The 113,156-nt window shown below is 71.3% G+C and carries 104 protein-coding genes, 7 tRNA genes and 2 pseudogenes (1 of these 113 only partly in view); 83 read left to right on the top strand and 30 right to left on the bottom strand.

All coding sequences use genetic code 11. The features are described 5' to 3' along the window. The 8 genes from ACZ4SW_RS09040 to ACZ4SW_RS09005 all read left to right on the top strand — a co-directional run. Positions 1-2,306, top strand: partial view of a YfhO family protein gene (locus tag ACZ4SW_RS09040; RefSeq protein WP_468239889.1) — the 3' portion only. It extends 382 nt beyond the left edge of the window; 2,306 of the gene's 2,688 nt are visible here — the last part of the coding sequence; its start codon lies beyond the left edge, outside the window; its stop codon occupies positions 2,304-2,306. A 21-nt stretch (positions 2,307-2,327) separates the two neighbouring features. Beyond that, on the top strand, positions 2,328-3,305 hold the full coding sequence (locus ACZ4SW_RS09035) for a glycosyltransferase family 2 protein (protein ID WP_468239887.1): 978 nt from the start codon (positions 2,328-2,330) through the stop codon (positions 3,303-3,305). Beyond that, positions 3,305-3,706, top strand: coding sequence for a GtrA family protein (locus ACZ4SW_RS09030; RefSeq protein WP_468239885.1), 402 nt, complete (start codon positions 3,305-3,307; stop codon positions 3,704-3,706). Before ACZ4SW_RS09035 ends, ACZ4SW_RS09030 begins: the two co-directional genes overlap by 1 nt. A gap of 94 nt (positions 3,707-3,800) precedes the next feature. Next, positions 3,801-4,829 carry an N-acetyl-gamma-glutamyl-phosphate reductase gene (argC, locus tag ACZ4SW_RS09025; protein ID WP_468239882.1) on the top strand — a complete coding sequence of 343 codons (1,029 nt, stop codon included), beginning with the start codon at positions 3,801-3,803 and terminating at the stop codon, positions 4,827-4,829. Further along, the gene (gene argJ, locus ACZ4SW_RS09020; RefSeq protein WP_468239879.1) at positions 4,826-6,004 is read left to right on the top strand and encodes a bifunctional glutamate N-acetyltransferase/amino-acid acetyltransferase ArgJ; all 1,179 of its coding nucleotides are present in this window, start codon (positions 4,826-4,828) and stop codon (positions 6,002-6,004) included. Before argC ends, argJ begins: the two co-directional genes overlap by 4 nt. Then, entirely contained in the window at positions 6,001-6,921 is a 921-nt protein-coding gene (gene argB, locus ACZ4SW_RS09015) for an acetylglutamate kinase (RefSeq protein ID WP_468239877.1), read from the top strand. The genes argJ and argB overlap by 4 nt, the downstream gene beginning before the upstream one ends. Beyond that, the gene (locus ACZ4SW_RS09010; protein ID WP_468239874.1) at positions 6,918-8,123 is read left to right on the top strand and encodes an acetylornithine transaminase; all 1,206 of its coding nucleotides are present in this window, start codon (positions 6,918-6,920) and stop codon (positions 8,121-8,123) included. The genes argB and ACZ4SW_RS09010 overlap by 4 nt, the downstream gene beginning before the upstream one ends. A 7-nt stretch (positions 8,124-8,130) precedes the next feature. Continuing rightward, complete coding sequence (locus ACZ4SW_RS09005; RefSeq protein WP_468239871.1) at positions 8,131-8,667, top strand: arginine repressor; 537 nt, start codon at positions 8,131-8,133, stop codon at positions 8,665-8,667. A gap of 164 nt (positions 8,668-8,831) precedes the next feature. On the opposite strand, the gene ACZ4SW_RS09000 is transcribed toward ACZ4SW_RS09005, so the two are convergent. The 5 genes from ACZ4SW_RS09000 to ACZ4SW_RS08980 form a co-directional block, all read right to left on the bottom strand. Beyond that, positions 8,832-9,569 (bottom strand): FAD:protein FMN transferase, encoded by a 738-nt coding sequence (locus ACZ4SW_RS09000; RefSeq protein WP_468240331.1) that lies wholly within the window; start codon positions 9,567-9,569, stop codon positions 8,832-8,834. Between the two features lie 60 nt (positions 9,570-9,629). Beyond that, positions 9,630-10,424 carry an FMN-binding protein gene (locus tag ACZ4SW_RS08995; RefSeq protein WP_468239869.1) on the bottom strand — a complete coding sequence of 265 codons (795 nt, stop codon included), beginning with the start codon at positions 10,422-10,424 and terminating at the stop codon, positions 9,630-9,632. Between the two features lie 29 nt (positions 10,425-10,453). Then, a complete protein-coding gene (locus ACZ4SW_RS08990) occupies positions 10,454-11,791 on the bottom strand; it encodes a ferredoxin reductase family protein (RefSeq protein ID WP_468240329.1) in 1,338 nt (445 codons plus the stop codon). A gap of 124 nt (positions 11,792-11,915) precedes the next feature. Beyond that, positions 11,916-12,458 carry an FMN-binding protein gene (locus ACZ4SW_RS08985; RefSeq protein WP_468239866.1) on the bottom strand — a complete coding sequence of 181 codons (543 nt, stop codon included), beginning with the start codon at positions 12,456-12,458 and terminating at the stop codon, positions 11,916-11,918. An 8-nt stretch (positions 12,459-12,466) separates the two neighbouring features. Beyond that, complete coding sequence (locus tag ACZ4SW_RS08980) at positions 12,467-13,816, bottom strand: ferredoxin reductase family protein (protein WP_468239864.1); 1,350 nt, start codon at positions 13,814-13,816, stop codon at positions 12,467-12,469. A gap of 208 nt (positions 13,817-14,024) precedes the next feature. Between ACZ4SW_RS08980 and ACZ4SW_RS08975 the strand changes: the two genes are divergently transcribed. Both ACZ4SW_RS08975 and ACZ4SW_RS08970 read left to right on the top strand, forming a co-directional pair. After that, the gene (locus ACZ4SW_RS08975; protein ID WP_468239862.1) at positions 14,025-14,765 is read left to right on the top strand and encodes a response regulator transcription factor; all 741 of its coding nucleotides are present in this window, start codon (positions 14,025-14,027) and stop codon (positions 14,763-14,765) included. Further along, on the top strand, positions 14,762-16,255 hold the full coding sequence (locus tag ACZ4SW_RS08970; protein WP_468239859.1) for a sensor histidine kinase: 1,494 nt from the start codon (positions 14,762-14,764) through the stop codon (positions 16,253-16,255). The genes ACZ4SW_RS08975 and ACZ4SW_RS08970 overlap by 4 nt, the downstream gene beginning before the upstream one ends. Before the next feature lie 190 nt (positions 16,256-16,445). Here the strand turns inward: ACZ4SW_RS08970 and ACZ4SW_RS08965 are convergent, their stop codons facing one another. The 3 genes from ACZ4SW_RS08965 to ACZ4SW_RS08955 form a co-directional block, all read right to left on the bottom strand. Continuing rightward, positions 16,446-17,150, bottom strand: a complete 705-nt coding sequence (locus ACZ4SW_RS08965; RefSeq protein WP_468239857.1) for a L,D-transpeptidase family protein — start codon at positions 17,148-17,150, stop codon at positions 16,446-16,448. A gap of 3 nt (positions 17,151-17,153) precedes the next feature. After that, positions 17,154-17,741, bottom strand: a complete 588-nt coding sequence (locus ACZ4SW_RS08960) for a pyridoxamine 5'-phosphate oxidase family protein (RefSeq protein ID WP_468239855.1) — start codon at positions 17,739-17,741, stop codon at positions 17,154-17,156. A gap of 113 nt (positions 17,742-17,854) precedes the next feature. Continuing rightward, entirely contained in the window at positions 17,855-18,778 is a 924-nt protein-coding gene (locus tag ACZ4SW_RS08955; RefSeq protein ID WP_468239853.1) for a hypothetical protein, read from the bottom strand. A 213-nt stretch (positions 18,779-18,991) separates the two neighbouring features. Here ACZ4SW_RS08955 and ACZ4SW_RS08950 point away from each other — a divergent pair, with 213 nt between their 5' ends. The 6 genes from ACZ4SW_RS08950 to ACZ4SW_RS08925 all read left to right on the top strand — a co-directional run bounded on the left by ACZ4SW_RS08950 (position 18,992) and on the right by ACZ4SW_RS08925 (position 26,028). Continuing rightward, on the top strand, positions 18,992-20,185 hold the full coding sequence (locus tag ACZ4SW_RS08950) for an argininosuccinate synthase (protein ID WP_468239850.1): 1,194 nt from the start codon (positions 18,992-18,994) through the stop codon (positions 20,183-20,185). A 100-nt stretch (positions 20,186-20,285) separates the two neighbouring features. Next, entirely contained in the window at positions 20,286-21,716 is a 1,431-nt protein-coding gene (gene argH, locus ACZ4SW_RS08945) for an argininosuccinate lyase (RefSeq protein WP_468239848.1), read from the top strand. A 208-nt stretch (positions 21,717-21,924) separates the two neighbouring features. Continuing rightward, positions 21,925-22,767, top strand: coding sequence for an alpha/beta fold hydrolase (locus ACZ4SW_RS08940; protein WP_468239845.1), 843 nt, complete (start codon positions 21,925-21,927; stop codon positions 22,765-22,767). Positions 22,768-22,882: 115 nt separating this feature from the next. Beyond that, on the top strand, positions 22,883-23,836 hold the full coding sequence (locus ACZ4SW_RS08935) for an aldo/keto reductase (RefSeq protein WP_468239842.1): 954 nt from the start codon (positions 22,883-22,885) through the stop codon (positions 23,834-23,836). Between the two features lie 81 nt (positions 23,837-23,917). Continuing rightward, complete coding sequence (locus tag ACZ4SW_RS08930) at positions 23,918-24,469, top strand: TetR/AcrR family transcriptional regulator (protein WP_468239840.1); 552 nt, start codon at positions 23,918-23,920, stop codon at positions 24,467-24,469. 71 nt (positions 24,470-24,540) lie between these two features. Continuing rightward, a complete protein-coding gene (locus tag ACZ4SW_RS08925) occupies positions 24,541-26,028 on the top strand; it encodes an MFS transporter (protein WP_468240326.1) in 1,488 nt (495 codons plus the stop codon). Between the two features lie 138 nt (positions 26,029-26,166). Here the strand turns inward: ACZ4SW_RS08925 and ACZ4SW_RS08920 are convergent, their stop codons facing one another. Beyond that, the gene (locus ACZ4SW_RS08920) at positions 26,167-26,856 is read right to left on the bottom strand and encodes a lysophospholipid acyltransferase family protein (RefSeq protein WP_468239837.1); all 690 of its coding nucleotides are present in this window, start codon (positions 26,854-26,856) and stop codon (positions 26,167-26,169) included. A 324-nt stretch (positions 26,857-27,180) separates the two neighbouring features. Here ACZ4SW_RS08920 and ACZ4SW_RS08915 point away from each other — a divergent pair, with 324 nt between their 5' ends. From ACZ4SW_RS08915 to ACZ4SW_RS08905, 3 genes are all read left to right on the top strand, one after another. Beyond that, a complete protein-coding gene (locus tag ACZ4SW_RS08915; protein WP_468239834.1) occupies positions 27,181-28,356 on the top strand; it encodes a glycerophosphodiester phosphodiesterase in 1,176 nt (391 codons plus the stop codon). Positions 28,357-28,445: 89 nt separating this feature from the next. Further along, positions 28,446-28,952 (top strand): sigma-70 family RNA polymerase sigma factor, encoded by a 507-nt coding sequence (locus tag ACZ4SW_RS08910; protein ID WP_468239831.1) that lies wholly within the window; start codon positions 28,446-28,448, stop codon positions 28,950-28,952. Between the two features lie 45 nt (positions 28,953-28,997). Next, positions 28,998-29,495: a GNAT family N-acetyltransferase gene (locus ACZ4SW_RS08905; RefSeq protein WP_468239829.1), complete on the top strand. Its 498-nt coding sequence runs from the start codon at positions 28,998-29,000 to the stop codon at positions 29,493-29,495. Here the strand turns inward: ACZ4SW_RS08905 and ACZ4SW_RS08900 are convergent. Next, on the bottom strand, positions 29,485-29,901 hold the full coding sequence (locus tag ACZ4SW_RS08900) for a hypothetical protein (RefSeq protein ID WP_468239826.1): 417 nt from the start codon (positions 29,899-29,901) through the stop codon (positions 29,485-29,487). The two genes, ACZ4SW_RS08905 and ACZ4SW_RS08900, sit on opposite strands and share 11 nt — an antisense overlap. A 1-nt stretch (position 29,902) precedes the next feature. Next, positions 29,903-30,262, bottom strand: coding sequence for a hypothetical protein (locus ACZ4SW_RS08895; protein WP_468239824.1), 360 nt, complete (start codon positions 30,260-30,262; stop codon positions 29,903-29,905). Positions 30,263-30,724: 462 nt separating this feature from the next. On the opposite strand from ACZ4SW_RS08895, the gene ACZ4SW_RS08890 reads away from it, so the two are divergent. From ACZ4SW_RS08890 to ACZ4SW_RS08855, 8 genes are all read left to right on the top strand, one after another. Further along, positions 30,725-31,759, top strand: coding sequence for a methionine ABC transporter ATP-binding protein (locus tag ACZ4SW_RS08890; RefSeq protein ID WP_468239821.1), 1,035 nt, complete (start codon positions 30,725-30,727; stop codon positions 31,757-31,759). After that, a complete protein-coding gene (locus tag ACZ4SW_RS08885; protein WP_468239818.1) occupies positions 31,756-32,493 on the top strand; it encodes a methionine ABC transporter permease in 738 nt (245 codons plus the stop codon). The genes ACZ4SW_RS08890 and ACZ4SW_RS08885 overlap by 4 nt, the downstream gene beginning before the upstream one ends. 80 nt (positions 32,494-32,573) lie before the next feature. Further along, the gene (locus ACZ4SW_RS08880; protein ID WP_468239815.1) at positions 32,574-33,407 is read left to right on the top strand and encodes a MetQ/NlpA family ABC transporter substrate-binding protein; all 834 of its coding nucleotides are present in this window, start codon (positions 32,574-32,576) and stop codon (positions 33,405-33,407) included. Positions 33,408-33,608: 201 nt separating this feature from the next. Then, positions 33,609-34,247 carry a GNAT family N-acetyltransferase gene (locus ACZ4SW_RS08875; RefSeq protein ID WP_468239812.1) on the top strand — a complete coding sequence of 213 codons (639 nt, stop codon included), beginning with the start codon at positions 33,609-33,611 and terminating at the stop codon, positions 34,245-34,247. Positions 34,248-34,375: 128 nt separating this feature from the next. Continuing rightward, positions 34,376-35,584, top strand: coding sequence for a precorrin-6y C5,15-methyltransferase (decarboxylating) subunit CbiE (gene cbiE, locus ACZ4SW_RS08870; RefSeq protein WP_468239810.1), 1,209 nt, complete (start codon positions 34,376-34,378; stop codon positions 35,582-35,584). Positions 35,585-35,926: 342 nt separating this feature from the next. Further along, entirely contained in the window at positions 35,927-39,514 is a 3,588-nt protein-coding gene (gene cobT, locus ACZ4SW_RS08865) for a nicotinate-nucleotide--dimethylbenzimidazole phosphoribosyltransferase (protein WP_468239807.1), read from the top strand. 122 nt (positions 39,515-39,636) lie between these two features. After that, positions 39,637-40,869 carry a uroporphyrinogen-III C-methyltransferase gene (gene cobA, locus ACZ4SW_RS08860; protein ID WP_468239804.1) on the top strand — a complete coding sequence of 411 codons (1,233 nt, stop codon included), beginning with the start codon at positions 39,637-39,639 and terminating at the stop codon, positions 40,867-40,869. A 63-nt stretch (positions 40,870-40,932) separates the two neighbouring features. Beyond that, a complete protein-coding gene (locus tag ACZ4SW_RS08855; RefSeq protein WP_468239802.1) occupies positions 40,933-41,751 on the top strand; it encodes a TrmH family RNA methyltransferase in 819 nt (272 codons plus the stop codon). Positions 41,752-41,809: 58 nt separating this feature from the next. Here the strand turns inward: ACZ4SW_RS08855 and ACZ4SW_RS08850 are convergent, their stop codons facing one another. After that, positions 41,810-43,120 carry a serine/threonine-protein kinase gene (locus ACZ4SW_RS08850; RefSeq protein WP_468239798.1) on the bottom strand — a complete coding sequence of 437 codons (1,311 nt, stop codon included), beginning with the start codon at positions 43,118-43,120 and terminating at the stop codon, positions 41,810-41,812. Positions 43,121-43,316: 196 nt separating this feature from the next. On the opposite strand from ACZ4SW_RS08850, the gene ACZ4SW_RS08845 reads away from it, so the two are divergent. From ACZ4SW_RS08845 to ACZ4SW_RS08830, 4 genes and pseudogenes are all read left to right on the top strand, one after another. Further along, positions 43,317-43,592 carry a hypothetical protein gene (locus ACZ4SW_RS08845; RefSeq protein WP_103840858.1) on the top strand — a complete coding sequence of 92 codons (276 nt, stop codon included), beginning with the start codon at positions 43,317-43,319 and terminating at the stop codon, positions 43,590-43,592. 198 nt (positions 43,593-43,790) lie between these two features. Further along, positions 43,791-43,997 (top strand): hypothetical protein, encoded by a 207-nt coding sequence (locus ACZ4SW_RS08840; protein ID WP_468239796.1) that lies wholly within the window; start codon positions 43,791-43,793, stop codon positions 43,995-43,997. A gap of 293 nt (positions 43,998-44,290) precedes the next feature. Further along, positions 44,291-45,210, top strand: a pseudogene (locus ACZ4SW_RS08835) (phosphotransferase family protein). 86 nt (positions 45,211-45,296) lie between these two features. After that, entirely contained in the window at positions 45,297-45,587 is a 291-nt protein-coding gene (locus tag ACZ4SW_RS08830; protein WP_468239793.1) for a TFIIB-type zinc ribbon-containing protein, read from the top strand. A 45-nt stretch (positions 45,588-45,632) separates the two neighbouring features. Here the strand turns inward: ACZ4SW_RS08830 and ACZ4SW_RS08825 are convergent. The 5 genes from ACZ4SW_RS08825 to ACZ4SW_RS08805 form a co-directional block, all read right to left on the bottom strand. Further along, positions 45,633-45,704, bottom strand: a tRNA-Val gene (locus ACZ4SW_RS08825). 34 nt (positions 45,705-45,738) lie between these two features. Continuing rightward, positions 45,739-45,810, bottom strand: a tRNA-Val gene (locus ACZ4SW_RS08820). A 19-nt stretch (positions 45,811-45,829) separates the two neighbouring features. Continuing rightward, positions 45,830-45,901: transfer RNA gene (locus ACZ4SW_RS08815), tRNA-Val, on the bottom strand. Position 45,902: 1 nt separating this feature from the next. Beyond that, positions 45,903-45,976, bottom strand: a tRNA-Cys gene (locus ACZ4SW_RS08810). Between the two features lie 38 nt (positions 45,977-46,014). Then, a tRNA-Gly gene (locus ACZ4SW_RS08805) sits at positions 46,015-46,087 on the bottom strand. 179 nt (positions 46,088-46,266) lie between these two features. Between ACZ4SW_RS08805 and ACZ4SW_RS08800 the strand changes: the two genes are divergently transcribed. The 3 genes from ACZ4SW_RS08800 (at position 46,267) to ACZ4SW_RS08790 (ending at position 49,123) form a co-directional block, all read left to right on the top strand. Then, on the top strand, positions 46,267-47,322 hold the full coding sequence (locus ACZ4SW_RS08800) for a chorismate-binding protein (protein ID WP_468239791.1): 1,056 nt from the start codon (positions 46,267-46,269) through the stop codon (positions 47,320-47,322). Positions 47,323-47,422: 100 nt separating this feature from the next. Further along, the gene (locus tag ACZ4SW_RS08795; protein WP_468239789.1) at positions 47,423-48,244 is read left to right on the top strand and encodes an aminotransferase class IV; all 822 of its coding nucleotides are present in this window, start codon (positions 47,423-47,425) and stop codon (positions 48,242-48,244) included. A 54-nt stretch (positions 48,245-48,298) separates the two neighbouring features. After that, positions 48,299-49,123 carry a GNAT family N-acetyltransferase gene (locus ACZ4SW_RS08790; RefSeq protein ID WP_468239786.1) on the top strand — a complete coding sequence of 275 codons (825 nt, stop codon included), beginning with the start codon at positions 48,299-48,301 and terminating at the stop codon, positions 49,121-49,123. Between the two features lie 38 nt (positions 49,124-49,161). Here the strand turns inward: ACZ4SW_RS08790 and ACZ4SW_RS08785 are convergent, their stop codons facing one another. Continuing rightward, positions 49,162-49,686, bottom strand: a complete 525-nt coding sequence (locus tag ACZ4SW_RS08785) for a DsbA family protein (RefSeq protein WP_468239783.1) — start codon at positions 49,684-49,686, stop codon at positions 49,162-49,164. Between the two features lie 274 nt (positions 49,687-49,960). Between ACZ4SW_RS08785 and ACZ4SW_RS08780 the strand changes: the two genes are divergently transcribed. Both ACZ4SW_RS08780 and ACZ4SW_RS08775 read left to right on the top strand, forming a co-directional pair. After that, positions 49,961-50,404 (top strand): hypothetical protein, encoded by a 444-nt coding sequence (locus ACZ4SW_RS08780; protein ID WP_468239780.1) that lies wholly within the window; start codon positions 49,961-49,963, stop codon positions 50,402-50,404. A 177-nt stretch (positions 50,405-50,581) separates the two neighbouring features. Beyond that, positions 50,582-50,734, top strand: coding sequence for a hypothetical protein (locus ACZ4SW_RS08775; RefSeq protein WP_177198606.1), 153 nt, complete (start codon positions 50,582-50,584; stop codon positions 50,732-50,734). Positions 50,735-50,931: 197 nt separating this feature from the next. On the opposite strand, the gene ACZ4SW_RS08770 is transcribed toward ACZ4SW_RS08775, so the two are convergent. Together ACZ4SW_RS08770 and ACZ4SW_RS08765 are read right to left on the bottom strand one after the other, a co-directional pair. Further along, positions 50,932-51,489, bottom strand: a complete 558-nt coding sequence (locus ACZ4SW_RS08770; RefSeq protein ID WP_468239777.1) for a CGNR zinc finger domain-containing protein — start codon at positions 51,487-51,489, stop codon at positions 50,932-50,934. A gap of 262 nt (positions 51,490-51,751) precedes the next feature. Then, on the bottom strand, positions 51,752-52,165 hold the full coding sequence (locus tag ACZ4SW_RS08765; RefSeq protein WP_003959770.1) for an SsgA family sporulation/cell division regulator: 414 nt from the start codon (positions 52,163-52,165) through the stop codon (positions 51,752-51,754). 190 nt (positions 52,166-52,355) lie between these two features. On the opposite strand from ACZ4SW_RS08765, the gene ACZ4SW_RS08760 reads away from it, so the two are divergent. The 10 genes from ACZ4SW_RS08760 to ACZ4SW_RS08715 all read left to right on the top strand — a co-directional run bounded on the left by ACZ4SW_RS08760 (position 52,356) and on the right by ACZ4SW_RS08715 (position 62,577). After that, entirely contained in the window at positions 52,356-52,793 is a 438-nt protein-coding gene (locus ACZ4SW_RS08760) for a TIGR02611 family protein (RefSeq protein WP_468239774.1), read from the top strand. 54 nt (positions 52,794-52,847) lie between these two features. Continuing rightward, positions 52,848-52,919: transfer RNA gene (locus tag ACZ4SW_RS08755), tRNA-Val, on the top strand. 406 nt (positions 52,920-53,325) lie between these two features. Next, positions 53,326-54,612, top strand: coding sequence for an ABC transporter substrate-binding protein (locus ACZ4SW_RS08750; protein WP_468239771.1), 1,287 nt, complete (start codon positions 53,326-53,328; stop codon positions 54,610-54,612). A 20-nt stretch (positions 54,613-54,632) separates the two neighbouring features. Continuing rightward, positions 54,633-55,601 (top strand): carbohydrate ABC transporter permease, encoded by a 969-nt coding sequence (locus ACZ4SW_RS08745; protein ID WP_468239768.1) that lies wholly within the window; start codon positions 54,633-54,635, stop codon positions 55,599-55,601. Further along, the gene (locus ACZ4SW_RS08740) at positions 55,598-56,482 is read left to right on the top strand and encodes a carbohydrate ABC transporter permease (RefSeq protein WP_468239765.1); all 885 of its coding nucleotides are present in this window, start codon (positions 55,598-55,600) and stop codon (positions 56,480-56,482) included. Before ACZ4SW_RS08745 ends, ACZ4SW_RS08740 begins: the two co-directional genes overlap by 4 nt. Position 56,483: 1 nt before the next feature. Then, positions 56,484-57,080, top strand: a complete 597-nt coding sequence (locus tag ACZ4SW_RS08735) for a hypothetical protein (protein WP_468239763.1) — start codon at positions 56,484-56,486, stop codon at positions 57,078-57,080. Positions 57,081-57,183: 103 nt separating this feature from the next. After that, positions 57,184-59,922, top strand: a complete 2,739-nt coding sequence (locus tag ACZ4SW_RS08730; protein WP_468239761.1) for an exo-rhamnogalacturonan lyase family protein — start codon at positions 57,184-57,186, stop codon at positions 59,920-59,922. A 127-nt stretch (positions 59,923-60,049) separates the two neighbouring features. After that, a complete protein-coding gene (locus tag ACZ4SW_RS08725; RefSeq protein ID WP_468239759.1) occupies positions 60,050-60,496 on the top strand; it encodes an SRPBCC family protein in 447 nt (148 codons plus the stop codon). 39 nt (positions 60,497-60,535) lie between these two features. Further along, a tRNA-Val gene (locus ACZ4SW_RS08720) sits at positions 60,536-60,607 on the top strand. Between the two features lie 119 nt (positions 60,608-60,726). After that, the gene (locus tag ACZ4SW_RS08715) at positions 60,727-62,577 is read left to right on the top strand and encodes a DUF2207 domain-containing protein (protein ID WP_468239756.1); all 1,851 of its coding nucleotides are present in this window, start codon (positions 60,727-60,729) and stop codon (positions 62,575-62,577) included. Between the two features lie 55 nt (positions 62,578-62,632). Here ACZ4SW_RS08715 and ACZ4SW_RS08710 read toward each other — a convergent pair whose 3' ends face one another. Next, positions 62,633-63,358 carry an exonuclease domain-containing protein gene (locus ACZ4SW_RS08710; protein WP_468239754.1) on the bottom strand — a complete coding sequence of 242 codons (726 nt, stop codon included), beginning with the start codon at positions 63,356-63,358 and terminating at the stop codon, positions 62,633-62,635. 167 nt (positions 63,359-63,525) lie between these two features. Here ACZ4SW_RS08710 and ACZ4SW_RS08705 point away from each other — a divergent pair, with 167 nt between their 5' ends. The 4 genes from ACZ4SW_RS08705 (at position 63,526) to ACZ4SW_RS08690 (ending at position 68,028) form a co-directional block, all read left to right on the top strand. Next, on the top strand, positions 63,526-64,092 hold the full coding sequence (locus ACZ4SW_RS08705) for a DUF4365 domain-containing protein (RefSeq protein ID WP_468239752.1): 567 nt from the start codon (positions 63,526-63,528) through the stop codon (positions 64,090-64,092). Next, positions 64,089-65,303, top strand: coding sequence for a hypothetical protein (locus ACZ4SW_RS08700; RefSeq protein ID WP_468239750.1), 1,215 nt, complete (start codon positions 64,089-64,091; stop codon positions 65,301-65,303). The genes ACZ4SW_RS08705 and ACZ4SW_RS08700 overlap by 4 nt, the downstream gene beginning before the upstream one ends. A gap of 114 nt (positions 65,304-65,417) precedes the next feature. Further along, complete coding sequence (gene thrS / locus ACZ4SW_RS08695) at positions 65,418-67,397, top strand: threonine--tRNA ligase (RefSeq protein ID WP_468239747.1); 1,980 nt, start codon at positions 65,418-65,420, stop codon at positions 67,395-67,397. Between the two features lie 64 nt (positions 67,398-67,461). After that, positions 67,462-68,028: an HIT family protein gene (locus ACZ4SW_RS08690; protein WP_468239744.1), complete on the top strand. Its 567-nt coding sequence runs from the start codon at positions 67,462-67,464 to the stop codon at positions 68,026-68,028. Between the two features lie 127 nt (positions 68,029-68,155). Here the strand turns inward: ACZ4SW_RS08690 and ACZ4SW_RS08685 are convergent, their stop codons facing one another. Beyond that, positions 68,156-69,814: a hypothetical protein gene (locus ACZ4SW_RS08685; protein WP_468239742.1), complete on the bottom strand. Its 1,659-nt coding sequence runs from the start codon at positions 69,812-69,814 to the stop codon at positions 68,156-68,158. A 193-nt stretch (positions 69,815-70,007) separates the two neighbouring features. Then, positions 70,008-72,206, bottom strand: a complete 2,199-nt coding sequence (locus ACZ4SW_RS08680; RefSeq protein ID WP_468239739.1) for an elongation factor G-like protein EF-G2 — start codon at positions 72,204-72,206, stop codon at positions 70,008-70,010. A 250-nt stretch (positions 72,207-72,456) separates the two neighbouring features. Here ACZ4SW_RS08680 and pgsA point away from each other — a divergent pair. The 7 genes and pseudogenes from pgsA (at position 72,457) to ACZ4SW_RS08645 (ending at position 78,513) form a co-directional block, all read left to right on the top strand. Continuing rightward, a pseudogene (gene pgsA, locus ACZ4SW_RS08675) lies at positions 72,457-73,199 on the top strand (phosphatidylinositol phosphate synthase). Positions 73,200-73,227: 28 nt separating this feature from the next. Beyond that, a complete protein-coding gene (locus ACZ4SW_RS08670; RefSeq protein ID WP_468239736.1) occupies positions 73,228-74,151 on the top strand; it encodes a phosphatidylinositol mannoside acyltransferase in 924 nt (307 codons plus the stop codon). Further along, positions 74,148-75,356, top strand: a complete 1,209-nt coding sequence (locus ACZ4SW_RS08665; RefSeq protein ID WP_468239734.1) for a glycosyltransferase family 4 protein — start codon at positions 74,148-74,150, stop codon at positions 75,354-75,356. The genes ACZ4SW_RS08670 and ACZ4SW_RS08665 overlap by 4 nt, the downstream gene beginning before the upstream one ends. Positions 75,357-75,435: 79 nt before the next feature. Next, positions 75,436-75,981 (top strand): LemA family protein, encoded by a 546-nt coding sequence (locus ACZ4SW_RS08660; protein ID WP_468239731.1) that lies wholly within the window; start codon positions 75,436-75,438, stop codon positions 75,979-75,981. A gap of 144 nt (positions 75,982-76,125) precedes the next feature. Continuing rightward, positions 76,126-77,037 (top strand): pyridoxal 5'-phosphate synthase lyase subunit PdxS, encoded by a 912-nt coding sequence (gene pdxS, locus ACZ4SW_RS08655; RefSeq protein ID WP_468239729.1) that lies wholly within the window; start codon positions 76,126-76,128, stop codon positions 77,035-77,037. A gap of 36 nt (positions 77,038-77,073) precedes the next feature. Next, positions 77,074-77,679, top strand: a complete 606-nt coding sequence (pdxT, locus tag ACZ4SW_RS08650) for a pyridoxal 5'-phosphate synthase glutaminase subunit PdxT (protein WP_468239727.1) — start codon at positions 77,074-77,076, stop codon at positions 77,677-77,679. Between the two features lie 81 nt (positions 77,680-77,760). After that, positions 77,761-78,513, top strand: a complete 753-nt coding sequence (locus tag ACZ4SW_RS08645; protein ID WP_468239724.1) for a YebC/PmpR family DNA-binding transcriptional regulator — start codon at positions 77,761-77,763, stop codon at positions 78,511-78,513. A gap of 61 nt (positions 78,514-78,574) precedes the next feature. Here the strand turns inward: ACZ4SW_RS08645 and ACZ4SW_RS08640 are convergent, their stop codons facing one another. Further along, positions 78,575-78,886, bottom strand: a complete 312-nt coding sequence (locus tag ACZ4SW_RS08640) for a hypothetical protein (RefSeq protein ID WP_468239721.1) — start codon at positions 78,884-78,886, stop codon at positions 78,575-78,577. 311 nt (positions 78,887-79,197) lie between these two features. On the opposite strand from ACZ4SW_RS08640, the gene ruvC reads away from it, so the two are divergent. From ruvC to ACZ4SW_RS08600, 8 genes are all read left to right on the top strand, one after another. After that, a complete protein-coding gene (gene ruvC, locus ACZ4SW_RS08635) occupies positions 79,198-79,740 on the top strand; it encodes a crossover junction endodeoxyribonuclease RuvC (RefSeq protein ID WP_468239719.1) in 543 nt (180 codons plus the stop codon). Further along, on the top strand, positions 79,737-80,342 hold the full coding sequence (gene ruvA / locus ACZ4SW_RS08630; protein WP_468239716.1) for a Holliday junction branch migration protein RuvA: 606 nt from the start codon (positions 79,737-79,739) through the stop codon (positions 80,340-80,342). Before ruvC ends, ruvA begins: the two co-directional genes overlap by 4 nt. A 15-nt stretch (positions 80,343-80,357) precedes the next feature. After that, complete coding sequence (ruvB, locus tag ACZ4SW_RS08625; RefSeq protein WP_468239714.1) at positions 80,358-81,428, top strand: Holliday junction branch migration DNA helicase RuvB; 1,071 nt, start codon at positions 80,358-80,360, stop codon at positions 81,426-81,428. 165 nt (positions 81,429-81,593) lie between these two features. Then, a complete protein-coding gene (gene yajC / locus ACZ4SW_RS08620; protein ID WP_468239711.1) occupies positions 81,594-82,088 on the top strand; it encodes a preprotein translocase subunit YajC in 495 nt (164 codons plus the stop codon). A 135-nt stretch (positions 82,089-82,223) separates the two neighbouring features. Beyond that, on the top strand, positions 82,224-83,987 hold the full coding sequence (secD, locus tag ACZ4SW_RS08615) for a protein translocase subunit SecD (protein WP_468239708.1): 1,764 nt from the start codon (positions 82,224-82,226) through the stop codon (positions 83,985-83,987). A gap of 3 nt (positions 83,988-83,990) precedes the next feature. After that, positions 83,991-85,103, top strand: coding sequence for a protein translocase subunit SecF (gene secF / locus ACZ4SW_RS08610; protein ID WP_468239705.1), 1,113 nt, complete (start codon positions 83,991-83,993; stop codon positions 85,101-85,103). Continuing rightward, on the top strand, positions 85,100-85,648 hold the full coding sequence (locus ACZ4SW_RS08605) for an adenine phosphoribosyltransferase (RefSeq protein ID WP_468239702.1): 549 nt from the start codon (positions 85,100-85,102) through the stop codon (positions 85,646-85,648). The genes secF and ACZ4SW_RS08605 overlap by 4 nt, the downstream gene beginning before the upstream one ends. A 206-nt stretch (positions 85,649-85,854) precedes the next feature. Next, a complete protein-coding gene (locus ACZ4SW_RS08600) occupies positions 85,855-88,371 on the top strand; it encodes a RelA/SpoT family protein (protein ID WP_468239700.1) in 2,517 nt (838 codons plus the stop codon). Between the two features lie 73 nt (positions 88,372-88,444). Here ACZ4SW_RS08600 and ACZ4SW_RS08595 read toward each other — a convergent pair whose 3' ends face one another. Together ACZ4SW_RS08595 and ACZ4SW_RS08590 are read right to left on the bottom strand one after the other, a co-directional pair. Next, the gene (locus ACZ4SW_RS08595; protein ID WP_468239697.1) at positions 88,445-89,674 is read right to left on the bottom strand and encodes a DUF349 domain-containing protein; all 1,230 of its coding nucleotides are present in this window, start codon (positions 89,672-89,674) and stop codon (positions 88,445-88,447) included. Positions 89,675-89,809: 135 nt separating this feature from the next. Further along, complete coding sequence (locus ACZ4SW_RS08590; protein ID WP_468239695.1) at positions 89,810-90,649, bottom strand: peptidylprolyl isomerase; 840 nt, start codon at positions 90,647-90,649, stop codon at positions 89,810-89,812. Between the two features lie 167 nt (positions 90,650-90,816). On the opposite strand from ACZ4SW_RS08590, the gene ACZ4SW_RS08585 reads away from it, so the two are divergent. Together ACZ4SW_RS08585 and hisS are read left to right on the top strand one after the other, a co-directional pair. Then, a complete protein-coding gene (locus ACZ4SW_RS08585) occupies positions 90,817-91,524 on the top strand; it encodes an MBL fold metallo-hydrolase (protein WP_468239693.1) in 708 nt (235 codons plus the stop codon). A 13-nt stretch (positions 91,525-91,537) separates the two neighbouring features. Beyond that, the gene (gene hisS, locus ACZ4SW_RS08580; RefSeq protein ID WP_468239690.1) at positions 91,538-92,800 is read left to right on the top strand and encodes a histidine--tRNA ligase; all 1,263 of its coding nucleotides are present in this window, start codon (positions 91,538-91,540) and stop codon (positions 92,798-92,800) included. A 103-nt stretch (positions 92,801-92,903) separates the two neighbouring features. Here the strand turns inward: hisS and ACZ4SW_RS08575 are convergent, their stop codons facing one another. Genes ACZ4SW_RS08575 through ACZ4SW_RS08560 form a run of 4 tightly spaced genes read right to left on the bottom strand, consistent with a single transcriptional unit; the run spans position 92,904 to position 96,440 of the window. Further along, complete coding sequence (locus ACZ4SW_RS08575) at positions 92,904-93,527, bottom strand: response regulator (protein ID WP_468239688.1); 624 nt, start codon at positions 93,525-93,527, stop codon at positions 92,904-92,906. Beyond that, on the bottom strand, positions 93,524-94,735 hold the full coding sequence (locus ACZ4SW_RS08570) for a sensor histidine kinase (RefSeq protein WP_468239686.1): 1,212 nt from the start codon (positions 94,733-94,735) through the stop codon (positions 93,524-93,526). Before ACZ4SW_RS08570 ends, ACZ4SW_RS08575 begins: the two co-directional genes overlap by 4 nt. Further along, on the bottom strand, positions 94,732-95,577 hold the full coding sequence (locus tag ACZ4SW_RS08565; protein ID WP_468239683.1) for an ABC transporter permease: 846 nt from the start codon (positions 95,575-95,577) through the stop codon (positions 94,732-94,734). The genes ACZ4SW_RS08570 and ACZ4SW_RS08565 overlap by 4 nt, the downstream gene beginning before the upstream one ends. Then, positions 95,574-96,440, bottom strand: coding sequence for an ABC transporter ATP-binding protein (locus ACZ4SW_RS08560; RefSeq protein WP_468239680.1), 867 nt, complete (start codon positions 96,438-96,440; stop codon positions 95,574-95,576). Before ACZ4SW_RS08560 ends, ACZ4SW_RS08565 begins: the two co-directional genes overlap by 4 nt. 141 nt (positions 96,441-96,581) lie before the next feature. On the opposite strand from ACZ4SW_RS08560, the gene ACZ4SW_RS08555 reads away from it, so the two are divergent. From ACZ4SW_RS08555 to nusB, 16 genes are all read left to right on the top strand, one after another. Next, the gene (locus ACZ4SW_RS08555; RefSeq protein WP_468239678.1) at positions 96,582-97,241 is read left to right on the top strand and encodes a vitamin K epoxide reductase family protein; all 660 of its coding nucleotides are present in this window, start codon (positions 96,582-96,584) and stop codon (positions 97,239-97,241) included. Between the two features lie 50 nt (positions 97,242-97,291). Beyond that, positions 97,292-98,647 (top strand): replication-associated recombination protein A, encoded by a 1,356-nt coding sequence (locus ACZ4SW_RS08550; protein WP_468239675.1) that lies wholly within the window; start codon positions 97,292-97,294, stop codon positions 98,645-98,647. 339 nt (positions 98,648-98,986) lie between these two features. Further along, positions 98,987-99,601, top strand: a complete 615-nt coding sequence (gene rpsD, locus ACZ4SW_RS08545; RefSeq protein ID WP_468239673.1) for a 30S ribosomal protein S4 — start codon at positions 98,987-98,989, stop codon at positions 99,599-99,601. 323 nt (positions 99,602-99,924) lie between these two features. Then, a complete protein-coding gene (locus ACZ4SW_RS08540) occupies positions 99,925-100,368 on the top strand; it encodes a DUF948 domain-containing protein (protein WP_468239670.1) in 444 nt (147 codons plus the stop codon). 2 nt (positions 100,369-100,370) lie between these two features. Next, positions 100,371-100,739 (top strand): hypothetical protein, encoded by a 369-nt coding sequence (locus tag ACZ4SW_RS08535; RefSeq protein ID WP_468239668.1) that lies wholly within the window; start codon positions 100,371-100,373, stop codon positions 100,737-100,739. Further along, positions 100,739-103,411, top strand: a complete 2,673-nt coding sequence (gene alaS, locus ACZ4SW_RS08530) for an alanine--tRNA ligase (protein ID WP_468239665.1) — start codon at positions 100,739-100,741, stop codon at positions 103,409-103,411. The genes ACZ4SW_RS08535 and alaS overlap by 1 nt, the downstream gene beginning before the upstream one ends. 26 nt (positions 103,412-103,437) lie before the next feature. Then, positions 103,438-103,902 carry a Holliday junction resolvase RuvX gene (gene ruvX / locus ACZ4SW_RS08525; RefSeq protein WP_468240324.1) on the top strand — a complete coding sequence of 155 codons (465 nt, stop codon included), beginning with the start codon at positions 103,438-103,440 and terminating at the stop codon, positions 103,900-103,902. Positions 103,903-104,024: 122 nt separating this feature from the next. Beyond that, positions 104,025-105,812, top strand: a complete 1,788-nt coding sequence (gene mltG / locus ACZ4SW_RS08520) for an endolytic transglycosylase MltG (protein WP_468239663.1) — start codon at positions 104,025-104,027, stop codon at positions 105,810-105,812. 5 nt (positions 105,813-105,817) lie between these two features. Beyond that, on the top strand, positions 105,818-106,645 hold the full coding sequence (locus ACZ4SW_RS08515) for a shikimate dehydrogenase (RefSeq protein ID WP_468239660.1): 828 nt from the start codon (positions 105,818-105,820) through the stop codon (positions 106,643-106,645). Positions 106,646-106,813: 168 nt separating this feature from the next. After that, on the top strand, positions 106,814-107,998 hold the full coding sequence (gene aroC / locus ACZ4SW_RS08510) for a chorismate synthase (RefSeq protein WP_468239658.1): 1,185 nt from the start codon (positions 106,814-106,816) through the stop codon (positions 107,996-107,998). Continuing rightward, positions 107,995-108,513 (top strand): shikimate kinase, encoded by a 519-nt coding sequence (locus tag ACZ4SW_RS08505; RefSeq protein ID WP_468239656.1) that lies wholly within the window; start codon positions 107,995-107,997, stop codon positions 108,511-108,513. The genes aroC and ACZ4SW_RS08505 overlap by 4 nt, the downstream gene beginning before the upstream one ends. Then, positions 108,510-109,601 carry a 3-dehydroquinate synthase gene (aroB, locus tag ACZ4SW_RS08500; RefSeq protein WP_468239653.1) on the top strand — a complete coding sequence of 364 codons (1,092 nt, stop codon included), beginning with the start codon at positions 108,510-108,512 and terminating at the stop codon, positions 109,599-109,601. Before ACZ4SW_RS08505 ends, aroB begins: the two co-directional genes overlap by 4 nt. A 204-nt stretch (positions 109,602-109,805) precedes the next feature. Further along, on the top strand, positions 109,806-110,678 hold the full coding sequence (locus ACZ4SW_RS08495) for a Pro-rich N-terminal domain-containing protein (RefSeq protein WP_468239651.1): 873 nt from the start codon (positions 109,806-109,808) through the stop codon (positions 110,676-110,678). 97 nt (positions 110,679-110,775) lie between these two features. Then, on the top strand, positions 110,776-111,882 hold the full coding sequence (locus ACZ4SW_RS08490; protein ID WP_468239648.1) for an aminopeptidase P family protein: 1,107 nt from the start codon (positions 110,776-110,778) through the stop codon (positions 111,880-111,882). Between the two features lie 56 nt (positions 111,883-111,938). Continuing rightward, positions 111,939-112,505: an elongation factor P gene (gene efp, locus ACZ4SW_RS08485; RefSeq protein ID WP_468239646.1), complete on the top strand. Its 567-nt coding sequence runs from the start codon at positions 111,939-111,941 to the stop codon at positions 112,503-112,505. Positions 112,506-112,507: 2 nt separating this feature from the next. Continuing rightward, entirely contained in the window at positions 112,508-112,942 is a 435-nt protein-coding gene (gene nusB, locus ACZ4SW_RS08480; RefSeq protein ID WP_468239644.1) for a transcription antitermination factor NusB, read from the top strand. Positions 112,943-113,156: the final 214 nt, after the last annotated feature.

Raw genomic sequence — 113,156 nt, 5'->3', positions numbered from 1 at the left:
TCAAGACGGCGTCCGCCGCCGCCGCCATGGCCTGGCTGCTGCTCAGTCTGCGTCCCGGCCGCTGGTGGGCCGCGGGCCTGCTGGGCACCTCCTACGCCCTGTGCGGCTGGAGCGTGGCGTCCGCCGTGTACAACCCCATGTGGCTCGACGGGCTCATCGCCCTGCCGCTGCTGTGCCTGGTCGGCGAATGGGCCCTGAACGGACGGCACCGCGTCCTCGGTGTGCTGGTCGTGGCCCTCGCCTGGACCGCCAACTTCTACACCGCGTACATGGCCACCCTCGGTGCCGGTCTGGTGCTGCTGCTCCGGCTGCTGCTCGCCGGGCTCCCGCGCCGCCAGGCCCTGCGGGCGGTGGGCCGCGCCGTCCTGACCGTCGCCCTCGGGATGGGCCTGGCCGCACCGCTGGTGACGGTCGTGTACTTCGGCACCAAGCACGCCTACCCGGGCACCTTCGGGCACTTCACCCCGGTGGCGAGCAAGGACCTGCTGGCCCGTCTGCTCCCCACCACGTACAGCTTCAGCACCCCGGCCGTCTACGTGGGCACCACGGCGCTGCTGCTCGCCCTCGCCCTGCCGTTCCACCGCAGGGTTCCCGGGCGGGTACGCGCGGGGTGGACGCTGCTGGTGGCCGCGATGGCGCTGTCGATGCAGTGGGGGCCGACCCAGCTCGCCTGGCACGCCTTCACCGAGCCCCAGGGCAGTTCGTACCGCCAGGCCTTCGTGCTGTGCGCACTGCTGGTGATCGCCGCGTGGCACTCACTCGCCTACGGCGCGCCCGGCTGGCGTGCGCTGGCACCGGCGGGGGCGCTGCTCGCACTGATCACCGCCGTCGCGAGCCGGAGCGCTCTCGTGCAGACCACCACCTGGTGGGTGCTGCTGTTCGCCGTCGTGGGCGCGCTCGGCGGGCTGGCCCTGCTCGGCCGCACCGACGACGGGCGATCCGCGGGCAGCCGCCGGTACACCGTGCCGGCCGCGTTCGCCGTGGTGCTGCTCCTCGGCGCGCAGTTCGGCGAGACCGCCGCCACCTCCGCCGAGGCCACCCGGCAGCGGCTCCAGCACCTGGACGACTACGCGCCCTGGGGGCCGCGCCAGCAGCAGCAGGCGGAGGCGATCGCCCAGGTCGACGGCTGGCCCCGGTACCGTACCGACCCCGGCCGGGAACAGACCGTCGCCAACGACCCGATGCTGGTGGGCGGCCAGGGCGCCCAGTACTACAGCAGCCTGACCTCCGACGTCCTCAGCCGCATGCTCACCGCCCTCGGCGGCGGCTGGACCTCGCGCGGCCGCAGCCTGCAGAGCCTGGACAACGCCGTCACGGACGCCGTCTTCTCCGTCGGCGCGCGGGTGCACTCCCCGCCGGACCCGCACCAGTGGTGGAACCCGCGCAGCGGCGGCCCGGTGACCGTGACCCGGCAGGACGTACCGCCGCTGGTCACGGTCCGGCCGCCCAGCGCATCCGACCAGGGGCGGACGGGCGTCTCCGGTTTCGGGCCGTCGCCGTACCGCAACCAGGAGATGCTGCTGGGCAGCCGCGTCTACACCGTTCCCGCGCTCACCGTGCGCACGGCCGACGGGAAGCCGCCGGCCCGCAGCCACGACGACCGGCCGGGCCTGGTCGTCGACCGTCCGGCGGGCGGCAGCGCCGCACCGAAGCCCACCATCACGGCCCAGTGCCCGGCGCGCAGCGAGGTGTACCTGTGGGCGCCGCACTACTCGGGCACCGCACGGCTCACCGGCGCCCCGGCGGGCACGATCGGGCGGTTCACGTCCGACCACCCCGTCACCAGGATCGCCGCCCTGCAGCCGCTCGGCGTGGCTCCGGCCTCCGGACGGGTGCGGATCGAGCTGTCCCCCGCCTGGACGAGCGTCGTCCCGGACGGTGCGGTCGGCTGCCTGGACACCGCCCGGCTGCGCACCGCGGTGGAAGGGCTCAAGGCCACCGGCGCCACCGAGGTGTCCGTCTCCGACGGCACCGTCCGGGCCCGGATCCCCGCCGGCAGCAAGGGCACCGCCGTCGTCGCGGCACCCCGGATCGCCGGCTGGCGCTGCGCCGCGGGGGACGCTCCGGCCGCACCCGCGGGCGACTACCACGGACTGATCGCCGTGCCCCTCGACGGCTCCGCGACCAGTCTCACCTGCACGTTCCATCCACCGGGGCTCCGGCTCGGCATGGCTGCCGGAGCCACCGCACTGCTGGCCCTGATCCTGCTCGGCGTGCTCACCGCCGTCCGTCGGCGGCGCGCCGCGGGACGACCGGCACCGCCCACCACCACCCGACCGCTCGAGCGCACGACTCACGCTCTCTGACCGCGTCCCCAGGGAAGAACCATGCTCATTTCGATCGTCGCACCCTGCTACAACGAGGAAGAGGTCATCGGACGGTTCCACGACGTGGTCCAGAAGGTGGCGGACGAACTCCTTCCGCTCGGCCACGACATGGAGTTCGTGTACGTCGACGACGGCAGCCGGGACCGCACCCTCGAGGTCCTGGAGCGGCTGAGCGAGCGCGACGCGCGGGTGCGGTACGTCTCCTTCAGCCGCAACTTCGGCAAGGAAGCGGCCCTGCTCGCCGGCCTGCGCCACTCCTCGGGGGACTGCGTGGTCGTCATGGACTCGGACCTGCAGCACCCGCCGGAGCTGATCAAGCGGATGGTGGAGCTGCGCGGACAGGGCTACGACCAGGTCATAGCCAAGCGCACCAGAAGCGGTGACCGGGTCACCCGCACCGTCACCGCCCGCATGTACTACCGGCTCATCAACCGTCTCGTCGACGTGGAACTCGTGGACGGCGTCGGCGACTTCCGTCTGCTGTCCCGGCGCGTGGTGGACGCGATCCTCGACCTCACCGAGTACAACCGCTTCTCCAAGGGCCTGTTCGCCTGGGTGGGCTTCCCCAGCACCACCTTCGAGTACGAGAACGCCGTACGGGAACACGGCCGCAGCTCGTGGAACTTCCGGAGCCTGCTCAACTACGGCCTCGACGGACTGCTCTCCTTCAACAACAGGCCGCTGCGCGCGGCGCTCTACCTCGGCATGGGCCTGCTGCTGTGCGCGGGCCTGTACACTGCGTGGATCGTGGGCGCCGCGGTCATCCACGGGGTGCAGACACCCGGCTATGTCACGACGATCACCGCCGTCACCGCACTCGCCGGAGTCCAGATGGTCATGCTCGGCGTCATAGGCGAGTACACCGGCCGTATCTACTACGAGGTCAAGGGCCGACCGCACTTCCTGGTGAAGGCGACCAACGTGGAACGGACGGAAGACGGCGCGCCGCGCGGCACCACGAAGGACCTCATTCCCTGATGTCGATCACGAGTACGCGTCCGATCGTCGGGCAGGTCGTCACCTTCGCCGTGGTCGGCGTCGTCAACACCGCCACGTACTACGGTCTTTACCTGCTGTTCCTCACCCGTCTGCCGTATCTTGCCGCGCATGTTCTCGCTTTCACCCTCAGCATGATCGGCAGCTTTTTCCTGAATGCCCGCTTCACTTACCGGACGCGGCCGACCTGGCGGAAATTCCTGCTGTTCCCGCTGACGAACGCCACCAATTTCCTGATCACCACGGTGGGCGTCTACGTCATCGTCGACGTCCTGCACGCCGGCAGCCGGTTCGCCCCGCTGCTCGCCTCCGCCGCGGCCATTCCGGTGACCTTCGTCGTCTCCCGCACGATCATGCTGCCCAGGGAGGAAGGCGCCGCCTGATCGCCTCGGCACACGGACCGTCAGGGGACTCGATCTCCAGGATTGCATAAACGTGCGGCGAAACGTATAGTCATGCCATCCAGGAGGAGGTTCCATGACGGTACGTGCCGCAGTCGCCGGAGCGAGCGGGTACGCGGGCGGAGAGGCGCTGCGTCTGCTCCTCGCGCACCCCGAGGTGGAGATCGGCGCCCTGACCGGCAACTCCAACGCCGGCCAGCGGCTCGGCGCGCTCCAGCCCCACCTGCTGCCCCTCGCCGACCGGGTGCTCGCCGAGACCACCCCCGAAGCCCTCGCCGGACACGACGTCGTCTTCCTCGCCCTGCCCCACGGCCAGTCCGCCGCCGTCGCCGAGCACCTCGGGCCGGACGTCCTCGTCATCGACATGGGGGCCGACTTCCGGCTGAAGGACCCCGCCGACTGGGAGCGGTTCTACGGCTCCCCGCACGCCGGGACCTGGCCCTACGGCCTCCCCGAACTTCCGGGTGCCCGCGCTGCGCTGGAGGGGTCCAAGCGCATCGCGGTGCCCGGTTGCTACCCCACGGCCACCTCGCTCGCACTCTTCCCCGCGTACGCCGCCGGGCTCGCCGAGAACGAGGCCGTCGTCGTCGCGGCCTCCGGCACCTCCGGCGCGGGCAAGGCGCCCAAGCCGCACCTGCTGGGCAGCGAGGTCATGGGGTCCATGTCCCCCTACGGCGTCGGCGGCGTCCACCGGCACACCCCCGAGATGATCCAGAACCTCAGCGCGGCCGCCGGGGAGCCGGTCACCGTCTCCTTCACCCCCACCCTCGCGCCGATGCCCCGCGGCATCCTCGCCACCTGCAGCGCCAAGGCCCGGCCCGGCGTCACCGGCGAGTCGCTGCGCGCCGCCTACGACAAGGCCTTCGCCGACGAGCCCTTCGTGCACCTGCTCCCCGAGGGGCAGTGGCCCGCCACCGCGTCCGTCCACGGATCCAACGCCGTTCAGGTGCAGGTCGCGTACGACGCCGCCGCGCACCGCATCATCGCGATCAGCGCCATCGACAATCTGACCAAGGGCACCGCGGGCGGTGCCGTCCAGAGCATGAACATCGCGCTCGGCCTCGACGAGACCACCGGGCTTTCGACGATCGGAGTCGCACCGTGAGCGTCACGGCAGCCAAGGGATTCCGGGCTGCGGGCATCGCCGCCGGAATCAAGGAGAACGGCAACCCGGACCTGGCCCTCGTGGTCAACACCGGGCCGCGCCGCGCCGCCGCGGGCGTCTTCACCTCCAACCGCGTGAAGGCCGCGCCCGTGCTGTGGTCCGAGCAGGTGCTCAAGGGCGGTGAGCTCACCGCCGTCGTCCTGAACTCGGGTGGCGCCAACGCTTGCACCGGCCCCAAGGGTTTCCAGGACACGCACGCCACCGCTGAGAAGGTCGCCGAATCGCTCAACACCGCGGGGTACGACGAGACGGGTGGCCACGCGCCAGGCATGGTCGCCGTCTGCTCCACCGGCCTGATCGGTGTCCTGCTGCCGATGGACAAGCTGCTGCGCGGCGTCGACAAGGCCGTTGCCCAGCTCAGCCCGCACGGCGGCGAGAAGGCCGCCATCGCCATCAAGACCACCGACACCGTCCACAAGACCTCCGTCGTGACCAGGGACGGCTGGACGGTCGGCGGCATGGCCAAGGGCGCCGGCATGCTCGCCCCGGGCCTCGCCACCATGCTCGTCGTCCTCACCACCGACGCCGACCTCGACAGCGAGACCCTGGACAAGGCCCTGCGCGCCGCCACCAGGGTCACCTTCGACCGCGTCGACTCCGACGGCTGCATGTCCACCAACGACACCGTGCTGCTGCTCGCCTCGGGCGCGTCCGGGATCACCCCCGAGTACGACGCCTTCGCCGAGGCCGTGCGCGAGGTCTGCGCCGACCTCGGCCGCCAGCTCATCGGCGACGCCGAGGGCGCCAGCAAGGACATCAAGGTCGAGGTGATCAACGCCGCGACCGAGGAGGACGCCGTCGAGGTGGGCCGCTCCATCGCCCGCAACAACCTCCTGAAGTGCGCCATCCACGGTGAGGACCCCAACTGGGGCCGCGTCCTGTCCGCCATCGGCACCACCGGGGCCGCCTTCGAGCCGGACCAGCTCAACGTCGCCATCAACGGCGTGTGGGTGTGCAAGAACGGCTCGGTCGGCGAGGACCGCGAGCTGGTGGACATGCGCTACCGCGAGGTGCACATCGTCGCCGACCTCGCCGCCGGCGCCGAGACGGCCACCATCTGGACCAACGACCTCACCGCCGACTACGTCCACGAGAACAGCGCCTACAGCTCATGAGCAACGGAACGACGCGCAAACACACCGCGCTGCCCAAGGCCGAGATCCTCATCGAGGCGCTGCCCTGGCTGACCCGCCACCACGGCAAGATCGTCGTCATCAAGTTCGGCGGCAACGCCATGGTGAACGAGGAGCTGAAGGTCGCGTTCGCGCAGGACGTCGTCTTCCTGCGGCACGCCGGTCTCAGGCCGGTCGTCGTGCACGGCGGCGGCCCCCAGATCAGCGCCGCCCTCGACCGGCACGGCATCGCCAGCGAGTTCAAGGCGGGCCTGCGGGTCACCACCGCCGACGCCATGGACGTCGTACGGATGGTGCTCGCCGGGCAGGTGCAGCGCGAACTGGTGGGGCTGCTCAACCAGCACGGGCCGTTCGCCGTCGGCCTCACCGGCGAGGACGCGCACACCATCACCGCCACCAAGCACACGCCCGAGATCGACGGCGAACCCGTCGACATCGGGCGGGTGGGCGAGATCACCCAGATCGACACGGGCGCGATCGAGGCCCTGCTCGCCGACGGCCGCATCCCGGTTGTCTCCTCCATCGCCCGCAGTCAGGACGACGGACATGTCTACAACGTCAATGCTGATACGGCGGCTGCGGCACTCGCTGCGGCACTGGGCGCCGAAACCCTCATGGTCCTCACCGACGTCGAGGGACTCTACGAGGACTGGCCGGACTCGGACGAGGTGATCAGCCGCCTCACCGCCTCCCAACTGGAGAAGCTGCTGCCGGAGCTGTCCTCGGGCATGGTGCCGAAGATGGAGGGCTGCCTGCACGCCGTGCGCAACGGCGTCAACACCGCCCGCGTCATCGACGGCCGGGTCCAGCACTCGATCCTGCTGGAGATCTTCACCGACGAAGGCATCGGCACGATGGTCGTGCCCGACGAGAGGCCGGACGCAGAGGGGGAGTCATGAGCAACCAGGAACTGACCGCGCGGTGGCAGGGCGCGCTCATGAACAACTACGGCACCCCGCGGCTGCCCCTCGTGCGCGGCGAGGGAGCGCGGCTGTGGGACGCCGACGGCAGGGAGTACGTCGACTTCGTCGGCGGTATCGCGGTCAACGCGCTCGGCCACGCCCATCCCGCGGTCGTCGAAGCCGTCGGCAAGCAGATCGCCTCCCTCGGCCATGTCTCCAATCTCTTCATCGCCGAACCCCCCGTCGCCCTCGCCGAGCGGCTGCTGCAGCTCTTCGGCCGCGACGGCAAGGTGTTCTTCTGCAACTCGGGCGCCGAGGCCAACGAGGGTGCCTTCAAGATCGGCCGGCTGACGGGCCGCCGGCACATGGTCGCGACCGACGGCGGCTTCCACGGCCGCACCATGGGCGCCCTCGCGCTGACCGGTCAGCCCGGCAAGCAGGAGCCGTTCCTGCCGCTGCCCGGCGATGTCACCCACGTCCCCTACGGCGACGCGCAGGCGCTGGCCGCCGCGGTCACCGAGGAGACGGCACTCGTCGTCATCGAGCCGATCCAGGGCGAGAACGGGGTCGTGGTGCCGCCCGCCGGATACCTCAAGGCGGCCCGCGCGATCACCGCCGCCACCGGGGCGCTGCTCGTGCTCGACGAGGTGCAGACCGGCGTCGGACGTACCGGGCACTGGTTCGAGTACCAGGCCCACGAGGGCGTTCTGCCGGACGTCGTCACCCTCGCCAAGGGCCTCGGCGGCGGACTGCCGCTCGGCGCCACCGTCGCCTTCGGCCGCGCCGCCGAGCTGCTCCAGCCGGGCCAGCACGGCACGACCTTCGGCGGCAACCCGGTCGCGTGCGCCGCCGGGCTCGCAGTGCTCGACACCATCGCGGCCGAGGGCCTGCTCGAGAACGTCAAGCGGCAGAGCGAGAAGCTGCGGGACGGAATCGAGTCGCTGGGCCACCCGTTGATCGGACATGTCCGGGGCGCGGGCCTTCTGCTCGGTATCGTGCTCACCGAGCCGCTCGCACCCCAGGTGCAGCAGGCGGCTCAGGACGCCGGCTTCCTGGTGAACGCGCCCGCTGCGAACGTCGTACGGCTGATGCCGCCGCTGAACATCGGCGACGACGACGTGCAGGCGTTCCTCCGGGCGCTGCCCGGTGTCCTCGGGGCAGTGCACCCGGTGAACGGGGACGGACGATCCGGAGAATGAGACGACGATGAGTCACGCGCAGGACCACGACCACACGGGGCCCGCCGTGCCGCAGACCCGCACCGCACGCCACCGCCGGATCGTGGACATCCTCAACCGGCAACCGGTGCGGTCGCAGAGCCAGTTGGCGAAACTCCTCGCCGACGACGGGCTGAGCGTCACGCAGGCGACGCTCTCCCGGGACCTGGACGAGCTGAACGCGGTGAAGATCCGCAACAACGACGGCGACCTCATCTACGCGGTGCCGAGCGAGGGCGGCTTCCGCACGCCTCGCGCGCCGCTGGGGGAGTCGGCCAAGGAGGAGCGGATGCGGCGGCTTTCACAGGAGCTGCTGATCTCGGCGGAGGCCTCCGCGAACCTGGTCGTCCTGCGCACCCCTCCGGGCGCGGCACAGTTCCTGGCCTCGGCGATCGACCAGGCGGAACTGCACGACATCCTGGGGACGATCGCGGGGGACGACACCGTGCTGCTGATCAGCCGGGAGCCCACGGGAGGGCAGGCACTGGCGGACCACTTGCTGCGGTTGGCCCAGAACGGGCACTGAGGTACGCCGGGAAGCCCAGGCGCCGGGGCTGGGCGGGGGTGGGGCGCGCCACCCGTCGCTGACGGGGCGCCTCCGCCGAGCTCCTCGAGCGGGGGACCCCCAGCGCCGGGGGCGCCCCCAGGCTGTCAAGGCTCTGGGGAAGGCACGACTGCCCGCGTCTCAAGTCACCCCAGGCGCGCGGCGAGACCCCCCGTGCACCGCACCTCGTCCCCCGCGGTGATCAGCAGCGCCTCCACGTCCGGCAGTGACTCCAGCCACGCCAGCCCCGCCCGCGACCCCATCGCGAACGCCGCCGTGGCCCAGGCGTCCGCCCAGGTCAGGCTGGGACCCACCACCGTCACCGCCACCAGGTCGGTCACCGCGGAGCGCCCCGTGCGCGGGTCCACGATGTGCGCTCCACGCTCCGCGGTCCCCGACGTGGCCACGGCCAACCGCTCCGCGCCGGCCGCCGAGACCACCGCCGCCAGCCCGCCGGGCCGCAGCGGATCCGACACGCCGACCCGCCAGGGCCGGTGCGGTTCCGGCATGCCGTACATCTGCACGTCCCCGCCGCCGTTGACGCTCACCCCGCTCGCCCCGGCCGCCGCCAGACGCCCGGCCACCTGCTCGACGGCCCAGCCCTTCACGATCCCCGTCGGGTCGATCCGGCCCTCGAACCGGGTGCTGAACCAGCCGTCGCTGATCCGCTCCGCCTCCGCGCCGAGGGCGAGTACCTCGGCCACCTCGGGGTCGCAGTCCGCCACGGTCACCTCACCACGGGCGAGCCGCGAGACCTGGCTGTGCTCCCGGTAGGTGCTGAACACCTCGTCCAGCCGGTGGAGCAGGGCGACCGCCTCCTCCAGCGCGGCCCCGACGGCCTCGGGTTCGCCGCCGCGCACGTCGAAGGAGAAGACGGTCCCCATCACCTCTTCGGCGTGCCGCAGAACGAGCGGTGCCTCGCGGTCGGTCACCTGGTCCGCCACTCAGCCACCGGCCTTGTCGAGGGCCGACTGAAGGGACTGCTTGTAGCCGGTGCTGGTATAGGTCGCGCCGGAGACCGCGTCGATGTTCGCACTCTGTGCGCTCACCGCCTCCTGGTTGAGTTTGGGAACGGCCATGGCGGTCTTCTGGTCGCTGAGCCCGCCCTTGGGCGCCTGGACCGCCTCCGCCTTGGTGATCTTCCCGCCGCTCACGGTCAGGCGGACCTGGACGGGGCCGTACTGCGTCTGCGCCACGTTACCGGTGACCGCGCGGGCCTGGGCCGCCCCCGACGACCCGGAGCCCCCCGCGGAGCCGGACGAACCGCCGTCGGCGGACGCGGCCTTCGCCTTGTCGATCGCCGACTGCAGGGACTGCTTGTAGCCGCCGCTCGTGTACGTGGCGCCGGAGACCGCGTCGATCTGCGCGCTCTGTGCGCTCACCGCTTCCTGGTTGAGTTTGGGGACGGCCATGGCGGTCTTCTGGTCGCTGAGCCCGCCCTTGGGCGCCTGGACCGCCTCCGCCTTGGTGATCTTCCCGCCGCTGACGGTCAGGCGGACCTGGACGGGGCCGTACTGCGTCTTGGCGACATCGCCGGTGACGGTCCGGGTGCCGGCCTGCTGTCCGCTGCCGCCCTGTGGCGACTCCTGGGAGGCGGCGGTCTGCTGTGGGGCCGCACCGCCCGCAGCCTGGGCCGAGGCGGGACCCGAGGCCGGCTTCAGGGACAGCAGCAGGACGATCCCGGACACGGTGGCGGCGGTGGCGAGCACGACACGCCGCACGGGGTGGCTCTTCCTCATGTTCTTCCAGGCTCCTGGTTTCCCGTCGCTCACATCTCGAACGACTCGTGATGGATGCGGCGGGCGGGAACACCCGCGCCGCGCAGTGCTTCGTACACCTGCTGCGCGAAGCCGGGCGGCCCGCACATGAAGACGTCGTGGCGGTCGATGTCCGGCAGCTTCCGGCTCAGGGTCTCCGCCGAGATGTCCGGGCGCTCCCCGTCCGGGCTGTTGACCGCGTACATCAGCCGGGCGCCGCGCTCCTCCGCGATCTGCGCCAGCTCGTCCCACAGGGCCAGATCCTGGGTGGTGTTGGCGCGGTAGAGGAGGGTGATGTCGCCGGGGGCGCCCGGCAGCGTCTCGAACAGGGCCCGCATCGGCGTGATGCCGACACCGCCGGCCACCAGCAGCACCTTGCCCCGGCTGCGCCGGTCGGCGGTCATCGCCCCGTACGGGCCCTCCGCCCACACCCGCGTCCCGGGCTCCAGGTCCCGCAGCGCGGAGCTGTGGTCGCCGATCGCCTTCACCGTGATGCGGAGCATGTTGGGGCGGGGCGCCGCCGACAGGGAGTACGGGTGCGAGCTGAACCGCATTCCGGGGGCGAGGAACCGCCAGCGGAAGAACTGCCCGGCCTCCGCACCCATCCGGTGCAGCTTCCGCCCGGTCATCAGCACCGACACCACTCCGGGCGTCTCCTCCACGACCGCCTCGACCCGCAGCCGGTGGCGCAGGTTGAGCCGGATCGGCGTGAGGATCCGGTACCAGATCACCAGCGCGGTCACCGACCCGTACAGCGCGTACCAGGCGGTCTTCGCCTCCGGCTGCACGGCGAACTCGTTGCCGGTCGACAACTGGTGCCAGAACGACAGGTACGTGGCCGCGTAGGTGAGCAGATGGACGTGGTACCAGAGGTCGTAGGAGATCCTGCGCCGGACCGGGCCGATCGAGAGCAGGCCGATGAGGACGAGCAGGCTCGTGCCGACGGTGGCCTTGCCCACGTCCGGGAGCTGGTTGATCGAGTCGATCGTCTGCTGGACGATCCCGCCGAGCCCCTTGCCGCTCTGCAGGGCGTAGCCCCACATGGTCAGGAACAGGTGGGCGAGGACCAGACAGATGGTGTACCGGCCGGTCATGGCGTGCCAGCGGGCGACCCGGTCGGAGCCGACCCGGCGCTCCAGCGCGGGCACCCGCGCCATCTGCAGCACCACGAGGGCCATCAGATAGCCGGCGAGCAGGCCGGTGATCCGCCCCGCGTTCAGGATTCTGCTGTTGTTGTCGGCGATGGACGGCGTGTTCATCCACCACAGCCAGACGACGCCCGCCGCGCCCGCCCAGACGGCGAGCAGCAGCGGTACGGCGGGTGAGCGGCGTGGGCGGATGGCGCGCATCGTCTGGCGCCGCGCGGCGCGGCCACCGGCGATCGTGGACACGGTCTCCTCCGTGTTCCTCCATGGGACGGGCGAGGCCAGTGGCCCCCTTGGCCCAGAGGTACGTGGCGGAGCCGCCGGGCGTTCAACCCTTGACCGAGTCCAGCGCCGACTGGAGTGACTGCTGGTAACCCTGGCTCGTGTAAGTGGCGCCGGAGACCACGTCGATGCTCGCGCTCTGCGCGGCCAGGGCCTCCCGGGTGAGCTGGGGGATGGCGTAGCTGTTGATCTCCTGGTCCCTGGGGTTGTCCTGGGGGTAGGTGACCGTCGTGACGTCGGTGAGCCTGCCGCTCTTCACGGTGATCCGGACCTGGACGGGTCCGTAGCGGGTCTGGACGGACTCCCCGGTGACGGTTTTGGTGCCGGTCGTGGCCGATCCGCTGGATCCGCTTGAGCTGCTGGATCCGCTTGAGCTGTTCGAGCTGCTCGACCCACCGGACCCGCTCGAGTCGGCGGACCCCCCGGACCCGGCCGACGCGCTCGCACTGGTCGACGGCGCGGGCGCGGCCACGGCGATGCCGGGCGACGAGTGCGGCTTCATCGACAGCAGCAACACCATCCCGGAGACGGTCGCGGCGCTCGCCAGCACGATCCGGCGCAGCGGGCTCTTCCTCTTCAACGTGTGCATGACGGGCCTCACAGCTCGAACGACTCGTGGTGGATACGGCGGTCGGGGACCCCGGCGGCCCGCAGTGCCTCGTACATGTCCTCGGCGAACCCGGTCGGCCCGCACAGATACACGTCGTGGTCGGCGAGCTCGGGCACCGCGCCGTGCAGCGCACCGGGCGTGAGGCGGGGGCGTGAGCCGTCCTCGCCGTTCAGGGCGTACAGCACCTTGGCGCCCCGCCAGCGGGCTATGGCCTCCAGCTCGCCGCCGAGAGCCAGGTCCTCGGCCGTGCGCGCCCGGTACAGCAGCGTCACCTCACCCGGCAGCGTCTCGAACAGGGCGCGCAGCGGGGTGACGCCGACACCGCCCGCGATCAGCAGGGACCTGCCGGTGGTCTGCCGGTCGGCGGTCAGCGACCCGTACGGGCCCTCCGCCCACACCCGGGTGCCGGGCCGCAGCATGGCCACCGAGGTGCTGTGGTCGCCGAGCGCCTTGACCGTGATGCGGAGCCGGGTGCGGCGGGGCGGCGCCGACAGGGAGTACGGCGTGGACGTCCAGCGCAGGCCGTCCGTCAGGAAGCGCCAGCGGAAGAACTGCCCCGGCCGCGCTCCCAGCTCGTCCAGGTGCCGGCCGCGCATGACGACGGACCAGACGCCCGGCGCCTCCTGGTGCACCGACTCCACCCGCAGCCGGTGGCGCAGATTGAGCCGCACCGGGGTGAGGAGCCGGAACCAGACCACCAGGGCCGCGACCCCCAGGTAGAGCGCGTACCAGGCGGCCTGCGCGACCGGCTTCCCGACGAACTCGGCGCCCAGTGCGAGCTGGTGGCCGAAGGCGAAGAAGACCGCCACGTACGTCAGCAGGTGCACGTAGTACCAGAACTCGTGGCTGACCTTGCGGCGGACGGCCCGCGCCGAGGTGATCCCGACGGCGAACAGGACGATCGTGCCGAGGGTGGCCTTGATCATCTCCGGGTAGTCGAAGACGACGGTGATCGCCTCGTGCACCGGCGAAGCCCTGTCCTGGGCGGCGTACCCGGACAGGATCAGCACGATGTGCACCACCAGCAGACAGACCGTGTACCGTCCGGCCATGGCGTGCCAGCGCGCCACCCGGTCCGAGCCGATCCGCCGCTCCAGCAGCGGCACCCGGGCCATCAGGCCCACGAGCACCGCGCAGGAGTACCCGCACAGCAGTCCCGCGATCCGCCCCGCTCCGGTCAGCCAGCCCGCCGTGCCCGTCACCGAACCGGTGTTCTGCCACCACAGGGCGACCACGGCGGCCGCCCCCGCCCACAGCAGGGCCAGCAGGGGGACCGCCGGAGAGCGCCGGACGACCGGCGACAAGGGTGGCGCCTGCTGCTGGTAGACCGTGGTCATGATCTGTTCCTTTCGGGCGTATCGACCCGGCAACTGTGCAGGCGGAACTTCTGAGGCGGCTCTGAGGAACCTGAGCCCGCCCTGAAGACGACGGCGGGCAAGCGCGCTGGTCAGGGAACTCTCGCCGGGCCGGCCACGTCACTCATAGGGAACTCAGAGCGGCCCGCGTCACGGGTCGCCGCCGCCAGGGGGGATCCTGGTAAGCGCCATGAACACACCCCGCTCCGGCCGCCCCGCCCTCGCCCGCCCCGACGGCACGCCGCTGCGCGTCCTCGTCGTCGACGACGACCCCGACCTCGCCGAGGTGCTGTCCGGGGCCCTGCGCTACGAGGGCTGGGAGGTGCGCACCGCCGGTGACGGCGCCGCCGCCGTCGCCGAGGCACGTGACCTGATGCCCGACGCGGTGGTCCTGGACGTGATGCTGCCGGACACCGACGGGTTCGCCGTGCTGCGGGAGCTGCACGACGTGAAACCGGACGTGTGTGTGCTCTTCCTCACCGCACGGGACGCCGTCGAGGACCGTATCGCCGGCATCACCGCGGGCGGCGACGACTACGTGACCAAGCCGTTCAGCCTGGAGGAGGTCGTCGCCCGGCTGCGCGGTCTGCTTCGCCGGGCCGGCATGGCCCGCCAGCTCGAGGACGGGCCCCGGCTCACGGTCGGCGACCTGGTCATGGACGAGGAGGCCCGCGAGGTCACCCGGGCCGGGGAGCTGGTCGAACTGTCACCGACCGAGTTCGAACTGCTGCGCTTCCTGATGCGCAATCCGCGGCGCGTGCTCAGCAAGGCCCAGATCCTGGACCGGGTGTGGTCCTACGACTTCGGCGGCCAGGCCCACGTCGTCGAGCTGTACATCTCCTACCTGCGCAAGAAGGTGGACGCGGGCCGCGAGCCCATGATCCACACGGTGCGCGGCGCCGGGTACGTGCTGAAGCCGGCGGCCCGATGAGGGCCCGGCTGCGCGAAGCGGTACGGCGCCTGCCCAGGCCGCGCACCCTGCGCGCCCGGCTCACCGCCGGGCTCGTCGTGCTGCTGGCGCTGAGCTGCGCCGCCGTCGGGGTGGCCGCCGTGGTGGAGCTGAACGGCTTCCTCACCGGCCGGCTGGACCAGCAGCTACGGGACGTCGGCCCGCGGTTCGCGGCAAGCCTGGAACACGGCGTCAAACCCTCGGACCACGACGGTGACGAGCACGCCGACACACGCAAACAGTCCTCCGGCACCTTCGGTGCCCGGCTGGTCGGGGGCAGGGTCACCAACGTGGGGCTGGTGCACCCCGGCAGTGACGGCTCCGATCTCAGTGCCCCGCTGAGCACACGGGACAAGCGCACGCTCGCCAGGGTGCCGGTGGACGGCAGGGGGCACAGCGTCTGCCTGTCGTCCCTCGGCGAGTACCGCCTCGTCGCGACCGGCGGCCTGGACGGCGACGTGCTGATCACCGGGTTGCCGCTCGAGCCGGTGGACGCCGCGGTGCACCGCCTGGAACTCGTCGCCGCGGTGGTCTTCGGCGCGGCCCTCACGGTCACCGGTGTCGCGGGCGCCCTCTGGGTGCGCTGGTCCCTGCGCCCGCTCAGCCGGGTCGCCGCGACCGCCACCCGGGTCAGCGAACTCCCGCTCGCCAGCGGCGAGGTCGCGCTGCCGCCGCGCGCCCCCGAGAGCCACCCGCGCAGCGAGGTGGGCCGGGTCGCCGGTGCCTTCAACCGCATGCTCGGCCATGTCGAGGACGCGCTCACCAAGCGGCACGCCAGCGAGGAACGGCTGCGCAGCTTCGCGGCCGACGCCAGCCACGAGCTGCGCACTCCGGTCGCCTCGGTCCGGGGGCACGCCGAGCTGGCGCTGCTGCATCCCGGCCCGGTGCCGCCGGAGGTGACCCGCGCCCTGGAGCGGATCGCCGCGGAGTCGGGACGCATGGGGGAGATGGTCGACGACCTGCTGCTGCTGGCCCGGCTGGACGCGGGGCGCCCCCTGGAGCGGCGCTCCGTCGACCTGACCCGCCTGGTCCTCGACGCGGTCACGGACGCGCGGGCCGCGGGCCCCGGCCACGGCTGGACGATGGAGCTGCCGGAGGAGCCCGTGACCGTGACGGGGGACGCGCACCGCCTCCAGCAGGTGCTGGCGAACCTGTTGGCCAACGCGCGTTTGCACACGCCCGTGGGCACCAAGGTGACCGTGTCCCTGGAGACGGACGGCACGACAGCCGTGCTCACGGTCCACGACGACGGACCGGGAGTCCCCGCCGACATCCGGCCGGGCGTCTTCGAACGCTTCACCCGGGCCGAACACCGCCGCCGCCCCGGACACCAGGGCGGTGGAGCGGGCCTGGGCCTGTCGATCGTCGCGGCGGTGACCGAGGCGCACGGGGGCACTGTGGGCCTGGAGAGCCGCCCCGGGGCCACCACGTTCACGGTGCGCCTGCCGGCCGACCGGGCCGGCGACGGCTGACCGCCGCCGTCCACGCCGGTGACCGCTGATCGCCGCCGTCCATGCCGGTGACCGCTGATCGCCGCCGTCCATGCCGGTGACCGCTGATCGCCGCCGTCCACGCCGGTGACCGCTGATCGTCGCCGTCCATGCCGGTGAGCAGTGATCGCCGCCGGCCCGGGCGGGTAGCGAGTGATCGCCGTCGGCCGGGCTAGTAACGAGTGATCGCCGTCGGCCCGCTCGCCGTCCCGATCGCGATGTGCGGCCGCCGCCCGGGATCCGCCCACGCCAGGATCCGCTCCATCGCCGCCTCGGGCACGGAGACGCAGCCTTCGGTCGCCCCCTTGCCGTCGACGTGCAGGAAGATGCCGGCACCGCGCCCCCGCACCGGCAGGTGGTAGTTGAACCCGATCACGAGGGCGTGGTCGTACTGCGGGGCGTACGTGATCAGGTGTTCCGACTCGGAGGCGCGGCAGTCGGCGGGGAGGGGCTCCGTCCAGCGGTTGTAGGAGAGCGACTCCGTGTCCTGGCACCACCACGTGTCCTGGCGCACCCGCCGGTACGGCGCCCTCGCGCCCGCGGGCGCGGCCTTGATGCCGAACGCGAACGGCAGGTCGTACAGGCCCGTCGGTGTCGTGCTCGTGCCCTGTCGGCGCGAGCCGCCCTCCACAAGCCCGTTCGCCCCGAAGCGCGCGGGTGCCGAGCCCGCTCTGACCCACCGACCGCCGGTGCCGTCCCACCAGGTGACCGTCCCCGACGTCGCGCCGGTCGTGGCGGCCTCCGCGATGATCAGCTGGGTGCCGCCGCCGGTGTCGGCCATCCGTTCGGGCACAAGGGCGTCCTCCGCGGGGTCCGGCGCCGCACCGGACAGAAGGAGGGAGGCGGAGGCGAGGGCGGCGACGACACCGGGGCGCATGCCTCAGAACGTAGCCGGGGGGAGGGGCAACGGCAGTCCCGGCAGGCCGTCCAGGCTGGTCGCGATGTGTTCTTTCCCCCGAAAGTACCTGTCGAGGGAGGCGTCGTCCTCGCGCGCGAAGCGCTTGCCGTGCAGATCGCGCTCGTCCTCGTACGACATGAAGGGCACCGCATAGCCACAGGTGTCCCGGATGAGCTCGGCCGTGACGACGATGACGGCGCGCAGACCGTGGCGGGTGGGGTCGATGTCCGGGAAGCGGGCCAGCAGATCCTCGAAGCGGGGGTCGTCGCGGAAGACGGGCTCACCGCGGCCGTGCACGCGCACGATGTTCGGTGGGCCCTGGAAGGCGCACCACATGAGGGTGATCCGGCCGTTCTCGCGCAGATGCGCGATCGTCTCGGCGTTGCTCCCGGCGAAGTCCAGATAGGCCACGGTGTGTTCGTCGAGCACCGCGAACGATCCCCTCAGTCCCTTCGGGGAGAGGTTGACCGTGCCGTCGGCGGCCAGGGGCGCCGTGGCCGTGAAGAACAGGGGTTGTGCCTCGATGAACGTCCGCAGCCTGCCGTCAATGCGCTCATACGTCTTTCCCATGCGGGCATTATCGAGCAGGGTCTTTCGGCTGTCTAAGGAATTGGTGCGTCCGGTCGTCCCGGAACCCGTGGCCGCCCCGGCCGGCGCGCGGGGCGGCCACGGTGCCTGTCACGTCACTTGGTGAGCGTGCAGGCGGCCAGGGAGTCCAGGCCCTGCGGCTTGGCGGACGTCCGGCCGATCGCGATGGCGATGCGGTCGATGGTGGACTTCCGCTTGTCCGCCAGCGGGCCGAGGATCGCGTTCTGGACGAAGTTCGGTCCGCCCTGGCCCACCGAGGAGGCGAGCCGCTTGTCGGCCTCGTCGATCTGGGTGTTGAGCAGGGTCAGGTTGCGGTCGACCTCGGCCTGGGCGGAGGCGGGGATCGCGGGGAGCTGGGACTTCACGTCCGGGCAGGAGATGGTGCCCGCGGCGGAGGCGCCGCCGGCGTTCCCGGCGTTCCCCTTGCCCCCGGCCTTCCCGGCGTTCCCCTTGCCCCCGGCCTTCCCCTTGCCCCCGCCGTTCCCCATGTTCCCGTTGTTGCCGCCGGCCTGCTGGGTGGCCGAGGCGCTCGCGCCGGCGTTGCCCGCGGCGCCACCGGCATTGCCCGCGGCGCCACCGGCGTTGAGGGCGCACGGAGCCAGGGCGTCCAGGCCCTGCGGCTTGGCGGCGGTGCGGCCGATCGCCGTGGCGATGCGGTTGATCGTCGCCACCCGCTTGTCCTTGAGTGGTCCGAGGATCGCGTTGTTGACGAAGTTGGGTCCGCCCTGGCCCACGGTGTCCACCAGGCGCTTGTTGGCCTCGGCGATCTGGGTGTCGAGCAGGGTCAGGTTGCGGTCGACCTCGGCCTGGGCGGAGGCGGGGATCGCGGGGAGCTGGGACTTCACGTCCGGGCAGGTGATCGTGCCGGGCCCCGCAGCCAGGGTCCGGGCGCCGTTGCTCTGGGACGTCTCCCCCGCGAGGGCGGAACCGGCGATGACCGCGCCGGAGAGCACCACCGCGGCGGCGCCGCCGATGATCGCCACGCGGCGCTTGTTGTACTTCGGAAGAGCCCTGGACATGAAGATGCCTCACTCGGGTCGGGATGACTGCTGTGACGAACACGGCAGTCACTGGCGTGACTGCCGTGAAAACGCGGCGCCTGCGTTCGGCGAGAGATACGGGAAAGCGGTTGCCCGTGTTCAACGGGTTCGCAAAGCGCCGGTCGCATTGACGAATCATGCAGAGTTCTGCATACTCATGCATGTCAGCGAGCGCAGTGTGAGGAGAACCCCGTGACCGAGCGCGTCGTACTCGCCTATTCAGGCGGTCTGGACACCTCCGTCGCCATCGGCTGGATCGCCGAGGAGACGGGCGCCGAGGTCATCGCCGTCGCGGTGGACGTCGGACAGGGCGGCGAGGACCTGGACGTGATCCGCAAGCGCGCGCTGGCCTGCGGTGCCGTGGAGGCCGAGGTCGCCGACGCCAAGGACGAGTTCGCGGAGGAGTACTGCCTCCCGGCGGTCAAGGCCAACGCCCTCTACATGGACCGCTACCCGCTGGTCTCCGCCCTGTCCAGGCCGACGATCGTCAAGCACCTGGTCGCCGCCGCCCAGAAGCACGGCGCCACCACGGTCGCCCACGGCTGCACCGGCAAGGGCAACGACCAGGTCCGCTTCGAGGCCGGAATCGTCGCGCTCGCCCCGGACCTGAAGTGCATCGCCCCGGTCCGCGACTACGCGATGACCCGCGACAAGGCCATCGCGTTCTGCGAGGAGAAGAACCTCCCCATCGCGACCACCAAGAAGTCCCCGTACTCCATCGACCAGAACGTCTTCGGGCGTGCCGTCGAGACCGGCTTCCTCGAGGACATCTGGAACGCCCCGATCGAGGACATCTACGAGTACACCCAGAACCCGGCGACCCCGCGCGAGGCCGACGAGGTGATCATCACCTTCAAGGAGGGCGTCCCGGTCGCGATCGACGGCAGGCCCGTCACCGTGCTCCAGGCGATCCAGCAGCTCAACGAGCGCGCCGGCGCCCAGGGCATCGGCCGGATCGACATGGTCGAGGACCGCCTCGTCGGCATCAAGTCCCGCGAGGTGTACGAGGCTCCGGGCGCGATCGCCCTGATCACCGCCCACCAGGAGCTGGAGAACGTCACCGTCGAGCGCGAACTCGCCCGCTACAAGCGGCAGGTCGAGCAGCGCTGGGGCGAACTGGTCTACGACGGCCAGTGGTTCTCCCCCCTCAAGCGCGCCCTCGACGGCTTCATCGACGAGGCCAACCGGCACGTCTCCGGCGACATCCGGATGACCCTGCACGGCGGCCGCGCGGTCGTCACCGGGCGCCGCTCCGGCGAGTCGCTGTACGACTTCAACCTCGCCACCTACGACACCGGCGACACGTTCGACCAGTCCGCGGCCAAGGGCTTCATCGACATCTACAGCCTGTCGTCGAAGATCGCCGCCAGGCGCGACCTCGCCTGAGCGCGCCGGGGACCCCCCACGCACTAGCCTGACAGCCGCCTCCTCACCCGGCACGTGAGGAGGCGGCGGCACACCGACACCCTCTCGAGGAGCGACCCAAGTGAGCAGCAACACCGGTGACGTACGGCTCTGGGGCGGCCGTTTCGCCGACGGTCCCGCCGAGGCCCTGGCGAAGCTCTCCGCGTCCGTCCACTTCGACTGGCGGCTCGCGCCGTACGACATCGCCGGCTCCCGGGCCCACGCGCGCGTGCTGCACAAGGCGGGGCTGCTCACGGACGACGAGCTGACGCGGATGATCGCCGGGCTCGACCGGCTCGAGGCGGACGTGGCGTCGGGCGAGTTCGTCGGCACCATCGCCGACGAGGACGTCCACACCGCGCTGGAGCGGGGCCTGCTGGAGCGCCTCGGCCCCGACCTCGGCGGCAAGCTGCGCGCGGGCCGCTCCCGCAACGACCAGGTGGCGACGCTCTTCCGGATGTACCTCCGGGACCACGCCCGGACGATCGGCGGTCTGATCGCCGACCTGCAGGACGCGCTGATCGGTCTCGCGGAGGCGCACCCGGATGTGGCGATGCCCGGCCGCACCCACCTCCAGCACGCCCAGCCGGTCCTGTTCGCCCACCACGTCCTCGCGCACGTGCAGTCCCTGTCCCGGGACGCGGAGCGCCTGCGCCAGTGGGACGAGCGGACGGCCGTGTCGCCGTACGGGTCGGGCGCGCTCGCGGGCAGCAGCCTCGGCCTGGACCCGGAGGCGGTCGCCGAGGACCTGGGCTTCGAGCACGGCAGCGCGGCCAACTCCATCGACGGCACGGCCTCCCGTGACTTCGTCGCCGAGTTCGCCTTCATCGCCGCGATGATCGGCGTGAACCTCTCCCGGATCGCCGAGGAGGTCATCATCTGGAACACGAAGGAGTTCTCCTTCGTCACCCTCCACGACGCGTTCTCCACCGGCTCGTCGATCATGCCGCAGAAGAAGAACCCGGACATCGCCGAGCTGGCGCGCGGCAAGTCAGGCCGTCTGATCGGCAACCTGACGGGCCTGCTGGCGACCCTCAAGGCGCTCCCGCTCGCGTACAACCGCGACCTGCAGGAGGACAAGGAGCCGGTCTTCGACTCCATCGACCAGCTCGAGATCCTGCTTCCGGCCTTCACCGGCATGATGGCCACCCTGACCGTGCACCGCGAGCGCATGGAGGAGCTGGCCCCGGCCGGGTTCTCGCTCGCCACCGACATCGCCGAGTGGCTCGTCAAGCAGGGTGTGCCGTTCCGGGTGGCGCACGAGGTGGCCGGCGAGTGCGTGAAGGCGGCCGAGGCCGAGGGCAAGGAACTGGACGAACTCACGGACGAGCAGTTCGCGAAGATCAGCAGCCACCTGACCCCCGAGGTGCGCTCGGTCCTCAACGTCCCGGGCGCGCTGGCCTCCCGCAACGGCCGCGGCGGCACGGCCCCCGAGGCGGTTGCCGTGCAGCTCGCCGAGGTGAAGGCGGACCTCGCCGCGCAGCGGAAGTGGGCCACGGCCAAGCAGGCGTAGCAGGACCTCTCCCCGAGGGCCCGGACATCGCGTCCGGGCCCTTCGTGCTGTCCGGTGCCGTCCGGTCGTGCCGTCCGTCGCGCCGATAACAGATGGGTTTCAGCCACTGTCCGGATCCTTGACGCCCGTCTACTCGGAGGTAACTATTCCGGTTGCGGTCGGCATTGCCGAACAGTGGTCGGCCGGTACCGAGCACGAAAGGGACATCATGCGCGGACCAAAGGGAAGAAGCGGACGGCGAACAGCCCGACTCCTCGCCGTCGCGGTGACCGCGGTGCTGTGCACCGTCGGCCTCGCCGCGCCGGCCGGGGCCGACACCGTCGACATCGCGCCACCGGGCGCCAACGACTGGTCCTGCAAGCCGGACTCGGCCCACCCGCAGCCCGTCGTCCTGGTGAACGGCACCTTCAAGACCTCGTACGAGAACTGGCTGACCCTCTCGCCCGCCCTGGTGAACGCCGGTTACTGCGTCTTCTCCTTCGACTACGGCGACATGGAGACCGCCCCGATCCCGGATTCGGCGGCCGAGCTGCGGGACTTCGTGAACGCCGTGCTCGGCGCGACCGGCGCCAAGAAGGTCGACATCGTCGGCCACAGCCAGGGCGGCATGATGCCCCGCTACTACGTCAAGTTCCTCGGCGGTGCGACCAAGGTCGACGACCTCGTCGGCATCGTTCCCTCCAACCACGGGACCACCAACCCGCTCGCCCTCGCCGCCGGCGCCACCGTCTGCCCCTCCTGTGTCGACCAGACCGCCGGTTCGGCCTTCCTCGCGAAGCTCAACTCCGACCCGGAGACCCCGGTCGGCCCGGACTACACGGTGATCACCACCCGTGACGACGAGGTCGTGGTCCCGTACACCAGCGCCTTCCTCGACGGCCCTGCCTCGTACGTCACCAACGTGCTGCTCCAGGACCGCTGTCCGCTCGACACCACCGAACACGACCAGGCCCCCAAGTCGCCGCTGGTCGAGCAGTGGGTGCTCAACGCCCTGAACCGGAAGGGGCCGGCCGACCCGGCCTTCGAACCCCGCTGCGTCAGCACGGGCTGAATCGGGGCGCCGGTAGATTGGGGCGGGTTCCCGGGTCCGCCGAGAGTGCAAGGAGCCCGCCATGCCGTTCAGCCTTCCCCCAGCTCTCGGCTTCGCTCGAGCAGGGGAGACCCCCATGGCCGCCACCACGGCCACCGCGCACATCGGACTCGGACTGGCCGCCGTCGGCCGCCCGGGCTACATCAACCTCGGCCGTGACCGGGACCTTCCCGCCGACCGCACCGTCGACGCCCTGCGCGAGCGCACGCATGAACTCCTGGACGCCGCCTACGCGCAGGGCGTCCGTTACTTCGACGTGGCCCGCTCCTACGGCCGTTCCGAGGAGTTCCTCGCCGAGTGGCTGTCCGCCCGCCCCGGCATCGACGACGTGGCGGTCGGCAGCAAGTGGGGCTACACCTACACCGCGCAGTGGACCACCGACGCCGAACAGCACGAGGTCAAGGACCACAGTGTCGCCACCTACGAGCGGCAGCGAGCCGAGACCGCCAGACTGCTCGGCGACCGGCTCGACCTCTACCAGATCCACTCCGTCACCCCCGACAGCCCGGCCCTGACCGACAAGGAACTGCACGCCAGGCTGGCCGAGGCCGCCGAGCAGGGCCTCACCGTCGGGTTCTCCACCAGCGGCCCCGCACAGGCCGACGCGATCCGCGCCGCGCTCGCCGTGACCGTCGACGGCGAGCCCCTCTTCCGTACCGTGCAGTCCACCTACAACCTGCTGGAGACCTCCGCCGAGCCCGCCCTGGCCGAGGCCCACGACGCCGGACTCACGGTGATCGTCAAGGAGGGCATGGCCAACGGACGGCTGGCGGATCCGCACGCGCCGGACGCCTTGAAGGCCGTGGCCGCGGAGACCTCCCTGGGCTGCGACGCCGTCGCCCTCGCCGTGATCCTGCGCCGGCCCTGGGCGGGCGTCGTCCTTTCCGGCGCGGCCACCACCGGCCAGCTCGCCTCCAACCTGCGGGCCGCCGCCGTCGACCTCGACGAGGGCCAGCTCGCCCGCCTCGGGACGCTCGCCGAGGATCCGCACGCCTACTGGAAGCGGCGCGGGCGGCTGCCCTGGCACTGAGTTCACGCCGAAGCCGGCACTCAAAGAGACGTACATGCCTGTGATGAGACAGAAATGTCTCAAGCGGGTTATCGTTGTCTCATGGCCGTCGACCGTGACCACGTACTGCGCAGCGCAGCCGCCCTGCTGACCCGCAAATCCACCGCGACCATGGACGAGGTCGCCAAGGCGGCCGGGATCAGCCGGGCCACGCTGCACCGCCACTTCGCCGGGCGCGACGCGCTCGTACGGGCGCTGGAGTCGCTCGGCATCGAGGAGTGCGAGGCGGCGCTGGACGCGGCCCGGCTGGACGAGGGTTCGGCGTCCGACGCCGTACGCAGACTCGTGCGCGAGATCCAGCCCGCCGCCGGGCTGCTCGCCTTCCTCTACGGAGAGAACCAGCTCTGGGAGGACGAGGGGCAGAACGAGGGCTGGACGCGGATCGACACCCGGATCACCGCGGTGTTCCAGCGCGGCCGGCACGACGGCGAGTTCCGCATCGACCTGCCTCCGGCCTGGCTCACCGAGGCCCTCTACGGACTGATCGCCTCGTGCGCCTGGGCCGTACTGGACGGCCGTGTGGCCACCAGGGACTTCCCCACCATGATCGCCGAGCTGTTGCTCGGCGGTGCACTACGGAGAGAGGAATCATGACCAGCGCCCTGCAGCACGGGGGTGCCCCCTGCTCGAGCGAAGCCGAGAGCCTGGGGAAGACGGAGCCGCAGATGGAGAAGCGGCCGGGCCGGTGGCTCGCGCTCGGCGTCCTCGTGCTGGCCGTGCTGCTGGTGGCCGTGGACGCCACCGTCCTCGGCCTCGCGACCCCCTACATCAGCGAGGACCTCAGGCCCTCGGGCACCCAGCTCCTGTGGATCGGCGACGTCTACTCGTTCGTCATCGCCGGCCTGCTCGTCTCCATGGGCAGCCTCGGCGACCGCGTCGGCCACAAGCGCGTCCTGCTCGGCGGCGCCACGGCCTTCGGCACGATATCCGTCCTGAACGCCTACGCCCAGTCGCCGGAGACGATGATCCTCGCCCGGGCGCTCCTCGGCGTCGCGGGCGCGACCCTGATGCCCGCCACGCTGGCCCTGATCCGCAACATCTTCCACGATCCGCGCGAGCGCAGTCTCGCCGTCGGCGTCTGGGGCGCCACCGCCTCGGCCGGTACGGCGATCGGACCGATCGTCGGCGGCCTGCTGCTCGAGCACTTCTGGTGGGGCTCGGTCTTCCTCATCAACCTGCCGGTGATGGCGGTCCTGGTGCTGGTCGGCATCAGGACGCTGCCCGAGTCCCGCGATCCGGATCCGGGCCCCTGGGACCTGCCGAGCGTCATCCTGTCGCTCGTCGGCATGATCGCCGTGGTGTACGCCGTCAAGGAGGCGGCCGTCCACGGATTCACCTGGCACGCGACGGCCGCCGGGGTCCTCGGTGCCGCCGGGCTCCTCGGCTTCGTGCGCCGTCAACTGACGCTCCCGGTCCCGCTGCTGGACATGCGGCTGTTCCGGCGCCGGGGTTTCAGCGGCGCGGTGCTCGCGGACCTGCTGACCGTGCTCGGCATGTCCGGACTGGTGTTCTTCCTCTCCCAGTACCTGCAACTCGTGCAGGGCAGGCACCCCTTCGAGGCCGGACTCGCGGAACTGCCCGCCGCCGTCGGTGCGGTGGCCGCGGGCCTGGTCGCGGGCGCGGCGGCCCGGCGCTTCTCGGTGCGGGCGGTGGTCTCGGGCGGGCTCGCCGCGGTGGGCCTGGCGCTGGCCGCGCTCACCCTGCTCGACCGGACCACGGGCTATTCGCTGATCGGTGGCGCGCTGCTGGTCGTGGGCGTCGGCGCGGGCCTGTCGTTCACCGTCACCTCGGACGTGATCCTCTCCAGCGTGCCCAAGGACCAGGCGGGCGCCGCCTCCGCGGTCTCGGAGACGGCGTACGAACTCGGAGCGGCCCTCGGCATCGCGCTGCTCGGCTCGATCGTCACGGGCGTCTACCGGGACTTCCCCGCCCCGGCCGGCACCCCGGCGCAGGCGCACGCATCACTGGGCGGAGCGGTGGAAGCGGCCGGGAGCCTTCCGCCGACCGCCGCCCAGGCACTGCTGGCGTCGGCCCGCGAGGCCTTCGTCGAGGGCCTCAGACTGGCGACGGGCGCGGGAGCGGCGATCCTGCTGGCGACGGCGCTGACGGCGTGGTTCCTGCTGCGGGGCCAGCGACTGGAGAGCCCGTCGTAAGCCGTCGGGGGCTCCGGGTGCCGCAGGGCTGTGTTCGTCTCCGCAGTGGCGTGAGGAACCACGAACCGGCCGTACTCGCGAACCGGCCGCCGTGAGACGGCCGGACCCGCAACGGCGACCGGGCGCCCCCGGCTCCGGCTACGCCGCCTTCGCCTTCGTGGCGTACATGTCGACGTACTCCTGCCCCGAAAGCCGCATGACCTCCGCCATCACGGAGTCGGTCACGGCCCGCAGCACATACCGGTCCCGGTCCATCCCCTCGTAGCGAGAGAACTCCATCGGCTCACCGAACCGCACAGTGACCCGCCCCGGACGGGGCATCCCCCGCCCGCCGGGCTGCAGCTTGTCCGTGCCGATCATCGCGAACGGCACCACCGGCGCCCCGGTCATCAGCGTCAGCCGCGCGATGCCGGTGCGCCCCCGGTACAGCCGCCCGTCGGGCGAGCGCGTGCCCTCCGGGTAGATACCGAAGACCTTGCCCTCCTCCAGCACCCGGCGCCCGGTCATCAGCGCGGCCACACCGCCGCTCGCGCCGTCCCGGTCGACCGGGATCATGCCGACGCCGGTGAAGAACCAGGCCATCAGCCGGCCCTTGATGCCCTTGCCGGTGACGTACTCGTCCTTGCCGATGAAGAACACCTGCCGCTTGGTCACGATCGGCAGCACGATGGAGTCGATGAACGTCAGGTGGTTGCCGGCCATGATGACCGGGCCGTCGGCCGGGATGTGCTCCGCGCCCTCCACCTGTGGGCGGAACATCAGGCGCATGATCGGTCCGAGCACTGCCTTGATGAGCACGAAGCGGGACAACGGGCCCTCCGGTGTCAAGGGATGCGGTATGAGTCTGTGCAGGTGAGGACGATACTCGTGATGCCCGGCCTGTCGCACATCGGGTTCACCGAGTGGATACGCGTCATTGACGAGTGTTTACCTGCGGTGGCGTGTTCGTTGCACGGACGTCATCCGCCGGACGGGTGTGGCGAACGCCACCGACGCATGACGGACCGTCAGTCACGATGTTCCCGCGTGCGGTGGCCCTGCACCCGGGAGGACGGGCCGCGTCCGCCGCGCGTTCCCGCACACGTCTCCCGGCCGTCACCCGTCCGCACCTACGATCGAGCCGCTTCGACGTAGGTGCGGCGGGAGGAACACATGGGCGCGCAGGAGTCTCACGGGCAGGGACAGGGACAGGGGCAGGGGACTGGGCGGCGGGCGCTGCTCGGGGCCGCGGTGCTCGGCGCCGGCGGAGCGGTTCTCGGGCTGCCCGGCGCCGCGAGAGCGGACGCGCGGCACGCGGGCGGCGGCCTGAAGGGCCTGCCCGTGCCGACGATCATCGGGCACCGCGGGGCCAGCGGCTACCGGCCCGAGCACACGTTCGGCTCCTACAATCTGGCCCTCGACCTGGGCGCCGACATCGTGGAGGCCGGTGACCTGGTGCCCACCAAGGACGGCCACCTGGTGTGCCGGCACGAGCCGGAGATCGGCGGCACCACCGACGTCGCCGACCACCCCGAGTTCGCCGGCCGCAGGACCACCAAGGTCCTGGACGGCGTCCCCACCACCGGCTGGTTCACCGAGGACTTCACGCTCGCCGAGCTGAAGACGCTGCGCGCCGTCGAGCGCATCCCCGCGACCCGCCAGCACAACACCCTCTACAACGGCCGCTGGGAGATCCCCACCTTCGAAGAGGTCCTGAAGTGGCAGGACGAGCAGACCCGCAAGCGGGGCAAGCAGGTGTGGATCTACCCCGAGACCAAGCACCCCACCTACTTCCGCAAGCAGGGTCTCGACATGGAGGACCTGCTCTCCACGGCCCTGCGCAAGCACGGCAAGGACAGGAAGAACTCGCCGGTCGTCATCCAGTCCTTCGAGCCGAGCAGCATCCAGCGCCTGAACAAGCTGGTCGGCAACCCGCTCGTGGTACTCCTGTCGGCCGCGAACACCCGCCCCTTCGACTTCGTCGAGGCGGGCGACCCGCGCACGGTCGCCGACCTCATCACACCCGAGGGCCTGAAGGAGATCGCGTCCTACGCCCAGGGCATCGGTCCCACCCTCGACCTGGTCATCCCGAAGGACGCCAAGGGCAACCTCACCAGGCCGTCCACGCTGGTCGCCGACGCGCACGCCGCGGGACTGATCCTGCACCCGTACACGATGCGCGACGAGAACACCTTCCTGCCCACGAACTTCCAGAAGGGCACGGACCCGACGGCCTACGGGGACGTCTTCGGCGCCTTCAGGGCCTACTTCGCGACCGGCATCGACGGCGTCTTCACCGACAACGCCGACACCGGTGTGCTCGCCCGCGAGGACTTCCTGCGCCGCTGAGCGGTCAACACGCGACCCGACCACCCCGATCAGGGTGACTCCCGTCCGCCCCGGCAACCCCTCGCCGGGGCGGACGCGTCCCGTCGCGTATGAGGCACGAGATGGTCAGCACCCTGCGTCCGCTGCTCGCCGCCGAGGCCTCGGCGGAGGCCCACGCGGCCGGGATGGAGCCGGGCGATCTGGAACAGGCGGTATGGCTACGGCTCCTGGAGCGGCTGGAGGCCGACCGGCCGCTCGTCGACCCGCAGGAATGGCTGCGCCGCGCCGTCCGTCTGGAGGCGCGCCGCGGCCGGCGCGCCGCCCGCCTCGAACTGCCGTACAGCGGTGACCCGGCCGACGACATGCGAACCGACCCCGAGCAGCAGGCGCTCCTCGCGGCCCGGCGCCGGGCACTGCACGCCGCCGTACGCCGCCTCCCCGGCCGCTGTCCGCGCCTCATGGCCGCGCTGCTCTCCCCGAAGGACCTGACCTACCGGGAGATCGCAGGTGAGTTGGGTATCTCACAGGGCAGTCTCGGCCCGGAACGCTCCAAATGCCTGGGATGTCTGCGGCGATTGCTGGCGGCGGAGGTTGCGGCCCTCGAACCGCGGGGATAGGAGTGGGGGACGACCGGTGATCAGGTGAGCGGGAGGCGTGCGCACATGGGCATGAGCGTGACCATCTCTGTGGCGACCGAGCAGGACGCCGAGCAGATCTTCAAGCTGCAGTACCTGTGCTTCCAGAGCGAGGCCGCGCTGTACGGCAACTACCGCATCGCCCCGCTCGTCCAGACCCTGGACTCGGTTCGCGAGGAGGTCGCCTCCGACTGCGTCTTCGTGGCGCGGCTGGGCGACGAGGTGGTCGGCTCGGTACGCGGCCGCCTGACGGAGGACGGGGCCGCGCTGATCGGCAGGCTCTGCGTGCACCCCCGGCTGCAGGGCCACGGCATCGGCGCCCGGCTGCTGCGCGCGGCCGAGGCGGCACTGGTGGAGCGGCACGGCGCCAAGAAGTTCCGCCTCAGCGCAGGCCACCGCAGCGAGGGCAATCTGCGCCTGTACCGCCGGGTCGGCTACGAGACGGTGGGCACGGCCGAGGGGGCGGACGGCGTACCGATGATCGTCCTGGAGAAGCCGGCGAGCACGTACGCGACTACGGCGTGACGCTGCGGGACTTCCGCAGCCAGTACATCGCGGACAGCGGCAGCAGCACCGGGATGAAGACGTACCCCATGCCGTAGTCGGACCACACGGTCGCGTCCGGGAAGGCGGACGGATCGAGGAGCGTCCAGGTACCGACCGTGAGCACACCCGCGAGCTCGGCGGCGCAGCACACCAGCGCCGCCTTGCGGGCCGTCTCCCCGCCGCGCACCAGCGAGTACGTGATGAACCCGTAGACCAGGCCCGCAACCGCCGAGAGCGTGTAGGCGAGAGGCGCCCGGTCGAACTCCGTGGCGATCTGGAACACCGAGCGCGACACCGCACCGACGACCATCACCCCGTAGAACCAGACGAGCAGCATCCCCGGCCCGCTGATGAGCCGCTTCGGCCTCTGTTCGACGGCCGTCATCTCAGCCTCCCCAGATGTCATAGAGCCGCACCTCCAGCACGGCGAGAACCACACCACCGGCCGCGACCGTCACCGAACCCCACCGCGTGCGCTCGGCCAGCGACATGAAGCCCGCCGCCGGGACGCACGCGAAGGCGCCGAGCAGATACGCCACGAAGATCGTCGTACCCTGCGCCGGCTTCTCGCCCCGCGCCAGCTGGACGATGCCGACGGCCAGCTGGACCAGGGCCAGCAGCGTCACCACGGCCATGCCGATGAAGTGCCAGTCCTTGGTGGGCTGATCACGGTGGGCGGCCCAGCCGCACCAGGCGGCGAGCAGCAGCGCGGCGACGCCGGTCGCCAGCGTCAGGGCATCAAGCATGCCGCGACCCTATTACGGGCCAAAAGCACCGATGTCCCCGCCCCCGCCGCACCCGCGGCGGGCCGCGCCGTCACCCCGGTCCGCCGTGGCGTTTCCCACAAACCAGCGCGGTCTGTCCGCTATTCGGACAGTCGTGTCAGCTCGCGGCCCCACGTCTGCTTTACTTGCACCCATGACCACGACGAGCTGCCGCACCTTTGCGACCGAGGCGACCATGACGCCCGGTGCTCGTTGTATGTGTCGAATGTGCGCCTGCTAGAGGGCCCCCGCACCACCCAGAGTCTCGCGCCCCGAAGCGAGACCGCCGTGGAATGTCCGTACGCACGCTTCGTACGCGACTGACCCCCCGCGCACACGTTCTCTCCGGTTCCATCGCCCTTGCGAGAACCGTGCCGCGTCGCCCTGCACGCACCCGTGCCCGGCGCACATTCACGCCCTGCACTCGACAGTGACGGAAACCCAGTGATCACCACATCGGGCCTGACCAAGGTCTACCGTTCGCGCGGCCGCGAGGTGACCGCCCTCGACGGCGTCGACCTCCACGTACGCGAGGGCGAGGTGTACGGCGTCATCGGCCAGTCCGGCGCCGGCAAGTCCTCACTCATCCGCTGCGTCAACCTCCTGGAGCGCCCCACCTCCGGCACGGTCACCGTGGCCGGCCAGGAGCTGACCGCGCTCGCCGGCCGCGGACCACGCGCCGGGAGGGAGCTCCGTACGGCGCGCAGCCGGATCGGCATGGTCTTCCAGCACTTCAACCTGCTGTCCTCGCGCACCGTCCAGGACAACGTCGAGCTGCCCCTGGAGATCCTTGGCGCGTCTGGGAAGGAACGTTCCCGCAAGGCGCTCGGGCTGCTCGACCTCGTCGGTCTCGCCGACAAGGCCAAGGCCTACCCGGCCCAGCTCTCCGGCGGCCAGAAACAGCGCGTCGGCATCGCCCGCGCCCTCGCCGGCGACCCCAAGGTGCTCCTCTCCGACGAGGCGACCAGCGCCCTCGACCCGGAGACCACCCGCTCCATCCTCCAACTGCTGCGCGACCTCAACCGGCAGCTCGGCCTGACCGTCCTGCTCATCACCCACGAGATGGACGTCGTCAAGAGCGTCTGCGACTCGGCCGCCCTGATGGAGAAGGGCCGCATCGTCGAGTCCGGGACGGTGAGCGAGCTGCTCGCCACTCCCGGCTCCCGGCTGGCCTCCGCGCTCTTCCCGGTCGGCGGCGAGGCCTCCGGCGACGACCGGACCGTCGTCGACGTCACCTTCCAGGGCGAGGCCGCCACGCAGCCCGTCATCTCGCAGCTCGCCCGCACCTACAACATCGACATCTCGATCCTGGGCGCCGCCATCGACACCGTCGGCGGCCTCCAGGTCGGCCGGATGCGCATCGAACTGCCCGGTCGCTACGAGGACAACGTCGTGCCGATCGGCTTCCTGCGCGAACAGGGCCTGCAGATCGACGTCGTGGGGCAGGAACCCGTGCTGGTGCAGGAGGGTGCCAAGTGACCTGGTCCGAGATGCAGCCGCTGCTGTCCCAGGCCTCCTGGGACACCCTCTACATGGTCGGCTGGTCCACCCTCATCGCCGTCGTCGGCGGCCTGCCGCTCGGCGTGCTGCTGGTACTGACCGACCGCGGCGGGCTGCTCCAGAACATCGTGGCCAACAAGGTTCTCGGCCAGGTCGTGAACATCGCCCGCTCGATGCCGTTCATCATCCTGATGGTCGCGCTGATGAGCTTCACGCGCTGGGTCACGGGGACGACGATCGGCCGCGAGGCCGCCATCGTGCCGCTCGCCATCGGCGCCATCCCGTTCTTCGCACGCCTCGTCGAGACGGCCGTCCGCGAAGTGGACGGCGGACTCGTCGAAGCGGTGCAGGCGATGGGCGGCAACACCTGGACCGTCGTGCGCAAGGTCCTCGTACCGGAGGCCCTGCCCTCCCTGATCTCCTCCGCGACCACCACCGTCGTCGCCCTCATCGGCTACTCGGCGATGGCCGGCACGGTCGGTGCCGGCGGCCTCGGCGACATCGCCATCCGCTACGGCTACCAGCGCTTCGAGACCCAGCTCATGTGGATCACCGTGGCGATCCTCGCCGTCGTCATCTCGCTCATCCAGTTCGCCGGCGACTTCGCGGCCCGCGCCCTGCACCGCCGCGGCGGCCGCTCCGGCCCGGCGCCCAAGCTGCGCCTGCTGAAGGCGAAGGAGCCCGCGGCGGCCGATGTGAGCGAGGTCGCGTGAGCCACGCCAGGCCCACCCGCCCCTGAGACTCCCCGTGAACCATGACGGGGTCGCACCACCTATAAGGAAAGGCACTTTTCGTGCGTAACACCGCCAAGATCACCACCGCCGTCCTCGCCGCGGGAGCCCTCACCTTCGGGCTCAGCGCCTGCGGCTCCGGCAAGAGCGGCTCCGCCTCCGCCGGCTCCGACGGCCCGCTCGTCGTCGCGGCGAGCCCCACCCCGCACGCCGAGATCCTGAACTTCGTCAAGGACAACCTGGCCAAGAAGGCGGGCCTCGACCTGGAGGTCAAGGAGTTCACGGACTACGTCACGCCGAACACGGCGACCGAGGACGGGTCCGTCGGCGCCAACTACTTCCAGAACCAGCCGTACCTCGACGACTTCAACAAGAAGAACGGCACCCACATCGTGCCCGTCGTCACGGTGCACCTGGAGCCCCTCGGCCTGTACTCCCACAAGATCAAGAAGGCCGACGAGCTCAAGAGCGGTGCGACCGTCGCCATCCCGAACGACACCGTCAACGAGGCCCGGGCCCTGAAGCTGCTCGACGCGAACGGCCTGATCACGCTCAAGAGCGGCGTGGGCAACGAGGCGACCCCGCAGGACATCGCCAAGAACCCGAAGAACCTCAAGTTCAAGGAGTTGGAGGCGGCCCAGACCCCGCGCTCCCTGGACGACGTGGACGCCGCGGTGATCAACGGCAACTACGCCATCTCCTCCGGCCTGAAGCCCGCCAAGGACGCCCTGGTGCTGGAGTCCCCGAAGAACAACCCGTACGGCAACTTCCTCGCCGTGAAGAAGGGCAACGAGAAGGACCCGCGGGTCGAGAAGCTCGCCAAGCTGCTCACCTCGCCCGAGGTCAAGAAGTTCATCGAGGACAAGTACCAGGGATCGGTCCTCCCCTCCTTCTGATCCCGTCGGTCCGACCGTCCTTCTGATCGCGTCCGCCGGCTGCCGTCGGCGCCGCGCACACCGCGCACACCGTGGATCGCCACGCACGGGGTCCGCTCCCTCACCGGGTGTGGACCCCGTGGTGCGACGGGCCGCCTCCATGCTGCATGCTGGGCAGTTCAGCAGGCCCTGACGGTTTTTCGAAGGTTACGGAGCGGCGCAATGACGAGCACCTTCCCCAACGTCTCCATCAGCACGGAGCGGTTGGTCCTGCGCCCTCTCGACGAGGACGATGTGCCCGCGCTGGCCGAGATGATGAACGACGAACTGGTCGGGGCCTGGACCGACGTCCCCCAGCCGTTCACCGAGGAGGCGGCCCGCGACTGGATCACCGAGTACGCGCCGGCCGAGCGCGCCGCGGGCCGCGGCCTCGACCTCGCCGTCACCGAGTTCCTCACCCAGCGCCTGGTGGGCGTCGTCCAGCTCACCAAGACCAACTGGCGGGTGCGGTCCACCGAACTGTCGTACATCATCGCCCCCTGGGCACGGGGCGAGGGCTACGCCTCCGAAGCCGCCCTCGCGACCGCCCAGTGGCTCTTCGGCGACCAGAAGTTCGAGCGGATCGAACTGCGCACCGCGGCCGACAACACCGCCTCCCAGCAGGTCGCCCAGAAGATCGGCTGCATCAGCGAGGGCGTCCTGCGCAACGCCTGCATAGCGCACGTCCGGGCGGAGGACGGCACCTGGACAGACGTACGGACCGACTTCATCGTGTGGAGCCTGCTGCCGGAGGACCTCGACGGGGTCAGCGACGAGCTCGCCGACACCGGTGGTTTCACGTCGTTCCCGAACTGGAACTGACCGCGGGGGACCGCTTCCACGGGTCCGGCCCGGGGCGAGTGCACCCGGCGGAACGGGATACGCTCACGGAGCCCGCCGTGCGGGCTGCCCCCTGACGACCTGCGCTGAACATCTGGAGACTGACGACGATGGCCGACCGGGTCACGGTGATCGGCTGGGACGGTTCGCCGCTGACCGCCGCGGCGCGCTCCGCTCTCGGAGCCGCCACGCTCGTCGCCGGCGCGCCCCACCACCTCGCCCTTCCCGAAGTACCGCCGGGCGCGGAGCGCATCCGCCTCGGCAGCGTCGACCTCGCCGCGCGCCGCATCGCCGCCCACCGCGGCACCGCCGTCGTCCTCGCCGACGGCGACCCGGGCTTCTTCGGTGTCGTACGCACGCTGCGCGCCCCCGAGTTCGGCCTGGAGGTCGAAGTCGTTCCCGCCGTCTCCTCCGTGGCCGCCGCCTTCGCGCGCGCCGGGATGCCCTGGGACGACGCACAGGTGGTCGTCGCACACCGCCGCACCCTGCGACGCGCGGTCAACGTATGCCGCGCCCACACCAAAGTCGCGGTCCTCACCTCACCGGGCGCCGGACCCGCCGAACTCGGACTGCTCCTCGACGGCGTTCACCGCACCTTCGTCATCTGCGAGGAACTGGGCACCGCACGCGAACAGGTCACTGTCGTCACCTCCGACAAGGCCGCCGACCACACCTGGCGGGACCCCAACGTCGTCATCGTCATCGGCGGCTCCGTCACCGCGGCCGACGGCGGCTGGATCGCCGGCCGCGACCCGGGCGCCGGACCGCGCGGCTGGGCCCTGCCGGCCGAGGCGTACGGCGGGGGACTCGGCGAAGGGGAGACGGATCTGCTGCGCGCCACCCAACTCGCCCGTCTGGGCCCCCGGGTGGGCGACCTGGTGTGGGACATCGGCAGCGGCAGCGGGGCGTTCGCCGTGGAGGCCGCCCGCTGCGGAGCCGCCGTCATCGCCGTCGACCAGAACCCCGACGCTTGCGGCCGCACCACGGCCGCCGCACGCCACTTCGGCGTCCAGCTCCAAGTCGTGCACGGCACCGCCCCGCACGTCCTGGAGAACCTGCCCGAACCGGACGTCGTCCGCGTCGGCGGCGGGGGAGCGGCGGTCGTCTCCGCCGTCGCCGACCGCCGCCCGCAGCGCATCGTCACCCACGCCGCGACCCGCGACGCGGCCGAACTCATCGGCAGGGACCTCACCGAACACGGCTACGACGTCGAGTGCGCCCTGCTGCAGTCCGTCGAACTCGACACGCGGGCCTGGACGGAGAAAGAGCGGAGCGTCGCGTTCCTGCTCAGCGGCCGATTGGCCGAACGCTCCCCGTGATCCGGTTGTCGTACCGGCGCGGTAGGCTGGCCGACCGTCGTACCGTACTCGGGTGATCCGGCATTCGTCAGTCAATGTCCGGAAAGCGCGCCCCTTTTGGGGTGGGGCGGTACGACCGGACCTGAGGGCGCGCAACGTGGCGCAGTCCACAGCGCGCCGTCGCGGATCACCCTGTCGCGACGGCGGGACGACCGCGACAATGCCGTTCAATGGCTTTGTCGTCATTGTGGGCGGGTCGTTCGTGCCGCTGGGCACGCACGCTCGTTCTTCACTGCGGGCGGTCGGCGCGCCGTTCCGGGTCAGCTGGTCGTAGAGGCACTAATCGATGGGCGAGGGGTACGCATGACCGACACCGGCCAGGTCCCGGGCGAGGGGCTGCCGGAGAACGCAGGCATGGTGGAGCAGCCGGGCGTCCTCGCGCCGGGCGCGTACACCTACCTCGACCCTTCCGACAGCGCTGCCGAGGACGACGACCTGCTCCTGATGCCGGGCCAGCAGGGCGCGTGGGGCAACGAGATGCCGCAGCACGCCCCGGCGCCGGCGCCGTTCGCCCACGAGCCCGGTGCGCACGAGGCGGCGGGCCGGGACAGCGGCTCCATCGACGTCGGCGCCGTCCGTACGCCGCCTCCGGCGCCCGCGCCGCAGCCGACGCCGCGCCGCCCGCTGCACCTCGGCCCGCCCATCCCGGACACCTCGGCCAGCCCGGTGCGCACGCTCTCCGACCGTGGTCCTGCGGACGCCCCGATGCGTCCCTCCGGGCCGCCCACGACCGGTCCCGAGTACCTCGACGTGGCGCAGCTCGGGGAGACCTCCCCGCAGGGCGCGGTGCCGTGGGGGCCTCCGCCGCCGCAGCACACCGTGCCGCCGGCGGGCGCCGAGGGGGCGGCCGCGGAAACGGTCGTGCCTGCACCGGCGCCCGAGTCGGTGCCCGCGGCCCAGCCGGCCGCCGCACCGGCCGCTCCGGAGGCCGCGCCCGTGACCGCCGAGGCCGCCCCGGCGGCCCCGCACGGCTCCGACCCGCTGTTCGACCCCGCGCAGCAGCAGGTGCCGCAGCAGACGCCCGACGCACCGCAGGCCGCGCACGGCGTGCCGGCCCCGCAGGACACGCTGGGCGTGCCCGAGGAGGGCCACGCCGCCGACGCGGCGCACGTCGCGCCGGACGGTGAGCGGAGCGACGGCTCGCACCACCACGGCTTCCAGGGCGACGCCCCGCAGCACCCCGGCACCGTACCGGCGCCGCATCCCGTAACCGGCCACGACGCGACCTCCGCCGCGGTCGCCCCGCAGGTCCCGGACGCCGGGCCCGTGGCGGAGGCCGGCCCGGACCTCGCGGCCGCGACCGGGGGCGGCGAGCCGCACACCGGTACCGCCGCGCCCGCGGCCGAAGCCGGGGTGGCCCATCCGGCCGCCCAGGCCTACGCCCCGGCGCCCGCCGAGCACCCGGCGGCGCCGGACCACGAACCCCTCGTCGACGCCCCGGCCGAGCACGCCCACGACCCGAGCCGGGTTCCCGCCGCGGCACCGGCACCGGAGCAGCAGGCGCCCCCGGCCGAGACCGAGTCCCTGACTCCCGACACCCCGGCACAGTTCGCCGAGCCCGCGCCGCAGCACGTCTCGGAGGAGGCGCAGCCCGCCGTCGCCGAGCCCGCGCAGGCCGTGCCGGTGAGCGACGCCGCCGACCAGGGCCACGCCGAGCCGCAGACGGACGCAGAGCCGCAGACGGACGGCGAGCCGGCCGCCGCACCCGATGCGCAGGCCGCCGTACCCGATGCGCAGGCCGAGGCGCCCGATGCGCACACCGAGGCGCCCGGTGCGCAGGAGGCGCCCGGTGTGCAGGCCGACGCGCCCGTCGAGCCCCGGGCGGACCAGTCGTTCGGCCGGTTCGTGCCCGTCGAGGGCACGGTGCCGACCACCCCGCACCTGGCCCCCACCCCGCCGCACGCCCTGACCGTGCCGCCCCTGCCCGCGCAGGAGCAGCCGTCCGCCGAGGAGCCCGCTCCGGCCGACGCCGAGCAGGAGGAACCGGCGGTGCAGGAGCCCGTCGCGATGGTTCCCGGACCCCGCGAGGGCGAGGCACCCGCCCCCGAGCCGCAGGCCGAGGAGCCCGTGGTCGCACAGCAGGCGGACGACCTGGACACCCGGGCCGCCGACCAGGAAGAGAGCACGGCCGCCGTGGAAGAAGCCCGACAGTCCACCGGCCCGGCGGCACCCGGATACGACGAGGCCGAACGCGAGGCGGTGCTGCGGGTGATGCGCGAGCGCCGCGACATCCGCAACGGCTTCCGCAGCGACCCGATCCCGCACGACGTGCTGCTGCGCGTCCTGGAGGCCGCCCACACGGCGCCCTCCGTGGGTCACTCGCAGCCCTGGGACTTCGTCGTCATCCGCTCCGCCGAGACGCGCCGCACGATGCACGAACTGGCCATGCGCCAGCGCGAGGCCTACGCCAAGTCGCTGCCCAAGGGCCGGGCGAAGCAGTTCAAGGAACTCAAGATCGAGGCCATCCTCGACACGCCGGTGAACATCGTGGTCACCGCCGACCCGACCCGCGGCGGCCGCCACACCCTCGGCCGGCACACCCAGCCGCAGATGGCGCCGTATTCCTCCGCGCTCGCCGTCGAGAACCTGTGGCTCGCGGCCCGCGCCGAGGGCCTCGGCGTCGGCTGGGTCAGCTTCTTCGACGAGCGGGAGATGGTCCGCGCCCTCGGCCTGCCCGAGCACCTGGAGGTCGTGGCGTACCTGTGCGTCGGGTACGTCGACGAGTTCCCGGAGGAGCCCGAGCTGATGCAGGCGGGCTGGTCCAAGCGCCGCCCGCTGTCCTGGGTCGTGCACGAGGAGACGTACGGCCGTCGCGCGCTGCCCGGTGAGGAGCCGCACGACCTGCTCGCCGAGACCGTCGCCGGTATCCGACCGCTGGACGCCAAGGCGCTCGGCGAGGCCTGGGAGCGGCAGAAGCGGATGACCAAGCCCGCGGGCGCCCTCGGCATGCTGGAGATCATCTCCGCGCAGCTCTCCGGCCTGTCCCGGCAGTGCCCGCCGCCGATCCCGGAGCCCGCGGCCGTCGCCATCTTCGCCGGCGACCACGGTGTGCACGCACAGGGCGTCACCCCGTGGCCCCAGGAGGTGACGGGCCAGATGGTCGCCAACTTCCTCGGCGGGGGAGCGGTCTGCAACGCCTTCGCGGGCCAGGTCGGGGCCGAGGTCTGCGTCGTCGACGTGGGCGTGGCCGCCGACCTGCCCGCCACCCCGGGCCTGCTGCCGCGCAAGGTCCGCGCGGGCACGGCCGACATGACGACCGGCCCCGCGCTCACCCGCGAGGAGGTCAAGCAGGCGATCGAGGTCGGCATCGAGACGGCCCGCGACCTGGTGGCGGCCGGGAACAAGGCGCTGCTCACCGGCGAGATGGGCATCGCGAACACGACGGCCTCGGCCGCCCTGATCGCGGTGTTCACGGGAACCGACCCCTCCGAGGTGACGGGCCGCGGCACGGGCATCAACGACGAGACGCTCGCCCGCAAGACGGAGGTCGTGCGCCGCGCCATCGAACTCCACCAGCCGGACCCGGCCGACCCGATCGGCGTCCTGGCGGCGTTCGGCGGGCTGGAGCACGCGGCGATGGTGGGGCTGCTGCTCGGCGGCGCGTCCCTGCGCACGCCGGTCATCCTCGACGGCGTCAGCGCGGGAGCCGCCGCCCTGGTGGCCCGCGCGATCGCCCCCGAGGTCCTCGCGGCGTGCATCGCCGGCCACCGCAGCGCGGAACCGGGACACGTGGCCGCCCTCAACAAGCTGGGCCTGCGCCCCCTGGTCGACCTTGACCTCCGCCTGGGCGAGGGCACCGGCGCCCTGCTGGCCCTGCCGCTCGTGCAGAGCGCGGCGAGGGCGATGCACGAGGTCGCGACGTTCGACTCGGCGGGGGTCACCGAGAAGTAGGCCGCACCAGGCCCGGGGCGCCCGGCCCCGGGCTTCCTGGTGCACGTAAAATCCCCACGTCAGGGCCGCTCCAAAGCCGTAGAGGCCCCTTCCGTACCGCCTGGACGAGGAGCCGCACCTCCATGGCCGAACACCCCCCGTACCCCGTAGGGCTCCGTCTGACCGGCCGCCGTGTCGTCGTCCTCGGCGGCGGCCAGGTCGCCCAGCGCCGCCTCCCGGCGCTCATCGCGGCGGGCGCGGACATCGTCCTCGTCTCCCCGGAAGCGACCCCCTCGGTCGAAGCCATGGCGGACGCGGGCGAGATCACGTGGAAGAAGCGCCCGTACGAGGACGGCGACCTCGCGGACGCCTGGTACGCCCTGATCGCCACCAGCGACCCCGAGGCGAACTCCCGGGCCTCGGCGGAGGCCGAGACGCACCGGGTGTGGTGCGTCCGCTCCGACGACGCGGACGCGGCCACCGCGTGGACCCCCGCGACCGGCCACAGCGAGGGCGTCACCGTCGCCGTGCTCACCACCGAGGCCAGGGGCCGCGACCCCCGGCACACCGCGGCCGTCCGTGACGCCGTGGTGGAGGGCCTGCGCGACGGCACCCTGGTCGCCCCGCACCACCGCACCCGCACTCCCGGTGTGGCGCTCGTCGGCGGCGGTCCCGGCGACCCGGACCTGATCACCGTCCGCGGCCGGCGGCTGCTCGCCGAGGCCGACGTGGTCATCGCCGACCGCCTCGGCCCCCGCGACCTGCTCGCCGAACTCCCGCCGCATGTCGAGGTGATCGACGCCGCGAAGATCCCGTACGGCCGTTTCATGGCCCAGGAGGCCATCAACAACGCGCTGATCGAGCACGCCAAGCAGGGCAAGTCGGTCGTGCGGCTCAAGGGCGGCGACCCGTTCGTCTTCGGCCGCGGGATGGAGGAGGTGCAGGCGCTCGCCGAGGCGGGCATCGCGTGCACGGTCGTCCCGGGCATCTCCAGCTCGATCTCGGTTCCCGGCGCGGCCGGCATCCCCGTCACCCACCGCGGTGTCGCACACGAGTTCACGGTGGTCAGCGGGCATGTCGCCCCCGACGACGAACGCTCGCTGGTCGACTGGCCGTCCCTGGCGCGGCTGACGGGCACCCTCGTGATCCTCATGGGGGTCGACAAGATCGGGAAGATCGCCGAGACGCTCGTCGCCCACGGCAAGGCGCCCAGCACCCCCGTCGCCCTGGTGCAGGAGGGCACGACGGCCGCCCAGCGCCGGGTGGACGCGACCCTCGCGACGGTCGCGGAGACCGTACGGGAGAAGGACGTGAAGCCCCCCGCGGTCATCGTCGTCGGCGAGGTCGTGACGGTGGGGCCGCGGCCGGTCGAGTAACCCGGGGTAACACGTCCCGTTCCAGCCGTTGGCACCGCTTCCCCGACAAGGCAGTATCACCCTGTGGCCGATCTCATCACCGTTGAGGACCCCGACGACCCGCGCCTGCGCGACTACACGGGCCTGACCGACGTGGAACTGCGCCGCAAGCGCGAACCCGCCGAGGGCCTGTTCATCGCCGAGGGCGAGAAGGTCATCAGACGGGCCAAGGCGGCCGGTTACGAGATGCGTTCCATGCTGCTGTCGTCCAAGTGGGTCGACGTCATGCGGGACGTCATCGACGAGCTTCCGGCCCCGGTGTACGCGGTCGGCCCGGAACTGGCCGAGCAGGTCACCGGCTACCACGTGCACCGCGGCGCGCTCGCCTCCATGCAGCGCAAGCCGCTGCCCACGGCGGACGAACTCCTCGCCTCCGCCCGCCGGGTCGTGATCATGGAGTCGGTGAACGACCACACCAACATCGGCGCGATCTTCCGCTCGGCCGCCGCCCTGGGCATGGACGCGGTCCTGCTGTCGCCCGACTGCGCCGACCCCCTGTACCGGCGCAGCGTGAAGGTGTCCATGGGCGCGGTCTTCGCGGTGCCGTACGCGCGCCTCGACACCTGGCCCAGGGGTCTGGAGTCGGTCCGCGAGGCCGGCTTCACGCTCCTCGCGCTCACCCCCGACGAGAAGGCCAAGACGCTGGACGAGACGGCTCCGCACACGATGGACCGGGTCGCGCTGATGCTCGGTGCGGAGGGCGACGGCCTGTCCACCCAGGCGCTGGTCGCCGCGGACGAATGGGTCCGCATCCCCATGGCCCACGGCGTCGACTCCCTCAACGTGGGAGCCGCGGCCGCGGTGGCCTTCTACGCGGTGGCCACCGGCCGCCCGCAGGCCTAGCCAGGACCCCGTCCTCCCGGATCGGCCCGGTCTGCCGCCCGACGCCCGACCGCGCCGATCAGCCGTTCCGGTGGAGCTCGCTGTGGTACTGCTCGGCCAGCAGGTCGCCGGTCAAGGGCGCGTACGACCGCTCCGGTCGTACGTCCTTGCGCACACGTCCGTCGTCCATGCCGCGCGCCGGCCCCTGGCACCCCTGGGCCGCCGCGATGCCCAGCGCCACCAGCAGCGTCACCACCACGAACACGACGATCCGCTGGCGCAGCAGCCGGGGGTTGGCCGGGCGCCGCCCGGTCCCGGTGGTACGCGGCGCCGACCGCCCGGCGCCGCTGCGCGGTGCGGGACGCCCGCCGGAGCGGGTCGTGGTGCCGCGCTGCGCGGGCGTCGGACGTGACCCCGGCCGGGAGCCGTTGCTGCGCGGCGGGGGAGTGCCCGGCCCCTGCGGGCGGCGCACGGTGCGCTGCTCCGCGTACTGCTGCGCGAGACGCCCCGACGGCCGCTCGGGGTCGTCGCGCCGGTCGGACGGCCGTACGTCGCCGAGGCCCTGGGTCTCCCGGGCCGCGATCTCCTTGAGCCGGAGCGAGAGTTGGAGGGTGCTCGGCCGTTCGTCGGGGTCCTTCGCGAGACAGGCGCGAACGAGGGGAGCCAGGGCGTCCGGTACGCCGTTCAGTTTGGGCTCCTCGTGCACCACGCGGTACAGCATCACCTCGGAACTGCCGTGTCCGAAGGGGGAGTCCCCGGTCGCCGCGTACGCCAGCGTGGCGCCCAGCGCGAACACGTCCGTGGCCGGCGTGACGGCGGCCCCGCGCACCTGCTCGGGGGCGAGGAAGCCGGGCGATCCGACGGCCGTGCCGACATGGGTGAGCGTCGAGGCCCCCGTCGCCCAGGCGATGCCGAAGTCGATGATCCGCGGCCCCTTCGGGGACAGCAGGATGTTGGACGGCTTCAGGTCGCGGTGGACGACCCCGGCCTCGTGCACCGCCACGAGGCCCTCGGACAGGGCGGCCCCGACGGCGGCCACCTCCGCGGCCGTGAGGGGACCCTCCTCGGCGACCTTGTCGTGCAGCGACGGCCCGGGCACGTACTGGGTGGCGAACCACGGACGGTCCGCCTCGAGATCGGCGGCCACCAGCCGCGCCGTACATCCACCGCGAATCCGCCGTGCCGCCGAGACCTCACGGGCGAACCGCGACCGGAACTCCTGATCCTCCGCCAGATCCGGCCGGATCACCTTCAGCGCGACCCTCTGGCCCCGCTTGTCGGAGCCCAGGTAGACGACGCCCATCCCGCCCGCGCCGAGCCGCCGGTGAAGCCTGAACGAGCCGACGACACGGGGGTCCTCACGCCTCAGGCGCATCATCGCCATGTCCATCCCCGCTGCCCGGTCCGTTTGACGAGCCACAGCTTACGTTTCCGCGGCCGGGTGCGCGCAGAGGCCGCGCCCTCTCGCCCCGATCGATTGTCAGTGCGCGGTGGGAGACTTGAGAGGTGGTCAGGGCGGGTGCGGACAGGTCCGTCTCGCACCGTCCATGATCCCAAACACCCGCTGGGGAAGGGGGATTGAACCCGTGAAGGGTGATCGTGTGGAGATAGTCGTGGACGCGGGGGACACGACCCGTACGTACGAGGTGGTGGCGAGCAGGGCGGGCCGCCGGGTCGAGACGGCGGTACGCAGGGGGGTGGTGGAAGTGAGCGAAGTCACGCGTTCCGGTACGGTCGTCCGTACCGCCCGGTTCATGGCGAACCGGGTGCTGGCGCTGGTGGAGCAGCCGGTTCCGCGGGAGGACGGCTCGGAGCAGAAGGGGCACACCGGGCGTCCCCTCCGGGAAGACCCTGAGACCTAGGCCCTCGTCTCCACCCAGGGGAGTACGCCGCAGGTCATCGCTCCTCCTCCGGGAGGCCAGGCAATCGATACGAGGGCATGACGACCGGGGGCCGCGAGGTGCCTAGATTTGAGGTCAAGCGGCGGGTGCAGCACTCGTCCCCCGAGGTCAGACACCCGCCGCTGCCAACGACAACAGCACACGGTCAGGAGAGGGACCATGGCCCACACGGCACCGCGGACACTGATCCGCACGCAGGGACGCAGGGCGTACGCCGCGTTCGGCACCCGCCGCACGGGCCGTCGCCACCCGCTGGTGGCGACCGCGATGGTCCTCCCCCTGGCGGCCCTGCTCGTGTACGCCTTCGGCGGCTGGGATGCAGTGGTCACACAAGCGTCGTCCGTGGGCGTGATGCTGGGGCGCTGAGCGGCGCCCCAGGCCCGGAAGAGCGGTCCGGGCGGGGACATCCACCCATGCAACCCCGTGGGGACGGGGGTACGACGGACGGCACAAACGCCCGCGCAGCTGGGGAGCTGCGCGGGCGTTATTGTGCGCTGCTGTGCGCCTGAACCGGCGCCGCCTGCGCGGACCCGGTTCCCGCCGTCGTGGCTCCTCGAGCGACGGTCGCCGTGGTCCCGGGCGAAGGACGAGGGGGCTCCGGTGGGTGCGTACGCTCTGAGGTCAGTCCTGCACCGGTTCTGTACCGCCCTGGGAGTCCCGTGACCGTCGACCTGCCGGCCGCCCTCGGCGCCGAAGCCCGGTGTGCGGCTCATCCTCGAGGAGGAGGCTGCGGGCACCCCGACGCCGTGCTGGCCGAGCGGGACGACGGGACGGTCGTACGGCACGGTGACACGGTCGCCAAGGCGCATGCCCCGGGGACGGACCCCGGGGAGCTCTCCCTTCGCCTCGGGGTCGCCGCCGAGCTCGCCGAGGTCTTTCTGGCACCCCTCCGCTCCACACCCGCCGGCCTCCACGGCCGCCTGGTGACCTTCTGGCCGTACGGCACGCCCGTCGACCCCGACACCCCGAGGCCGCCCCCTGGGAGGCCGCCGCGACCCTGCTCGCCCGGTTGCACCGGGCGCCCGCCCCCGCCGGCATCCCCGCCATGCGCGGCCCCGCCAAGGCCGCCCGTGCCATCCAGCGCCTCCACGCCTTCGGCGCCCACCCGGCCGCCGCCGACGTCCTGCGCGCCTGGGCCACCCTCCCGGCCTGGGCCCGCGCCGAGGCGCCCATGGCCGGCGCGCGCACCCTCTGTCACGGCGACCTCCACCTCGGCCAGCTCGTACGCCACCCCGCGGACGGCGGCCCGTGGCGCCTGATCGACGTGGACGACCTGGGCCTCGGGGAACCGGCCTGGGACCTGGCCCGCCCGGCCGCCTGGTACGCCTGCGGTCTGCTCCTCCCGGACGAGTGGGCCCGCTTCCTCGCCGCCTACCGCAGGGCGGGAGGTCCGGCGGTCCCCTCCGCCGGCGACCCCTGGCCCGCCCTGGACGTTCCGGCGCGCGCCCTCACCGTGCAGACGGCGGCCCGCGCCATCGCCAAGTGCGTCGTCGCAGGCCGCGCCTTGGACGAGGTGGAACAGGCCGTCGTCGACGCCTGCGCCCGAATGGTGCCCGTTCCTCCGCAGTTGAGGAAGTGATCTCCGCCTCGGCCTGCAACCGTTCCGGCCCGCACCGAGTCCGTATCTGGCGAAGCACCACCGACCGGCGAGGAGTTGAGCGGAGCATGCAGTGTCCGAAGTGTCATGCGCCGATGCACACCTACAACCGCAACGGCGTCCAGATCGAGCAGTGCAGCGGCTGCCGCGGCATCTTCCTCGACTACGGGGAGCTGGAGGCGCTCACCCGCCTGGAGGCCCAGTGGGCACAGCCCGCCCCGCCGCCCCCGCCCGCCTACCCGTCCGCTCCCGCCTGGGGCGCCCCGCACGGCGGCCACCACGAGAGCCATCACGGAGGCCACGGCCACTACGGCCACCACCGCCACAAGAGCTTCGGCCACATGCTGTTCTCCAGCTGAGCCCACGAAGAAGCCCCCGGCCGCACGGCCGGGGGCTTCGATATGTGGACGATACTGGGATTGAACCAGTGACCTCTTCCGTGTCAGGGAAGCGCTCTCCCGCTGAGCTAATCGTCCTCGGGACCGCGATCCGAAGATCACGGGCACTGCGTGCGCGATACTGGGATTGAACCAGTGACCTCTTCCGTGTCAGGGAAGCGCTCTCCCGCTGAGCTAATCGCGCGGGGGATCCGAAGATCCAGTGGACGATACTGGGATTGAACCAGTGACCTCTTCCGTGTCAGGGAAGCGCTCTCCCGCTGAGCTAATCGTCCTTGGAGGTGGAGACGGGATTTGAACCCGTGTAGACGGCTTTGCAGGCCGTTGCCTCGCCTCTCGGCCACTCCACCAGGAGTGCAGGGGGTCGGGAGATCCCCTGGTTCCTTCGAGCGGACGACGAGGCTCGAACTCGCGACCTCAACCTTGGCAAGGTTGCGCTCTACCAACTGAGCTACGTCCGCTTGTCGTTTGCCGGTCCGCTTCCGCGTCCCGGCGACGTGTTGAACTCTAGCGGATTCCGGGGCCAGTACAAAAACGCGTTTGCGCAGCGTGCTGCCCTGCGCCTGGCCGAGGACACCGCCGGACCACCGCCAGGACACTCCCGGGCCACGCGTGGGACACCCGTCCTAGACTCGACAGCGTGCCCGACCTGCCTCCCCTCGCCCGTTTCGGCGACCGTGTCGCCACCGGTCTCCTGGATGTCACGAGTGATCCGGCCGCCCTCGACTCCCGCGGTTTCTGGGCGGTCTGCGCAGATTACGAGGGACGCCTGACCTGCGCACGCTTCGCGGACGTAGGGGAAGAGCCGGTGCCCGCGCCCGTGGCCGGGGGATGGCGGGGGCCGGGCGCCGGTGACTGGGCGTCCTCCCTCGACCGCGCCGCGTACACGGCGGGCGTGCGCCGGATCCGCGAGCACATCGCCACCGGCGAGGTCTACCAGGTGAACCTCTGCCGTGTGCTGTCGGCGCCGGTCGCCCCCGGCACCGATGTGGACGCCCTGACCGCCGTGCTGGCCCGCGGCAACCCCGCTCCGTATGCGGGAACGATCCGCCTGCCGGAGTACGGCGTGGAGATCGCCACCGCGTCCCCCGAGCTGTTCCTGCGCCGCGCCGGCCGCACCGTCGAGTCCGGCCCGATCAAGGGCACCGCACGCACCGAGGCGGAGCTGCTCGCGAAGGACTACGCGGAGAACGTGATGATCGTGGACCTGGTCCGCAACGACCTGGGCCGCGTCTGCGTCACCGGCAGCGTCACCGTCCCCGACCTGTGCGCCGTCGAGAAGCACCCCGGCCTCGTCCACCTCGTCTCCACGGTCCGCGGCGAGCTGCTCCCGGACGCCGGCTGGCCGGAACTGCTCGCCGCCGCCTTCCCGGCCGGGTCCATCACCGGCGCCCCCAAGTCGAGCGCGCTGCGGATCATCGACGCCCTGGAGACCGCGCCCCGCGGCCCCTACTGCGGCGGCATCGGCTGGGTCGACGCCGACCGGGGCGTGGGCGAGCTCGCCGTCGGCATCCGCACCTTCTGGATCGACCGGAGCGCCGAGGACGAGGCCGTGCTGCGGTTCGGCGCCGGCGCCGGCATCACCTGGGACTCCGACCCCGAGGGCGAATGGCGCGAGACCGAACTGAAGGCCGCCCGGCTGCTCGCGGTAGCGTCGGGGGAGTACCAGGACCTCGAGGACCTGGGGCCGGAATGACCCGTCATGCCCGGCACACGTCCGGGGCTCCGCGGCGCGGCCACGGACAGGTCGACGCGTCGCACCACGCTTCCGTCACGATCTTGCGAGGTAAGCACCAGTGAAGCTCTGGCTCGACGGCGCGCTGCAGGACATCGAGTCCGCCCGCGTCTCCGTCTTCGACCACGGACTGACCGTCGGCGACGGCGTCTTCGAGACCGTCAAGGCCGTCGAGGGCCGGGCATTCGCATTGACCCGCCACCTCGACCGGCTCACCCGATCCGCCCGCGGTCTCGGCCTTCCCGACCCGGACCTCGACGAGGTCCGCCGCGCCTGCGCCGCCGTCCTCGAGGCCAACCCGATGCCGCTCGGCCGCCTGCGCATCACCTACACAGGCGGCCACGGCCCGCTCGGCTCCGACCGTGGCGACCGGGGCACCACCCTCGTCGTCGCCCTCGGCGCCACCACCCGGCGCCCCGACTCCACCGCCGTGATCACGGTGCCGTGGACCCGTAACGAACACGGCGCGCTGACCGGCCTCAAGACCACCTCGTACGCCGAGAACGTCGTCGCGCTCGCCCGGGCGACCGGGCAGGGCGCGACCGAGGCCCTGTTCGGCAACACCGCCGGGCGGCTCTGCGAGGGCACGGGATCGAACGTCTTCGTCGTCCTCGACGGGGAGATCCACACCCCGCCGCTCGCCTCCGGCTGTCTCGCGGGCATCACCCGCGCCCTCACCGTGGAGTGGACCGGCGCCAAGGAGACCGATCTGCCGCTGGACGTCCTCGAGCACGCGGACGAGATCTTCCTCACGTCCACACTGCGGGACGTGCAGGCCGTGCACCGGGTCGACGGCCGGGAACTCGCGGGGGCGCCGGGCCCGGTGACCGCCAAGGCCATGCGGATCTTCGAGGAGCGGTCCGGGAACGACCTGGATCCGTGAGCCCCGGAAGAAAGCGGGCTGACGCGGGTCGCCGTCGCGGGTAGAACACCCGTGATGACCACGACCCTGCGGCCGACCGAGCCGCTCCAGCACCACGCCGACGGTACGCGTTCACGTCGCTACCAGGTGTGCGTGAACAGCCGTCCCGTCGGTGCGATACACCTCGGCACCTCCCCGTCCTTGGGCGAGTCGGTGGCCCGCATCGTCGACCTGCGCATCGAGGAGTCCGACCGCCGCCGCGGCCGCGGCACCGTGGCCGCGCTCGCCGCGGAGGAGGTGGCGCGGGGCTGGGGCTGCCGGCAGATCGAGGCAGTGATCCCCGCCGACGCGCGGGTGGCACTGCGGCTCACCGAGGCGCTCGGTTACGTCCTGCGCAACCGCGGCATGGAGAAGCAACTCGGCGACACCCCGCCCCCGCTGCCCGCGGGCAGCCACGCACGCCCCATGACACAGGCGGAGTTCGCGGCCTGGCAGGAGCACCAGGAGGAGGACTACGCCCGCACGTGGATCGAGCGGGGCGTACCCCAGGCCGCGGCGTACGCCAAGGCGCGACGCGACCACGAGCAGCTCCTGCCGCAGGGCATGCGCACCGGGGGCATGACGTTCAGCGTGCTGGAGCACGAGGGCACGCGCGTGGGCACCCTGTGGCTGGGGGCGCGCGAGGACAAGGCGTTCGTCTTCGACGTGGAGGCCGACGCGGCCCACCGCGGGCGGGGACACGGCCGTGCGCTCATGCTCCTGGCGGAGGCACAGGCGCTCACCGCCGGCCGGCGGGTCCTCGGACTGAACGTGTTCGCGGGCAACGCCCCGGCCGAGCGCCTCTACGAGTCGCTCGGCTACCGGACGACGCAGTACTCCCTGTACAAACCCCTGCTGTAGGAGCCGGGTACAAACCCCTGCTGTAGGAGCCGGCCGGATCAGGCGCCCTGCTCGGCCAGCAGCCGGTCCGCGATCTCCTCGATCCGCTCACGCAGTCCCTCCTGGCTCTTGCCGCCGTCGAGGCGCTCACCGCCGATCACATACGTCGGGGTGCCGGTCACGCCGATCGCCTTGCCCTCGGCCTGGTCGGCGTCGACGATCAGGATGTGCCGGCCGTCGATCAGCGCGGTGTCGAACTCCTCGGCGTCCAGCCCGAGTTCGCGGGCCACCTCGATGAGGAACGCCTCTCCCTCGCGGTCCAGCTCCTCGACCCGGCCGAGCACGGCCTCGACGTACGGCCAGCCCCGCCCCTGCGCCAGCGCCTCCTCGGCGGCCTGCGCCGCGGCGAAGGCGTGCCGGTGCTTCTCCAGCGGGAAGTGCCGCAGCCGCAGCTCCAGCCGGTCGCCGTAGCGGTCGCGCAGCGCGCGCAGGTCATCGAGAGCGGTACGGCAGTCGGGGCACTGGAGCTCGCACCAGACGTCCAGGACGGGAGCGGCGGTGCGGGCGGCGGAGGAGTCACTCATGGTCACAGTGTTCCAGTACCTGTGACGGCCCCCAAAAAAGGGATCTTCGCACCCGTGGGTGGAGGTGCGCCGGGTCCGGTGAGGTCCGGGGTGGAGGAGGGCCCGCGCCCTGAGGAGGAGCCAACCCCGAGAAGTCCCGGAGATGTCCCTGAGGTGTGGCCGGACCGTGGCCCGCGAGGCGGGGGGAGGTGCAGGATGGAAGGGACGAACCACCCCGCCCGACCCGACCCCGCCCCCCGATCTCCGCCCGACCGATCTCCGTCTGGAGGACCGGATGATTGCCGAGACAGTGTGTTCCGCCGCCTCCGTGGCCGGCCTCGGCATCGCCGCGGTCACGGCCTTCCGCAAGCGCTTTCTCGCGGCGGCCCGTATCGCCGCGTACGCGCTGGTGCCCATCGGCCTGGTGATGACGGGAGTGGTGGGCTGGCTGGCCCGCACCGCGTTCAGCCCCACGGCATGGGCGGGCTTCGGCGTGCTCGGTGTCGCCTGGCTGCTGTTCGCGACCACCCGGGCCGTGGAACGCAGGCGCGGCGGCTCCCGCAAGGAACGCAGGGCGGCACGCGCAGCGCAGCGGCAGGCGGTGGCTCCCTCCTCCTCCGCCCCGGCCCTGGGCACCGGCGGCCCTCCGGCGGTCCGTCCCACGGCCGAGCCCAAGGCGGCCGGCCCCGCGGACGACTTCAGCGACATCGAGGCCATCCTCAAGAAGCACGGCATATGACACCCGGAGCGGGCCGGCCGGAATCGAACCGAGCGGTCGGGTCACGGCTCCGTGACGATCAAGGGTGAGCACGCCTAGATCATCTTCGTTCCCCACTTCGCGCAATCGGCGAACACATCGTCATCCCGTGCGTGTTGATCGCGTGGCGCGTGAGGGCTGCGCCATCATCACCGCGAGATGCTGGACAGAACCCAGAGCGACACCGCCGCTCCTCCGGAGGAGCGGCGGGGTTGTCTCTTCGCGCTTTCCCAGCCACCGCTGATGATCTTCCTTGCGGTGATCGGCTGTCTGCTGCTCATGGCATCGCTGCACGATCTGCTGCTGCTCTGAGCCGTATGCGGAGCCCCTGGCGCCACCCGCCGCGGGCTCCGTCAGCCCACCGGGTCGGCGACGAAGGGGGCACCCAGCCGGTTACCGAGCGTGAGAACGTGCGCGCTCCGGTGCCCGTTGCTCCGGCCTCTCGACGGACTCGGCCCTTCGCGGCCGGTCGTGCCCGCCCGCGCCCGCGGGACCGCGAAGGCCCTCCCTCAGCCGGCCGCCTCCTTGCGACGCGCCCGGTACGCGGCCACGTGGAGGCGGTTCCCGCAGGTCCGGCTGTCGCAGTAGCGCCGGGAGCGGTTGCGGGAGAGGTCCACGAACGCGCGTCGACAGTCGGGCGCCTCGCAGCGGCGCAGCCGTTCCTGCTCCCCGGCCACCACGAAGAACGCCAGTGCCATCCCGCAGTCCGCGGCGATGTGGTCGGCGAGGGAGGCGCCGGGGGCGAAGTAGTGCACATGCCAGTCGTAGCCGTCGTGGTCGGTCAGCCGGGGCGTCGTCCCCGCCGCCGCGACCAGCTCGTTGATGAGGCCCGCCGCGGTCCGTGGGTCCTCGGCCGCGAAGACCGCGGCGAACCGCCCGCGGATCTTGCGCACCGCCGACAGGTCGAACTCCGACAGGACGCCGAGCTCGCTCACCGCGTGGCTGCGCGCGAAGCCGTCGAGGGCGGCGACATCCGGGAGCCCTTCAGGCTCGTCGCCCTCCGGAGCGGTGTTCACCAGATCCACCACGAGATCGAGCGCGCACCGGGTGTCATGGGTGATCAGCACGTGTCGCTCCCTGGCCTGGGGGGTCGGGCGGACGCCCGCCGATGCTGGCCGAGCCTAGCGGTTTCCGCCACTGGGGGACCGCTGAAGGGTCGCCCCCCGGACATATGACCGTACGGAGTCATGGTGTCACGGTGCGTGGACACGCTCGAGCGTCGTCGCCGCGAGGGCTCGCGACGACGACGCCCGGGTGTGCCGTATGCGGTTGTCCTGGCCCGAGCCGTCTCCCCGAGTTGGACGGCGCCGGGTGCGTGGCTGTCGTGCGCTAGCTCTCGGCCAGGATGTGGGAGAGCTCCGTGTCGAGATCGAAGTGGCGGTGCTCCGTGCCGGGCGGCACGGCCGCATCGGTCCGCTTCAGGAACGACTCCAGGGCCCGCGCCGGGGCCTCGAGCAGGGCCTCGCCCTCCGGAGAGCTCAGGGCGATGCAGACGACGCCCTGACCGTGGCTGCGGGACGGCCAGACGCGGACGTCCCCGGTCCCAGTGGGCCGGTGCAGGCCCTCCGCGAGGAGGTCGCGGGCGAACACCCACTCGACGGTCTCCTCGGCTCCGGTGTGGAAGGTGGCGTGCACGGCGTAGGGATCGGCCGTGTCATACCGCAGTCCCGCGGGTACAGGCAGTGAGGACTCGCTCGACACAACGAGGCGCAGGTGCAGCTCGCAGCTGACCGTGGTGTTCATAAGCGCCAGGGCCTTTCGCTCAGTGTGCGCTCGGGGATTCGCACGTCGGCGAAATCGACATGCCACCTACGGTGCCGTTGTAAACCCCTCTGAGTGTTTTGCCTGTCTTTACGTAGCTCATCCGGCCGAGACACCGTTCGTGCGATGCGGCCATTCCGGTGACTGGTTTCTCTCGGGTAGGTTTGGCTGTATGAATACGGGGAGTGACGACCGGAGCGAGACCGGGGCGACCGCCGACGGGCCGAAGGCCGAGCGGCCGCTCGGATCCCGGGCGCCGGAATTCGTCAAGGCCCGGCGGGTGCTGCACCTGAGCTGGCAGGTGGGCGTTTTCGTGATCGGTCTCGCGGTCGTCGGGGCCGGCGTGCTCATGCTTCCGCTGCCGGGTCCGGGCTGGCTGGTGATCTTCGCCGGCATGGCGATCTGGGCGACCGAGTTCGTCTGGGCCCAGTTGGTACTGCGCTGGACGAAACGGAAGGTCACCGAGGCGACGCGGCGTGCGCTCGACCCCAGGGTGCGGCGCCGCAACCTCCTCCTGACGACGGCCGGCGTGGCGATCGTGGCCGCGCTGGTCGGCGTTTACCTGTGGAAGGTCGGCCTCGTGATGCCCTGGAACATCCGGGAGGAGTGATCGGCCGGTGGTCGGAGGCATCCCCTGACATGGGGTAATGTTCTTTCTGCGCCCGGGCGATTAGCTCAGCGGGAGAGCGCTTCGTTCACACCGAAGAGGTCACTGGTTCGATCCCAGTATCGCCCACAAGATCGATGGCGGCGGGGCTCAGCAGACGATGAGCCCCGCCGCCGTCGTCGTATGCCCGCCGTCTGCGGTCCCGGTGGTGACCGGCACTCTTCGCATCCGCCCCCGACGGGGCACTGCCCGGGCGGAGCCGGGCGTCGTGCCGCCGTCGCCACGGCCGAATCCGGCCTCCGGCTCCCGGCCGCCGTGTCGGCAGGCCCCTGGAGGGCCGCCCCTCGCGACCTGCGCGGTTCTCGTTCCCGCTCCGAACTCCTCCCACTTCGGCGCCCTGTTGCCGGGCAAGCGACTCTCACCAATTCCTGTCCGAATCATTGACGAGCCCGGAGGGCCTCCGTACCTTGTGCCAGCAAGCGCTTACTTGAAACGATTCACGAGCGGCGGCGTTGCTGCGGGGAGGGGCCCGACTGTGGGAACCGGGAATGTTGAAAGGCGCACGATCCTGAAGGTGGCGGGGGCCTCGCTGGCCACCGTCGGGCTGGCGGCGACGACGGGCTGCGGTGGCGACGGCGGCACCTCCGCGGACGGGACCGTGACGATCCGTTACTCGTGGTGGGGTGCCGACGAGCGGGCGAAGAAGATCAACGCGACCATCAAGCTCTTCGAGAAGAAGTATCCGAAGATCAAGGTGAAAACGGACTTCCAGGACTACCAGTCCTTCTGGGAGAAGTTCCAGACGCAGGCGTCCGGCGGAAATCCCCCGGACGTATTCCAGAACGCCGTCACCTTTCTTCGGAAGTACGACAAGAGAGGCGTTCTGCTCGACCTCAAGTCACAGATCGACGCGGGCAACATCAGCCTGGGCAACTTCCGGGCCGATGTCACGAAGGTCGGTGAGGTCGACGGCAAGCAGCTCGGCATTCCCGTCGGCTCCAACACCATGGCGCTCGTCGTCGACAAGAAGGTCTTCCAGAAGGCCGGCGTCGAGCCGGCGGAGGGCTGGACCTGGGACGAGTACTTCAAGGCCCTGAAGACCGTCCACGACAGGACGAAGGTCCCCGGGGACACGGGCTACTTCAGCATCATGTACCTGTACGACCTCTACCTCCGCCAGAACGGCAAGGCGTTCTACACCAAGGACGGACTCGGTTTCGACAAGACCGATCTGACGGAGTGGTGGCAGGACGGATACAACCGCGTGAAGGCCGGGATCGTCACCGACCCGAAGATCGTCGCCCAGGACCGGCCCAAGTCCTCGCTCTCGGCCGGGCACGGGGCGTCCGAATTCACCTGGGACAACTTCACGGTCCGTTACACCGCCGAGGGCGACAGCACCTACGGTCTCGCGCCGATCCCCACCATGGACGGCAAGCACACCGGCCAGTACCTCGCCTCCCTGATGCTGAGCGCCTCCGCGCGGACCTCGCACCCGAAGGAAGTCGCCCAGTTCATCGACTTCATGGTCCACGACCCCGAGGTCGGCAAGATCATGGGCTACGACCGCGGCATCCTCGCCAGCACCGAGCAGTACGAGGCCTTCAAGCCCACCGACGCGGTCAACAAGGAGATCGCCCGGTACGAGGACGACACCGCCAAGGCCGGTGTCCTCGGCACGATCACCCCGCACCCCTCCGGCGCCGACACCATCGAGGCCGCCTTCCTGCGCATCGGTGGCGACCTGGGCCTGGGCAAGGTCAAGGTCTCCGACGCGGTGAAGCAGTTCTTCGACGAGTCGCAGGCCGCGTTCCAGGCCTGACCGGAACCCGACCGGAACTGATGGGAACCCCCGTGACGCTCGTCAAGGACTCGCCTCTCGACACCCGGAAGCCGCGCTCCGCCGCTCCCGCCGCCCGCAAGCGGCGGGGCCGCCGGGAGAACCTCGCCGGCTACCTCTTCATGTCCCCGTGGATCGCGGGCTTCGTGCTTCTGACCGCGGGGCCCATGGTGGCCTCGCTGTACTTCGCTTTCACCGACTACAACCTCTTCAACACGCCCAAGTGGGTCGGCCTCGACAACTTCACCAAGATGTTCGACGACCCCCGGTGGGAGAAGTCGGTGGAGGTGACGGCGAAGTACGTCGTCATCGGCACGCCGCTGAAACTGCTGCTCGCCCTCGGTGTCGCGCTGCTCCTCGCGCAGAGCCGCCGGGGCCAGGCGTTCTACCGGGCCGCGTTCTACGCCCCCTCGCTCATCGGCGCCAGCGTCTCGGTCGCCTTCGTCTGGCGGTCGATCTTCTCCGACGACGCCATCGTGGACCGGACGCTGTCCGCCGTCGGCATCCACGCCGGCGGCTGGGTCGGCAACCCCGACTGGATCCTGTACTGCCTGGTGGCGCTCACCGTCTGGCAGTTCGGCGCGCCCATGGTCATCTTCCTGGCCGGGCTCAAACAGGTGCCGAAGGAACTCCACGAGGCGGCGGCGATGGACGGCGCCGGAGCCCTCCGCAGGTTCTGGAACATCACCCTGCCGATGATCTCCCCGGTGCTCTTCTTCAACGTGCTGCTGGAGACGATCCACTCGTTCCAGATCTTCGCCTCGGCCTACGTGGTCTCCAACACCTACTGCGGCCCGGCCGACGCCACGCTCGTCTACACCTGCTACCTGTACCAGCAGGGCTTCAAGAACGCCCAGATGGGCTACGCCTCCGCGATGGCCTGGATGCTGCTGCTCGCCGTGGCCCTGGTGACGGCGGTCCTCTTCTGGTCCCAGAAGAAGTGGGTGCACTACGAGGAGGACGCCCGATGAGCACCACCACGACCACCGTCCGCACGCCGCTCGGCGGCCCCGGGCGCAAACGCGCCGGTTCGCTCGCCTGGCACATCGGCGCCCTGCTGGTCCTCGCGGTCGTCCTCTATCCGGTCCTGTGGGTGATCGGGGCGTCGTTCAAGCCGAGCAAGAGCATCATCAACAGCCTGCAGCTGTTCCCCGCCCACCCGATCCTCGGCAACTTCAAGGGCCTCGCCGACGGCATCGCCGACATCTCCATCTGGACCTTCTTCCAGAACTCCCTCCTGTACGCAGGCGGCGCCGTCGTCGGCATCCTGATCTCCTGCTCGCTGACCGCGTACGCCTTCGCCCGGATCAGGTTCGCGGGCCGCAACCTGCTGTTCTCGCTCATGATCGGCACGCTGCTGCTGCCCTACCACGTGCTGCTCATCCCGCAGTACGTGATGTTCCAGAAGATGCAGCTGATCAACACCTACGTTCCGCTGCTGCTCGGCAAGTACCTGGCCACGGAGGCGTTCTTCGTCTTCCTCATGGTGCAGTTCATGCGCAGCCTGCCGAAGGAACTGGACGAGGCGGCCAGGATCGACGGCTGCGGGCACCTGAGGATCTACTGGTCGATCGTGCTGCCGCTGTGCCGTCCGGCGCTCATCACCAGCGCGATCTTCACGTTCATCAACGCCTGGAACGACTTCATGGGCCCGCTGATCTACCTCAACGACCCCGGCAAGTACACCGTCTCCCTCGGCATGATGATGTTCCGCGACTCCGACGGCGTGGCCGCCAACTACGGCGGCATGATCGCGATGTCCCTGGTCGCCCTGCTGCCGGTGCTGCTCTTCTTCCTCGCCTTCCAGCGGTACCTCATCGACGGCATGGCGACCTCCGGACTGAAGGGCTGACATGGCCACCGATCACGCCCGCCCGAAGGCCCGCCGCGAGTCGCCGCTCGCGCAGAGGTTCGCCCTGTTCGCCGAGTGCCTGCTCACCGGCGTCTGGATCGCCGTGGCCTCGCTGCCGCTCGTCACCTACCCCGCCGCCTTCGCCGCCGTTGCCCGCCATCTGCGCCGGCGCGCGGCCCACGAGGGTGGCGGATGGCGGGAGTTCGCCGCGGACTTCGGCGCGGCCGCGCGCCGGGGCTGGATCGTCGGGCTCGCCGGCTGGGCGGCGGCGGCCGCGGTCTGGGTGGACGTCCAGGCCGTGCGCGCCGGACTGCCCGGCGGACCGCTCGTCGGCGCGGTCGGCGTCCTCGCCCTGATCGGCGCCGCCGTCGCCGGGCTGCGCGCGGCAGCGGCCTGGGCACCGGGCGCCTCCTGGCGGGCCCTGCTCGCGGCGGCCGGACGCCGTACCGTCCTCGACCCGGCCGGATCGTTCCTCCTCGTCGGCGGGGCCGTCCTGGTGCTCTGTTCGGCCTGGTTCGTCGCGCCGCTCGCGGTTCCCGTCCTCGGGGCCGTGGCGGCGGCCGCGGTCGCCGTCGAGGAGCGCCACCGGCACCGCTGACGGAACCGGCACCTCCCTGGGGCGGCGCCCCGGCGCCGCGCCCGATCTGTCATGCCCCTGACCTCCCTGCACCACCCGCACGGAAAGGAAAGGCTGCATCTCCATGTCTCCCATCCCCCGCAGGTCCCTCCTCAAGGCCGCCGCCGTCGCCGGAGCCGCCGCCCAGTTCGGCTGGGCGCTAGGGGCCGACGACGCCCAGGCCGCGCCGAGAGCCGAGGCGGCCGACGCCGACCCGGTGACCCTCGACTGGCTCGAGGACGGCGGCCTCGGAGCCGCGCCCGGCTCCACCGTCGGGGTGCCCTGGCCGAAGGGCGTCTACCAGGAGGGCCAGACGTTCGCGCTGACGGACGCCGACGGCAAGGCCGTGCCCGTGCAGTCCTGGCCGCTCGCGTACTGGCCGGACGGCTCCCTCAAGTGGACGGCGCACGCGGTGAGTTCGGGCTCCGGCAAGCTCACGCTCACCGCCGGCGCACCCACGGCCCCCGACAAGAAGATCACCGTCGACGACAGCGGTGGCACCATCGACATATCGACCGGCGTCATCACCGCGAAGATCGGCAAGTCGGGCTCCACGCTGATCAAGTCGGTCACCCGCGGCTCCACCGAGATCGCCGCGAACGGCCGGCTCGTCCTCATCCGCCAGCCGGAGATCGAGGACGAGGACCAGGGCACGGTGAAGACCGAGCGCTTCGACGGCGCCGTGTCCGAGGTCACCGTCGAACAGGAGGGCCCGGTCCGGGCCGTCGTCCGCATCGACGGCAAGCACCGCAAGGGCGACCGCAGTTGGCTGCCGTTCTCGATCCGCCTCTACTTCTACGCGGGCGCCGACTCCTTCCGCATGGTGCACACCGTCACCTATGACGGGACCCAGGAACCCGGCAGGGCGAGCGGCGACTTCATCCGCGGGCTCGGCGTGCGCTTCACCGTGCCGATGCGGGACGCCGCCTACGACCGGCACATCCGCATCGGCGGCGAGGGCACCGGTCTGCTGCGGGAAGCCGTGCAGGGCGTCACGGGGCTGCGCCGCGACCCCGGCGCGGCCGTGCAGGCGGCCCAGTACGCGGGACAGAGGCTGCCCGACCCCTCGACCTGGGACCAGCGGGTGACGACCCGCCTGCAGTACATCCCGCACTGGGGCGACTACACCCTCTCCCAGCTCTCCGCCGACGGCTTCACCCTGCGCAAGCGCACCAAGAAGGGCTACGGCTGGATCGGCGCGGGCGGCGGCAAGCGGGCCTCCGGCTTCGGCTACGTCGGCGGACCCGGCGGCGGACTCTCCTTCGGCCTGCGCGACTTCTGGGAGAAGTACCCCGCGCAACTCGACATCCGCGACGCCCACACCGACGAGGCCGAGGTCACGCTCTGGCTCTGGTCGCCCGAGGCACAGCCCATGGACCTGCGCTTCTACCACGACGGCATGGGCCAGGACACCTACGCCAAGCAGCTCGAGGGCCTCAACATCACCTACGAGGACTACGAACCCGGGTTCGGCACCCCGTACGGCATCGCCCGCACCTCCGAACTCCTCTTCTGGGCCAACGCCGCCACCCCGACCCCCGAGACACTCGCCGACCAGGTCAGGGCGGTCCGGACGCTGCCGCAGCTCGCCGCCCCGCCCAGGCAGCTCATCAAGGCCAAGGTCTTCGGCCCCGGCCTGTACTCCGAGCCCGACCGCTCCACCCCGGCCAAGGCGAAGATCGAGGACCACCTCGACTTCCTCTTCACCTACTACAAGGACCAGGTGGAGCAGCGCCGCTGGTACGGCTTCTGGGACTACGGCGACATCATGCACACCTACGACACGGTCCGGCACGTGTGGCGCTACGACATCGGCGGCTACGCCTGGGACAACTCCGAGCTGTCGCCCGACCTGTGGCTCTGGTACGCGTACCTGCGCTCCGGCCGGGCCGACGTCTTCCGCTTCGCCGAGGCCATGACCCGGCACACCGGCGAGGTCGACGTCTACCACCTCGGCACGTGGGCGGGCCTCGGCACCCGGCACGGCGTCCAGCACTTCGCCGACAGCGCCAAGCAGCAGCGCATCGCCAACACCACCTACCGGCGCTTCTACTACTTCCTCACTGCCGACGAACGCGTCGGCGACCTCATGCGGGCCAATGTCGACTCCGACGAGACGTTCCTCGTCCTCGACCCGCAGCGCAAGGTCCGCACCGACCCCTACACCCCCGACCGGCACGCCCTGTCGATCGGCTTCGGCACGGACTGGAGCGGCCTGGTGTCGGCCTGGCTGACGGAGTGGGAACGCAAGGGCCCCAAGTGGGAGAAGGCCAAGGCGCGTGTGCTGTCCACGATGGAGGGCATCGCCGCCCAGCCCAACGGCTTCGTGCAGGGCAGCGGGCTGTACGACCTCGACACCGGCAAGTTCGCCGTCGCCGACAAGCCCGTGGTGTCCGTCTCCCACCTGTCGGCCGTCTTCGGCCTCAACGAGCTGTGCGCCGAGCTGATCCACCTGGTCGACATGCCGAAGTTCAAGGAGGCGTACCTGGACTACTGCCGCTACTTCAACGCCACCAAGGCCGAGCAGAAGGCCCGCTACGGCTCCGACTTCGGCACGCTGCTGCTCTTCCAGGGCCACTCGCGCCTGGACGCCTACGCGGCCGTCCAGACCGGCGACGCGACGCTCGCCAAGCGCGCGTGGACGAAGTTCTACGCCTCCGACGGCTACACCGAGTCCTCGCCGTGGAAGACGGAGCAGCTCAGCGGCCCGCTCACACTGGTGGCGGGCAGCGAGGCGGCCTGGGTGTCCACCAACGACACCGCGCTGTACGGCCTCGCCGCCATCGAGAACCTGGCACTGCTCGGGGACGAGATCCCGTCCTGACCGGCCCGTGGGGGAGCGCCGCCGCACGGGCGGCGGCGCTCGCACCCGTCAGTGTGATGCTCGTCACTCGGCATGGCATGAGTACGCGTACTCAGATGACGGGGACCCGCCTGGGCAGACTCCGGCCATGGAATGGACCCGTTACCGCTTCCGCAGCCTGTGGGCCCTGCCCGCACCGCCCGCCGCCGTGTACGCGGCGCTGGAGCGGCCGTGGGAGTACCCGCGGTGGTGGCGCCAGGTGCGGGAGGTGACCAGGCTCGACGCCACGACCGGCGTCGTCCGGGTCCGCTCGCTGCTGCCGTACGACATCACCTTCACCGTGCGTGAGGTGCGGCGTGACCCGGCGGCCGGGGTCCTGGAGGCCGTGCTGTCCGGTGACATCGACGGCTGGGCGCGCTGGACGGTCACCGCGGCCGGTTCCGGCACCCTCGCCCGCTACGACCAAGCGGTCGACGTGCACAAGCCGCTGCTCAGGAGGCTCGCCGTGCCGGCCCGCCCGGCCTTGCGCGCGAACCACCGGCTGATGATGCGGGCAGGGCGGCGTGGACTACGGGCGTACCTCGAAGCGGTTTGAAGGAACCCTGCCGGGGCCTGTATTGTTCAGTGCGTTCCCGGGCGATTAGCTCAGTGGGAGAGCGCTTCGTTCACACCGAAGAGGCCACTGGTTCGAACCCAGTATCGCCCACCGGGAGAGCCGGTCCGCATGATGCGGACCGGCTCTTTTTGTTCGCCCGTGGCCGGGATACGCTGCCGATCTTCACGGGGGCTGGGGAGGCCCCCGTGACGTGAGAGGGGGGTATTTCCTTGAGCGCTGCAGAGGGCGGGAGAACCAAGCCGGTCGGGACCCTGACGAGGGGACGCAGGAGCTTCACCTGGCTCAAGGTGTTCTTCGTCGCGCTGCTGCTCGGCGGTGTCGTCGCGCTCTTCCGGGCGGGCGGGAACGTGGAGCGCGTCACCACGATGTGGGTGGGCGCCGAGGTCGCCGCCGACGGCGGCATCCGCGTCACCGAGGTCATCGACTACGACTTCGGGCACCCCGGCGCCACCCGGCACGGCATCTACCGCGATCTGCCGGACCTGATGGACGACCAGGAGTACGCCAAGGTCGCCGCCACCATGGACGGCCACCGGGTCCCGTGGCAGTTCGACGTCGGCGACTACTACGAGGCGCCGGACGGCCAGCGGGAGATCGCCACCCGGATCAAGGTGGGCGACCCGGGCGGCTCCGTCACCGGTGTGCACCGCTACCGCCTCCAGTACACCCTTACGGACGTCGTGAAGAACGGCAGGATCGCCTGGGACGCCGTCGGCACCGGATGGCGGATCGACCGCTCGAACGTGCAGATCCACGTCGTGGCCCCGTACGAACTCACCGGCACACGCTGCGTGCGGGGCACCAACGGCTCCGAGGACCCCTGCACCGCCCGCGCGGCCGGCTCCGGCCGGCTCGACCTCACCCTCGACCGGCTCAAGGGACACGAGGGCGTCACCCTCTACGCCACCCAGGGCCGGAAGCCGACCGGGGCGAGGCCCGCCCTGCCCGCGCCGCCTTCCGGGAAGGCCGTCGGCACGACTGTGGAGAGCCCGTGGCGGGTGGCCATGCTCGCGTTCGCCCTCACGCTGGTCTGCGCCGCCGCCACGATCTGGCTGCTGCGCCTCCTCGGCCGCGACCGGATCGTCGAGGAAGGAGCCGACGGCACGCCCGGCCGCACACGACGCGTCGCCCTCGAACGGCGCGCCGCCTCGCTCACTCCGTCCCCCGTCCCCCCGGAGGGGCTGGCCCCCGCCAAGGGCGGGATCCTGCTGGCCGAACGCGTCGAGAGCCACCACCAGGTGGCCTGGCTGCTCGGCGCGGCGATCGAAGGGCGCATCGCCATCGAGGGGAGCGAGGAGCACCCCACCCTCAGACGCCGCGATCCGGCCGACGCACCCTATGACCCGGTCGCCAGGGTCGTGCTGGGCAGCATCTTCTCGGGGCGCGACTCGGTCACCCTGGGGCTGCGCGACGCCCGCTTCAGATCGGCCTGGCAGAGCCTCCACCACGAGCTGACGGCCTGGCACGAGAACAGCGACCTGTGGGACCAGACCTCCGCTCGCCTCGCCCGCGCCGGACGCCCCGTCGGCATCGCCGCCACCCTGCTCGGCTTCGTCACAACGGCCGTCGGGGCCCTGCTCGGCGGCGGCCGCAATGCGGCCGGCTGGCCGGTCCTGGTGGCGGGCGTGATCGCGGTGGGCGCCGGCCTGGCGTTGTGGCTGCGCTCCTGGGAGCTGTACGCCCGCACCCCGCGCGGTACGGCGCTCTGGCTCCAGGTGGAGGCGTTCCGGCGCTACCTCATGGATCCGTCCTCCCACCAGGGCGACGACCCCCTCGACGAGGGACGACTGGAGCTGTACACCGCGTGGGCGGTGGCCCTGGACGTGGCGTACGCATGGGACAGGGCCGTCGCCGGCTCGACGGTCGCTCCCCGGCCCCGGTCCACGACCACGTCGGGGTTCGTCACCGGCTACGCCCTCGGCCTGATGACCGCCTCCTCGTCCTCCAGCGCCGCCCCGCCCTCCAGCAGCAGCGGTGGCGGTGGAGGAGGAGGCGGGGGATTCGGCGGCGGCGGAGACGTCGGCGGAGGCAGCGGAGGCGGGGGCGGTGGCTCCTGGTGACGTCAGGCGCATGACGTCGGGGCGCCTGTCCTCGGCAGGCGCCTTCCCCGGGTTCCTACGCCGCCGCCGGCAGCTCCGGCCGCAGCGGCCACTCCGTGCTGACGATCTCCTCCGAGCCGCTGCGCGCGAACCACGCCTGAAGCCCGCGCGCCTGCGCCGCGTGCCAGTTGGCCTGGAGCGTGTGCAGCTCGGCGGGGGAGAGGCGCTCCAGCCGGGTCGCGAAGCGGCGCCCCAGTGCCCGTACGACCTCCATCGCGGCCAGTGCGTCCGCCGCCGCGTCGTGCGCCCCCTCCAGCGCGACCCCGTAGTGCGCGCACAGGTCGGTGAGCGTGCGGCGGCCCTTGCGGTAGCGGTCCAGGTGCTTGTCGAGCACCCGCGGGTCCAGCACCCGCAGCGGCGCCGCCGCGAACCAGCGCTCCAGCGAGGACGCCCGGTGGCGCCGCAACTCCCGGTCCAGCAGCGTCAGATCGAAGGGAGCGTTCATCACCACCAGCGGCCGGCCCCGCACCGCCTGATCGCCCAGCTCCCTGGCTATCTCCTCCATCACCGGCGACGGCCAGCGGCCGTTGCGCTGCAGGTGCTCCTCCGTCAGCCCGTGCACGGCCGTCGCCTCCGCGGGGACCGGCACCCCCGGGTTCACCAGCCAGCGGCTCACCCGCGGCCGGGCCCCCGGAGCGTCCTGGACGACGACGGCGGCCGACACGATCCGGTCGGTCTCGACGTCCACGCCGGTGGTCTCCGTGTCGAACGCGGCGAGCGGGCCCTCGTACCAGAACGTCATGCCTACCCAACTCCTCGTTCACCCATGGCAGCTGACGTACCGTCTTCTGCTGGTTTGGTGATACCCGGGCCGTTTGCGCCGTACGCCGCAAGGAGACAACAGGAGTACGGGTCTTTGCAGTTCAGGGGCTCGGACGGGGATTCACTGCGCAGGGAAGGCTGTTGGCCATGGCGATAGCGCAGCCCGAGCGGGGCGGGCTGCTGCCCGAGCGGACGGCACCCCATCGCGGCACACTCGCCACCACCGCCTGCATGGAGACACTGCAGGTGGGCTATCTGCACGCGGTCGCCGCGGCGGCCGGCTGCTCGCTGTCCCAGCCCTTCCCGGACAACGGCATCGACTGGCACGTCAGCCACAGCGCGCCCGGCCACACGGTCGACGACGAGGTCACCATCAAGGTGCAGCTCAAGTGCACGTACCAGATACCGCCGAACCCCCCGGGCCGCTTCTTCTCCTTCACGCTCGACAACGACCACCTGGCGAAGCTCGCCCGCACCCCGGTCGCCGTGCACAAGATCCTCGTCGTGATGATCGTCCCCCGGTCCCAGGACCAGTGGCTGCGGGCCGGCCACGACCGACTCGACCTGCGCCACTGCTGCTACTGGACCAACCTCGCCGGGCACCCGATCACGGGCCGACACCGCACCACCGTGCGCGTCCCGACCTCGCGCATCTTCGACGACCGCGCCCTGTGCGAGATCATGACCCGGGTCGGAACGGGAGGCAGACCGTGACACACCGTCCCCTCGACGAGCAGTTCCGCACCGTCCGGCCGCACCCGGCCGACCCGCTGTGGAGCCGGCCGCCCGCCCCCGACCAGGTCGACCCCGCCGTGCTCGGCGCGCTGCTGCACCGCCACGGCTGGCAGCGCCGCGGAGGAGCCCCCGGGCGCTACGGCCGCTGGACCCCACCGGGCCCCGGCACCGGTACCAGCCTCCTGGTGCCCGAAAGCCGTGCCTTCCCCGACTGCGACGACCTGATCGGCGAGGCCCTCCTCGCCCTGTCCCGCAGCGGCTCGCCCTCCGCCCGCGACGTGCTGGTCGGCCTCACCGTCCCCAGCGACGAGATCCGCTGGTGGCGTGACGTCCCCACCGGACCCGTGGGCGCCGCGCCCTGGGACGTGGAGGACCAGCTCCGCACCGCCGCCCGCCAGATGCTGCTGGCGGCCGCGCTCGCCACCCGCGCCCGGGCCGGCTACTACGGCGCCCGGCACCGCAGGCCCGCCGCCGCCTCGCTCGAGCACATCCTGATCGGCGCCGCCACCGACGGCCGCCGGCTCACCGCCTTCGCGCCCGTCGCCACGGGCCGGCCGCTCGCCGTACGCCTGCACCAGGCGCTGTACGCCACCCGCGAGGCCATCGACTACCAGCGGGCCACCGGCGGCATGGACGCCTTCGACACCGCCGTCGAGGCCGGCGTGAGCCATGAGCTGACCGAGGCGCTGGACGCCCTCGTCCGCGGCTCCGAGGGCGCCCGGATCGCCGTCGAGTGGGCGCCCGCAGCCGGCGTCCCCGAGGGCGGTGCCACCCCCGCCGAACCGGTCGAGTTCTCCCCGGGCGACCTGCCCGCGCTGCGCGAGGCCGGAGCCCGCTATCTGCGCGAGGAGCCGTCCGTGCCGGTGCGGATCACCGGCGCCGTGGTCCGCCTGCGCCGTTCGGGGCCGCGCGGCGAGGGCACCGTACGGCTCCGGGTCCTCGCCGGGGCCGAGGTGCCGCACGTACGGATGACCCTGGACGAGGAGTCGTACCGCATCGCCGGCCACGCCCATCTCGTCGGACTGCCGATCAGGGTGCACGGGCGGCTGGAGAGCCGGGGCGGATTCCGGCGCCTCGCGGCGGCGTCGGGGGTGGCGCCGGTGCAGGTCGACGAAGCCGAGCGGGATCGGCTGATGAAGTCGCTCCAGGAGAACCTGGACTTCTTCGAGGAGGCGTGCGGCGGGGACTGAAGCACCCGGGGGCACCGTAACCGTTTCGCGGTGGGCCGCCGTGGGTCGGTACGATCCCAGTCATGCGCGCGCTCCCGGTATGGCGCCGCATCCACCAGCAGTCAGGAGAGTCCGGTGTCAGACGTCCGTGTGATCATCCAACGCGATTCCGAGCGGGAAGAGCGCGTGGTGACGACGGGCACTACGGCCGCCGACCTCTTCGCCGGCGAGCGCTCGATCGTCGCCGCGCGCGTGGGCGGTGAGCTGAGGGACCTCGCGTACGAGGTGAAGGACGGCGAGACCGTCGAGGGCGTCGAGATCTCCTCCGAGGACGGCCTGAACATCCTGCGCCACTCCACCGCGCACGTGATGGCCCAGGCCGTGCAGGAGATCTTCCCCGAGGCCAAGCTGGGCATCGGCCCGCCCATCCGGGACGGCTTCTACTACGACTTCGACGTGGCCGAGCCGTTCACCCCGGACGATCTCAAGCGCATCGAGAAGAAGATGCAGGAGATCATCAAGCGGGGCCAGCGTTTCTCGCGCCGCGTGACCACCGACGAGGACGCCCGCGAGGAGCTGGCCGACGAGCCCTACAAGCTCGAGCTGATCGGCCTCAAGGGCAACGCCGCGCAGGCCGCCGAGGGCGCCGACGCGGAGGTCGGCGGCGGCGAGCTGACGATCTACGACAACCTGGACGCCAAGACCGGCGAGCTGTGCTGGAAGGACCTCTGCCGCGGTCCCCACCTGCCCACCACCCGGATCATCCCGGCGTTCAAGCTGATGCGCTCGGCCGCCGCCTACTGGCGCGGCAGCGAGAAGAACCCGCAGCTCCAGCGCATCTACGGCACCGCCTGGCCGTCCAAGGACGAGCTCAAGGCCTACCTCGACTTCCTCGCCGAGGCCGAGAAGCGAGACCACCGCAAGCTCGGCGCCGAGCTGGACCTGTTCTCCTTCCCGGAGGAGCTGGGCCCCGGCCTCGCGGTGTTCCACCCCAAGGGCGGCGTCATCCGCAAGGAGATGGAGACCTACTCGCGGCGGCGCCACGAGGTCTCCGGCTACGAGTTCGTGAACACGCCGCACATCTCGAAGGAGAGGCTCTTCGAGATCTCCGGGCACCTGCCGCACTACTCGGACGGCATGTTCCCGGCCATCGAGTTCGACGAGCAGAACTACCGCCTCAAGGCGATGAACTGCCCGATGCACAACCTGATCTTCAAGTCGCGCGGCCGTTCCTACCGTGAACTGCCCCTGCGCCTCTTCGAGTTCGGGACCGTGTACCGGTACGAGAAGTCGGGCGTCGTGCACGGCCTGACCCGCTCGCGGGGCTTCACCCAGGACGACTCGCACATCTACTGCACCAAGGAGCAGATGCCGCAGGAGCTCGACACGCTCCTGACCTTCGTCCTGGACCTGCTGCGCGACTACGGCCTGACCGAGTTCGAGCTGGAGCTGTCCACCCGCGACGACTCCGACAAGTTCATCGGCTCGGACGAGGACTGGGAGGAGGCCACCGAGGCGCTGCGCCAGGCCGCCGAGAAGCAGGGCCTGCCGCTCGTCCCGGACCCGGGCGGCGCGGCCTACTACGGCCCGAAGATCTCGGTGCAGGCCCGCGACGCGATCGGCCGGTCCTGGCAGATGTCGACGATCCAGGTCGACTTCAACCAGCCGAAGCGGTTCGGCCTGGAGTACACGGCGGCGGACGGTTCGCGCCAGCAGCCCGTCATGATCCACCGGGCCCTCTTCGGGTCGATCGAGCGGTTCTTCGGCGTGCTCCTGGAGCACTACGCGGGCGCCTTCCCGGCCTGGCTGGCCCCCGTCCAGGCGGTCGGCATCCCGATCGGCGACGCGCACGTGCCGTACCTGGAGAAGTTCGCCGAGCGGGCACGGGAGCACGGCCTGCGCGTCGAGGTCGACTCCTCCTCGGACCGCATGCAGAAGAAGATCCGCAACGCCCAGAAGCAGAAGGTGCCCTTCATGGTCATCGCGGGCGACGAGGACATGTCCCACGGCTCGGTGTCGTTCCGCTACCGGGACGGCTCGCAGGAGAACGGCATCCCGTTCGACGAGGCCATCGCCAAGATCGCGAAGGTCGTCGAGGAGCGGGCACAGGTCTGACACCCGCCGGGCGGGGCCCCCGGGCGATCCGGGGGCCTTTGCCCTGCCCAGGCGAAGACGCCATATGCTGCACCTCATGACGAGTGAGCCGGAGCAGCAGATCGGAGTGGGGACGCAGGACGCGTTCCAGCGCCTGTGGACGCCCCACCGGATGGCCTACATCCAGGGCGAGAACAAGCCCACCGGTCCGGGGGCCGACGACGGCTGTCCGTTCTGCTCCATCCCGGCCAAGTCGGACGAGGACGGGCTGATCGTCAGGCGGGGCGAGCAGGTGTACGCCGTGCTCAACCTGTACCCGTACAACGGCGGCCATCTGATGGTCGTCCCCTACCGCCATGTCGCCGACTACACCGACCTCACGGAGGCGGAGACCGCGGAACTCGCCGAGCTGACCAAGCAGGCGATGACCGCCCTGCGCACGGCCTCAGGCGCGCACGGCTTCAACATCGGGATGAACCAGGGCTCGGTCGCCGGCGCGGGTATCGCCGCCCACCTGCACCAGCACATCGTGCCGCGCTGGGGCGGCGACACGAACTTCATGCCGGTGGTCGGCCACACGAAGGTACTGCCGCAGCTCCTGGCGGACACCCGGAAGATGCTGTCGGAGGCGTGGCCCACGGAAGCCGCATAGCCGCGGGCGGCCCTCAGCCCCTCATGGGGTACAGGGCGAGGCCGCTCAGGCCGCACGCGGGTGCGGGGCGGCGGCCCCCAGCGCGGCCGCTGTGGCCTGAGCGGCACCTGCCGGACCGCCGGAGGCACTACGCGTCGTAGACGTCCGCCTTCCTGGGCGTGGGATCCTGCACCTGCGTGCTGAGGAACGCCGACCTCGTCCCGAACTTCTCCACGTCCACCCCGTTGTCCTTCAGGACCCGGATCGCCGCCGCGTGCACCACCCGCAGCACCGGCGTGGCAGCGCGTATCGCGTCGTCGGCCATGAAGCGATGACGCCACGGCTGGTCCGCCCAGGCGTGCCGCAGACCGAACGGCTCCGGCAGGGTCAGCGAACCGCCGAGCCAGTTGAGGAGCGGCGGATACCAGGTGAGCGGGGCCCGCGCGGCGAGCCGTACCACCTCGTCGGCGTCGACCAGCGGGAGCTTCACCTTGCGGGTCTCCCAGAACTTGACCGCCTTCGCGACCTCCTTCTCCTTCACCGCGGGCTTCGTGGTGAACAGCGCGTGGACCGGGCCCAGTGCATGTCCGGTGACCTCGATACGCAGGGTGTCGTGCAGCACCGTCACCGTGATGAGCATGGTGATGATCAACTGCCCGTCCCACAGCGTCCACTGGACCCCGAGGTAGTGCCGGTCGCCGCTGCCGAACTGCTGCTTGTTGCAGATGTCCTGTATGGCGTGCGTCTTGATCGTGTACGCGTCCACGTCGGTGCCGGTCGGCCGCGACACCTCCGTCGCCTTCTCCCCGATCGGTGTGACGATCCAGTGCGTTATGGACGGCTTCGGAAAGCCGCCGGTGTTGATGGAGGTCCGCTCCAGCATCGCCAGGTCGCCCTGGATCGCGGTGATGACGTCCCAGCTCCGGAAGGGGTGGAAGTCCTTCCCCGGCTCCGCGGAGACCAGGTCCTCGGCAAGCTGCCAGCTGCCCCAGCGCGTGCCCATGCCGAGGATGCCCTTGGGGCCGGCGTAGAAGACCGAGTTGGACCGCTGCTCGGCGCTCAGCCGGCTGAGCTCCTTGCGGAGCTGCTCGGCCGCGTCGCCGGGGTGCCCGGGAACCGCCTCGGGGATCTTGGCGCCCAGGCCGCCGCCGGCCAGCAGACTGTCCCAGCGCTCGCGCAGGTCCTGCGCCGTGCGCTCGCAGATCTGCTTGGCCCAGAACCAGCCGACGACCGGCATGACCACCGCCGCGCGTGCGTACCACCCCCAGAAGCCCGAGAACGGCATGCGGATCATGAAGATCACGGCGAGGGCGCCGACGGCGACCAGAAGGGTCGTGGCGAGCGCACCGGCCCGCTTGTCCGCCCGCCTGCCGACGGTCGTCCGGATCTGGAAGACCAGCAGCCACACGAGGAATCCCGGCAGGAACAGCACCCCGCACAGGACCGTGACCGCCGCCAGCCGGTTGTCGCGTTCCCGGCGGATGCGGTGGGCCGCCAGGCAGTGCTCCACGACGACCTGGGGCTCGGTGCCGAAGGACTGGATCAGGGGCTTGCGCTCGGCGCCCAGCATGCGGTCGATCACCGCCCGGGAGTAGGCCTCACCGAGCTTGGGACGGAATATCCTCGCCCACGGACGCGGCGCCTTGACGGTCGACTGGTGCCACTCGTTGTCGGCCTCGAGGATCTTCGTGACCTCGTCGTCCTCCCGGTACGCCGCCGAGGCCAGGGCATAGGTCGCCGCCGTCTGGCCCGCGGAACCCGAAAGGGGCACCTGCGCCCCGGGGCTGAAATCGAATCCGTCCGTCACTGCCGCCCCCTCGCCGCCGAACCCGCTCCTGCGGCCTTCCCGACTTCCTTGCTCCGCACACCTGTTGAACAGGCCATGGTGCTGATCGTGTGCCGAATTGATCAGGACATCAGCGTATCCGCAGGCACCGACATGCAGGGGCGGACGGCCGAAAGCCGTCCGCCCACGCATGGTGAGGGGAACAAGGGTTCACCTACGAGGCCTGCTGAGCCTCTTGGCGGATCCTGTTCGCGAGCTGCGCCGGCATCGGCTCGTGCCGCGCGTAGGAGCGGCTGAAGCGCGCGGTGCCGTGCGAGAGGGAGCGCAGGTCGACCGCGTACCGGCCGATCTCGATCTCCGGGACCTCGGCCCGTACGAGGGTCCGTCCGCCGGCCGTCTGCTCGGTGCCCAGCAGCCGGCCGCGTCGCGCGGACAGGTCGCTCATCACGGCGCCCACGTAGTCGTCGCCGACCAGCACCGACACCTCGGCGACCGGCTCCAGCAGGTGGATCGTGGCGTCGGCCGCCGCCTCGCGCAACGCCAGGGCGCCCGCCGTCTGGAAGGCGGCGTCCGAGGAGTCCACGGAGTGGGCCTTGCCGTCGAGCAGCGTGACCCGGACGTCGATCAGGGGATAGCCGGCGGCCACACCCTTGGCCGCCTGGGCGCGCACGCCCTTCTCGACGGACGGGATGAACTGCCGGGGCACCGCCCCGCCGACCACCTTGTCCACGAACTCGATGCCGGAGCCGCCCGGCAGCGGTTCGACCTCGATCTCGCAGATCGCGTACTGGCCGTGCCCGCCGGACTGCTTCACATGACGTCCGCGGCCCGCCGACCTGCCCGCGAACGTCTCCCGCAGCGACACCCTGTGCGGGACCACGTCGACCTGGACGCCGTACCGGCTGCGCAGCCGCTCCAGGGCGACGTCCGCGTGCGCCTCGCCCAGGCACCACAGCACCACCTGGTGGGTGTCCTGGTTCTGCTCCAGGCGCATGGTCGGGTCCTCGGCGACCAGCCGGGCCAGGCCCTGGCTGAGCTTGTCCTCGTCCGCCTTGCTGTGCGCCTGGATGGCGAGCGGCAGCAGCGGGTCGGGCATCTGCCAGGGCTCCATCAGCAGCGGGTCGTCCTTGGCCGAGAGGGTGTCCCCGGTCTCGGCACGGCCGAGCTTGGCCACGCACACCAGGTCGCCGGCGACGGCGTGCGTGACCGGGCGCTGCTGCTTGCCGAAGGGGATGGACAGGGCGCCGATCTTCTCGTCGACGTCGTGGTCCTCGTGGCCCCGGTCGGCCAGTCCGTGTCCGGAGACGTGCACCGTCTGATCGGGGCGCAGGGTGCCGGAGAAGACGCGGACCAGTGAGATGCGGCCGACGTAGGGGTCGGAGGAGGTCTTGACGACCTCGGCCACCAGCGGGCCCTCGGTGTCGCAGGCCTTCAGCTCGCGCGGCTTGCCGTCGATGGTGGTGACCCCCGGCATCGGGTGCTCGAACGGGGTCGGGAACCCGCCGGTGACCAGCTCCAGCAGCTCGACCGTGCCGAGGCCCTGCTTGGCGCCCTCGGCCGCGGGGGCGGCGGCCAGGACGGGGAAGAAGCTGCCGCGCGCCACGGCCCGCTCCAGGTCCTCGATCAGCGTCTTGACGTCGACCTGCTCACCGCCGAGGTAGCGGTCCATGAGGGTCTCGTCCTCGCTCTCGGCGATGATGCCCTCGATCAGCCGATTACGGGCCTCCTCGATCCCCGGTAGCTGGTCCTCGCCCGGCTCGGACTCCTTGCGCTCACCGGTCGAGTAGTCGAACAGCTTCTGCGTGAGCAGCCCGATCAGGCCGGTCACGGGCGCGTGCCCGTCGGGTCCCTGCGGGCCGTGCAGCGGCAGGTACAGCGGCAGGACGGCGTCGGGGTCGTCCCCGCCGAACGCCTCCGCGCAGCGGCGCGTCATCTCCTCGAAGTCGGCCCGGGCCGCCTCCAGGTGCGTGATCACGATGGCGCGCGGCATACCGACGGCCGCGCACTCCTCCCACACCATGCGGGTCGAGCCGTCCACCCCGTCCGAGGCCGAGACGACGAAAAGGGCCGCGTCCGCGGCGCGCAGACCGGCCCGGAGCTCCCCGACGAAGTCGGCGTATCCCGGAGTGTCCAGCAAATTGATCTTGATCCCGTTCCATTCGACGGGAACCAGCGAGAGCTGCACCGAGCGCTGCTGGCGGTGCTCGATCTCGTCGTAGTCGGAGACGGTGCCGCCGTCCTCCACACGGCCCGCCCGGTTCACCGCTCCCGCCGTCAGTGCGAGAGCCTCCACCAGAGTCGTCTTGCCCGATCCGCTGTGGCCGACCAGCACCACATTCCGTACGGACGCGGGGTGGTCGGCCGCCGCTGCCCTGCCGGCGGCTCCGGGGTGTACGTTCGCCTTGTCGCCCATGGCCTTGCCTCCCGTGCACGGTGAGGTCACTTGGGCGCGGACATGTGGACCCGCGTGCGAGGCGGCTCCGGTGACGCCCGCGGTTCTTTCGAGCTTTGCACTCGCGTCACAATGCGTCCATACGAAGGACGTGATCCCGTCGCGCGACCGTGCTCCGCCCGGCGCGATCGCGCCGTGACCCCGGCGCCATCAGGCCGTGACGAAGGGCTGCGGGTGCCCGGCCGACGCGTGCACGCGCGCGTGGCTACGATTGGGCGCGCCGGTGGCCAGCAGGGGCCGCGCGGCCCACCGACCGTCGGGAAGGCCATGCTGAACAAGTACGCGCGTGCTTTCTTCACGCGTGTTCTCACACCGTTCGCCGCGTTTCTGATCCGCCGGGGCGTCAGCCCCGACACGGTCACGCTGATCGGCACCGCGGGCGTGATCGCGGGCGCACTGGTCTTCTACCCCCGGGGGGAGTTCTTCTGGGGCACGGTCGTCATCACCCTGTTCGTCTTCTCGGACCTCGTCGACGGCAACATGGCCCGCCAGCTGGGCCGCTCCAGCCGCTGGGGCGCGTTCCTGGACTCCACGCTCGACCGGGTCGCCGACGGCGCGATCTTCGGCGGCTTCGCCCTGTGGTACGCGGGCAACGGCGACGACAACGTCCTGTGCGCGGTGTCGATCTTCTGTCTGGCCAGCGGCCAGGTGGTGTCGTACACCAAGGCCCGCGGCGAGTCGATCGGCCTGCCGGTCGCGGTCAACGGCCTCGTGGAGCGCGCCGAACGCCTGGTGATCTCGCTGGTCGCGGCCGGTTTCGCCGGTCTGCACAAGTTCGGAGTGCCCGGTATCCAGTGGCTGCTGCCGATCGCACTGTGGATCGTCGCCGTCGGCAGCCTGGTCACGCTGATCCAGCGGGTCGTCACCGTGCGCCGGGAATCCGCCGAGGCGGACGCGGCCGCGGCCGCGCACGACGGCGAGAGCGCCTCGCACGGCAGCGAGGCGGCCAAGTGACCGGCGGCACGAGGAGTGGGGCGGCGGCATGACCAGTCTCCGGGAACGGCTCTCTGACGGGCTCTACGGCCTCGGCTGGAGCACGGTCAAGACGCTGCCCGAACCCGTCGCCACCCGGCTCGGCCGCACCATCGCCGACCTCGCCTGGAAAAAGCGCGGCAAGGGCGTGCAACGGCTCGAGAGGAACTACGCGCGCGTGGTGCCCGACGCGGGCCCGGAGCGGCTCGCCGAGCTGACCCGGGCGGGCATGCGGTCGTACCTGCGCTACTGGATGGAGTCGTTCCGGCTGCCCGCATGGGGGACGGAGCGCATAACGCGTGGCTTCGACCCCAAGGACCTGCACTTCCTCACCGACGGACTGGCCGCGGGCAAGGGCGTGATCCTCGCCCTGCCGCACCTGGCCAACTGGGACCTGGCGGGCGCCTGGGTCACCACCGAGCTGCGCACGCCGTTCACGACGGTGGCCGAGCGGCTCAAGCCTGAGACGCTCTACGACCGGTTCGTCGCCTACCGCGAGGGTCTCGGCATGGAGGTGCTGCCGCACAGCGGCGGCTCCGCGTTCGGCACCCTGGCCCGGCGGCTGCGCGACGGCGGACTCGTCTGCCTGGTGGCCGACCGCGACCTGTCCGCCTCGGGCGTCGAGGTCACCTTCTTCGGCGAGACGGCGCGGATGCCGGCGGGACCGGCGCTGCTCGCCCAGCAGACCGGCGCGCTGCTGCTGCCGGTGACCCTCTGGTACGACGACTCGCCCGTCATGCAGGGGCGCGTGCATCCCCCGATCGAGGTACCCCAGTCAGGCAGCCGGGCCGAGAAGACGTCTGTCATGACACAGGCGCTGGCCGACGCCTTCGCCACGGGGATCGCCGAGCATCCGGAGGACTGGCACATGCTGCAGCGTTTGTGGCTCGCCGACCTGGACCCGAGCAAGGACCCCCAGAAGGGGACGCCGTGAGGATCGGCATCGTCTGCCCGTACTCCTGGGACGTGCCGGGCGGCGTCCAGTTCCACATCCGCGATCTGGCCGAGTACTTCATCCGCCTCGGGCACGAGGTGTCCGTCCTTGCCCCCGCGGACGACGACACCCCGCTGCCGCCGTACGTCGTCTCGGCGGGCCGCGCGGTCCCGGTGCCGTACAACGGCTCGGTGGCACGCCTGAACTTCGGGTTCCTGAGCGCCGCGCGTGTGCGACGCTGGCTGCACGACGGCCGGTTCGACGTGATCCACATCCACGAGCCGACCTCGCCGTCGCTGGGCCTGCTGGCCTGCTGGGCGGCGCAGGGCCCGATCGTGGCGACCTTCCACACCTCGAACCCGCGCTCCCGCGCCATGATCGCCGCGTACTCGATCCTCCAGGCGGCCCTGGAGAAGATCAGCGCACGGATCGCCGTGAGCGAGTACGCGCGGCGCACCCTGGTCGAACACCTGGGCGGCGACGCGGTGGTCATTCCGAACGGCGTGGACGTCGAGTTCTTCGAGAAGGCCGAGCCCAGGCCCGAGTGGCAGTCGGAAGAGGCGCGAAGCCCCGCCGAGGGCCGTGGTGGGACAGGGGCGGGCGGCACGATCGGCTTCATAGGGCGCATCGACGAGCCGCGCAAGGGACTCCCCGTCCTCATGAAGGCCCTGCCGAAGATCCTCGCCGCGCGCCCGCAGGCGCGGCTGCTGGTGGCAGGCCGCGGCGACGAGGAGGAAGCGGTCGAGACGCTCCCCGCCGACCTGCGCTCGCACGTGGAGTTCCTCGGCATGGTCAGCGACGAGGACAAGGCCCGCCTGCTGCGCAGCGTCGACCTGTACGTGGCCCCCAACACCGGCGGCGAGAGCTTCGGGATCATCCTGGTCGAGGCGATGTCGGCGGGCGCACCCGTGCTCGCCTCCGACCTGGACGCCTTCGCCCAGGTCCTGGACCAGGGAGCGGCCGGCGAGCTGTTCGCCAACGAGGACGCCGACGCCCTCGCCGACGCCGCGGTACGCCTGCTGGCCGACCCGGACCGCCGCGCCGAACTCCGGGCCCGGGGAAGCGCCCATGTACGGCGTTTCGACTGGTCGACGGTCGGTGCGGACATCCTGTCGGTCTACGAGACGGTGACCGCGGGCGCGGCAGCGGTGGCGGCGGACGAGCGGACGGGGCTGCGGGCGCGATGGGGCCTGGCGCGGGACTGAGCCGCGGCCGCCGGGCCCGCCGTTCGGCGGGTCGGAGGGAGCCGGGGGAGCCGCCGGCGCGGGCCGATAGCCTTCGCCCGTGACCGCAACCCTCATCTGGATCCTTGTCGCCCTCGTCGCGATCGGCCTCTACCTGAGCTGGACCGCGGGGCGGCTCGACCGGCTGCACTCCCGGATCGACGCGGCGCGCGCCGCGCTCGACGCGCAGTTGCTGCGGCGGGCCTCGGTCGCTCAGGAACTGGCCACCTCCGGGGTGCTCGACCCGGCCGCCTCGATCGTCCTGTACGAGGCCGCGCACGCCGCCCGGCAGGCCGAGGAGGAGCAGCGTGAAGTCGCCGAGAGCGAGCTCAGTCAGGCGCTGCGGGCCGTCTTCGCGGAGGCGCAGCAGGTCGAGGCGGTGCGCGAGGCGCCCGGCGGGGAGGCCGCCGCACGGGAGCTGACCGAGGCGGTACGCCGGGTGCCGATGGCCCGCCGCTTCCACAACGACGCCGTACGCGCCGCGCGCGCCCTGCGCCGGCACCGCAAGGTGCGGTGGTTCCGCCTGGCCGGCCACGCCCCGTTCCCCCTGGCCTTCGAGATGGACGACGAGCCCCCGGCGGCGCTGACGGACCGGTCGGCGGCCTGAGCCTGCGGGACGCGGCCGTGCTCTCGTTTCACGCCACGGCGCAAAACGATCCACCGGCTTCCCATTGGCCCTTGCAGTGGCCTGCACCCGTCCCGTTTCCTCGGTCCAGCAGAAATCCGTCTTTTTCCGAGTGAGGTCGAACCCGTGTCCAGCGAGCTCTCCACCCCCCAGACCCCCGAGACCGGCACCGCCCGCGTCAAGCGCGGCATGGCCGAGCAGCTCAAGGGCGGCGTGATCATGGACGTCGTCACGCCGGAGCAGGCGAAGATCGCCGAGGACGCGGGCGCCGTCGCCGTCATGGCGCTGGAGCGGGTCCCCGCCGACATCCGCAAGGACGGCGGGGTGGCCCGCATGTCCGACCCGGACATGATCGAGGGCATCATCGACGCCGTCTCCATCCCGGTCATGGCCAAGTCCCGGATCGGCCACTTCGTCGAGGCGCAGGTCCTGCAGTCCCTCGGCGTCGACTACATCGACGAGTCCGAGGTGCTGACCCCGGCCGACGAGGTCAACCACTCCGACAAGTGGGCCTTCACCACCCCCTTCGTCTGCGGCGCCACCAACCTCGGTGAGGCCCTGCGCCGCATCGCCGAGGGCGCCGCGATGATCCGCTCCAAGGGCGAGGCCGGTACCGGCAACGTCGTCGAGGCCGTGCGCCACCTGCGCCAGATCAAGGGCGACATCGCCCGTCTGCGCGGCCTGGACAACCACGAGCTGTACGCCGCCGCCAAGGAGCTGCGCGCCCCCTACGAGCTGGTCCGGGAGGTCGCCGAGCTGGGCAAGCTCCCGGTCGTGCTGTTCTCCGCCGGTGGCGTGGCCACCCCCGCCGACGCCGCGCTGATGCGCCAGCTCGGCGCCGAGGGCGTCTTCGTCGGCTCCGGGATCTTCAAGTCCGGCGACCCGGCCAAGCGCGCCGCCGCCATCGTGAAGGCCACCACCTTCTACGACGACCCCAAGATCATCGCGGACGCGTCGCGCAACCTCGGCGAGGCCATGGTCGGCATCAACTGCGACACCCTCCCCGAGAGCGAGCGCTACGCCACCCGCGGCTGGTGAGCACCGCAGGAACAGCACGAGGACTGCACGAAGCACATGACTGACGCACCCGTCATAGGCGTCCTGGCACTCCAGGGCGACGTACGGGAGCACCTCATCGCCCTGGCCGCGGCCGACGCCGTGGCCAGGCCGGTGCGGCGCCCCGAAGAGCTCGCCGAGGTCGACGGCCTCGTCCTCCCCGGCGGAGAGTCCACCACCATCTCCAAGCTGGCCATCCTCTTCGGAGTGATGGACCCCCTCCGCGCGCGCGTGCGCGCCGGCATGCCCGTCTACGGCACCTGCGCGGGCATGATCATGCTCGCCGACAAGATCCTCGACCCTCGCTCCGGCCAGGAGACCGTCGGCGGCATCGACATGATCGTGCGCCGCAACGCCTTCGGCCGCCAGAACGAGTCCTTCGAGGCCGCCGTCGACGTCAAGGGGATCGAGGGCGATCCTGTAGAGGGCGTCTTCATCCGCGCCCCCTGGGTGGAGTCCGTCGGCGCCGACGCCGAGGTGCTCGCCGAACACGAGGGCCACATCGTCGCCGTACGCCAGGGCAACGCTCTCGCCACGTCGTTCCACCCGGAACTGACCGGCGACCACCGTGTGCACGCCCTGTTCGTCGACATGGTGCGCGCCAACCGGGTACCGGAGTCCTAGTAGGATCTCCGGGGATCCCCGCAGCCGTTAAGGTCTGGGGGAGTTCGTTGCAGGGATGGGTTACGCGAAGGAGACAGGCAGATGTCCGGCCACTCTAAATGGGCCACGACGAAGCACAAGAAGGCCGTGATCGACGCCAAGCGCGGCAAGCTCTTCGCGAAGCTGATCAAGAACATCGAGGTCGCGGCCCGGATGGGCGGCGCGGATGTGGACGGCAACCCGACTCTCTACGACGCCGTTCAGAAGGCCAAGAAGCAGTCGGTCCCGAACAAGAACATCGACTCGGCGATCAAGCGCGGCGCGGGCCTGGAGGCCGGCGGTGCCGACTACGAGACGATCATGTACGAGGGCTACGGTCCGAACGGTGTCGCGGTGCTCATCGAGTGCCTCACCGACAACCGCAACCGCGCCGCCTCCGACGTGCGCGTCGCCATGACCCGCAACGGCGGCTCGATGGCCGACCCGGGCTCCGTCTCGTACCTGTTCAACCGCAAGGGCGTCGTGATCGTGCCCAAGGGCGAGCTGACCGAGGACGACGTCCTGGGCGCCGTGCTCGACGCCGGGGCCGAGGAGGTCAACGACCTGGGCGAGTCCTTCGAGGTGATCAGCGAGGCCACCGACCTGGTCGCGGTCCGCACCGCCCTGCAGGACGCCGGGATCGACTACGACTCCGCCGAGGCCAACTTCGTCCCGACCATGCAGGTCCAGCTGGACGAGGAGGGCGCGAAGAAGATCTTCAAGCTGATCGACGCGCTCGAGGACAGCGACGACGTGCAGAACGTCTTCGCGAACTTCGACGTCAGCGACGACATCATGGAGAAGGTCGGCGCCTGAGCAAGCCGAACGGCCCGCCGAAGAGTCTTCGGCGGGCCGTTCGTCGTTCAGCCGGCGACGGTCAGCCGTCGATCTCCTTGATGTCGCCGGTGTGCTTCAGGTGGCCCTTGCCGTCGGCCGCGACGGTGGCGGCACGCATGTACTCGACCTTGCCGTCCTTCCACCAGATGTTGATCGTCGCCGTGACCTTGCAGGTGTTGTGGAAGTAGACGGTCGTGGTCGAAATGCCGTCGCCGTAGGAGTAGTTGAAGCATCCGCTGTGGCCGGTGTGCACGTCGGCCGCGGTGGCCGTGGCGGCCTGCGCGGGAGCCGCTACGGCCAGACCGGCCAGCAGGGCGGAAGCGGTGACGGCGGCCTTCGCCATGGAGCGCATGGAGCGCATGGTTTCCCCGATTCTCTGGTGATGCGGTCAATCCGAACTTCAGTTCGGTAGTGACCGGAAAAGCCGTGGCTGGTCCGGTCGTTGGGGAAGGTATAAGCGATCAAGTGTGCGAAGCAATCGGGAATCGGGTGCGGATGTCCGGCTTCTGGGGATTTGGTGATCTTGATCGCCCGCACAGCGGTGATCCTTTGCCTGCGCTTTGATCATCCCGTGCGGCGGTGCGTTGTCGGTGCCGCCCGATAGCCTGGCGCGACAGCAGAACACGAAGAGTGAGCCGACACGGAGGGGGGCGACGGAGCGAGGTGCGCGTACTCGGTGTGGACCCTGGACTGACGCGGTGCGGTGTGGGTGTGGTCGAGGGCGTCGCGGGCCGACCGCTGACCATGCTCGGCGTCGGCGTCGTCCGCACGCCCGTGGACGCCGACCTCGGCCACCGCCTCGTCGCCGTGGAGCAGGGCATCGAGCAGTGGCTGGATGAGCACCGGCCCGAGTTCGTCGCCGTCGAGCGCGTCTTCAGCCAGCACAACGTGCGGACGGTGATGGGCACCGCCCAGGCCAGCGCCGTCGCGATGCTGTGCGCGGCCCGCCGCGGCATCCCCGTCGCCCTGCACACGCCCAGCGAGGTCAAGGCCGCGGTCACCGGCACGGGGCGCGCCGACAAGGCCCAGGTCGGCGCGATGGTCACCCGGCTGCTGCGGCTGGACGCGCCGCCCAAGCCCGCCGACGCCGCCGACGCCCTCGCCCTCGCCATCTGCCACATCTGGCGGGCGCCCGCCCAGAACCGACTCCAGCAGGCCGTGGCCCTGCACACGGCGAAGCACATGACGAAAGGCCGTACCGCATGATCGCCTTCGTGAGCGGCCCGGTCGCCGCCCTCGCCCCGGACTCCGCCGTGGTCGAGGTGGGCGGCATCGGCATCGCCGTCCAGTGCACCCCGAACACCCTCTCCGGGCTCCGGCTCGGCGAGCGGGCCAAGCTGGCGACGTCCCTGGTCGTCCGCGAGGACTCGCTGACCCTGTACGGCTTCGCGGACGACGACGAGCGCCAGGTCTTCGAGCTGCTGCAGACCGCGAGCGGTGTCGGCCCGCGCCTGGCGCAGTCGATGCTGGCGGTGCACTCGCCGGACGCCCTGCGCCGCGCCGTGGCGACCGGGGACGAGAAGGCGCTCACCGCCGTCCCCGGCATCGGCAAGAAGGGCGCCCAGAAGCTGCTCCTGGAGCTGCGGGACCGCCTCGGCGAGCCGGTCGGCGCGCCCGCGGCCGCCGCCCCGGCCGCCTCGGGCTGGCGCGACCAGTTGCACGCCGCCCTGGTCGGTCTGGGGTACGCGAACCGGGAGGCCGAGGAGGCGGTCGCCGCGGTCGCGCCGCAGGCCGAGGCCGCCGGGGGCACGCCCCAGGTGGGCGCCCTCCTCAAGGCGGCCCTGCAGACCCTGAACCGAGCCCGCTGAGCCAGGAGACGCCAAGTGAACTGGGACGACACGACCGACACCTCCGCCCCCGAGCGGCTGGTGGGCTCTGTCGCCGACCGTGAGGACCAGGCCGTCGAGGCCGCCCTGCGCCCCAAGGACCTCGGCGAGTTCATCGGCCAGGAGAAGGTCCGGGAACAGCTCGACCTGGTGCTGCGCGCGGCACGCGCGCGGGGCGCCACCGCCGACCACGTCCTCCTGTCCGGCGCGCCCGGTCTCGGCAAGACGACCCTGTCGATGATCATCGCGGCCGAGATGGGCGCGCCCATCCGCATCACCAGCGGCCCCGCCATCCAGCACGCCGGCGACCTCGCCGCGATCCTGTCGTCCCTGCAGGAGGGCGAGGTCCTCTTCCTCGACGAGATCCACCGCATGTCGAGGCCCGCCGAGGAGATGCTCTACATGGCGATGGAGGACTTCCGCGTCGACGTGATCGTCGGCAAGGGCCCCGGCGCCACCGCGATCCCCCTGGAGCTGCCGCCGTTCACGCTGGTCGGAGCCACCACGCGCGCGGGGCTGCTGCCGCCCCCGCTGCGTGACCGCTTCGGCTTCACCGCGCACATGGAGTTCTACGAGCCGACCGAGCTGGAGCGCGTCATCCACCGCTCGGCGGGCCTGCTCGACGTCGAGATCGATCCCGAGGGTGCCGCGGAGATCGCCGGACGGTCTCGCGGCACACCCCGTATCGCCAACCGGCTGCTGCGCCGGGTTCGGGACTATGCCCAGGTCAAGGCCGACGGGTTCATCACCCGTGAGATCGCGGCGGCGGCCCTCGCCGTCTACGAGGTCGACGCGCGCGGCCTCGACCGCCTCGACCGGGCCGTCCTCGAAGCACTGCTGAAGCTGTTCGGCGGCGGCCCCGTCGGCCTGTCCACGCTCGCCGTCGCCGTGGGGGAGGAGCGCGAGACGGTGGAGGAGGTCGCCGAGCCCTTCCTGGTCAGGGAGGGCCTGCTCGCCCGCACTCCGCGCGGACGGGTGGCGACGCCGGCGGCCTGGGCGCACCTCGGGCTGGCCGCACCCCGCGGCGCGACCGGGGGAACCGGACAACAGGACCTGTTCGGGGCCTGACGGCGCGGGACTCGCACCGGCAGGAACCCGGGTGCCATGCTGGGCGTTGTTCCTTGCGTGCGGACTCGCTTAGACTCCGCCGATGCCGCCCTCGCGGGCGGCGCCCACCACACCCCCATCCACCAGGCCGCCGATCCAGCGGTCGTGCGAAGGAAATTCCGTCCCGTGAATATCGTGACCCTCCTCCCGTTCATCGTGCTCATCGGGGCCATGTTCCTGATGACCCGCTCGGCCAAGCGCAAGCAGCAGCAGGCCGCGGACATGCGGAACCAGATGCAGCCCGGCAGTGGCGTCCGCACCATTGGGGGGATGTACGCGACGGTCAAGGAGGTCAACGAGGACACGGTCCTCCTTGACGCCGGTCCGGGTGTGGAGCTGCTCTTCGCCAAGAACGCGATCGGCTCGGTCCTGTCCGACGACGAGTACAACCGCATCGTCCACGGCATCGAGCACGACCTGAAGGCCGACGGCGCCGTCGTGCCGGACGACGCCTCCTCCCTCACCGAGACCGACGAGACCGACGAGACCGCCGCCGACGCCTCTTCGGGCCCTTCCGACGACAAGGTCGACCTCGGCAAGAAGGACGCGGACGCCGAGACCGACGCCAAGGCCGACGAAGCAGAGCCGAAGAAGACCGACGGCGAGTCCGACGCGAAGTGACCGCACCCCGGCCAGGACGCGCGATCGGCGCGTCCCGGTACGGGCTGTGCGGTTTTCGCGCGGAATCCCGACACAATGGCATGGCCGCCCGTGCGCTGACCCCGCGCGCGGCGGCTCGAGAGGGAGTACGAGAAGGTGGCAGCACCGAAGAAGGGCCGAAGCGCGAGCGCCCAGGGCAAGCCGGGGCGCTCGCTGGCCCTCATTCTCATCGCCATCGCGGCGCTCACCGGCGGGATGTTCGCCTCGGGACATGACACCCCCCGCCTCGGTATCGACCTCGCCGGCGGCACCAGCATCACGCTGACGGCGGTCAACCAGCCGGGCCAGCCCAATGCGATCAACAAGGCCAACATGGACACCGCGGTCGACATCATGAACCGCCGTGTCAACGGTCTGGGCGTGTCGGAGACGGAGGTCCAGACACAGGGCGATCGCAACATCATCGTCAACATCCCGCGGGGCACGAACTCCAAGGAGGCCCAGGAGCAGGTCGGCACCACCGCCAAGCTGTACTTCCGCCCGGTGCTGCAGCGCGAGGCCTCCGGCGCCACCGGCCAGGCCAGCCCGAGCCCCGGTTCCAGCAAGGGCGGCACCCCCTCGCCGAGCGCGTCGAACACCACGGGCAAGCAGAAGGCGACCGGCTCCGGCACCCCGTCGGTTTCCGCCACCACGCAGGGCCGCCCTGTCACCGACGGACTCAAGGCGAGCTCCCCGACGCCCTCCGCGACCGGGTCGGCGTCCCCCAAGGCCTCGACCACGCCCGCGCCGTCGGCGAGCGGCGGCTCCGCCGACCTCCAGGCCCGCTACGCGGCCCTCGACTGCAGCAAGCCCACCGAGCAGGCGACCGCCGGCAAGGGCGCCAAGCCCGGTGAGCCCACCGTCGCCTGCGGCAAGGACGGCAAGGTCTGGAGCAAGTTCCTGCTCGGCCCGGTCGCGGTCGACGGCACGGAGGTCAAGAAGGCCCAAGCCGTCTACGACACGCAGGGCGCCTCCGGCTGGCAGGTCCAGATGACCTTCAACTCCAGCGGCTCCAAGAAGTTCGCCGACGTCACCGGCCAGCTCGCGCAGAAGACCACCCCGCAGAACGAGTTCGCGATCGTCCTGGACGACCAGGTGGTCTCCCATCCGTACGTCCAGACGGCCATCACGGGCGGCAACGCGGAGATCTCCGGCAGCTTCACCCAGCAGGACGCCCAGAGCCTGGCCAACATGCTGTCGTACGGCGCGCTCCCGCTCTCCTTCAAGGAGTCCAGCGTCACCACGGTGACCGCGGCTCTCGGCGGTGAGCAGCTGCAGGCCGGACTCATCGCCGGCGCCATCGGTCTCGCCCTGGTCGTGATCTACCTGGTCGTCTACTACCGCGGCCTGTCGGTCATCGCGGTCGCGTCCCTCCTGGTCTCCGCGACCCTCACCTACGTGATCATGGCGCTGCTCGGCCCGACGATCCACTTCGCGCTGAACCTGCCGGCCGTGTGCGGTGCCATCGTCGCGATCGGCATCACCGCGGACTCGTTCATCGTGTACTTCGAGCGCATCCGGGACGAGATCCGCGAAGGCCGCTCCCTGCGCCCCGCCGTCGAGCGGGCCTGGCCGCGCGCCCGGCGGACCATCCTGGTCTCCGACTTCGTGTCGTTCCTCGCCGCCGCCGTGCTGTTCATCGTGACCGTCGGCAAGGTGCAGGGCTTCGCGTTCACGCTCGGCCTGACCACCGTGCTCGACGTGGTCGTCGTCTTCTTCTTCACCAAGCCGCTGATGACCCTGCTCGCTCGCCGCAAGTTCTTCGCGAACGGCCACAAGTGGTCCGGTCTCGACCCGAAGAGCCTGGGTGCCAAGCCGCCTCTGCGCCGCACCCGCCGTCCCGCCGGTCCCGCCGGCTCTGTCGACCCGAAGGAGGCGTGAGTCATGTCGAAACTCGGCAACCTCGGCGCTCGACTGCACCGCGGCGAGATCAGCTACGACTTCGTCGGCAAGCGCAAGATCTGGTACGGCGTCTCCGTCCTGATCACCATCACGGCCATCCTCGGCCTGGCGGTGCGCGGCCTGAACATGGGCATCGAGTTCCAGGGCGGAGCGGTCTTCACCACCCCGAAGACCGGCGTCTCGGTGACCCAGGCCGAGCACTATGCCGAGCAGGCCTCCGGCCATGACGCCGTGGTGCAGAAGCTCGGCACCGGCGCCCTGCGCATCCAGATCGCCGGGATCGACACCGGCAAGTCCGACCAGATCAAGGACACCCTGGCCAAGGACCTGAGCGTCCCCTCGGAGCAGATCAACGCCGACCTGGTCGGCCCGAGCTGGGGCGAGCAGATCGCCAACAAGGCCTGGGAGGGCCTGGCGATCTTCATGGTGCTGGTCGTGATCTACCTGGCGATCGCGTTCGAGTGGCGCATGGCCGTCGCGGCCCTCGTGGCGCTGATCCACGACATCACCATCACCACCGGTATCTACGCCCTCGTCGGCTTCGAGGTCACGCCCGGCACCGTGATCGGTCTGCTGACGATCCTCGGTTACTCGCTCTACGACACGGTCGTCGTCTTCGACAGCCTCAAGGAGCAGACCAAGGACATCACCAAGCAGACCCGCTTCACGTACAGCGACATCGCCAACCGGTCGATCAACGGCACCCTGGTCCGGTCCATCAACACCACCGTGGTCGCCCTGCTGCCGGTCGCGGGCCTGCTCTTCATCGGCGGCGGCTTCCTCGGCGCCGGCACGCTGAACGACATCTCGCTGTCGCTGTTCGTCGGCCTCGCGGCCGGTGCGTACTCCTCGATCTTCATCGCCACGCCGCTCGTCGCCGACCTCAAGGAGCGCGAGCCGCAGATGAAGGCCCTCAAGCGCCGCGTCCTCGCCAAGCGCGCGCAGGCCGCCGAGGCGGAGCCCGCCGGAGCGACGGCCGAGGACGACTCCCACGCCGAAGAGCCGCAGGACGCCGCAGCGGCGGTCGTCGGCCAGCGCAGCCAGCCCGCGTCCCGCAACCGCGGTCGCGGCCGACCCTCCGGAAAGCGCCGATGACCGAGACGACCGACATACAAGGGCTGCTGCTCAGCCGCATCCGCGATGTGCCGGACTACCCGGAGCCGGGGGTGATGTTCAAGGACATCACCCCGCTGCTCGCGGACCCCGCGGCGTTCACCGCGCTCACCGACGCGCTGGCGGAGCTGACCGTGCGGCACGGCGCGACGAAGATCCTCGGCCTGGAGGCGCGCGGGTTCATCCTCGGCGCCCCCGTCGCCGTCCGCGCGGGCGTCGGCTTCGTCCCCGTACGCAAGGCGGGCAAGTTGCCGGGAGCCACCCTGCGGCAGGCGTACGACCTGGAGTACGGCTCCGCGGAGATCGAGGTGCACGCCGAGGACCTGTCGGCGTCCGACCGGGTGATGGTCGTCGACGACGTCCTCGCCACCGGCGGCACCGCCGAGGCCTCGCTGCAGCTCGTCCGCAGGGCGGGCGCGGAGGTCGCGGGCGTCTCGGTCCTCATGGAACTGGGATTCCTGGGCGGCCGTGCCCGGCTGGAACCGGCCCTGGCCGGCGCCCCGCTGGAGGCCCTGCTCCAGGTCTGAGTTCCACGCCGTACACCCCTGTTCAACGGCCTGTTGGGCCGCAGGACACCGTGAGGCGGGCCCCGGAGGAATCCCGGGCCCGCCTCGTGCGTTTCTCCTATACCGGGCCGTCCCAGCGGCCTGAGGGCGAGCCCGGAGCCCGGGATCGCTACCATGGGTGCTCCGGAGCCTGACCGGGGGACCCGGATCGCGCACGAGGAGCCCTCTTGCCAGACGAGGCCCAGCCACTGACCGCCGCCAAGCCCGACCCCGCGTCGAAGGCCGCGGCCACCCCCGCGCGCAGCGCGAAGAACGCCCCGCACGGGTCGGTGGAGCACGCCCAGTCCGCGCCCGTCGAGCAGGCGGCCGAGCAGCCGCGTCCCAAGCCGGCCCCTCCCGAGCGCACCCCGGCCGTCCGCGCGACACAGCCTCCGCCCGGCCGCACCGGCTCCTCCAACCGCGTCCGCGCCCGCCTCGCCCGGCTCGGCGTGCAGCGCGCCAACCCGTACAACCCGGTCCTGGAACCGCTGCTGCGGATAGTGCGCAGCAACGACCCGAAGATCGAGAACTCGACACTGCGCCAGATCGAGCGCGCCTACCAGGTCGCCGAGCGCTGGCACCGCGGCCAGAAGCGCAAGAGCGGCGACCCGTACATCACGCATCCGCTCGCGGTGACCACCATCCTCGCCGAGCTCGGCATGGACCCGGCCACCCTGATGGCGGGCCTGCTGCACGACACGGTGGAGGACACCGAGTACGGCCTGGACCAGCTCCGCCGCGACTTCGGCGACACCGTCGCCCTGCTCGTGGACGGCGTCACCAAGCTGGACAAGGTCAAGTTCGGCGAGGCCGCGCAGGCCGAGACCGTGCGCAAGATGGTCGTCGCCATGGCCAAGGACCCGCGCGTCCTGGTCATCAAGCTCGCCGACCGCCTGCACAACATGCGCACCATGCGCTACCTCAAGCGGGAGAAGCAGGAGAAGAAGGCGCGCGAGACCCTCGAGATCTACGCGCCGCTCGCCCACCGCCTGGGCATGAACACCATCAAGTGGGAGCTGGAGGACCTCGCCTTCGCGATCCTCTACCCCAAGATGTACGACGAGATCGTCCGCCTGGTCGCCGAACGCGCCCCCAAGCGCGACGAGTACCTCGCCGTGGTGACCGACGAGGTCCAGGCCGACCTGCGCGCCGCCCGCATCAAGGCGACCGTCACCGGCCGCCCCAAGCACTACTACAGCGTCTACCAGAAGATGATCGTCCGCGGCCGTGACTTCGCGGAGATCTACGACCTGGTGGGCATCCGCGTCCTCGTCGACACGGTCCGCGACTGCTATGCGGCGCTGGGCACGGTGCACGCGCGATGGAACCCGGTTCCGGGCCGGTTCAAGGACTACATCGCGATGCCCAAGTTCAACATGTACCAGTCGCTGCACACGACGGTCATCGGGCCCAACGGCAAGCCGGTCGAACTGCAGATCCGCACGTTCGACATGCACCGCCGCGCCGAGTACGGCATCGCCGCGCACTGGAAGTACAAGCAGGAGGCCGTCGCCGGCGCCTCCAAGGTCCGTACGGACACGCCGCGTTCGAGCGCCAAGGACAAGGACGCCATCAACGACATGGCGTGGCTGCGGCAGTTGCTGGACTGGCAGAAGGAGACCGAGGACCCGAGCGAGTTCCTGGAGTCCCTGCGCTTCGACCTGTCCCGCAACGAGGTCTTCGTCTTCACCCCCAAGGGCGACGTGATAGCGCTGCCGGCCGGCGCCACCCCCGTGGACTTCGCCTACGCCGTCCACACGGAGGTCGGCCACCGGACGATAGGAGCGCGGGTCAACGGCCGGCTGGTCCCGCTGGAGTCCACTCTCGACAACGGCGACCTGGTGGAGGTCTTCACCTCCAAGGCACCCGGCGCGGGCCCCTCCCGCGACTGGCTCGGCTTCGTGAAGTCGCCGCGTGCCCGCAACAAGATCCGGGCGTGGTTCTCCAAGGAGCGGCGCGACGAGGCGATCGAGCAGGGCAAGGAGGCGATCGCGCGGGCGATGCGCAAGCAGAACCTGCCGATCCAGCGCATCCTGACCGGCGACTCGCTGGTCACTCTCGCCCACGAGATGCGGTACCCGGACATCTCGTCCCTGTACGCGGCGATCGGCGAGGGCCATGTCGCGGCCCAGAACGTGGTGCAGAAGCTGGTGCAGGCGCTCGGCGGCGAGGAGGCGGCCACCGAGGAGATCGACGAGGCCGTTCCGCCGTCGCGGGGCCGTGGCCGCAAGCGGCGCGCCAGCAGCGATCCCGGTGTGGTCGTCAAGGGCGTCGAGGACGTCTGGGTCAAACTGGCCCGCTGCTGTACGCCCGTTCCCGGCGACCCGATCATCGGCTTCGTCACCCGCGGTAACGGCGTATCGGTTCACCGCAGCGACTGCGTCAACGTGGAGTCACTGTCGCGTGAGCCGGAGCGCATCCTGGACGTGGAGTGGGCGCCCACCCAGTCCTCCGTCTTCCTGGTCGCCATCCAGGTGGAGGCCCTCGACCGCTCGCGGCTGCTCTCGGACGTCACCCGGGTTCTGTCCGACCAGCACGTCAACATCCTCTCGGCGGCCGTCCAGACGTCCCGCGACCGCGTCGCCACCTCCCGCTTCACCTTCGAGATGGGCGACCCGAAACACCTGGGCCACGTCCTGAAGGCGGTACGGGGCGTGGAGGGCGTCTACGACGTCTACCGCGTCACCTCAGCCCGCCGGCCGTAACCGGACGCACCACAGCACACGAAAGGGGCTCCCGTACCGACGTACGGGAGCCCCTTTCGGTTTCAGTCGGCCGTCAGCCGCCGAACTCCTGCAGGCCCTTCAGCGCCTGGTCCAGGAGCGCCTGGCGGCCCTCCAGCTCCTTCTCCAGCTTGTCGGCCTTGGCGGTGTTGCCCGCCGCCCGGGCCTGCTCGATCTGGCCTCGCAGCTTGTCCACGGCCGCCTGCAGCTGGCCGGTCAGGCCCTCCGCACGCGCCCGCGCCTCCGGGTTCGTACGCCGCCACTCGGCCTCCTCGGCCTCCTGGATGGCCCGGTCGACCGCGTGCATCCGGCCCTCGACCCGCGCCCGTGCGTCCCGCGGCACGTGCCCGATGGCCTCCCAGCGCTCGTTGATCGAGCGGAAGGCGGCCCGGGCGGACTTCAGGTCCGTGACCGGCAGCAGCTTCTCCGCCTCCTCGGCCAGCTCCTCCTTCAGCTTGAGGTTCTCGGCCTGCTCGGCGTCCCGCTCCGCGAAGACCGAACTGCGCGCGGCGAAGAACACGTCCTGGGCGCCGCGGAACCGGTTCCACAGGTCGTCCTCGTGCTCCCGCTGCGCACGGCCGGCGGCCTTCCACTCGGCCATCAGCTCGCGGTAGCGCGCCGCCGTCGGCCCCCAGTCCGTCGAGCCCGACAGCGCCTCGGCCTCGGCGACCAGCCTCTCCTTGGTCTTGCGGGCCTCCTCGCGCTGCGCGTCGAGCTGCGCGAAGTGCGCCTTGCGACGCTTGGAGAACGCCGACCGCGCGTGGGAGAAGCGGTGCCACAGTTCGTCGTCCGACTTCCGGTCGAGCCGCGGCAGCCCCTTCCAGGTATCCACCAGCGCCCGCAGCCGCTCACCGGCCGCCCGCCACTGGTCGGACTGCGCGAGCTGCTCCGCCTCGGCGACCAGCGCCTCCTTGGCGTGGCGGGCCTCGTCGGACTGGCGGGCCCGCTGCGCCTTGCGCTCCTCACGGCGCGCCTCGACGATCTCCACGAGCTTGTCCAGGCGGGCGCGCAGCGCGTCCAGGTCGCCGACCGCGTGATGGGCGTCCACCTGCTCGCGCAGGTGGTCGATGGCGGCCATGGCGTCCTTGGCCGACAGGTCGGTGGTGCGCACTCGCTTCTCGAGGAGGCCGATCTCGACCACCAGGCCCTCGTACTTGCGCTCGAAGTAGGCCAGCGCCTCCTCGGGGGAGCCGGCCTGCCAGGAACCGACGACCTTCTCGCCATCGGCCGTCCGCACGTACACGGTCCCCGTCTCGTCGACGCGGCCCCACGGGTCGCTGCTCACAGCGCCTCCTCCACATGATGCCTGCGAGGAGCCTCAGCGCCCCCGGGCATCGTCCACAGTTTCGTCACGGCCAACATAGGCGACCGGCGGGGCGGCTGTCCGCATCCCGCGCGACCGAAATTCCGCAGTTGACGTTCAGGATTTCGTCACCGTCGCCTTGTTGATCACGACGGTCGCGTTCGGCGCTCCGTCGCCCCCACCCGTGCTCTCGCCGGCGGCGGCGATCTTCTTCAGCACCTTCATGCCGGCCGCGTCGATGGTGCCGAACGGGGTGTAGTCGGGCGGCAACTGGCTGTCCTGGTAGACGAGGAAGAACTGGCTGCCGCCGGTGTTGCGGCCCTGGTTGGTCGAGGCGTTGTACTGGTTGGCCATGGCCACGGTGCCCGCCGGGTACACGTTGCCCTTCAGGCTCTTGTCCTTCAGGTTCTCGTCGGGGATGGTGTAGCCGGGCCCGCCGGTGCCGTTGCCCTTCGGGTCGCCGCACTGCAGCACGTAGATGCCGCTGGTGGTGAGCCGGTGGCACTTGGTGTGGTCGAAGAAGCCCTGCGCCGCGAGGAAATTGAACGAGTTCACGGTGTGCGGGGCCGCGGCCGTCTTCATCGCGATGCCGATGTCACCGCAGGTGGTCTGCAGGTTCATCGTGTACTTGGCCGACGTGTCGATCGTCATCGCCGGCTCCTTCTTCCAGCTCAGCGACTTGGCCTTGCCCGGCGCGGGCTTCGCGCAGGGGTCCGGCGCCTTGCTGGGCGCAGAGGCGCTCGGGGACACCTCCGCGCCCGCGTTCGCCTTCTTGTCGTCGTTCTTGAAGACCCCCGCCGTGTACGACACCACACTGCCCACCAGCAACACGCCGAGCACCGAAGCGATCACGGAATTGCGCATCCGTGCCTTGCGCCGCGCCTCCGTACGCCGCTGCTGCTGCCGCAAGAACTTCTCCCGGGCGAGCTGTCGCCGCCGCTGTTCCTGGCTGACCACGGGGTTTTCTCCTCATGCGTCTCGTCCGCCGACCGGTACGCGTGCGTCTGGTGTGCCGACCGCATGCGTGTGCCCCGTACCGTATATGGGTTCGCTGAGGAATCGGCAGCGCCGGTAGGCTCTGACCCACAGCCAGTGACGCCCGTACGACACAACGAAGGACGATCGTGCTGATTGCCGGGTTCCCCGCCGGGGCCTGGGGGACCAACTGTTACCTGGTCGCCCCCGCCGCGGGTGAGGAGTGCGTGATCATCGACCCCGGCCACCAGGCCGCCCAGGGGGTCGAGGACGCGCTGAAGAAGCATCGGCTCAAGCCCGTCGCGGTCGTCCTCACCCACGGCCACATCGATCACGTGGCCTCGGTCGTCCCGGTCTGCGGCGCGCACGACGTACCGGCGTGGATCCACCCCGACGACCGGTACATGATGAGCGACCCCGAGAAGGCGCTCGGGCGTTCCATCGGGATGCCGCTGATGGGCGAGCTGACCGTGGGGGAGCCGGACGACGTCAAGGAGCTCACCGACGGAGCGAAGCTCGAGCTGGCGGGTCTGGAGCTGTCCGTCGCGCACGCGCCCGGCCATACCAAGGGGTCGGTGACCTTCGGCCTGCCCGAGGCGGCGGACATCCCGCCGATCCTCTTCTCGGGCGACCTGCTGTTCGCCGGCTCCATCGGACGCACCGACCTGCCCGGCGGTGACATGGCCGAGATGCTCGACTCGCTGGCCCGCGTGTGCCTGCCGCTCGACGACTCGACCGTGGTGCTGTCCGGCCACGGCCCCCAGACGACCATCGGCCGGGAGCGCGCCACCAACCCGTATCTGCGGCAGGTGGCCGCCGGCCAGGGAGCCCAGGAGGCTCCCCGACGAGGAATGTGACGAGAGACCTTCCGTGAGCACCTTCAAGGCCCCCAAGGGCACGTACGACCTGATCCCGCCGGACTCCGCCAAGTACCTGGCCGTCCGTGAGGCCATCGCCTCCCCGCTGCGCAACTCCGGATACGGCTACATCGAGACGCCGGGCTTCGAGAACGTGGAACTCTTCGCGCGCGGCGTGGGGGAGTCCACGGACATCGTGACCAAGGAGATGTACGCCTTCGAGACGAAGGGCGGCGACAGGCTTGCCCTGCGCCCCGAGGGCACGGCGTCCGTGCTGCGCGCCGCCCTCGAGGCCAACCTGCACAAGGCGGGCAACCTGCCGGTCAAGCTCTGGTACTCGGGTTCCTACTACCGCTACGAGCGCCCGCAGAAGGGCCGCTACCGCCACTTCTCGCAGGTGGGCGCGGAGGCGATCGGCGCCGAGGACCCGGCGCTGGACGCCGAGCTGATCATCCTGGCCGACCAGGCGTACCGCTCCCTGGGCCTGCGGAACTTCCGCATCCTGCTCAACTCGCTGGGCGACAAGGAGTGCCGCCCGGTCTACCGCTCCGCGCTCCAGGACTTTCTGCGGGGCCTGGACCTGGACGAGGACACGCGCCGCCGCATCGACATCAACCCGCTGCGGGTCCTCGACGACAAGCGCGAGTCGGTCCAGAAGCAGCTGGACGGCGCGCCGCTGCTGCGCGACTACCTGTGCGACGCGTGCAAGGCGTACCACGAGGAGGTCCGCGAGCTGATCACCGCGGCGGGCGTGGCGTTCGAGGACGACCCCAAGCTGGTGCGCGGCCTGGACTACTACACGCGGACGACCTTCGAGTTCGTCCACGACGGCCTGGGCTCCCAGTCCGCGGTGGGCGGCGGCGGCCGCTACGACGGCCTGTCCGAGATGATCGGCGGCCCCGCGCTGCCGTCGGTGGGCTGGGCGCTGGGCGTCGACCGTACGGTGCTGGCGCTGGAGGCCGAGGGGATCGAGCTGCAACTCCCGGCCACCACCAGTGTGTTCGCCGTCCCGCTCGGCGAGGAGGCCCGCCGTGTGCTGTTCGCGAAGGTCACGGAGCTGCGCAAGCTCGGCGTCGCGGCGGACTTCGCGTACGGCGGCAAGGGGCTGAAGGGCGCGATGAAGAACGCCAACCGCAGTGGCGCCCGTTACACGATCGTCGCCGGGGAGCGTGATCTCCAGGAGGGCGTGGTGCAGCTGAAGGACATGGAGTCCGGGGAGCAGGTGGCGGTCGGGGTGAACGAGATCGTGGCGGAACTGGAGTCCCGGCTCGGCTGACCCTCCGGGGGCGCAGGCCGTGTCGGTTCGTCCCCCGCCGTGTGCGGGGGATGCGGTCCCCGCTGAGCCCCTGGGACGGGCAGGGGCGGCGGGGCGAGAACCCTCAGTCGAGCAGGCCGTGTCGCATCGCGCTCGTCACCGCCGCCGTCCGGTCGTCCACCCCCAGCTTTCCGAACACGCGCAGCAGGTGCGTCTTCACCGTCGACTCCCCGATGAACAACCGCCGTCCGATCTCCGCATTCGTGCACCCCTCCGCCACGAGCCGCAACACCGCCGTCTCCCGTTCCGACAGCCGCGGCCGCTCCGGCCTGGCCCGCAGCCGGTCCACCAGGCGGGCCGCGACCGACGGCGCCAGGACCGTCTCGCCGCGCGCCGCCGCACGCACCGCCTCGGCCAGTTCCCCCCGCGGCAGGTCCTTGAGCAGATAGCCCGCCGCCCCCGCCTCCACCGCCCGCAGGATGTCCCGGTCCGTCTCGTACGTCGTCAGCACGATCACCCGGCACGGCAGCCCGGCCTCCGCCATCCGCTCGATCGAGTCGACACCCGCGCCGCCCGGCATCCGCAGGTCCATCAGCACGATGTCCGGCCGCAGTTCGGCCGCCAGCGCCTCCGCCTGCGGCCCGCTCGACGCGTCCGCGACCACCTCGAGATCGGGCTCCGCGCTGAGCATCGCGCGCAGTCCCTCCCTTACGACGGGATGGTCGTCGGCGAGAACGATCCGGATCATGAAGCACTCCCGAGAACAGGCAGGACGGGCAGGACGGGCAGCCGTACGGTGACGCTCGTGCCCTCGCCCGGCGCGCTGCGGACCTCGGCCGTGCCGCCCACCTCGGCGGCCCGCGCCCGCAACCCGGTCAGACCGTAGCCCCCGGTCGGTGCGGACGGGTCGAAGCCGCAGCCGTCGTCCCGGACCGAGACGGCCAGTGTGTCGTCGTCGTACGCCAGTGCTATCGCGAGCGTGGCGGAAGCCCCCGCATGCTTACGGGCGTTGGCCAGCGCCTCCTGGCACGACCGCAGCGCCACCACCTCCACCCCGGCAGGCAGCGCCCGCACCGGCCCCGTGACCTCCACCTGCGCGTCGTGCCGCGCCGCCAGCCGCCGCAACGCGTCCGGCAGCGAGACCCCCTCCAGGTCGGCCGGTGCGCCCCCGGCCACCAGTGCCCGCGCCTCGGCGAGGTTCTGCCGGGCCGTCTCGGTCATCAGCGCCAGATGGCGCCGGGCCTGCGGGACGTCGTGCTCCAGCTCGGCCTCCACCGCCTGGACCAGCATCAGCAGGCTGGTGAAGCCCTGTGCGAGCGTGTCGTGGATCTCCCGCGAGAGCCGCTCCCGCTCGGCGAGCGCGCCGTGCGCCGCCGACAGACGGGAGATCTCGTGCCGGCTGGCCTCCAGTTCCGCGATCAGCTCGGCCCGCTCCGCGCTCTGCTCGATGATCCGGATGATCCAGCCGCCGATCACCACCGAGAAGACCAGGGTGACCAGCGCGAACACGGAGTTGGCGAAGAGATCCCGGGCGCTCGGGCGCCACAGCAGCGCCCACGCCGCCACCGGCAGCAGATTGATGAGCGTGACGGCGACGAGCGCCCAGCGTGTGCGCAGCGCCATGAAGCACTGGGGGATGAGCGCGAACGCCATCAACCGCGTCTCGCCGACCAGCACCGCCGACGGCAGGAACAGCGCCATCGCCCCGGCCAGGTAGCGCAGCGCCCGCCGCTGCTCGGGCGGGTCCTCCTGCAACAGCGACCGCCCCACCACCCCGTACAGGGGCACCAGCGGTACGAGCAGCCCGGCCGCCACCACACGGACGGCCCACCCCGGATGCGCCGCGCCGAGCACGAACGCCAGGGTGGCCGCCCAGGCGACCCCGAAGTACGCGTCCCACAGCCCGATCGAACGGTCCCACGCGTGCGCGTCCGGCACCGTGCGCCGGCCTGTCATCCGTCGCGCCGGCTCTTCCACCGGAAGGTCAGCAGACACAGCGCCAATCCTCCGACGCACCAGGCCCCGAGCACCAGGGCGATCCGCCCGAACTCCCAGCTCCCCGCCGCTTCCAGGACCCGCGCCGAATCGGGCAGGAACACGCCCCGCAACCCCTGGCACAGCCACTTCAGCGGGAACAGGGCGCCGATGTCCAGCATCCAGTGCGGGATGGTCGCGATGGAGATGTACACCCCGGAGATGAACTGCAGCACCAGGAACGGCAGCACGACCACGGAGCTGGCGCTCTTGCCGGACTTCGGCACCGAGCTGATCGCGATGCCGAGCAGCGCGCACGCCGTCAGCCCGAGCACGAAGATCCAGGCGAAGTCCAGCCACCTCCCGGCGTCCGACGGCAGGTCCACGCCGTACAGCGTGGTGCCGACGAGCAGCAGGATCGCCGTCTCCAGGACCCCCGTGAAAAGGACCAGCCAGATCTTCCCCAGGAAGTACGCCGCCGGCGGCATCGGCGTGCCCCGCAGCCTGCGCAGCGCCTTCTCGTCGCGCTCCACCGCGATCGATATCCCCAGGGACTGGAAGCTCGTCGACATGATCCCCGAGGCCATCATCGCGGGCACGTACAGCTGCGAGGCGGTGAGCCCCTTGACGCCCACGTGGTCGTGGAAGATCGATGCGAACAGGAACAGGAAGACGACCGGGAAGGCGAAGGTGAACACCACCTGCTCGCGCTGCCGGAAGAACTGCTTGATCTCCAGCACGCCCCGGTGCGCCCCGAGGGTCCAGGCCCCGGGCAGCCGTTCGGCGGTGGCCCGGGTCCCGGGCCGTACGGCGGTCGTCGTCATCGCGCGTCCTCCTGTCCGGTCAGGCGCAGATACACGTCCTCCAAGGTGGGGCGGCCGACCCGCAGCCCCGGGATCTCACCGTCGAAGCGCCGGGCGAGCTCCGCGACCGTCCGGGTCGGGGTGCCGGTGCGCTCGCGGCGAGGGGTGCCGTCCGCCTCCGTCCACTCGACGGTGGCCTCGCTGCCGAACCGGTCCCGCAGTGCGGTCGGGGTGCCTTCGGCGACCACCCGGCCCCGGGCGACGACCGCCAGCCGGTGCGCCAGGGCCTCCGCCTCCTCCAGGTAGTGCGTGGTGAGCAGGATCGTCGTGCCCTCGTCGGCGAGCAGACGGATCAGGTCCCAGAACTGTCGCCGGGCCGCCGGGTCGAAACCGGTCGTCGGCTCGTCCAGGAGCAGCAGCTCGGGGTCGCCGATCACGCCCAGGGCCACGTCGAGGCGGCGCCGCTGACCGCCGGAGAGCGCCTTGATCCGGCTGTCCGCCTTCCCCTCGAGCCCCACCAGGCCGATGACGTGCTCCGGGTCGCGCGGCCGTGGGTAGTAGCGCGCGAAGTGGCGTACCGTCTCGCGGACCGTCAACTCCGCGGGCGCCGATTCGTCCTGCCAGACGATCCCCACTTTCGAGCGCCACGCGCGCGTGCCCCGCGCCGGGTCCACCCCGAGCACGGACACCTCGCCCCCGTCCCGGCCGCGGTTGCCCTGGAGGATCTCCACGGTGGTGGTCTTGCCGGCGCCGTTCGGCCCGAGCAGGCCGAACACCTCGCCCCGCCGGATCCCCAGATCGATTCCGTCGACCGCGGTCACGTCCCCGTACTGCTTGCGCAGCCCCCGTACGTCCACCGCGAGTCCGTTCGCGTGTGTGGTCATACGGCGAGCTTCGGCCGGAACCGAACGCTCCGGGACGACCGTGCGTACTTCCTTATGTCCATCGAACGGTGGACCCGCGCCCGCGTGCGGCACAATGACCCCAACCCGCAGGTCCACCTCTCGAGCATCGGAAGCGGCGTGATGAGCAAGACGACAGTCAACGACGTCTCCACCGGATCCACCGAGCCGACGCGCACGGACACCTCCCCCCGCACGGTGGGCGGCAGCCGCGCGTTCGCCCTGCTGCTGGTGATCGCCGGTGCGGCCGGTCTGCTCGCCGCATGGGTCATCACGATCGACAAGCAGAAGATCCTCGAAGCCAAGGTGAGCGGCAAGACGTTCACCCCGAGCTGCAGCATCAACCCGATCGTGTCCTGCGGCAGCGTCATGGAGAGCAAGCAGGCCGCCGTCTTCGGCTTCCCCAACCCGATGCTCGGCCTCGTCTGCTACGGCATCGTCATCTGCGTCGGCATGAGCCTGCTCGCCCGCGCCCGCTTCCCCCGCTGGTACTGGCTGACCTTCAACTTCGGCACGCTCTTCGGCGTCTGCTTCGTGACCTGGCTGCAGTTCGAGTCCCTGTACCGGATCAACGCGCTGTGCCTGTGGTGCTCGCTCGCCTGGGTCGCCACGATCACCATGTTCTGGTACGTGACCTCGTTCAACGTCCGCAACGACTTCCTGCCCGCCCCGCGTCCGGTCAAGAACTTCCTCGGCGAGTTCACCTGGGTGCTCCCGGTCACGCACTGCGGTGTCATCGCCATGCTCATCCTGACCCGGTGGGGCAGCCACCTCTGGGCCTGATCCACACGGCCCCCGGGGCGTTGTCGGTGCGGTGACTTAGGGTTTCCCTCGTGGAGCCCGACCTGTTCACCGCCGCAGCAGAAGAACGCCAGGAGAAGGACCCGAGCACCAGTCCCCTGGCGGTCCGCATGCGCCCGCGCACCCTCGACGAGGTGGTGGGCCAGCAGCACCTGCTGAAGCCGGGGTCCCCGCTGCGCAGACTGGTCGGCGAGGGCGGCGGCGGCCCCGCCGGGCCCTCCTCGGTCATCCTGTGGGGTCCGCCCGGCACCGGCAAGACGACCCTGGCGTACGTCGTCTCCAAGGCCACCAACAAGCGGTTCGTGGAGCTGTCGGCGATCACCGCGGGCGTGAAGGAGGTCCGGGCGGTCATCGACGGCGCCCGCCGCGCCAGCGGGGGCTTCGGCAAGGAGACCGTCCTGTTCCTGGACGAGATCCACCGCTTCAGCAAGGCCCAGCAGGACTCCCTGCTCCCGGCCGTGGAGAACCGCTGGGTCACCCTGATCGCCGCGACCACGGAGAACCCGTACTTCTCGGTGATCTCCCCGCTGCTGTCCCGCTCCCTCCTGCTCACCCTCGAGCCGCTCACGGACGACGACGTGCGCGGTCTGATCCGCCGCGCGCTGACCGACGAGCGCGGCCTGAAGGGCGCCGTCACCCTCCCCGAGGACACCGAGGACCACCTGCTGCGCATCGCCGGCGGCGACGCCCGGCGCGCCCTGACCGCCCTGGAGGCCGCCGCCGGAGCGGCGCTCGCCAAGGGCGAGGCGGAGATCGGCCTGACGACGCTGGAGGAGACCGTCGACCGCGCCGCGGTCAAGTACGACCGTGACGGCGACCAGCACTACGACGTGGCCAGCGCCCTCATCAAGTCCATCCGCGGCTCCGACGTGGACGCGGCCCTGCACTACCTGGCCCGCATGATCGAGGCCGGCGAGGATCCGCGCTTCATCGCCCGCCGCCTGATGATCTCCGCCAGCGAGGACATCGGCCTCGCCGACCCCAACGCCCTGCCGATCGCCGTCGCCGCCGCCCAGGCCGTCGCCATGATCGGCTTCCCGGAGGCCGCGCTCACCCTCAGCCACGCCACCATCGCCCTCGCCCTGGCCCCCAAGTCGAACGCGGCGACCACGGCGATCGGCGCGGCCCTGGAGGACGTCCGCAAGGGGCTGGCCGGGCCCGTGCCCCCGCACCTGCGCGACGGCCACTACAAGGGCGCGGCCAAGCTCGGCCACGCCCAGGGGTACGTCTACCCGCACGACCTGCCGGAGGGCATCGCCGCCCAGCAGTACGCCCCGGACGCGCTCAAGGACCGCGAGTACTACACCCCGACCCGGCACGGCGCCGAGGCGCGCTACGCGGACGCCGTGGAGTGGACCCGCAAGCACCTCGGTCGCAGGCAGTCCTAGGCAGCCTGTAGACTTGCTCGAAGCGCTGCGTCCCGTGTCCGGCACCTCAAAAGGGTCCGGCACCACCAGAGCGGGACATCCAGCCGGAACCCCACCGCCCTACGGCACGGGGATCCAGGAGCGTCGCGCACCGTCGAACGGTGTCGCGGGCAGCCCACCACCACCCGGAGCCCCGGAGCGGTCGGTGGGCCACTCGCGTGCTGCACGTATGTGCCCAGACCAGGGGAGCGGCTGCCCGGCAGGTCCCGCGCGGACCCGCAGGGTTTCCCCGGCTGCGGATGCGACCTCCCCTAACCCTGGTGAAGCCGATCACTTACAGAAACACGAGGTGTTTGGTTCATGGCGAACCAGTCCCGCCCCAAGGTCAAGAAGTCGCGTGCCCTCGGTATCGCGCTGACCCCGAAGGCCGTCAAGTACTTCGAGGCCCGCCCCTACCCGCCGGGTGAGCACGGTCGCGGCCGCAAGCAGAACTCGGACTACAAGGTCCGTCTGCTGGAGAAGCAGCGCCTGCGCGCTCAGTACGACATCTCCGAGCGTCAGCTCGTGCGCGCCTACGAGCGTGCCTCCAAGGTCCAGGGCAAGACCGGTGAGGCCCTGATCGTCGAGCTGGAGCGGCGCCTCGACGCGCTGGTCCTGCGTTCGGGCATCGCCCGCACGATCTACCAGGCCCGCCAGATGGTCGTCCACGGCCACATCGAGGTCAACGGCCACAAGGTCGACAAGCCGTCGTACCGCGTCCGTCCCGACGACGTCGTGATGGTCCGCGAGCGCAGCCGTGAGAAGACGCTCTTCCAGGTCGCCCGCGAGGGTGGCTTCGCCCCCGACGGCGAGACCCCGCGCTACCTCCAGGTGAACCTCAAGGCCCTGGCGTTCCGCCTGGACCGTGAGCCGAACCGCAAGGAGATCCCGGTGATCTGCGACGAGCAGCTCGTCGTCGAGTACTACGCCCGCTGATCGCTTTCCGGCGGACGTAGCGCTCCCAGCACGTCAGGCCCGTCGTCTCCCGCCCTTCCGGGCGGCCGAGGCGGCGGGCCTGACGCGTCTGTGGACGTCCGTGTGAAGGGCCCCGACTCGCCGACCGGGAGCAGGAGTTCCCGATCGGCCGTGCCCGGCGCTCCGCCCGGGAGACACTCGGTGACCGGCATTGCGCGCCGCGTGCTCCCGCCCGGCACAACTCCCCACCGGGCCGCCCGGAATCCGGTACGGAACGCCCGCCGCGGCGCGATAGGCTCGGGGAACCGAGTTTTCGATGTTCAGGCACGTTCTGGAGGGAGCGGGTGCACACGGTGTCCGGTGGAGAAGTGGCCGGGATCCTGGTGGCCGTCTTCTGGGCGATCCTGGTCTCCTTCCTCGCCGTCGCACTGGCGAGGCTGGCCCAGACGCTCAAGGCGACGACCAAACTGGTGGCGGACGTGACCGACCAGGCCGTCCCGCTGCTGGCCGACGCCTCCGCCGCCGTGCGTTCCGCGCAGACCCAGATCGACCGGGTTGACGCCATCGCGTCGGACGTCCAGGAGGTCACGTCCAACGCGTCCGCACTGTCGACGACCGTCGCGTCGACCTTCGGCGGCCCCCTGGTCAAGGTCGCGGCGTTCGGCTACGGCGTACGCCGGGCGATCGCCGGCCGCCGGGAGAACGTGCCCGCCAAGGCCCCCCGGCGTACCGTGATCGTGGGCCGCACCGTCCCGTCCCCGCGACGGGCGAAGCGGAAGAAGGACTAGCGATGTTCCGCCGTACGTTCTGGTTCGGCACCGGCGTGGCAGCCGGTGTGTGGGCCACCACCAAGGTCAACCGCAAGCTGAGGCAGCTCACCCCCGAGAGCCTGGCCGTGACAGCGGCGAACAAGGCGATCGAGGCGGGCCACCGGCTCAAGGACCGCGCGGTGGAATTCGCCCTCGACGTCCGCGACAACATGAACCGGCGGGAGGCCGAACTCGGTGACGCGCTCGGTCTGAACGCCCCCGTCGAGCCGCCCGAGCTCCCCGGACCCCGGCGGTACGCCGCCATCGAGAACCGCAACAGCCCGAAGCACGTCGAGCCACCGACGTATTCGCAAACGAAGCACTCGTACAACCGGAATGAGGACCACTGATGGAGTCGGCTGAGATCCGCCGCCGCTGGTTGAGCTTCTTCGAGGAGCGCGGTCACACCGTCGTCCCTTCGGCGTCGCTCATCGCGGACGACCCGACTCTGCTGCTCGTCCCGGCCGGCATGGTGCCCTTCAAGCCCTACTTCCTCGGCGAGGTCAAGCCGCCCTACCCGCGCGCCACCAGCGTGCAGAAGTGCGTGCGCACGCCCGACATCGAAGAGGTCGGCAAGACCACGCGGCACGGCACGTTCTTCCAGATGTGCGGCAACTTCTCCTTCGGCGACTACTTCAAGGAAGGCGCCATCAAGCTCGCCTGGGAGCTGCTCACCACGCCCCAGGACAAGGGCGGTTACGGCCTCGAGCCCGACCGGCTGTGGATCACCGTCTACAAGGACGACGACGAGGCCGAGCAGATCTGGCGCGACGTCGTCGGCGTCCCGGCCGAGCGCATCCAGCGCCTGGGCATGAAGGACAACTTCTGGTCCATGGGCGTCCCCGGCCCGTGCGGACCCTGCTCCGAGATCAACTACGACCGCGGCCCCGAGTTCGGCGTCGAGGGCGGCCCCGCCGTCAACGACGAGCGGTACGTGGAGATCTGGAACCTCGTCTTCATGCAGTACGAGCGCGGCGAGGGCACCGGCAAGGACAACTTCGAGATCCTCGGTGACCTGCCGAGCAAGAACATCGACACCGGTCTCGGCCTCGAGCGGCTCGCCATGATTCTGCAGGGCGTGCAGAACATGTACGAGATCGACACCTCCATGGCCGTGATCAAGAAGGCCACCGAGCTGACCGGTGTCGCCTACGGCGACGCCCACGACTCGGACGTGTCGCTGCGCGTGGTCACCGACCACATGCGCACCGCCACCATGCTCATCGGCGACGGCGTCACCCCGGGCAACGAGGGCCGCGGCTACGTCCTGCGCCGCATCATGCGCCGCGCCATCCGCAACATGCGCCTGCTGGGTGCCACCGGTCCGGTCGTCAAGGACCTGATCGACGTGGTGATCCACATGATGGGCCAGCAGTACCCCGAACTGGTCACCGACCGCGAGCGCATCGAGAAGGTCGCCCTCGCCGAGGAGGCCCGCTTCCTCAAGACCCTCAACGCCGGGACGAACGTCCTGGACACCGCCGTCGCCGAGACCAAGGCCGCCGGATCCACCGTGCTGCCCGGCGACAAGGCCTTCCTGCTCCACGACACCTGGGGCTTCCCGATCGACCTCACCCTGGAGATGGCCGCCGAGCAGGGGCTGTCCGTGGACGAGGACGGCTTCCGCCGCCTGATGAAGGAGCAGCGGGAGCGCGCCAAGGCCGACGCCCAGGCCAAGAAGACCGGCCACGCCGACCTCGGCGCCTACCGCGAGATCGCCGACACCGCCGGCGAGACCGACTTCATCGGCTACTCCGACACCGAGGGCGAGTCCACCATCGTCGGCATCCTGGTCGACGGCGTCTCCTCCCCGGCCGCCACCGAGGGCGACGAGGTCGAGATCGTCCTCGACCGCACCCCGTTCTACGCCGAGGGCGGCGGCCAGATCGGCGACACCGGCCGTATCAAGGCCGACTCCGGCGCCGTGATCGAGGTCCGCGACTGCCAGAAGCCGGTGCCGGGGGTGTACGTCCACAAGGGCGTCGTCCAGGTCGGCGAGGTGACCGTCGGTGCCAAGGCCCACGCCGTCATCGACTCCCGCCGCCGCAAGGCCATCGCCCGCGCCCACTCGGCCACGCACCTCACCCACCAGGCCCTGCGCGACGCCCTCGGCCCGACGGCCGCCCAGGCCGGTTCCGAGAACCAGCCCGGCCGCTTCCGCTTCGACTTCGGCTCCCCGTCCGCCGTCCCGACGGCCGTGATGACCGACGTCGAGCAGAAGATCAACGAGGTGCTCGCCCGCGATCTCGACGTGCACGCCGAGATCATGGGCATCGACGAGGCCAAGAAGCAGGGCGCCATCGCGGAGTTCGGCGAGAAGTACGGCGAGCGCGTGCGCGTCGTCACCATCGGCGACTTCTCCAAGGAGCTGTGCGGCGGCACCCACGTGCACAACACCGCCCAGCTCGGCCTGGTGAAGCTGCTCGGCGAGTCCTCCATCGGCTCGGGTGTCCGCCGTATCGAGGCCCTGGTCGGCGTGGACGCCTACAACTTCCTCGCCCGCGAGCACACGGTCGTCAACCAGCTCACCGAACTCCTCAAGGGCCGCCCGGAGGAACTGCCCGAGAAGATCTCCGGCATGCTCGCCCGGCTGAAGGACGCCGAGAAGGAGATCGAGAAGTTCCGCGCCGAGAAGGTGCTCCAGGCCGCCGCCGGGCTCGCCGAGTCCGCCAAGGACATCCACGGCGTCGCCGTCGTCACCGGCCGGGTCCCGGACGGCACCACCACCGACGACCTGCGCAAGCTGGTCCTCGACGTGCGCGGCCGCATCCAGGGCGGCAGGGCCGCCGTGGTGGCCCTGTTCACGGTCACGGGCGGCAAGCCGCTGACGGTCATCGCCACCAACGAGGCCGCCCGCGAGCGCGGCCTGAAGGCCGGTGACCTGGTCCGCACGGCCGCCAAGACCCTCGGCGGCGGCGGTGGCGGCAAGCCGGACGTCGCCCAGGGCGGCGGCCAGAACCCGGCCGCCGTCGGTGAGGCCGTCGACGCCGTCGAGCGCCTGGTCGCCGAGACCGCCAAGTAAGACGCGGGCAAGAAACGGTCGTGAAGATGAGAAGAGGACGCCGACTCGCGATCGACGTCGGTGACGCCCGTATCGGGGTCGCCTCCTGCGACCCCGACGGGATCCTCGCCACCCCGGTGGAGACCGTCCCCGGGCGGGACATCCCCGCGGCCCAGCGGCGACTCGGGCAACTCGTCGAGGAGTACGAACCGATCGAGGTCGTCGTCGGACTCCCTCGCTCCCTCAAAGGGGGCGAGGGACCGGCGGCGGTCAAGGTCCGCGGATTCGCACAGGAGTTGGCGCGCATGATCGCGCCGGTTCCGGTCAGACTGGTGGACGAGCGCATGACCACCGTGACGGCCAGTCAGGGGCTGCGCGCCTCCGGCGTGAAGTCCAGGAAGGGCCGCTCCGTGATCGATCAGGCGGCCGCCGTCATCATTCTGCAGCAGGCGCTGGAATCCGAACGGGTGTCAGGTAAAGCACCCGGCGAAGGCGTCGAAGTGGTCATCTGATCGCGATACGGTAACGTTCCGCGCGATGCGATGGTGTTCGAACAGCCACCGCACAGAGAGAGGCGGGACGGGAGCCGGGCGCAGCGCCGCGCGACCTGAAGCCTCGCGGCTCTAGGGGATCGATGAGTGAGTATGGCCGGGGCCCAGGCCCCGCACCGTGGCATCCGGAGGACCCGTTGTACGGGGACGGCGGATGGGGAGGACATGAGGGCCACGCGGCCCCGTCCCCTTACGGCGGCCAGCACTACCCGGAGCAGCACTACGACGACTGGGGAGGCGGCCCGCAGGGCGCGCACGACCAGGGGCAGCAGGACTATCGGCAGTACGCGGACCAGTCGCAGTACCGGCAGCCGGGACAGCGCCCGGACCAGTCGCAGTACCAGCACCCGGGACAGCACCCGGACGGACAGCAGTACGCCGCCCAGGGGCAGCACGAGCAGCAGTACCCGGGCGGGCCTGGGCAGCACGAGCAGCAGTACCCCGGTCAGGGGCAGCAGGGCTACGGCGACGGCGGCTGGGACGGCGGCGGGCAGGCGCATGTGCCCTACGCCCCCGATCCGGCGGACCCCTACGGCGCCCAGCCCGGTGCGTACGGCGGTGAGCAGCCCGACTTCTACCAGACCCCCGACGCGTATCCGCCGCCGGAGCCGCCGAACCGGCGGCGCGCCGAACCGGAACCGAAGACCGACTGGGACCCCGACCCGGAGGAGGGCGAGCACGCCTTCTTCGCGGACGGCGACGACGAGGACGACGCCGATGACGAGCCGGACGGCCGGGGTGGCCGCGGCGAACGGCGGGGGCGCGGCGGCAAGACGGCCAAGGGCAGGAAGCGCCGCAACGGATGCGCCTGCCTGGTGGTCGTGCTCGTCCTCGGCGGCGTCGGCACAGTCGGGTATTACGGGTACCAGTTCTACCAAAATCGTTTCGGCGCGGCGCCCGACTACGTGGGCGAGGGCAACGGCGAACAGGTCACGGTCACCATTCCGAAAGGTGCCGGCGGTTACACCATCGGCCGGGTGCTCAAAGAGGCCGGAGTCGTCAAGAGCGTCGACGCGTTCGTCGCGGCACAGGAGCAGAACCCCAACGGCAAGACCATCCAGGCGGGCACGTACACGCTGAACAAGCAGATGTCCGCCGCGGCCGCCGTGCAGCTCATGCTCAGCCCGAAGAGCAAGAACAACCTGATCATCGCCGAGGGCTGGCGCAACACCAAGGTCTACGCCGCGATCGACCAGCGGCTGCAGCTCAAGCCGGGCACCACCCAGGACGTCGCCAAGAAGGAGTGGTCGAGCTTCGGCCTGCCCGACTGGGCCAACACCAGCAAGGACATCAAGGACCCGCTGGAGGGATTCCTCTACCCCTCGGCCTATCCCGTCGCCAAGGGGATGAAGCCCGAGGACGTCCTGAAGCAGATGGTCGACATGGCCAAGGAGAAGTACGCCCAGTTCGGCATCCAGGCCAAGGCCAGGAGCCTGAACCTGCAGAACCCGCTGCAGGTCCTCACGGTCGCGAGCCTCGTGCAGGCCGAGGGCAAGTACAAGCACGACTTCGAGAAGGTCGCCACGGTCGTCTACAACCGGCTGAAGCCGAACAACACCGAGACCAACGGTCTGCTCGACTTCGACTCGACGGTGAACTACCTGCGCGGCCAGTCCAAGCTCGGCACGGGATCCGTCAACGAGCTGCGGCAGATCAACGACCCGTACAACACGTACCGGATCAAGGGCCTGCCGCCCGGACCGATCGACAACCCCGGGGAGGTGGCGATCAAGGCCGCCCTGAACCCGGCCAAGGGAAACTGGTACTACTTCGTCTCGATCAACGACAACGAGACGCTCTTCGCCGAAACCAACGAAGAGCAGAACCGCAACCGCGAGAAGTACCTCCAAGAGCAGCAGAAGGGTCAGTAAGGCTCATGACGGGCAAGCGCCGGGCCGCCGTCCTCGGCTCCCCGATCGCCCACTCCCTCTCCCCGGTGCTGCACCGCGCCGCCTACCAGGAGCTGGGGCTGAAGGACTGGTCCTACGACCGGTTCGAGGTCGACGAGCAGGCGCTGCCCGGTTTCCTCGCAGACCTCGGACCCGAGTGGGCGGGACTGTCGCTGACCATGCCGCTCAAGCGGGCCGTCATCCCGCTGCTCGACTCGGTGAGCGACACGGCGGCCTCGGTGGAGGCCGTGAACACCGTCGTGTTCACCGGGGACGGGCGGCGCGTCGGGGACAACACCGACATCCCCGGAATGGTCGCCGCCCTGCGGGAGCGGGGCATCGAGGAGGTCGACTCCGCCGCGATCCTCGGCGCGGGCGCCACCGCCTCCTCCGCGCTGGCCGCGCTGGCCCGGATCTGCACCGGCCCGGTGGTCGCCTATGTCCGCAGCGAGGCCCGGGCCGCCGAGATGCGGCAATGGGGCGAGCGGCTCGACGTCGACATCCGCACCGCCGACTGGTCGGACGCCGACCGCGCGCTGCGCGCGCCGCTGGTCGTCGCCACCACACCGGCCGGGACGACGGACGCGCTGGCCGCCGCTGTCCCGGAGCGTCCCGCGACCCTGTTCGACGTGCTCTACGACCCCTGGCCCACGGCCCTCGCCGCACGATGGTCGGCCTACGGCGGTGCCGTCGTCAGCGGCCTCGACCTGCTGGTGCACCAGGCGGTGCTCCAGGTCGAGCAGATGACGGGCCGGGCCCCGGCCCCGCTGGACGCCATGCGCAAGGCGGGGGAGCACGCCCTGGCGACCCGCTAGCCAAGCAGCCCCGGTCGCGTCCGTCTGATGGACCGGGGCCGGTCACCGCCGCCGGACATGGGAGGATCGGAGGTGGCGGGACAGGGCCGCGCACCCGGTCGCGCCGTCGCCGTACGCGAGGACGCGCGTACACAGGGCAGTACCAGGCGCGAGCACTGAGGAGCACCGTTGAGCAGGTTGCGCTGGCTGACCGCGGGGGAGTCCCACGGTCCCGCACTCGTCGCGACGCTGGAGGGCCTTCCCGCCGGCGTGCCGATCACCACGGAGATGGTGGCGGACCACCTGGCGAGGCGGCGGCTCGGCTATGGGCGCGGTGCGCGGATGAAGTTCGAGCGGGACGAGGTCACGTTCCTCGGCGGTGTCCGGCACGGCCTCACCCTGGGCTCCCCGGTGGCGATCATGGTCGGCAACACCGAGTGGCCCAAGTGGGAGCAGGTGATGGCGGCCGACCCGGTGGACCCGGAGGTGCTGGCCGGCCTGGCGCGCAACGCGCCGCTGACCCGGCCGCGCCCGGGGCACGCCGATCTCGCCGGGATGCAGAAGTACGGGTTCGACGAGGCGCGCCCGGTGCTGGAGCGGGCCTCGGCGCGGGAGACGGCGGCCCGTGTCGCGCTCGGCGCGGTGGCGCGGTCGTACCTGAAGGAGACGGCCGGGATCGAGATCGTCAGCCATGTCGTCGAGCTGGCCTCCGCCAAGGCTCCCTACGGGCTCTACCCGACCCCCGCCGACGTCGAGAAGCTGGACGCGGACCCGGTGCGGTGCCTGGACGCGGACGCCTCGAAGGCGATGGTCGCGGAGATCGACCAGGCGCACAAGGACGGCGACACGCTCGGTGGCGTGGTGGAGGTCCTGGCGTACGGGGTGCCGGTGGGGCTGGGCTCGCACGTGCACTGGGACCGGCGGCTGGACGCGCGGCTCGCGGCGGCGCTGATGGGGATCCAGGCGATCAAGGGCGTCGAGGTCGGTGACGGGTTCGGGCTGGCGCGCGTGCCCGGCTCGAAGGCGCACGACGAGATCGTCGCCACCCCCGAGGGCATCAAGCGCGCCACGGGCCGCTCCGGCGGTACGGAGGGCGGTCTGACCACCGGTGAGCTGCTGCGGGTGAGGGCCGCGATGAAGCCGATCGCGACGGTGCCGAGGGCACTGGCGACCGTGGACGTCTCCACCGGTGAGCCGGCGCAGGCGCACCACCAGCGCTCGGACGTGTGCGCGGTCCCGGCGGCCGGGATCGTCGCGGAGGCCATGGTCGCGCTCGTCCTCGCCGACGCCGTGGCGGAGAAGTTCGGCGGTGACAGCGTGGCCGAGACCCGCCGCAATGTGCGCGGTTACCTCGACAGCCTGGCGATCCGGTGAGTGCCGTGCCTGTGGTCGTGCTGGTCGGCCCGATGGGGGTCGGTAAATCGACCGTGGGGCAGTTGCTCGCCGAGCGGATGGGTGTCGGCTACCGGGACACGGACGACGACATCGTGGCCGAGCAGGGCCGGTCGATCGCCGACATCTTCGTGGACGAGGGAGAGCCGGTCTTCCGTGCTCTGGAGAAGGCGGCGGTGCACAGGGCGCTGGCCGAGCACGAGGGGGTGCTCGCGTTGGGCGGCGGATCGATCCTCGACGAGGACACCCGGGCGCTGCTCGCCTCGCACCGGGTCGTCTACCTCTCGATGGACGTCGAGGAGGCGGTCAAGCGCACCGGGCTGAACGCGGCCCGGCCGCTGCTGGCGGTCAACCCGCGCCGGCAGTGGCGGGAGCTGATGGAGGCCCGCCGCCACCTGTACGAGGAGGTCGCGACGACCGTCGTCGCCACCGACGGCCGCAGTCCCGAAGAGGTCGCCCGAGCGGTCCTTGACGCACTGGAGTGGAAAGAAGCATGAGCGAGTCAGTGACGCGGATCCAGGTCGGCGGCACCGCGGGCACCGACCCCTACGAGGTGCTGGTCGGCCGGCAACTCCTCGGCGAGCTGGCCGGGTTGATCGGGCACCGGGCCAAGCGGGTCGCGGTGATCCACCCGGAGGCGCTGGCCGAGACGGGTGAGGCGCTGCGCGCCGACCTCGCCGGGCAGGGCTATGAGACCGTGGCCATCCAGGTGCCGAACGCGGAGGAGGCCAAGACCGCGGAGGTCGCCGCCTACTGCTGGAAGGCGCTGGGACAGTCCGGGTTCACCCGCACCGACGTCATCGTGGGCGTCGGCGGCGGGGCGACCACCGACCTGGCCGGGTTCGTGGCCGCCACCTGGCTGCGCGGGGTGCGCTGGATCGCGATCCCGACCACCGTGCTGGCGATGGTGGACGCGGCCGTCGGCGGCAAGACCGGCATCAACACCGCCGAGGGCAAGAACCTGGTCGGCGCCTTCCACCCGCCCGCGGGTGTGCTGTGCGACCTGGCGGCGCTGGACTCCCTGCCGGTCAACGACTACGTCTCCGGGCTCGCCGAGGTCATCAAGGCCGGTTTCATCGCCGACCCGGTGATCCTGGAGCTGATCGAGGCGGACCCGCAGGCCGCCCGCACTCCGACCGGGCCGCACACCGCGGAGCTGATCGAGCGGTCCATCCGGGTCAAGGCAGAGGTCGTCTCCTCCGACCTGAAGGAGTCCGGCCTCAGGGAGATCCTCAACTACGGGCACACGCTCGGCCACGCCATCGAGAAGAACGAGCGGTACAAGTGGCGGCACGGCGCCGCCGTCGCCGTCGGCATGCACTTCGCGGCCGAACTCGGGCGTCTGGCGGGCCGGCTGGACGACGCGACCGCCGACCGGCACCGCACCATCCTCCAGGCGGTGGGGCTGCCGCTGCACTACCGCTACGACCAGTGGCCCAAGCTGCTGGAGACGATGAAGGTCGACAAGAAGTCCCGCGGCGACCTGCTGCGCTTCATCGTCCTCGACGGCCTGGCCAAGCCCACCGTGCTGGAGGGCCCCGACCCAGCGGTTCTGCTCGCGGCGTACGGCGAAGTGGGGCAGTAGCTCCGTCCGGCCCGCGGCGGCGGGCGACTCGTTCCCCTCGGGACCGGTTGCCCCGATTCGCCTGCGAGGACGGGCACTTCGGGCCGCCCCCGGCCGTTCACACAACGACGGCCGGGGACGGTACCGTTCGGTAGGGAGCGGGGGATCACCCGCTGCCGGCGTCGAACGCCTGCGAGCCCCAACACGAGACGGAGTGGCCACCGGATGCAGCACGCAGTGGGAGCTCCGCTGCCGCCGCCCCACCAGCCGGGGCACGGCCCGGCGACCACCTGGTCACCGGCCGCACACCACCCGGGACAACCGGGCGCCCACCCGGGCCCCGCACCGCGGACCACGCCCACGCCGGGCTTCACGGCGCCACCGGTGCCGCCCGGGGCACCTGCCGCCCACCTCCCGCCGCAGCCGCAGCACACGCCCGCCCCGCCTCCCCCCGACCCCACCGGGCAGATGCGGCTCCCACCGGGCGCCCCGGTCGGCGTGCCGAGCGCACCGCCCGCCGCCGGAGCGCCCGACCTCGCCTCCGCCACACTCGCCGTGCTGCTGATCGGACCCGCGGGCGCCGGCAAGACCAGCGTCGCGAAGTACTGGGCCGAGCACCGCCGGGTCCCCACCGCCCACATCAGCCTGGACGACGTCCGCGAATGGGTGCGTTCGGGCTTCGCCGACCCGCAGTCGGGGTGGAACGACAACTCGGAGGCCCAGTACCGTCTGGCCCGCCGCACCTGCGGCTTCGCGGCCCGCAACTTCCTGGCCAACGGCATCTCCTGCATCCTCGACGACGCCGTCTTCCCGGACCGCCCCGTCGTCGGCCTCGGTGGCTGGAAACGCCATGTGGGCCCCGGTCTGCTGCCGGTCGTCCTGCTGCCCGGCCTGGAGATCGTGCTGGAACGCAACGCGGAGCGCACGGGCAACCGCCGGCTCACCGACGAGGAGGTGGCCCGCATCCACGGCCGCATGGCCGGCTGGTACGGCTCCGGCCTGCCGATCATCGACAACTCCCAGCTCGATGTGGAGGGCACGGCCCGCGCCCTGGACGAGGTCCTGGCCCGCGCCCTCGCGAGCCCGCCGAAGTGGTGACGCCGTAGGGCCTGCCTTTCGGATCGGCCCCGTCTCGTCGCCGCCCGTCCGGCCCTCTGGACCGGCGATATTCGGCCACCGCTCGTAGGCTCGGGTCATGTCAGAGGTGTACGCGGCCCGCCGGGAGCGGCTCAGGGAACGCTGCAGCGCGGGCGGCGGTGGGACGGCGCTGGTGTCCCGCCCCGCGAACGTCCGGTATCTGGCGGGTGCCGCGCCCCAGGGCGCCGTCCTGCTGCTGGGCATGAGCGAGGACGTGCTGCTGTGCGCCGGACCGCCGGACGACCACCCCGCTTACGGACGGCCGGACGAGGCGTTGCGGGTGCGTATTCTGCCGGTCACCGGTGGTGACACCGCCGTCGCCGCCGCCGACCTGGCCGCGGCGCAGGGTGCCGAGTCCCTGGCGGTGGAGGAGCACCACCTCACCGTGGCCCGCCACCGCTCCCTCCGCTCGGTCGCGCCGGGGCTGCGGCTCACCGACCTCGGCGGCGCGGTCGAGCAGCTCCGGGTCGTCAAGGACGAGGAGGAGATCGCCCTCCTCAGGATCGGCGCCGAGATCGTCGACCAGGCGCTGAGCGAGCTGCTGGAGTCCATCCTCGTCGGCCGCACGGAACGCCACCTCGCCCTCGAACTGGAACGCCGGCTCGTCGACCACGGCGCCGACGGCCCGGCCTTCGCCACGTCCGTCGCCACCGGACCGAACGCCGGACGCCGCGGCCACCGCCCCACCGACCGGCGGGTGGAGGAGGGCGACTTCCTCTCCGTCTGTCTCGGCGCCGCCTACCGCGGCTACCGCTGCGAGATCGGTCGCACCTTCGTCATCGGCACCTCGCCCGCCGACTGGCAGATCGAGCTGTACGACCTGGTGTTCGCCGCCCAGCGCGCCGGACGCCAGGCCCTCGCACCCGGCGCCGCGTACCGCGACGTGGACCGGGCCGCACGTCAGGTGCTGGACTCCGCCGGGTACGGCGGGGCGCTGCCGCCGCTGACCGGGCACGGTGTGGGACTCGAAATCGACGAGGACCCTCAGTTGACCCCCGCGGCCATGGGTAAACTGGACGCTTGCGTGCCGGTCACCGTCGAACCGGGGGTCCACCTCCCGGGCCGGGGCGGTGTCCGGATCGATGACACGCTCGTCGTACGCCCCGAGGCGGACGGCGGACCCGAGCTACTCACCATCACGACCAAGGAGCTGCTCGCGCTCTAGCCTCGCGCTGTGCGCCTGCCCCGGGGTCGTACGTCAGTCCAGGAGATTCCGCAACCGTGGCTTCCACGAACGACCTCAAGAACGGCATGGTGCTCAAGCTCGAAGGCGGCCAGCTCTGGTCCGTCGTCGAGTTCCAGCACGTCAAGCCCGGCAAGGGCCCCGCTTTCGTGCGCACCAAGCTCAAGAACGTGCTCTCCGGCAAGGTCGTCGACAAGACCTTCAACGCCGGCGTCAAGGTCGAGACGGCCACTGTCGACAAGCGCGACATGCAGTTCTCGTACATGGACGGCGACTACTTCGTCTTCATGGACCTGGAGACCTACGACCAGCTCCACATCGACCGCAAGGTCGTCGGTGACGCCGCGAACTTCCTGATCGAGGGCTTCGAGGCCACCGTCGCGCAGCACGAGGGCGAGGTGCTCTTCGTCGAGCTGCCGGCCGCCGTCGAGCTGACCATCGCCGAGACCGAGCCGGGTGTCCAGGGCGACCGCTCCACCGGCGGCACCAAGCCCGCCACGCTGGAGACCGGCCACCAGATCCAGGTCCCGCTCTTCATCACCACCGGTGAGAAGATCAAGGTCGACACGCGGACGAGCGACTACCTCGGCCGGGTGAACGCTTAACCGTGGCTGCCCGTAACACGGCCCGTAAGCGCGCCTTCCAGATCCTCTTCGAAGGTGACCAGAGGGGGGTCGACGTCCTGACGGTCCTCGCGGACTGGATCCGGCTCTCGCGTACCGACACCCGGCAGCCGCCGGTGAGCGAGTACACCATGCAGTTGGTCGAGGGCTACGCGCAGCACGCGAAGCGCATCGACGAGCTGATCGCCCAGTACGCGGTCGGCTGGACGCTGGACCGGATGCCGGTGGTCGACCGCAACATCCTGCGCCTCGGCGCCCACGAACTGATCTGGGTCGACGAGACGCCGGACGCCGTGGTGCTCGACGAGATGGTGCAGCTCGCCAAGGAGTTCTCCACGGACGAGTCCCCGGCGTTCGTCAACGGCCTCCTCGGCCGCCTGAAGGACCTGAAGCCGTCGCTGCGCCGTGACGACAGCTAAGGCAGGACCGGGAAACGCCGGAGGGCCCGCAGCGCGTGTGCTGCGGGCCCTCCGGCGTATCGACGAGGTCGCTCCGTGACCTGTCCGAAAGCGGCGCCGGGGGGGGGGGGGGGGGGGGGGGGGGGGGGGGGGGGAGGGGGGGGGGGGGGGGGGGGGGGGGGGGGGGGGGGGGGGGGGGGGGGGGGGGGGGGGGGGGGGGGGGGGGGGTGGGGTA

The organism is Streptomyces sp. NPDC028331, from assembly GCF_055565775.1.
The sequence above is the reverse complement of the archived record's forward strand: the minus strand, read 5'-3'. Positions and strand labels throughout refer to the sequence as shown.

Excerpts from the sequence above, each read along its gene's own strand:
- ruvX (WP_468240324.1), top strand. The coding sequence starts at position 103,438 with ATGAGAAGAGGACGCCGACTCGCGATCGACGTCGGTGACGCCCGTATC.
- ACZ4SW_RS08690 (WP_468239744.1), top strand. The coding sequence starts at position 67,462 with ATGCTGCACCTCATGACGAGTGAGCCGGAGCAGCAGATCGGAGTGGGG.
- ACZ4SW_RS09000 (WP_468240331.1), bottom strand. The coding sequence starts at position 9,569 with ATGGGGACCGTCTTCTCCTTCGACGTGCGCGGCGGCGAACCCGAGGCC.
- ACZ4SW_RS08785 (WP_468239783.1), bottom strand. The coding sequence starts at position 49,686 with ATGAGTGACTCCTCCGCCGCCCGCACCGCCGCTCCCGTCCTGGACGTC.
- ACZ4SW_RS08570 (WP_468239686.1), bottom strand. The coding sequence starts at position 94,735 with ATGACAGGCCGGCGCACGGTGCCGGACGCGCACGCGTGGGACCGTTCG.
- ACZ4SW_RS08705 (WP_468239752.1), top strand. The coding sequence starts at position 63,526 with ATGGCGATAGCGCAGCCCGAGCGGGGCGGGCTGCTGCCCGAGCGGACG.
- ACZ4SW_RS08515 (WP_468239660.1), top strand. The coding sequence starts at position 105,818 with ATGACGGGCAAGCGCCGGGCCGCCGTCCTCGGCTCCCCGATCGCCCAC.
- ACZ4SW_RS08760 (WP_468239774.1), top strand. The coding sequence starts at position 52,356 with ATGAATACGGGGAGTGACGACCGGAGCGAGACCGGGGCGACCGCCGAC.
- ACZ4SW_RS08925 (WP_468240326.1), top strand. The coding sequence starts at position 24,541 with ATGGAGAAGCGGCCGGGCCGGTGGCTCGCGCTCGGCGTCCTCGTGCTG.
- ACZ4SW_RS08710 (WP_468239754.1), bottom strand. The coding sequence starts at position 63,358 with ATGACGTTCTGGTACGAGGGCCCGCTCGCCGCGTTCGACACGGAGACC.
- ACZ4SW_RS08555 (WP_468239678.1), top strand. The coding sequence starts at position 96,582 with ATGAGCAAGACGACAGTCAACGACGTCTCCACCGGATCCACCGAGCCG.
- ACZ4SW_RS08895 (WP_468239824.1), bottom strand. The coding sequence starts at position 30,262 with ATGCTTGATGCCCTGACGCTGGCGACCGGCGTCGCCGCGCTGCTGCTC.
- ACZ4SW_RS08975 (WP_468239862.1), top strand. The coding sequence starts at position 14,025 with ATGAACACACCCCGCTCCGGCCGCCCCGCCCTCGCCCGCCCCGACGGC.
- rpsD (WP_468239673.1), top strand. The coding sequence starts at position 98,987 with ATGGCGAACCAGTCCCGCCCCAAGGTCAAGAAGTCGCGTGCCCTCGGT.
- ACZ4SW_RS09005 (WP_468239871.1), top strand. The coding sequence starts at position 8,131 with ATGAGTCACGCGCAGGACCACGACCACACGGGGCCCGCCGTGCCGCAG.
- ACZ4SW_RS08575 (WP_468239688.1), bottom strand. The coding sequence starts at position 93,527 with ATGATCCGGATCGTTCTCGCCGACGACCATCCCGTCGTAAGGGAGGGA.
- ACZ4SW_RS08735 (WP_468239763.1), top strand. The coding sequence starts at position 56,484 with ATGGCCACCGATCACGCCCGCCCGAAGGCCCGCCGCGAGTCGCCGCTC.
- ACZ4SW_RS08560 (WP_468239680.1), bottom strand. The coding sequence starts at position 96,440 with ATGACCACACACGCGAACGGACTCGCGGTGGACGTACGGGGGCTGCGC.
- ACZ4SW_RS08605 (WP_468239702.1), top strand. The coding sequence starts at position 85,100 with ATGACCGAGACGACCGACATACAAGGGCTGCTGCTCAGCCGCATCCGC.
- ACZ4SW_RS08915 (WP_468239834.1), top strand. The coding sequence starts at position 27,181 with ATGGGCGCGCAGGAGTCTCACGGGCAGGGACAGGGACAGGGGCAGGGG.
- ACZ4SW_RS08910 (WP_468239831.1), top strand. The coding sequence starts at position 28,446 with ATGAGGCACGAGATGGTCAGCACCCTGCGTCCGCTGCTCGCCGCCGAG.
- ACZ4SW_RS08905 (WP_468239829.1), top strand. The coding sequence starts at position 28,998 with ATGGGCATGAGCGTGACCATCTCTGTGGCGACCGAGCAGGACGCCGAG.
- ACZ4SW_RS08745 (WP_468239768.1), top strand. The coding sequence starts at position 54,633 with ATGGGAACCCCCGTGACGCTCGTCAAGGACTCGCCTCTCGACACCCGG.
- ACZ4SW_RS08970 (WP_468239859.1), top strand. The coding sequence starts at position 14,762 with ATGAGGGCCCGGCTGCGCGAAGCGGTACGGCGCCTGCCCAGGCCGCGC.
- ACZ4SW_RS08960 (WP_468239855.1), bottom strand. The coding sequence starts at position 17,741 with ATGGGAAAGACGTATGAGCGCATTGACGGCAGGCTGCGGACGTTCATC.
- ACZ4SW_RS08725 (WP_468239759.1), top strand. The coding sequence starts at position 60,050 with ATGGAATGGACCCGTTACCGCTTCCGCAGCCTGTGGGCCCTGCCCGCA.
- ACZ4SW_RS08830 (WP_468239793.1), top strand. The coding sequence starts at position 45,297 with ATGCAGTGTCCGAAGTGTCATGCGCCGATGCACACCTACAACCGCAAC.
- ACZ4SW_RS08985 (WP_468239866.1), bottom strand. The coding sequence starts at position 12,458 with ATGCACACGTTGAAGAGGAAGAGCCCGCTGCGCCGGATCGTGCTGGCG.
- ACZ4SW_RS08955 (WP_468239853.1), bottom strand. The coding sequence starts at position 18,778 with ATGTCCAGGGCTCTTCCGAAGTACAACAAGCGCCGCGTGGCGATCATC.
- cbiE (WP_468239810.1), top strand. The coding sequence starts at position 34,376 with ATGGCCGACCGGGTCACGGTGATCGGCTGGGACGGTTCGCCGCTGACC.
- ACZ4SW_RS08875 (WP_468239812.1), top strand. The coding sequence starts at position 33,609 with ATGACGAGCACCTTCCCCAACGTCTCCATCAGCACGGAGCGGTTGGTC.
- ACZ4SW_RS08840 (WP_468239796.1), top strand. The coding sequence starts at position 43,791 with ATGGCCCACACGGCACCGCGGACACTGATCCGCACGCAGGGACGCAGG.
- ACZ4SW_RS08995 (WP_468239869.1), bottom strand. The coding sequence starts at position 10,424 with ATGAGGAAGAGCCACCCCGTGCGGCGTGTCGTGCTCGCCACCGCCGCC.
- cobT (WP_468239807.1), top strand. The coding sequence starts at position 35,927 with ATGACCGACACCGGCCAGGTCCCGGGCGAGGGGCTGCCGGAGAACGCA.
- ACZ4SW_RS08490 (WP_468239648.1), top strand. The coding sequence starts at position 110,776 with ATGTCAGAGGTGTACGCGGCCCGCCGGGAGCGGCTCAGGGAACGCTGC.
- ACZ4SW_RS09010 (WP_468239874.1), top strand. The coding sequence starts at position 6,918 with ATGAGCAACCAGGAACTGACCGCGCGGTGGCAGGGCGCGCTCATGAAC.
- ACZ4SW_RS08930 (WP_468239840.1), top strand. The coding sequence starts at position 23,918 with ATGGCCGTCGACCGTGACCACGTACTGCGCAGCGCAGCCGCCCTGCTG.
- ruvA (WP_468239716.1), top strand. The coding sequence starts at position 79,737 with ATGATCGCCTTCGTGAGCGGCCCGGTCGCCGCCCTCGCCCCGGACTCC.
- ACZ4SW_RS08775 (WP_177198606.1), top strand. The coding sequence starts at position 50,582 with ATGCTGGACAGAACCCAGAGCGACACCGCCGCTCCTCCGGAGGAGCGG.
- aroB (WP_468239653.1), top strand. The coding sequence starts at position 108,510 with ATGAGCGAGTCAGTGACGCGGATCCAGGTCGGCGGCACCGCGGGCACC.
- ACZ4SW_RS08850 (WP_468239798.1), bottom strand. The coding sequence starts at position 43,120 with ATGGACATGGCGATGATGCGCCTGAGGCGTGAGGACCCCCGTGTCGTC.
- ACZ4SW_RS08780 (WP_468239780.1), top strand. The coding sequence starts at position 49,961 with ATGATTGCCGAGACAGTGTGTTCCGCCGCCTCCGTGGCCGGCCTCGGC.
- ACZ4SW_RS08965 (WP_468239857.1), bottom strand. The coding sequence starts at position 17,150 with ATGCGCCCCGGTGTCGTCGCCGCCCTCGCCTCCGCCTCCCTCCTTCTG.
- ACZ4SW_RS08740 (WP_468239765.1), top strand. The coding sequence starts at position 55,598 with ATGAGCACCACCACGACCACCGTCCGCACGCCGCTCGGCGGCCCCGGG.
- ACZ4SW_RS08670 (WP_468239736.1), top strand. The coding sequence starts at position 73,228 with ATGACCAGTCTCCGGGAACGGCTCTCTGACGGGCTCTACGGCCTCGGC.
- pdxT (WP_468239727.1), top strand. The coding sequence starts at position 77,074 with ATGACTGACGCACCCGTCATAGGCGTCCTGGCACTCCAGGGCGACGTA.
- ACZ4SW_RS08940 (WP_468239845.1), top strand. The coding sequence starts at position 21,925 with ATGCGCGGACCAAAGGGAAGAAGCGGACGGCGAACAGCCCGACTCCTC.
- argC (WP_468239882.1), top strand. The coding sequence starts at position 3,801 with ATGACGGTACGTGCCGCAGTCGCCGGAGCGAGCGGGTACGCGGGCGGA.
- ACZ4SW_RS09035 (WP_468239887.1), top strand. The coding sequence starts at position 2,328 with ATGCTCATTTCGATCGTCGCACCCTGCTACAACGAGGAAGAGGTCATC.
- mltG (WP_468239663.1), top strand. The coding sequence starts at position 104,025 with ATGAGTGAGTATGGCCGGGGCCCAGGCCCCGCACCGTGGCATCCGGAG.
- ACZ4SW_RS08535 (WP_468239668.1), top strand. The coding sequence starts at position 100,371 with ATGTTCCGCCGTACGTTCTGGTTCGGCACCGGCGTGGCAGCCGGTGTG.
- cobA (WP_468239804.1), top strand. The coding sequence starts at position 39,637 with ATGGCCGAACACCCCCCGTACCCCGTAGGGCTCCGTCTGACCGGCCGC.
- ACZ4SW_RS08495 (WP_468239651.1), top strand. The coding sequence starts at position 109,806 with ATGCAGCACGCAGTGGGAGCTCCGCTGCCGCCGCCCCACCAGCCGGGG.
- ACZ4SW_RS08900 (WP_468239826.1), bottom strand. The coding sequence starts at position 29,901 with ATGACGGCCGTCGAACAGAGGCCGAAGCGGCTCATCAGCGGGCCGGGG.
- ACZ4SW_RS08730 (WP_468239761.1), top strand. The coding sequence starts at position 57,184 with ATGTCTCCCATCCCCCGCAGGTCCCTCCTCAAGGCCGCCGCCGTCGCC.
- alaS (WP_468239665.1), top strand. The coding sequence starts at position 100,739 with ATGGAGTCGGCTGAGATCCGCCGCCGCTGGTTGAGCTTCTTCGAGGAG.
- ACZ4SW_RS08935 (WP_468239842.1), top strand. The coding sequence starts at position 22,883 with ATGGCCGCCACCACGGCCACCGCGCACATCGGACTCGGACTGGCCGCC.
- ACZ4SW_RS08680 (WP_468239739.1), bottom strand. The coding sequence starts at position 72,206 with ATGGGCGACAAGGCGAACGTACACCCCGGAGCCGCCGGCAGGGCAGCG.
- ACZ4SW_RS08640 (WP_468239721.1), bottom strand. The coding sequence starts at position 78,886 with ATGCGCTCCATGGCGAAGGCCGCCGTCACCGCTTCCGCCCTGCTGGCC.
- ACZ4SW_RS09030 (WP_468239885.1), top strand. The coding sequence starts at position 3,305 with ATGTCGATCACGAGTACGCGTCCGATCGTCGGGCAGGTCGTCACCTTC.
- ACZ4SW_RS08790 (WP_468239786.1), top strand. The coding sequence starts at position 48,299 with ATGACCACGACCCTGCGGCCGACCGAGCCGCTCCAGCACCACGCCGAC.
- ACZ4SW_RS08565 (WP_468239683.1), bottom strand. The coding sequence starts at position 95,577 with ATGACGACGACCGCCGTACGGCCCGGGACCCGGGCCACCGCCGAACGG.
- ACZ4SW_RS08645 (WP_468239724.1), top strand. The coding sequence starts at position 77,761 with ATGTCCGGCCACTCTAAATGGGCCACGACGAAGCACAAGAAGGCCGTG.
- ACZ4SW_RS08980 (WP_468239864.1), bottom strand. The coding sequence starts at position 13,816 with ATGACCACGGTCTACCAGCAGCAGGCGCCACCCTTGTCGCCGGTCGTC.
- ACZ4SW_RS08765 (WP_003959770.1), bottom strand. The coding sequence starts at position 52,165 with ATGAACACCACGGTCAGCTGCGAGCTGCACCTGCGCCTCGTTGTGTCG.
- ACZ4SW_RS08990 (WP_468240329.1), bottom strand. The coding sequence starts at position 11,791 with ATGCGCGCCATCCGCCCACGCCGCTCACCCGCCGTACCGCTGCTGCTC.
- argB (WP_468239877.1), top strand. The coding sequence starts at position 6,001 with ATGAGCAACGGAACGACGCGCAAACACACCGCGCTGCCCAAGGCCGAG.
- secF (WP_468239705.1), top strand. The coding sequence starts at position 83,991 with ATGTCGAAACTCGGCAACCTCGGCGCTCGACTGCACCGCGGCGAGATC.